The following is a 115,343-nucleotide window of genomic DNA, read 5'->3' as shown; positions in this document are numbered from 1 at the left end:
AATAACAATGACTTCTCCCATTAAAATTTCATCTTCTATCATTTTTATCTTTAAAAATTTTATTTCTGAAGTGATTTTAATTTCTTGTGTTTCAAAACCAAGATTATTAAATACTAGAATAGCGTGCTGATTTAATTCATTTTTAGCTATTTCAAGAGTGAAATTACCATCGAAATCAGTTTGTACGCCATAACTTTTGCCTTTCAAAATAACATTTACTCCAGGTAAGCCAATTTCCTCATAAAAAACAGTGCCATGAATAAGGGTGGAATCTGTTGTTTTATTATTATTACTAATTGGCATTTTACTTATTTGATATTGCTCAGATTTTATAGTCTCATTGGATTTGTTCTGAGCAAATGTTGGGGTTACTATAGATAGAGAGGATAACACTCCTAAAAGAAGTCCTGCTTTTTGGTATTTATTGTTTTCTATTGTCGAAATATTAATATCTAATTGGTCATTTTTAAATTTTCCGCATAAATTTTGAGTGTTTTCCAAAAATTTAGCGAGTTGATAATTGGACATATTCGTAAAATCAATAACCTCTTTTTTACAATTTGAACAGAACGCCCCTTTTTCGGTTCGGGACATTTCATTCCATTTTTCGTTACAAGGTTTTGGTATTTTTATTTTGTATTTCATTTAAACGTGACTAAATACTTTATAAATCCAATTTTAAAATCAGTATAATAAACTAATATAGTAAATCCTTAACTTATTGTTTTACACGCCCGAAAATTTCAACATTTAAACCACCTACAAACTTAAGAATCGTACATTTTTAGTACTTTCGAACTTTTAGTAAAATATGATTGATTTAGAACTCCTAGAACATTTAGAATCTTACCTAACCGAAAGCAGAAAACAGCGTTTCGATACCGTTTTAGCACAGCGTACCAAGCATTTTACGGTAGCTACTGAGGATGTGTATCAATTACATAACACCAGTGCGGTAATACGTAGTTGTGATGTTTTTGGTGTTCAGGAAGTGAATATTGTTGAAGAACGAAACACCAAAACCATAGACCGAGAAATTGCTATGGGTGCCCAAAAATGGGTGGATTTAAACCGTTATCAAGACGTGAAATCATGTCTGTCAGATTTAAAACAAAAGGGCTATCAAATTGTAGCAACCACACCACATGCAAACGATGGTGAACTTTATGATTTTGACATAACTAAAAAATCGTGTTTTTTCTTCGGAAGAGAAACAGAAGGCTTATCGGAAGAGGTTTTAAATGAAGCCGATAGTTTTTTAAAAATTCCTATGGTTGGTTTTACTGAAAGTTTAAACATTTCGGTGTCGGCTGCCATTATTCTACAGCATGTCACTACAAAACTTAAACACAGCGACATAGATTGGCAATTGTCTGAAAATGAAATAAATGAAAAACGCTTAGATTGGTGTAAAAAAACACTTAAAAGCTACGATGATATTGTCAGTCGGTTTTATGCTGAAAAGTAGAGGGCTGGGGCTGTTTATATGTGGAACTGTGGGGTTTTAGAGTTTTAAAGTGGCAGAGTGGCAGAGTTACAAAGTTATAGAGTTAGAAAGTTAGAAAGTTACAGAGTTTCAGAGCTTCAAAGTTAGTATATCAGGTAGTGACTAGATTTTAGCTGTAGTTATAGGACTAAAACCTAAACAGACTCGGAGTATCTCACCCGATTAAACAGTTAAACGATTTAACGAATAAACATTACATTAATCAAATCTTACGACTTCTGCCTCTGCTTAGTAGCTTGTATTCTTCATAACATTCGCTAATGGCATCAAGAATTTGTAAGTCGTTTGCTGTTTTTATAAAACCTTCGGAGTAGTTGCATTGGCTCACAATTTCATCTAAATCAACGCGATCCACTTGTAATAAAGCGGTTAACATTTCTCTATCAAAACGCGACGCTAGTAAGTTTCTAATTTCGTCGTCTTGCTTCATTTTTTTAAGCTTTTTAAGCTCGTTTGGTTTTTTTCCAAACATACGGTGTAAGAAGTCTGCAGGGTTAAAAATAGAGCCTAAAACACGGTTTATACCGCTGTCCTTACTAGCCTCGTAACCTGTGCCTTCTAATCCTGAAATACTGTATCTGTAATTGTTGTTTATGGAAGGAACTTGTTTAATGTCAAGTTCTAAATAGCCGGTAAGTGTTAATTGATTCACCACAACTTCCTCTAGGGCGAATGCTAATTCGGTAAGTTCAATATCTGCACTTCCAAATTTTAACCAGTCGTTTGTCACTCTAACTTTAATGGATTTAAAGCCTAAAAATGAAAAGTGAAGTGTATCATTCACTTTTGCTGAAATTTCAAACTCACCCTTGCTATTCGTGGTGGTTCCAATTACTTGATTTAGGTTAACAATATTTACACTTTCTAAAGGTTTATCGGTTGAAGCATTTATAACCACACCCAAAACTCTATCTGCTTCTTGTGCGAAACCCACAGCAGAAATAAATAGAATTGTTATTAAGATGAGATAGCGTTTCATATTATAAGTTACCATTATTAAGTTGATAAAAGTAATAAACAAATGCTTGCAAAACATTTATTGTTTTTATTTTGACTAAAAATTAACAATTTACAGTTATGATTGTTTAATTGTGTTTTCGGATTAAATAATTAAACGATTCCACAAATTAACAGTATAAAAAAATCAAATTGAAACAAAAACCCCGATACAGAGTCGAGGTTTTTGTTTTATATATTATCTTCTTGAACGTCTTGGTCTTGAAAAGTTTCCGCCTCCAGAGTCACCTCCAGAATCTGAACGTCTTGGTTTTGATGACGACCCTTCACTACGACGTCTGTCACTTCTGTTTCCAAAACCTCCTTTTTTATCATCGCGTCTTCCGCCACTGCGTTTTCCGCCGCCGCCACGTCTGTCGTTACGTCTTCCGCCGCCACCGCGGTTTTCAGAAACTTCAACATTTACAAAGCGACCTTCGTGTTTAAAGTCTGTAAAGAATGCTAATACTTTTTCTTTAGCATCATTTTCGGTATTAAAGAATGAAAAACTTTCTTTTACTTCTACTTTAAATACATCGTCTCTACCAAGTTCTAATTGTTCTTTTAAGAAATCTTTCAATTTCATCCAATCGAAACCATCTTTAGAACCTACATTAATGAAATAACGTGTAGAATCTGAAGATTTTCCTCCAAAGTCTCTTCCGCCTTCACGACCACCATCTCTATCATAAGAACCTTCAGCAATATTTAGGTTTTTAGATTTGTTATAGTAATTGAAGAAACGTGTAAATTCAACAGAGAAGAATTTTTTAATCAATTCATCTTTATCAGTATCGGCAAACAATTCGTTTATGCTCGATAAATGCTTATCTATTTCGTGATTTATCTCTGTATTATGAATTTTGTTTGCAAGCGACATTAATTGTACTTCGCAAATAGAAGCTCCATCAGGAATTTCCTTTTTAACAAAATCTCTTTTTATAATACGTTCGATGCTTTTTATTTTACGCACTTCACTTTTTGAAACTATCACCATAGAGATCCCTGTTTTTCCGGCACGTCCTGTTCTTCCCGAACGGTGTGTGTAGGTTTCAGCTTCGTCTGGTAATTGGTAATTTATAACGTGTGTAATATCATCAACATCAATACCGCGAGCAGCTACATCGGTAGCTACAAGCATTTGTATTTGTTGATTTCTAAACGATTTCATGACTAAATCACGTTGGTTCTGACTTAAATCACCGTGTAAAGCACCTGCGCTATAACCGTCTTCAATAAGTTGTTCGGCTACTTTTTGGGTATCGCGTTTTGTTCTACAGAAAATCACAGAAAAGATATCTGGATTCGCATCCGATAAACGTTTTAAAGCTTGGTAACGGTCTCTAGCGTTTACTAAATAGTATTCGTGAGAAACGTTAGTGGTGCTTTCATTTTTGTTTCCAACCGTAATTTCTTGTGGGTTGTGCATGAATTTTTTAGCAATAGTTGCTACTTCACGAGGCATGGTTGCCGAAAACAACCAGGTGTTTTTATCTTCTGGGGTATGCGATAAAATATCGGTGATATCTTCTTTGAAACCCATGTTTAACATTTCATCGGCTTCATCTAAAACTGCGTATTGAATTTTAGAAATGTCAACCATTCTTCGGCTAATCATATCTTTCATACGCCCTGGAGTAGCCACAATAATTTGTGCGCCACGTTTTATATCGCGGGCCTGATCTGTAATACTAGATCCACCGTAAACGGCAACTACATTAAGGCCTTTACAGTATTTACCGTAGGCTTTCATTTCGTTGGCAATTTGCAAACAAAGTTCTCTGGTTGGCGATAAAATTAAACCTTGAGTGGTTCGGCTATCAATGTCTATTTTTTCTAACATTGGAAATCCAAAAGCAGCGGTTTTCCCTGTTCCCGTTTGGGCTAGTGCTACCAAATCGGTTTCCGATTCTAATAAAATAGGGATGGCTTTTTGTTGAACTTCACTAGGTTTAATAAATCCTAAATCTGTAATTGCTTGTAATAGGTCGTTATTAAGACCTAAATCTTGGAATGTGCTCATTCTTGTATAAGTATTCGATTATGTTATGTGGTGTTACATAAGAAGCGAATCGACATACTTAACCTTAAACTTCTAGTAACACATCCTCACTCTGAGGAATTAAAATCCATTTCCTGAATTTCAAGCGGCAAAGATAGTCATTTATTTCTCAACAGCACTAATTTGTGATTTCCTTGTGAATTAAGGCCAAAACTTTGGTTAAAATAGGATTGCTATTTTCCTTTTTCCAAATGGCTGAAAGTGAGGTACGCTGCGGAATCATACTCAAATCTATAAATTTTAATTTGGGGTTTTCTGAAGTTTTTAAGGATTTAGGAACAATCGAAATTCCGAAGCCATTTTCAACTAATTTATAAATGGAACCAGCGTGAATGGTGTTATGCGACACGATGGGCGTAAAACCACTATCGTCGAAAATGCCCATTACTTTTTCGTAATAGGAGGCGCTATATTCGGGATCGAACAGGATGAACGATTCGTTTTTTAGCTGGGCTATATTTTTGAAGTTTTTATTGGTAATTGAATGATTTTCAGGTAAAACCAGGCAAAAGGGTTCTTTTAAAATAAGCTGACTATCCAAACCTCTCGGGATGCGTTCCAAACGTACAAAACCAATGTCGATGTCTTGCGCAAACAGCCCTTCAATTTGTTTAATGTTGTCCATTTCCTTTAAACTAAACAAAACATTGGGGTGGTTTTCAGTGAATTTTAGCAACAATTCGGGAATTATATTTTGCATGGCAGAACCCACATAACCAAAATTTAACTCGCCATCTTTACCATCTTCTAGGTGTTTGGCGTGATTTAAAATATTGTCAAGGTGCTTTAAGTTTTTCGAAAGTTCTTCTTTTAAATACAAGCCCGCCTGGGTTAACTGTACTTGCCTATTGTGTCGGTTAAACAGTTTAACGCCCAAAGAAGTTTCCATTTCTTTTATTTGTCGGCTTAAACCGGGTTGCGAAATGAAGAGTTTTTCAGCTGCTTTTCTAAAGTGTAATGCTTCAGCGACAGCTAAAAAATATTTAATATGTCTTAATTCTAATTGATAACTCATAGTTATTAGTTTGTTAAACTAATGGTCTTATTTGGTATCAAATTTATCGATAATTTTGTATTTATCACTATGACGTTCAATTTAATAACAAAATAAGCTCATGTTTAAATACGGAATTGACTCCCTAACAGTAAAGAAAGTGCTTGCCATTGCAAATGGAACGCTTAAAGCCACCTTGTGTGAAGAAGCTATAACACAAATAAATAGTTGTAGGCAAAAGGTGGAAAAAATGGCGAGTTCTAACAAAGCGGTTTACGGTATTAATACTGGCTTTGGCCCTTTATGTGATGTACAAATTACACCCGAAGAAACTAATAAACTTCAGGAAAATCTGTTAATTACACATGCTGTTGGCGTAGGAAAACCAATTGATAAAGCCCTCTCTAAAATCATGATGATTTGTAAAGTACACGCTTTAAGCCGCGGTTATTCGGGGGTACGATTAGAACTTATTGAGCGTATTTTATATTTTATTGAAAACGACTTACTGCCAGCGGTTCCAGAACAAGGTTCGGTAGGAGCTTCGGGAGATTTAGCGCCCTTATCACATTTGTTTTTACCTCTTATTGGTGAAGGTGAATTTTGGGCTGAAGATGATCTTCAAGATGCAAAAACAGTTTTAAAACAGCATAACTTAGAGCCTATAACCTTACAAGCTAAAGAAGGTTTAGGCTTAATAAACGGTACACAATTTATTTTAGCACATGCCATTGTGGGCTTAAAGAAGATGGAATATCTGTTAGATTTAGCCGATGTTTGCGGTGCCATGAGTATCGAAGGTTATCAAGGCAGTTCCTCGCCATTTAGAGATGAGTTGCATAAAATTCGTCCGTTTAAAGGCTGTATCGAAGTGGCCGAACGCATGACCATGTTACTCTATTCTTCACAAAATGTAAATTCGCATGAAAATTGCGAGCGTGTTCAAGATCCGTATTCCATGCGTTGTATTCCGCAAGTTCATGGGGCCTCAAGAAATGCCTATTACCACTTGTTAGAATTGACAGAAATTGAAATGAATTCGGTGACCGATAACCCCATTATTTTAAGTGATGTTGAAGCGATTTCGGGTGGGAATTTTCACGGACAACCCTTAGCGATGGCTTTAGATTATGGGTCTATCGCTGCCGCGGAATTGGGCAACATTTCAGATAGACGCTGTTATTTATTAATTGAAGGTAAATACGGTTTACCACGATTATTAACCACCGGTGGCGGATTAAATTCTGGGTTTATGATTCCGCAATACACCACCGCTGCTTTAGTTACCGAAAACAAATCTTTGTGTTTTCCGCCTTCAGCAGATAGTATTCCAACCTCATTAGGGCAGGAAGATCACGTGTCTATGGGCAGTATTTCGGGACGTAAATTCAATCAGATTTTAGGAAATTTAGAGAAAATATTGGCCATCGAATTAATGTATGGTGCTCAGGCATTAGAGTTTAGACGTCCGAACACGTTTTCAGATATTATTGAAGAAAACCATCGTATTATTCGTAAAAAAGTTCCGAAATTAGAGGATGATAGACTTTTAAAAGATGATATTAATAATATGATTGATTTAGTGAAAACTCAAGCGTTTAATTTAAGGTAGATCCATATTGTCATTCCGACAGAAGGAGGTACGACTGACGAGGAATCTCACAGCAAAAAGATTCTTCCTCATGCTTCGTCAGAATGACATCCAAAAATGGAACGACCGAAGAATCTTTTTGAAGGATGAGATGCTTCACTACGTTCTGCATGACAAAGTGTTTAGTATGATAAATAAGAAAGCGTTTAATTGTTTATTCGTTTAATTGTTTAACCGTGTAATCGGAAAGCTAGAAACGTGAAACGAAGAGCGATAAATGCATCTTCTAATTGAAAACGAGATTACTATCCCCTTGAGGACTACCGAAATGAAAACACCGTTTTCGTTGAAGGTATCTGGTGTAGCCAATAGGGGTGTTCATCCTCGGAGATTATGGGGTGTTCCCCCTCGAGGCCGTCAACAGTCAACAGTAAAAAACAAAAAAAAATGACATTCAAAGAACAAATCTTACAAGGCATTCCAACAAAAATGCCGTCAAAATATACTTACCCTGAAGGTGCTAATCGTGCGCCAAAGCGAAAAGATATTCTGTCCAAGGAAGAAAAACAATTGGCGATTCGAAATGCTTTGCGTTATTTTCCTAAAGATTGGCATGAGGAATTGGCTTCAGAATTTGCTCATGAATTAAAGGAATTTGGTAGAATTTATATGTATAGATTCAAACCCGATTATAAAATATATGCGCGAGGCATTTCAGAATATCCTGCAAAATCCTTACAAGCTGCGGCTATCATGCTCATGATTCAGAATAATTTAGATCCTGCCGTAGCACAACATCCTGAAGAATTAATTACCTATGGTGGTAATGGTGCGGTGTTTCAAAATTGGGCGCAGTATCTGTTAACCATGCAATATTTGGCGAACATGACAGAGGAGCAGACCTTACACATGTATTCAGGGCATCCTATGGGCTTATTTCCATCGTCTAAAAATGCACCTCGTGTGATTGTAACTAACGGTATGATGATTCCTAATTACTCCAAACCAGACGATTGGGAAAAATTTAATGCTTTGGGTGTTACGCAATACGGACAAATGACAGCAGGATCGTTCATGTATATTGGTCCGCAAGGCATCGTACATGGCACGACTATTACGGTTATGAATGCCTTTAGAAAAGTGTTAGAAAAAGGAGATACTTCTCACGGAAAAATATTTTTAACCGCAGGTTTAGGCGGCATGAGTGGCGCTCAACCAAAAGCAGGTAATATAGCAGGTTGCATTACCATTTGTGCAGAGGTGAATGCCAAAGCAGCTACAAAACGTCACGAACAAGGTTGGGTAGATGTTTTGATTGATAATATGGATGATTTGGTAGCTAGAGTAAAACAAGCAAAAACATCAAAAGAAGTGGTTTCCATCGCGTTTATTGGCAACATAGTTGAAGTTTGGGAGCGTTTCGATGAAGAAAATATTTTTATTCACGTAGGTTCCGATCAAACCTCATTGCATATTCCATGGACAGGCGGTTATTATCCTGTAGGTTTATCTTATGAAGAATCTAACCGATTAATTCGTGAAGAACCAGAGGTTTTCAAAGAAAAAGTTCAAGAATCGTTACGCCGTCATGCCAATGCTATTAATAATCATGTGGCCAAAGGCACGTATTTCTTCGATTACGGAAATGCCTTTTTATTAGAGGCCTCTCGTGCTGGAGCCGATGTGATGGCCGAAAATAATATCGATTTTAAATACCCGTCTTACGTTCAAGATATTTTAGGCCCGATGTGTTTCGATTATGGTTTCGGACCCTTCCGTTGGGTTTGTACTTCGGGAAAACCTGAAGACCTTGATAAAACTGATGATATTGCTGCTTCTGTTCTAGAAGAAATCATGAAAACGGCTCCAGAGGAAATTCAGCTGCAAATGCAAGATAATATCACATGGATTCAAGACGCTAAGAAAAATAAAATGGTGGTTGGTTCGCAAGCCCGTATCTTGTATGCCGATGCCGAAGGTCGTGCTAAAATAGCCGAAGCTTTTAATAATGCGGTGGCAAATGGCGAGATTGGACCTGTAGTTTTAGGGCGCGATCATCATGATGTGAGTGGTACAGATTCCCCATATCGCGAGACTTCAAACATTTACGATGGTAGTAAATTCACTGCCGATATGGCCATACATAATGTGATTGGCGATAGTTTTCGTGGCGCCACTTGGGTATCCATTCACAACGGCGGTGGCGTAGGCTGGGGCGAAGTTATGAATGGCGGATTTGGAATGTTACTCGATGGTACAAAAGAAGCAGAAGCGCGCCTAAAAAGCATGCTGTTTTTCGATGTGAATAACGGTATTGCTCGTAGAAGTTGGGCCAGAAACGATGAAGCTTTATTTGCTATAAAACGCGAAATGGAAAGAACCCCCAATTTAAAAGTGACCATTCCTAACTTAGTCGATAACCAATTATTAGAAAATCTATTTTAATGCGCATATTATTCAAAAACATTAAAGAATTGCTTCAAATTAGAGATAAATCCACGCGTTTTATCTCTGGCGAAGACATGAAAGTGCTGCCAACACTAAAAAATGCCTTTTTATTGGTTCAAAATGACATTATCAGCGATTTTGGAGCGATGGAAGATTGCCCAGAGGAAGCAGACGTGGATCAAGTTATCGATGCAGAGGGGAAAATGCTCATGCCAGCATGGTGCGATTCGCATACCCATTTGGTTTATGCAGGAAATAGAGAAGGGGAGTTTGTAGATAAAATCAACGGATTATCCTATCAAGAAATCGCCGAAAAAGGCGGCGGAATTTTAAATTCGGCTAAAAAAGTTCAAGACATTTCAGAGGCAGAATTGTACGAGCAAACCAAAATCAGGTTGGAAGAAATTATCGCTTTGGGCACAGGTGCTGTCGAAATTAAATCGGGTTACGGCTTAACTTTAGAGTCCGAATTAAAAATGTTAAGCGTGATTAAGCGTTTAAAAGCGAACTATAATTTACCAATAAAAGCCACATTTTTGGGCGCTCATGCGGTGCCAGAAACTTATAAAAATAATAAATCAGGCTATGTCGATTATATCATAAACGAAATGATTCCGTTGGTTGCCGAAGCTAAACTTGCCGATTACGTCGATGTATTTTGCGAAACCGGTTATTTTTCAGTCGAAGACACCGAATCCATTTTAGAAGCAGGAAAACGCCATGGGTTAACCCCAAAAATTCATGTCAATCAATTTACTTCAATCGGCGGCGTTCAAGCAGGGTTAAAGCATCACGCGCTTTCTCTCGATCATTTAGAGGAAATGACCGATAGCGATATCGAAGTTTTAAAAGACACGTTAACCATGCCCGTAGCATTGCCAGGCTGCTCTTTCTTTTTAAGCATTCCGTACACGCCAGGACGAAAAATGATTGATGCCGGATTGCCACTAGCTCTAGCAACCGATTATAACCCAGGATCATCGCCTTCAGGGAACATGAATTTTGTGGTGTCTGCGGCCTGTGTAAAAATGAAATTAACGCCCGAAGAAGCCATTAACGCAGCAACACTTAACGGCGCATACGCCATGGGATTAGAGCATAATGTTGGCTCCATCACCAAAGGTAAACAAGCCAATTTAATCCTTACAAAACCTATAAATTCATACCATTTTATCCCGTATTCTTTTGGAAACCATCAAATTGAAACCGTGTATTTAAACGGTAAAGAAGTGTTGTAGTTTTTGGGCGTTTTAACACGCTTTCCGCTATATCTTTTTGTTGTGGGATTCCTGCGAAAAAACAGGAATCCCACAACAAAAAGGATGCCGCTGCAATCGTTAACGCGCTTAACTTTTAAAATGAAATTTTGTAACTTCAATTTAATTTGAAAACACAAATAGGAGTTACGATGTCACACTGAGCCCGTCGAAGTGCGTGTTCAATAAAAAAAACTATAAATAGAATTTCCAATTAGCGAGATAAGATTTCGACAAGCTCAGCCAGACATTACGGTTATTAATTGGGTTTTCTGTTAAAAAGAAATGTTGTAATATCAATTTGATTCGAAAACACAAATAGGAGTTGTTTTGTCTTACTAGCCCAGTCGAAGTGCTTTTTACTAAATCATTATTTCCTCAAATTCCTAATGCGTTGCAACAGTGTAGGGTGCGAATAATGCATAAAAACATAAGCCGGATGTGGCGTTAAATTGCTCAAACTATTTTTAGATAATTTTTTAAGCGATGTAATAAGTGGTTCCGCTTTGTAAGTGTTTTTAGCAAAATCATCAGCCTGATATTCAAATTTTCTAGAAAACAGATTCATAATTAAACCTGTAATTTCCGAAATAGGCGAATACAGCAATCCGAAAGCAATCAATCCAATATGAAAACTGGGAATTTCAACACCCAAAGCATTCGATAATAACGGATTTGATATAAATAAGGATAAAATATAAAGCGTTAATCCTGTAAGTAAAATAGAAGCAAACAAATTAAAAATGATGTGTTTCTTTTTGTAATGCCCAACTTCATGCGCTAAAACGGCAACAATTTCATCTTCATCCAAATCGTTAATTAATGTGTCGTAAAGCGTCACTCGTTTTTCGCTTCCAAAACCAGAAAAATAAGCATTGGCTTTAGTACTTCGTTTCGAGCCGTCAATTACAAATATTTTATCCAATTTAAAACCTACGGTTTCAGCATATTTTGAAATATGATCGCGTAAGCTTCCTGCTTCCAAAGGCGTTTGTTTATTAAAAAGCGGCACAATTAATTTAGAATAAAACATATTCATAAACAACGTAAAAACAGCTACTAAAGCCCAAGCGTACAACCAAAACTGACTTCCAGTTAATTGATAAAACCAAATGATGAGGGCTAATATGCCACCGCCAATTAACGCCATCATTAACCAACCTTTTAGTTTATCTAAAAAGAATAATTTTTTCGTGGTTTTATTAAATCCGAATTTTTCTTCAATCACAAAGGTGCTGTAGTATGAAAATGGTGTGGTTAAAATATCGCTTCCAATCATAATAATTCCGAAGAAAATTAAAGCAATTACAATCGGGTTATCGCTGTAACTTCTCGCGATTTGGTCGATATACGCAAAGCCATCAGCATATAAAAACCCTAAAGTTAAAAGGATGGAAAACGTTGAGGTTAATATTCCAAATTTATAATTGGTCGCTTTATAGTTTTGCGATTTTTTATATTCATCAGCATCATAAACATCTTTTAAATCTTCAGGAAGTTTGTCGTTATAATGCTTGGCATTTAAAGCATCTAAAATTTTATCAACTATAAAATTGATGATGATTATGGCAATAATGATGTTAAAAAGTAGTTGTGCGGTCATTAAAAAAAGTGGATTTGTGTAATTGTTTTGTTGGTAACGACTAAAAATTAGTTGAAGTTTCGTTGCCTCTTAGCCTCAAAAACAAGAATACCCGCGGCAACCGAAACATTCATCGAATCGATTTCGCCCTGCATAGGAATAATGATGTTTTGGGTAGAATTTTCAAGCCATTCTTCACTTAAACCTGTAGCTTCTGTGCCAACAACAATAGCGGTTGGTTTTGTGAAATCTTGCGTATAATAATCAACCGAAGCTTGTAAAGCAGCACAGTAAATGTGAATATTTTTCGCTTTTAAAAAGGCAATAATTTCCGAAGTACTTCCTGTGGCAATGGTATTCGTGAAAACACAACCTACGCTAGAACGAATAATGTTGGGGTTGTATAAATCGGTTTTTGGGTTGGCAATAATAACGACATCGGCATTTGCAGCGTCGGCCGTTCTTAAAATAGCACCTATGTTTCCTGGCTTTTCAGGAGCTTCAGCAACCAATATTAAAGGGTTTTCGTTTTTAAAGCTTAACTGCTCTAAGTTGTGTGATTTCGATTTTGCGACAGCCAAAACACCTTCAGTCGTGTCTCGATACGCTAATTTTTGATACACCTCTTTTGAAATTTCAATCACATGAATGCCTTCTGGAATTAAGGTGTTTACTGCTTCCGAAGAAAATAAATCAGGATAAAACAACACGGTTTCCAACTGAAAACCACCTTTTAAGGCCAACGAAATTTCACGAGCACCTTCAATTAAAAAAGCGCCTGTTTTTCTGCGTTCACGCGACTTATCCTTCAATGTAGAAAGTTGCTTAATTAAAGGATTTTGTATGCTTGTTATTGCTTTCATAAAGTGAAACAAAAGTAACTGATTTTATGTAATTATGTTGGTCTTAGTACGTCAAAACATAAAACCTTTAAAAAACATAAAATGAAAAACGTTCTATTTTTACTAATTGCTATCTCTGTATTTTCTTGTAAAGATGCTAAAAAAGAAGTGGTTACAACTCCAGCAGAACCTGAAAAGGTTGTAGAAAGCAAATATCCTGAAAATCTAGAGAAAATATTTGAAGCTCATGGCGGATTAGAACAATGGAAATCTATGCGATTTTTAGAATTTACCATGGAAAAAAATGGTGAAAATGAAGTAACATCAACAGATTTAAGAAACCGTAAATCCTTAATAGAAACTCCTAATCATGCCCTTGGTTTTGATGGGAACCAAGTTTGGTTGCAAAATAAAAATGATGTAGAATACAAAGGAAAACCTAAGTTTTATTACAATTTAATGTTTTATTTCTATGCTATGCCGTTTATTTTGGCAGACGATGGCATTATTTATGGCGATGCAGATCCTTTAGTTTTCGAGGGGAAATCTTATCCAGGCATTTCAATTGCTTATAAAAGCGGTGTGGGCGAATCGCCAGACGATGAATATATTTTGTACTACAATCCAGAAACTTATAAAATGGAATGGTTGGGCTATACGGTAACATTTTTTACCCAAGAAAAAGCAAAAGAATGGCACTTTAGAAAATATAGCGAATGGCAAAATGTTGCTGGGGTTTTATTACCAAAAACCATTGTACGTTATAACTATGAAAATAATTTACCAACTACGGTGCATAGCGAAAACCACTTTACTGATGTAAAACTTTCAAAAGAAAAACCAAATCAGGATATTTTTAAAACTCCTGAAAATGCTCAAGTTATAGAGTAATTTAAATAATAAAATATTATTTATTTTGGAATATTTTTATGAAATGAATTTCCATGGCCTATCGAAAATTTATCGTAAAATTTGAAGTGAAAACAACGTGAAATTTCAGGCTGTTTGAGCTAAACGATTTTTTTAAACTATCTAAATTTTAATAGCGAGTTCCTGAAATTTAGGTGTCGAACGATAAATTTAGATAAAGGTTCGTAAGCCTAGATTTGCTTGTCCAGAGCGTAGACGAAGGATTGGTTCGTTTTTTCATCAATGGAAAAAATGAACAGAATATTATTAAAGATAGCCTAATTAAAAATTATCTTTTATTTTAAATAATAGTAGGTTGTGATTTACAAACTATTCTTTTCAAAATAATTCACTAAAAGCGCAACCACATAATTATAGCTTTGCATGCCTTTGCTTTGTTTGTTGGCTTTTAAAAAACCGTTGTAAAACGACTTAAAAAGAGGTTCGGCAGGATTTTGGTGTAATTCCCAAAAATCGCGAACCTCTTTGTAGTTTTTAAGAATACCAGGGTTTACTGTTTCGGCCATGGTTTCGTATAAATCGGGATCGCGTCTGTAAATTTCATTCAAACAAAAGCGTAAACCAAAGGTATATCCCGTGTATTGAATGTAAATATCATCATGTTTTATAGCTGCCATACAACCTATAAAATTGGCTTCGTTTTCGGCGGCATAACCCAATTGGTGGGCAATTTCATGTGTTGAGGTTGTTGGGAATTTATATATAGGAATCAAGCCATCAACCTGGGCTTCGTTGGTAAACGGGTTTAAATATCCGCTAAACCCCATGTAGGTTAATGGGTAGCTAAATAAGGATTTTTTAATGCTTTTTGGATGGTATTCTAAATGCGGGAAAATGGTTTTTAAATGATCATAACCTTTCGGAACCATTTTAAAAACTTCTGATTTGGTATAGTTTAAATCAACTTTAAGTGTGTCGTTTTTTGCCACTTTTGAATGAATTTCATTCGATTTTGCAATCAGTTTTTCAGTGAAAGTGATGAGCTGTTCGGTGGAATAGTCATGCGCTAAATTCAAACTTTTATGAAGCGGAAGTCGGTAATAATTCAGACCCCAAAACAAATGAAAAACAAAATAGAAAATGGACAGGGTTGCTAACACATCTATTAACCAGTTTTTTGTGTCTAGTCGCAAGCGTTTTCTGTTTAAATACAGCCATCTTAGTCCGTAAATAATGGTTAAAGCATAGATAAAATCCCCAAAAGAAAACGGCATCCAACCTAAAACATAACGGAATAGTTTCGAAATAAAAGGATAAACGCCGTTGCTGTAAAACTGTTCTACAAATTCAGGAAAATTAGAAAGAATCCTAATGCAAATAATTTGAGGAATTAAGGCTAAAGCCAAAAGGGTCTTTTTGTTTTTGAGCATCATCAAAAATAGTAAAAATTTAAAGCATTTAGCTGTTGGTGATTCTCGAATTTAATTCAATCAAATACTTAATTCACGCCATGAATTCATGAATCTTCCTTCTACATATTAAATAGGGATATTTACCCCCAATGCATTAAAAATCTATAGATTTTTATTCTAGTGATTTATTTTTAGTACTGTTTTAGTTTCATTCGTGATTCGTGGAAAAATTCGCTGAAAAGCAATAGTGATACCTTGTACTTTTCAGTTTTCATAGAAATAATTATAAGGTTAAATTTTGTTAAATCTTCTGTAATCGAAACAACTAATAAACTTCAGGTCGATGCATTTTTTCTATCTTTGAAAGATAATAAAATAACAAGATGAGCACAGAAATAAGACAATTAGAACCTCAAGCCCTTTGGAATAAATTTGCAGATTTAAACGCTGTTCCGCGACCTTCAAAAAAAGAAGAACGCGTGATTGCTTTTATGAAAGCCTTTGGAGAAAATTTAGGTTTAGAAACTCTTGTTGATGAGGTTGGAAATGTTATTATTAAAAAGCCTGCAACCATTGGAATGGAAGACAGAACTACCATTGTAATGCAATCGCATTTAGATATGGTGCATCAAAAAAACAACGATACCGATTTTGATTTCGACAGCCAAGGTATCGAAATGTATGTTGATGGCGATTGGGTGCGCGCTAAAGGAACCACTTTGGGAGCCGATAACGGTTTGGGAGTGGCAACTATCATGGCAATTTTAGAAAGCACAGACATTGTGCATCCTGCTATCGAAGCTTTGTTTACTATTGATGAGGAAACGGGTATGACGGGTGCCATGGGTTTAAAAGGCGGATTGCTTTCTGGTGGTATTTTATTGAATTTAGATACCGAGGAAGATGATGAAATAGGCGTAGGCTGTGCAGGCGGTTGCGATGTTACCGCAACTAGAACTTATAATTTAGAAGAAACACCTGAATTTAAAATTGGATACACCATTACTGTAAAAGGACTTCAAGGTGGGCATTCTGGAATGCAAATTCATGAAGGTTTGGGAAATGCGAACAAAATTATGAATCGCGTTTTATTTGATGGTTTTGAAAATTTCGGACTTCGAATTTCGGAAATAGATGGTGGTAGTTTGCGCAATGCAATTCCTCGTGAAAGTAAAGCCATTGTTGCTATTGATGCCATTCATGAAGATGCTTTTCTGTTAGAAATGGCGCTTATAACTAATACTATTAAAAAAGAACTTAAAACCATGGAACCTGATTTGGTAATTGAGGTTTCAAAATGTGAAACGCCAGAAACCATTATGGATTTAGGGATTCAAGAAGGGGTAACCCGTGCTATTTATGCAGCTGCTAACGGCGTATATCGAATGAGTGCCGATATTCCTGATTTGGTAGAAACTTCAAATAATATCGCGCGTATCATTATTAAAGATGGAGCGATTCATATTGGTTGTTTAACGCGTTCTTCGGTTGAAAGTTCTAAACTAGATTTAGCCAATACCTTACGTGCTACTTTCGAATTAACAGGCTGTGAGGTTGAAGTCTCTGGCGATTATCCTGGTTGGACTCCAAATATGGATTCGGCTATTTTAAAGGTGATGACTAAAATTTACGAGGAATTAAATGGCGAAAAAGCACATGTAGCGGCTTGTCATGCTGGTTTAGAATGTGGTATTCTTGGTAAAAATTATCCAGAAATGGACATGATTAGTTTTGGACCAACCATTAAAGGTGCACATTCTCCAGATGAGCGTGCTCAAATTTCTTCAGTTCAAAAATATTGGAAGTTTGTTTTAGAGATTTTGAAGCAGATTCCTGTGAAATAGGTTTATTTGTTTAACTGTGGATTTGTTTAACCGTTAAACGGTGTACTCATTGAAGTTTTTCTGTCATACCGACGGTGGGAGGTATCTTTTTAAGTGTAAGCTATTATTGAAAAGATGATTCACTGTGTTCGACATGACAAGTGACACGCACAATTAAACGATTAAACAAATCAACCAATATACAACAAAATCAAGGTACCGGATCATATCCAGAACCACCCCAAGGGTGGCAACTAAAAATGCGTTTTAAAGCTAACCAGCCTCCTTTTAAAACACCATGTTTTATTAAGGCTTCCTTTGCGTAGTGCGAACATGTTGGGTGGTATCTACACGTTGCTGGCGTAAATGGAGATATAAAAGTTTGATACACTTTTATTATAAACAAAAACGGAGCAATGAGTAACTTTTTCATAAGTAGCTAAATCTCCTCTTTATTGGAGAGGATTTAGGAGATGCTAAACGTAGTTCCGTCTTTACCGTCTTTAAGTTGAATGCCAACTTCGGCCAATTCATCACGAATTTTATCTGATAAAGCAAAATCTTTATTCGCTCGAGCGTCTTGTCTTAATTTGATTAAAACATCAACAGCACCGGCCAATTTATCGGAACCTGTGTTTGTGTTTGCTGTGTTTTCTAAACCTAAAACATCAAAAACAAAGCTGTTTACCGTGTCTTTTAACAAAGTTAAATCTTCGGCAGTTAAAGTTTCTGTGCCTTCTTTTATTTGGTTGATGTATTTAGCGGCTTCAAATAAATGAGCGATTAAAATTGGCGAATTAAAATCGTCGTTCATCGCATCATAGCACTTTTGTTTCCATGCAGCAATATCGATTGAAGAGCTGTTAGATGCTTTTAAGCCTCCTAAAATATTTATGGCTTCCATCAATCTGTAAAATCCTTTTTCACTGGCTATTAAACCATCATCAGTTAAATCTAAAACACTTCGGTAAGACGATTGTGCAATAAAAAAACGAATTACGCTTGGGGCATAGGCTTTACTGAAAAAGCTGTTGTTTCCGGATAATAATTCGTCAGGATTCACAGTGTTTCCAGTCGTTTTAGACATACGTTGTCCGTTTAACTCTAACATATTGGCGTGCATCCAATAGTTTACGGGCGATTTTCCTTTGGCAGCTTCATTTTGAGCTATTTCACATTCGTGATGCGGAAATTTTAAATCCATACCACCACCGTGAATATCAAATTGTTCGCCAAGATATTTAGTACTCATGGCGGTACACTCTAGGTGCCAACCAGGAAAACCATCGCTCCAAGGCGAAGGCCAACGCATAATATGCTGAGGTTCGGCTTTTTTCCAAAGGGCAAAATCTTGCGGATTCTTTTTGTCACTTTGTCCGTCTAAACTACGGGTATTATGAATTAAATCGTCAAGTTTACGTTTACTAAGTTTACCGTAATCGTTGGTTTCGTTAAATTTATGAACATCAAAATACACCGATCCATTCACTTCGTAAGCGTAGCCATTGGCGATAATATCTTTAATCAATTCAATCTGCTCAATAATATGTCCCGTAGCCGTTGGCTCGATACTTGGTGGTAAAAAATTAAAGGTGTTTAGAATGTTATGAAAATCTACAGTGTAGCGTTGCACCACTTCCATAGGTTCAATTTGCTCTAAACGTGCTTTTTTTGTGATTTTATCTTCACCTGTATCAGCATCATTTTCTAAATGACCAGCATCGGTAATATTTCTAACATAACGCACTTTATAACCCAAATGCTTCAAATAGCGAAAAACCATATCGAAAGACATAAAAGTCCTTACATTTCCTAAATGGACATTACTGTAAACCGTTGGGCCGCAAACATACATGCCAATATGGCCAGCATTTATAGGGGTAAAGGTTTCCTTTTTTCCAGTTAAAGAATTGTAAATTTTAATAGGGTTGTCTTTATAAAGCGGCATAGTTATAATGCGTATAATGGGTAGTTGTTATAATTTGAAAAGAAATAGCTTAGTCGTTAACCAACTAAATTATAAAACGAATCAAAAAATAATATTTATGTTAAAACTTAGTATCTAATTTTATGTAATCAAGAAATTCGCGGCGGGTTTGCACGTCTTTAAATTTCCCTCCAAATTCTGAAGTTACTGTGCTACTTTCAATATCACGAATACCTCTAGAATTTACACATAAATGTTTGGCGTCTATAACGCAAGCAACATCTTTTGTGCCTAAAACTTCTTGAAGTTCTCTAACAACTTGAATGGTTAAACGTTCCTGAACTTGCGGACGTTTTGCAAAATAATCGACAATGCGATTCATTTTAGATAAACCAACAACAGTTCCGTTAGAAATGTAAGCAATATGAGCTCTTCCAACTATAGGTAACAAGTGGTGTTCGCAGGTTGAATAAACGGTAATGTTTTTTTCAACAAGCATTTCACCGTATTTGTATTTATTATCGAATGTTGAAGCGCTAGGTTTTTTATTAGGATCTAAACCTCCAAAAATTTCTTTAACAAACATTTTCGCAACACGATTTGGTGTGCCACTTAAAGAATCGTCTGTTAAATCTAATCCTAAGGTTTCCATAATGTGACGTACATCATCCTTAATAATGTCTATTTTTTCTTCGTTAGACAGTTTAAAAGCATCATTTCGCATGGGAGTATCTTCAGAAGTCCCAATGTGCTCTTCTCCTAAGGCGTCAAAATCGTCTAAATTACTTTCAAATTTCATGTGTTAAAATATATTGTTTTTCAACAATCACAGAAAACATTCTTGTTCTACTTCTTTGTTAATAAGAGGTTTGTGCTTGAATGTGCTGCAATTAATATCTCAAAATTTAGTTTGCAAAGATAAGCAATTCCCTTTTGTTATACTTGGTGTTGAGAAATTATTAATTTTTTGTTTTAGTCTGAAAAGTTTCAAAGAAATTACAGGCTTTTTTATAAGATGAAAATAGACGGTTTAAAAGGTGAAAATGCCTGTCTTTCTGAATTTTTCAGAAGTTAAAAACTAGAATCGATTCCTATAAAAATAATCGATACTGTTTGTTTTTGACAAGATTTACTTTTTAAACCGTCTATTTTTCAATTTTAACTGTTGAAGGTTTTATATGTTGAAACCTAAAGACAGCGTTACATTTGGATTTTTTCTATCGATTGAAGCAAATGGCGATCCACCACCATTCAGGGTGTAAAGGTTATTTTGGTAAGATCTTTCAGCTTGATCATAGGTTAAATCTAATTTTGTATTTCCAAAGTTAAAACCTATACCTACAGAAAAACCAGTTAAATCGCCTACGGTTTGACCATTTTTATACGGGCTCTCTTCAAAACGATAACCACCTCTTAAACTAACAAGGTTAATTTTATATTCGGCACCTACGCGATAAGTTGAAGCATTGGTTAATTCATTCTGCATTAGCATATTTTGGTCAGCAAAAGCAGGGTCGTAGCTAGGCTTAAATTTTGTGTTACCGTGATTCTGATTTGAATAATCGAAACTAATAAGGCCGCTTCTACCAATGATATAAGCTAAACTTCCTGTGAACTTTCCTGGCGTTTGCAACTGGTATCTTGGGTAAACATTAACAACTTGGGGGTCTACAATTTGAGGTATAGATGTACCGTTCTCATCTCTAATAGTACTTATATATTGCGAAGCTTCTTCGTCTATAGAATACCATGTTGGTGAATTATAAACCAAGCCTGCTCTAAGTTGCGGGGTAATATTATAGATGCCTCCTACCTGAAAAGAAAAACCTACACCAGAAGTAAGTAAGCTGTTTTGAAAATTGATATGGTTTACGGTAGAACCTGTATTTGAGTTGTCTTCAATAAGGACTGTAGAACGTTCGTAATTTAAAAAATGTGAATTTAAATTCAATCCAATAGAAAACTTGTCTTCATATTGTGTTGCAAAATTAAAAGTCATTTTACCATTATAACCTGTGGCAAGGTAGGTGTAATTGTGATCGAAAACGCCTGCCGCAACATTAGAAAAATAGGTGGTATTATCATCGTCATCAAATTCAGGGTCTAAAATATAAGATTCATAGCCTAGAAATGCTTGTTGATTACCAAATCCAAATTGATTGCCAATTTCGCGATAAGCTCTGGTAATAGTTTCACCAGGCAATGCAGAAATATCAGCTAATCGTTGGCCTTGTGCATAATCATAAAAGTAACTGGCTACAGAGTTTGTGAAATTTCCATCATCATCTGTATTGGTGCCTCGAGCTTGCCAGCTGTTATTAAAGTTATTTGTTCTTTCGTAATTAATGGACATGGCGAATTTTGTCCATGGCGAATGACTTTGTCTGTTTCTAAATACTAAAGCAGAACCCGCTTGATTAATTCCAAAACACGATTCGTTTGTATGTGTAGAACCATTAAAATAATCTGTATTGTTTTTAGTGTTTATAACAGAACCTGTAAAGGTGACGTGGCTTTGACTAAAAACCACAGAACCTGCTGGGTTAATACTCACCGCACTCATGTCGCCTCCAAGGGCTCCAAAAGCACCACTTAAAGCTCTAAAACGCGCAGTTCCTTGTGTGTTGTCTTGCGAATATCTTAAAGCGTCACTTATATCTTGTGCGTAAACCGTTGTTAACGAGAGTATGCTTATGAACAGTAAATTAAACTTTTTCATGGGTATGTATTTATTCGATTTTAGGAATTAAATAACCAAACAAAATGAATTAAAATTCAGCTTATTTGGTTATTTATTGATATGAATTTTTCAAAATGACTTGTAAGATTAACGTCTTCCTCTAGATGAACTTCCGCTGCTTCCAGACGATCTTGAAGTCGATCCGCTTGATGACCTTGTGCTCGAGCTAGAACGGCTTGGTGTGTAACTTGAGTTTCTGCTAGAAGAACTAGATCTATTATAGGAACTATTAGAACTAGAACGTGTAGTAGGTTGCTTATATACGGTACTTGAACTTCTTCTAGTACTGCTGCTTGAAGATCTTCTTGTAGAGTTGTTGGACGGTGTACTTACTGTTGATGATCTTCTAACCGTTCCTGAATTTACACCTACATTGTTAGTGCTATAACCTCTATTGTTAGTGGCAGTAGCTCGCGTTGTACTCGTGCTGCTTCTTCGTGCAGTATTGTATTTTGAAACGGTTCCTCTATTTGTTGTTCCAACAGAACTGCGTCTCGTGTTGTTAGCTGCATTTGCTACAGAACTACGTCTGTTTACCCCAGCATAATAATTACCTCCGTAACCTCTTCGTGTGGCACTGTAAGAAGTATGTCTGTTTCTATAAGCAGGGTAACCCCAACCGTATCCTGGATATCCCCAGCCATACCCTGGGTAGCCCCAAGCGTAACCTGGATAACCCCAACCGTAACCTGGGTACCCCCATCCATATCCTGGATAGCCCCAGCCGTAACCAGGATAACCCCATGCGTAGCCAGGGTAGCCCCAACCGTAGTTAAAGCCCCAGCCCCAATTGTTCCATCCGTTGTCAATATAATTAACAGTTACACTGCTGTTGGTTTGTCCCCAGCCACCATAACTATCGTAGTTATCTACGATGGAATCATTTTCAACATAAGACGAGCTTTCATAAGCGTCTATATCTGTGAAAATCTCTGGGTCATCATTGAAGTTTTCAGCTTCTATAGATTTTGTTTTGAAATAATTTTTATAATAATTGTTATCATTAGCTACCTCTATATTTTGTTGTTGAGTTTGCGCAACAGAACCGCCATAAATACCATCATTGTCCGTACCAACATATTGGTAGGAACTACATGAAGCTAAACCAAGCAGTAAGCCAAACAAGGTTACTAATGGCGCTTTTCTGAGTAAGTAGTTATTAAATTGCATATCTCTTTAATTTAATTGTTGAACATCACAAAAATAGTTAGTTTTGCTGAACTATTTTTATATTTAACTTAGGTACAACATTTGTGCCAAAAAAATGATATGAGTAAAAAACTTACTAGTAGAGCTGAAGATTATTCAAAATGGTATAACGAATTGGTTGTCAAGGCTGACCTAGCAGAGAATTCTGCTGTTAGAGGTTGTATGGTTATTAAACCCTACGGATTTGCTATTTGGGAGAAAATGCAAGCAGAATTAGACAAAATGTTTAAAGAAACTGGGCACCAAAATGCTTATTTTCCATTGTTTGTTCCTAAAAGTTTATTTGAAGCTGAAGAAAAAAATGCTGAAGGTTTCGCAAAAGAATGTGCTGTAGTAACACATTATAGATTGCAAAACGATCCAGATAAACCAGGGAAACTACGTGTAGATCCCGAAGCAAAATTAGAAGAGGAGCTTGTAGTAAGGCCAACCAGTGAAGCTATTATTTGGAATACATACCGTGGCTGGATTCAGTCTTATAGAGATTTACCTCTATTAATAAACCAATGGGCCAATGTGGTGCGCTGGGAAATGCGTACACGTTTGTTTTTACGAACTGCCGAATTTTTATGGCAAGAAGGGCATACGGCACATGCTACCAAGCAAGAAGCGCTAGATGAAGCAGCATTAATGAATAATGTGTATGCTACTTTTGCTGAAAAATTTATGGCCATGCCTGTTATTCAGGGTTTAAAAACCGAAAGCGAACGTTTTGCAGGTGCCGATGAAACGTATTGTATTGAAGCATTGATGCAAGACGGAAAAGCATTGCAAGCGGGAACTTCTCACTTTTTAGGTCAGAATTTCGCAAAGGCATTCGATGTGAAATTCGCTAATAAAGAAGGTAAACAAGATTATGTATGGGCTACATCATGGGGTGTTTCAACACGATTAATGGGGGCTTTAATTATGACGCATAGCGATGATCATGGTTTGGTATTACCGCCTAGTTTGGCACCAAATCAAGTGGTTATTGTTCCTATATATAAAAGTGAAGAAGATTTAAATGAAATCACTTTGGTTGCCAATAGTATTTTAACCGATTTAAGAGCTAAAAATATTACAGTTAAGTTTGATGACCGTACAACACATCGTCCTGGGGCTAAATTTGCACAACACGAATTACAAGGAGTGCCTTTAAGGATTGCTATAGGGCCAAAAGATTTAGCGAACGAAACGGTTGAGATTGCTCGTCGTGATACTTTAACTAAGGAAGTAGTTAATTTAAATGATTTAACCGATAAAGTTGAAGGTTTATTAAAAACCATTCAAGAATCTTTGTTTAATAAAGCTTTAGATTATAGAAATTCACATATTACAGAAGTAGATACTTTTGAAGCCTTTAAAGAGGTGTTAGATACGAAAACAGGCTTTATCTCTGCTCACTGGGACGGTACTGCTGAAACAGAGGATAAAATTAAAGAACTTACTAAAGCCACAATTAGATGTGTGCCTTTAGAAGGAAAAGTAGAAGATGGGGTTTGTGTGTATTCTGGTAAGCCATCAAACCGAAGAGTTTTATTTGCTAAAGCATACTAAAACAAGGGAATAGCAAGTGCTGGTAAAATTTTTTTAAAAAAAGTTTATTTAGCACTTGCAACAGTTAAAAATAGTTGTATTTTTGCATCCGCAATGGAAACATTGTTATGTTATTTGAAAATAATGAAGTAAAAAAAAGTAAAATTTAAGTTGCAGATTTGTAAATAAGTTTTATCTTTGCAAACTCAAAAAACAAATGGCCCGTTCGTCTATCGGCTAGGACGCCAGGTTTTCATCCTGGTAAGAGGGGTTCGATTCCCCTACGGGCTACAATATTTTAATTAAGAAAAAGAAAATGGCAAATCATAAGTCAGCATTAAAAAGAATTAGAAGTAACGAAGCGAAGCGCTTAATTAATAAGTACCATCACAAGACTACTCGTAATGCTATTAAAAAATTACGTGAGTTAACTGATAAGAAAGAAGCTGAAACTTTATATCCTTCTGTGGTTTCTATGTTAGATAAACTAGCTAAGAAAAACATAATTCATGCTAACAAAGCAGCTAACCTTAAATCAGGTTTAGCAAAACATGTTGCAGCACTTTAATGCTAGAAACTTAAGGTTTTAAAATATTTAAAAGCTTCTCAGAAATGAGAGGCTTTTTTTATAAAACAAAAATTGAATTTTTAGTAAATGCCGTCACAAAAAAAATCTAAAAAGTCACTATGTTTTGTTTTATTAATATAAATTTACAACTTTAATTAAGTTAATTATTCACATAATCTTACCTCCTTGGAAAATACAAAAGCAATAAAATTAATCGATAAGATTTTGTCAAATATTGATAAAACAGGAATTAATACAGATACATTAATAGACGATATTAAAGAACTTAGAACTTACGCGATAGAGGAGCAGGCTCCTTTAGTAGTAAAAGTGCTTAGGTATGCTTACGAGCATATTGAAGAACATGGTACTTTTCTAATTCCGATGCTTGAAGATGATGACGCTATTGAAGATGACGAACAAGCAGATGCAGAAGTTCAGCCAGAAGAGGCTAATGTAGATCCTGTTGAAAGTCTTAAATATTTAATTGCACTAACAAGAAATTTAAATAATAAAACTAATATTTCCGATTTAAAAGAGTATAAAGAGCTTTTATTGGCATATTAATTTTACAATCCAAAAAATATAAAAAAGCCTTAATATTAAATGTTGAGGCTTTTTTTATGATTTCAATTTTAAGGGATAGTAAATACCGCTTTTCAGGAGTCAAAAATTAAATATTCTTTAAATTCGCAAAAACAAAAAATTTACAATGAGGATTAAGGTTTTAATACTTTTAAGTTTAGTCTGTTTAAGTGCTTTTGGACAATTACCTAAAGGTTTTGTTTATGTAAAAGATATTATTCCAGATTTAGATGTGGAATTAAGATACAATACGACTTATAATTTTGTGGGTAAAAAAGTTGAAGGCTATAAATCTAATAAACTTATCCTAACAGCTGAAACTGCTCAAGCTTTAAAATTGGTAAATGATGCCTTGCAAATGCAAAATCTGTGTTTAAAAGTATATGATGGGTATCGGCCACAACGTGCCGTAAACCATTTTATGAGTTGGGCTAGAGCTGTAAACGATACCTTAACCAAGCATATTTTTTATCCGGATATTAAAAAGAAATTTTTATTTAAGGAGCAATATATTGCAACACATTCAGGGCATAGTAGAGGAAGTACAGTTGATTTAACTGTTATCGATGGTAATACAGGCGTTCCTTTAGATATGGGAGGGCCATTTGATTTTTTCGGACCAATTTCTTGGTATAATAATCCTGATATTACCGAAAAACAACGTGCTAATCGAAAGATTCTTCACGATACCATGCTGAAATATGGTTTTAGAGGCTACTCTAAAGAATGGTGGCATTTCACTTTAAGAAACGAGCCATTTCCGCATACTTATTTTGATTTCCCTGTAGAATAATTTTTAGTACCAACGTTTCTTTTTCTTCTTTGAAGCTCCGCTTTTGCGTCCTTTTTTATGTTTGCTTCCTGTTTTTTTAGATTTATGAACTATTGGTTTTGCTTTAGGATCTAAAGGGTAAGGGTGATCTTCAATGACATCTAATTGAAGTTGAATAAGCTGTTGAATACTTTGTAAATATGCTTTTTCGTCTGCAGAGCAAAGTGAATAAGCTATTCCAGAATTTCCTGCTCGAGCTGTTCTCCCTATACGGTGAACGTATGTTTCTGGAATGTTAGGTAAATCGAAATTTACAACAGCATCTAAATCATTTATATCAATACCACGTGCAGCTACATCGGTTGCAATTAAAATATTAACATCCCCTTTTTTAAACTTATCTAAAGCTTCTTGTCTAGCGGTTTGACTTTTGTCACCATGAATACTATCGGCTTTAAAGCCGTTGTTTAAAAGTGTTTTTTCTAGTTTTTCTACACCAAATTTGGTGCGTCTAAAAATGATTATGTTTCCTTTTATGGTTTTTCTAAGGAGATGTAAACAAAGTTCAATTTTATCCTTTTTAGGTACTAAATAAAGGAGCTGGTTTACATTTTTTGAGGTTGAAGAATTTTGTGCTACTTCAATACGTTCCGGATTGTTTAAAATAGAATTAGCTAATTGTTCCACTTTATATGGAATGGTTGCCGAAAATAGAAGCACTTGTTTTTCTTTTGTACAAAGGCGTTCTATTTTTTTAACATCATCAATAAAACCCATGTCTAGCATCAAATCGGCTTCATCTAAAACTAAAGTTTCTACATAATCAAGGTTTAAAAAATCTTGTTTGTGTAAATCTAACAAACGTCCAGGGGTTGCAATTAAAATGTCAATCCCTTTTTTTAAAATTTCCTTTTGTGGTTCTATTGAAATTCCACCAAAAACAACAGCAGTTTTTAAGCTTGTGTACGCACTATAGGTTTTGAAATTTTCTTCAATTTGAAGTGCCAATTCTCGGGTTGGACTTATTATTAAAGCTTTTATTTTTCTGCCTTTTTTAGAGGCATCTTGCCTGTCAAATAAAGATTGAAGAATTGGTAACGCAAAAGCAGCCGTTTTTCCGGTGCCTGTTTGTGCAGAAACAACAACGTCTTTTTTTTCTAAAATTAAAGGAATTGTTTTTTCTTGAACTAGGGTTGGATTATCATATCCAGCTTCTGCGATAGCCCTTAAAATAGGTCTGTTAAGTTTTAAATCTTTGAACGACATTCAATAAAAGTTTCCGCAAAGATAGTTGAATTTATATCAGTATCTTTTTTATTTTCATGGCATTCCATGTGCGATCAATATCGAGAAGTTTTGTAGGTTTTAAACGGTAATCGCCTAAAAAATCCCAATCGAATTCCATGTATAACTTTGAGATTTCACTTATTGGTGTTTCACTAGGATAGAAAACCCAAACAATGGAAGTGTCTAACAATCTTGGTGATAGGGTGAGCATTTGGTTTATAAATTCTTCTTTTGTGTCTACAAATACCAAAGCACATTCTACACAAGATGTGGTAACTAACGATTCAGAATATTCAATCTCCTTAAAAACTTCATTGAAACTTTCAGGTTTATTCAGAATATAGATATCGCTAAACTGATGCAGTTTTAATTTTTTCGTGATTTTGCTCATAAACTAAAAATACGAAAAAATGATTAATAACGAAATCTAATGCGGGATTTTTTAATACAGGATTAACTTAAAAATTTTTGAAGTTCTTCACGTAATTTAATTGGTAAGGCCTCGTTGTTTATGGCTTTTTTAATTAATTCTTGGTTTTTGTTTTTTTCAAAAATTAACTTATAAAGCTGTGCTGTTGTGATGGCGTTTTCATCCTGTTCTATTAATTGAAAACGGTCGTTAACTTTTACTAAACCTTCTTCTAAAACTCGAATATAAGTGCCGGGGTAACCGTGTTCGATAAATTGTTTTATAATGTTTTGAGAGTTAAATTTAACCCCTAATTTAAAACAAGGTTCTCTCGGTTGAGTTATTTGAACCAAAGCGCCTCCAATTTTGTAGATAGCGCCCACATGAAGTTGGGTTTCGTCTAATTCTGATATGGTAAGATTTTCGCCAAACATGCCCCAATTCCAATCCAAATCAGGATAAAGCGTTTTCCAATAGGCGTAATGCGTTTCGGAAAATAAATAACAGGCTTTAAATTCACCACCATGGTATTTTCTATCTGAAACTTCGTCATTTTCAACATCGCTTTTTCCTAAATATATCGGTTGAGTTGTTGGTGTTTTATAAATACCCGTAATCACTTCTTTGTTGTTCCAAAGAATTTTGGTGGGTTTGGCTAGGTTTGTAGATGTTATTTTCAAAATGATGCGATGAAATATTAGATGATATGAAACGAAGTTCGGTAATTTTTGACGAAAGTTAATAAAAAAACCACTCCTGAATGTTAGAAGTGGTTCGTTTATAAATTGAAACTGTATTTTTAATTCACTTTAATAAGTGTTACATCAAAAATAACGACAGCACCAGGAGGAATAGTTCCTTGTCCTAGGTTTCCGTATGCAAGATGTGCAGGAATAAATAGTGTTGCTTTTCCGTTTTCTTTAAGTTTTGCAACGCCTTCAGTAAACCCTTTAATTAAATTACCTAAATCGAAGTTTACTTCTTTTGTGCTTTCATTAAAAACTTTATCATTAGTAAAATAGCCCTTGTAAGTAACGGTTACATTGTCTTTTTCGGTTGCTTGTGCACCAGTGCCTGGCTCATCTATCACATAGTATAATCCGGATTCTGTTTTTTCAGCGGTTATTTCGTTTTCTGCTAAATAGTCTTGGATTTCAAGATCGTTTTCGGTAGCGTAATTCACATAAACTAGTTCAACATCGAAAATAAGTACCGATCCTCCAGGGATTTTATTATGGTTTGAACTACCATAAGCCAAATGTGCTGGGATTAATAATTTCCCTTTATCACCTTCTTTAAAGTAAGTCATACCTTCTGTCCAACCACGAATAACTTGGCTTAGGTTGATAGAAATACCATCTTCGCTTTCATCAAAAGTACGGCCATCGGTAAAATAACCTTTATAAATAACTTTAACACGATCGGTTGATTTTGGAGCTTCTCCAGTGCCTTCTTCATCGATAACGTAGTACAATCCGGAATTGCTTTTTTTAGCTTCTAACTCGTTGGCTGTGATATAAGCTTGAATTTCTGCGTCGTTTTCAGCGGAATAATCTTTAGGTAATTCATCTTTTTCACAGGCTGTAAATAGTGCGATAGCACATATAAATAGGATTTTTTTCATTGGGGTATTTTATTGCTATTAATTTAATTGTTTATTTCTTGATTAGGATTAATCTGCTTTATTGAAGCGAAGGATTTCATTGCCGTTAGCATCATATAAATAAAGGATTAAGCCCTCTCTTTTGTATGATTTTGTTTTGTTTAAGGCTGTATTGTAGCTGTCTGGAGTTTGCATATCTAGGCACATTTTTCTAGTGCCTGCAATAGGACCGAAAGCTATGCTGTTTTCATTTAATGTTTCAAGATTGCCTGTGTAGTTATTACAGCCATCGGTACCCATTAGCATCATTTTAGAAATGTTTATTTCTAAGGTAGGGATATTGCTGTTGCTAATGTCTATAGGTTTTTCGTTAATATGTGTACAAGCCCAGATATCGTTAAGATGCATTCTTGGATCTTCTTTTTTCTCTAATACTTTTATGAGTTTATAATTTATTGATGAAGCGTCGGCAGGAACATCCTTTGCATCTAAATGGGTTTCAGAAACTTCTATTTTTTGAAGCAATCCAGGTTCGAAGTTAAAGCCTTCAATCGGACTGTAGAAGTAGGTCCATTTGGCGTTTTCAATATCATCACCTTTATATATTTGTAAACACTGTGCTTTTCCTGCTCCAGCATCGCAATCAACCTTCATACTGTTTACCCAAAAACTAGTAATTTCTGTTTCGTTAGAACTGCAAGATGTGCTTATGATTGCTAATAAAATAATGGCCGAAAATGTTTTGAAAAAAGTCATATATAAGATTTGTTAATTAATAGATGCCTTATTTTATAAAAGGTTGCGTAAAGATTGAAAAAATATTCCTTAAAAAAATCATAAAAAAAACCACTTTGAGAAATCAGAGTGGTTTTGGGTTTTTTATTCCGCGAAAGCGAAAAAAGTATGATGCTATTTTATCATTTCGTAGCTACGTTTAATGAAGTTTGTGAGTTCTTCACCTTTAAGTAAGCCTTGAGATAATCGTGCTAAATCTAAACTTTGATTGATTAATCGTTCTTGTTTCTTTTTTGTTTTAGTTTCAAGAATTTCGCTCACCAATTCCGAGTTTGTGTTTACCACTAAATTGTACATTTCTGGCATATTACCAAACATATTCATGCCGCCTCCGCCTGTAGCTTGCATTTCTTTCATACGACGCATAAACTCTGGTTGTGTAATAGTAAATGGCGATTCGTTGCTATCCATAGCTTCCAATTGTACGGTGAACTTTTCAGAAGGAATCACTTCTTTTAATAATTCATCTAAAGCTTTCGTTTGATCTTCATCTAATTTAGAGATGGTATTTTCATCTTTCTTAATTAAATTATTGATGTGATCACCATCCACACGAGCAAACGTAATGTTTTCTTTAGTGCTTTCTAATTTCTGAATTAAGTGTGAAATTATTGGAGAATCTAATAATAACACTTCATAATCTTTGGCTTTAGCCGATTCGATGTAACTGTGTTGTGCATCTTTATCTGAAGCGTAAAGAATTACTAACTTACCATCTTTATCGGTTTGATTGGCTTTAATTTTATTGAAAAGCTCTTCGTAAGTATAGAATTTACCATCAACCGTTGGGTATAAAGCAAAGGCTTCGGCTTTTTCGAAGAATTTTTCTTCAGAAAGCATACCGTATTCAATGACGATTTTAATATCATTCCATTTCGCTTCAAAATCTTCACGATTAGCATTGAAAAGTGACTTTAACTTATCGGCAACTTTTCTAGTAATGTAAGATGAAATCTTTTTTACAGCACCATCGGCTTGTAAATAAGAACGCGAAACGTTTAACGGAATGTCTGGCGAATCGATAACACCACGTAACATGGTTAAAAATTCTGGAACAATACCTTCAACATTGTCCGTTACAAAAACTTGGTTTTGGTACAGTTGAATTTTGTCCTTTTGCATTTGCATGTCGTTCGACAATTTAGGGAAGTATAAAATCCCTGTTAAGTTGAACGGGTAATCAACATTTAAATGGATGTTGAATAAAGGCTCTTCGAATTGCATTGGGTACAATTCACGGTAAAATCCAGTGTAATCTTCTTCTTTTAAATCTGCTGGCTGCTTTGTCCAAGCTGGATTTGGGTTGTTAATAATGTTATCAACCGTAATTTTTCTGTGAGGTTCTTTGGTTTCTTTACCGTCTTCACCTTTTACGGTTTGTGGTTCGTGCTCAGGATCGTTAATTTCCTTAGTTCCAAATTTAATTGGCACTGGCATGAACTTGTTGTATTTTAAAAGTAGCTCGCTAATTTTGCTGTCTTCTAAAAACTCCGTTGAGTCTTCAGCGATATGAAGAATGATTTCAGTACCTCTATCTGTTTTATCAGCAGGTTCTAAAGTAAATTCTGGTGATCCGTCGCAAGTCCAATGTGCTGCAGGGGCGTCTTTGAACGATTTGGTGATGATTTCAACTTTTTCAGCCACCATAAACGCAGAGTAGAATCCAAGTCCGAAATGACCAATAATACCTGAATCTTTAGCAGAATCTTTGTATTTGTCTAGAAACTCTTCAGCTCCAGAAAAGGCCACTTGGTTAATGTATTTTTCTACCTCTTCGGCAGTCATACCCAAACCTTGGTCTATAATATGAAGTTTTTTACCTGCTTTATCTATTTTAACTTCAATTTTCGGGTTGCCGTATTCTACTTTAGCTTCACCAATATTGGTTAAATGTTTTAATTTTAAAGTCGCATCTGTGGCGTTACTAATAAGCTCACGTAAAAAGATTTCGTGATCGCTGTACAAGAATTTTTTAATGAGAGGAAAGATATTCTCTACCGATACATTAATGTTTCCTTTTGTCATGATAATAATTTATTTTTCATTCCCTTGAAAAGAGAATCTAATTAATTTATAGTTTAACTACTGTACTCCATTAGGCAACAAAAATGCCAATTGATTAAATATGACAAACTGACACTTTGTAAAACAAATTGAAGGATTCTTTTTTGAACGTATTATTTTGTATTTTGGTTATGAATAAAAAAGTCTTCTCCCGAAACTATGAGGGTGATGAAATATAAAAACAAGTTTTGAAGATGTACAATTCTAAAATAATAGGCTTAGGGAAATATTTGCCAGATAATGTTGTAACCAATGATGATTTGGCGAAATTGATGGATACTAATGATGCATGGATTCAAGAACGAACAGGCATAAAAGAACGTCGTTGGATTGAAAAAGGTACAGAAGACACATCGGCAGTTATGGGGGCGAAAGCTTCTAGAATTGCTATTGAACGTGCTGGATTAACCAAAGATGATATCGATTTTATCGTTTTTGCGACCTTAAGTCCCGATTATTATTTTCCAGGTTGTGGCGTGCAAATTCAGGATATGTTGGACATGCCAACCGTAGGCGCTCTAGATGTTAGAAATCAATGTTCGGGCTTTGTGTATGCTATTTCGGTGGCCGATCAGTTTATAAAAACAGGCATGTATAAAAATGTGTTGGTTATTGGAGCCGAGTACCATAGTAACGGTTTAGATAAAACTACTCGTGGGCGCGGTGTTTCGGTTATTTTTGGTGATGGAGCAGGGGCATGCGTGTTATCTAGAGAGGAGGATAATACTAAAGGTATTTTGTCAACACATTTACATAGTGAAGGTAAATATGCCGATAAATTAATTGTGGAATCACCAAGTATAGCGCATTGGGTGCCTGAGATTTTAGAGTCTGAAGAAGAAGATATTTCCTATTTCCCGTACATGGATGGTACTTTTGTTTTTAAACATGCCGTTGTACGATTTAGTGAAGTGATTATGGAAGGTTTAATTAAAAATGGCTTAAAGAAAGAGGATATCGATTTGTTAATTCCGCATCAAGCCAATTTACGTATTGCGCAATTTATTCAGAATAAATTTGGATTGAAAGATCACCAGGTTTTTAATAATATTATGAAATACGGAAACACTACAGCGGCTTCGGTAATTATTGCGCTAACTGAAGCTTGGGAAGAAGGTAAGATAAATGAAGGTGATCATGTTGTGTTAGCAGCTTTTGGTAGTGGTTTTACTTGGGCGAGTGCTATAATAAAATGGTAAAAAAACTTATTTTTAGGATAAAATATAAAAAGCTCAAACTGTACAGTTTGAGCTTTTTTTAGCTATTAATCCACTTCAACTAACACTTGATGAAGAATCTTAATAACTTAGACGTATTAAATTGAGAATTATTGCATAACTATTTGATTTTTAACATTTTTAACAAAAATAAAGCCCGAAACGAATTTCGGGCTTTTGTATACAATGCTTAGTAGACGAATTTTTAATGGTGTAGATGACTAACTCTAATAACTAAAAAATTTATTCGTGTTTGGTTAGATTGTATGGTTTTGTAACGTTGATTATTTATAATTATTGCAAATAATTAAAATTTTAACATATTACTTGTTATTATAACCTTAAAAGCTTGTTAATTCTGTTTAAATATCTGTTTTTGGTCTTAAAAATAGTTATTTTCATTTTTTATTAATTCTAAATATTATGAATAAAAAAACACTTGTTCTTGGCGTGTCTTTAAAGCCTGATCGCTATTCGTATTTGGCTGTTCAAAGGTTAGCACAGAAAGTTGAAGTTGTTGCTTTTGGTTTGAAAGCTGGGCAGATTTCGAATGTAAATATTGAAACCGAACTATTCCCTTATGAAGACATTCACACGGTTACATTATATCTAAACCCGACTCACCAAAAGGAATATTATGATTATATTCTCAGTTTAAATCCGGAGCGTGTTATATTTAACCCCGGTACCGAAAACCCTGAATTTTATAATATTTTAAAAGAAAACGCTATTTTTTATGAAGTAGCGTGTACATTAGTTTTGTTGTCTACGAATCAGTACTAAACCTAAAAAGGTTAATAACCCATTTACAATTAATATTTCAAAACCTATTTGGTAGCCGTTTAATAAATCGACAGAATAAGCGTTTATCGCGTAAGAAATAATGGGAGCGATTAGCGCTACAATCCAAACATATTTGTCCTTTAGTTCTGCTTTGGTCATAATTCCAAAAGCAAACAAACCGAGCAGTGGGCCGTAAGTGTAACCTGCGGCTTTAAATAATTCCCAGATTACGGAGACATCTTTAAAGATAGAATCGAATAAAACAATCACGATTACTAAAAGAATACTTATAAAAACGTGGGTTTGTTTTCTAATTTTCTTCTGAATTTCTTTTGGTTTTTTATCCAATTCAATAATATCGATACAAAAAGAGGTGGTTAATGAGGTTAAAGCTGAATCGGCACTAGAATAGGCTGCAGCAATTAAACCAAGCAGAAAAAATGATGAGGTGATAATACCAATTTCTGGCAACATGGCTATGGTTGGAAATAATTCATCTTTACTAGCAGTAATACCGTTTTTTTGAGCGTATTGCGTTAATAATAAGCCTAATGCCAAAAATAGAATATTCACAAAAATTAAAATCACACTAAAAGAAATCATGTTTTTCTGTGCTTCTTTTAGGTTTTTACAAGTTAGGTTTTTTTGCATCATATCTTGATCTAAACCTGTCATAGTTATGGTAATAAACATTCCTGCTAGAAAACTTTTGAAGAAATATTGCGCATCATTAACATCATCAAAAAAGAAAACTTTACTCATGCTACTTTCTTTCACATTCGTGTAAATTTTAGAAATGCCATGTAAATCTAATGCCGAAGCTAAAAATGCGATGGTAACCACGACAGAAATCAGCATAAAAAGGGTTTGCAATGTGTCGGTAAAAATGATGGTTTTAATCCCACCTTTAAAGGTGTACAACCAAATTAAAGCAATGGTAATAATTACGGTTATGGTAAACGGAATACCGTATTGGTCGAATACCAATAATTGTAAAACTTTAGCAACCAAAAACAGTCTAAACGCCGCACCAACAATACGTGATATTAAAAAAGCTACCGATCCTGTTTTGTAGCTCACATTCCCAAAACGATCTCTTAAATAGGTGTAAATCGAGGTTAAATTTAGTTTGTAATAAATAGGTAAAAGCACATAAGCAATGACTAAATAGCCAAAAAAGTAGCCAAAAACCACTTGTAAATACCCAAATTGCTTTACTTCTACAGCGCCAGGAACAGAAATAAAAGTAACCCCAGAAAGCGATGCGCCAATCATCCCGAAAGCCACTAAATACCAAGGTGCCGATTTATTGGCTTTAAAAAAGGCTTCGTTGCTGTCTTCTTTCCCTGTGAAGTAGGAAATTAAAATTAGAACTACAAAATAAGCAGAGATAAGCAGGAGAATTTGAGTAGGCGTCATTTAACTTAATTTTGATGCCAAAATACAAAATATGTTTTCAGTCTATGACTTAACAACTAGGATTTTATTCTTTTAGTGGTTTCCTTTATAATCTTTTAAAAAATGTTAAATTCGCAGCCATGGAATTTTCATCCAAAATATTAGAACGTGCTGTAAACGAAATGTCTCAGTTGCCTGGCATAGGTAAACGTACGGCATTACGTTTGGTTTTGCATATGTTAAAACAGCCAAAAGATCAAACAATTGCTTTGGTTGAAGCTTTACGAACCATGCGCGAAGCTATTAAGTTTTGCAAATCTTGCCACAATATAAGTGATGTTGAACTTTGCGAAATTTGTGCTAATCCAAGTAGAGATACCAGCTTAATTTGCGTGGTTGAAGATATTAGGGATGTTATGGCTATTGAAAACACAAGCTCTTTTAAAGGACTATATCATGTGTTGGGAGGAAAAATTTCGCCAATGGATGGTGTGGGACCTCACGACCTAAATATTGAGTCTTTGGTAGAAAAAGTTAAAGCAGGTAAAATAAAAGAACTGTTTTTTGCGTTAAGTTCAACCATGGAAGGTGACACGACCAATTTTTATATTTATAAACAGATTCAGGACTATAAAATTTTTACTTCAACCATTGCAAGAGGGATTTCGGTTGGAGATGAATTGGAATATGCTGATGAAGTCACTTTAAGTAGAAGTATTGTAAATCGAGTGCCTTTTGAAAATTCATTAAAACTATAGAAACTAACTAAGCGTGATAAAAAAAACTACTCAATTAATAAAACATTCTACATCTAACGAAGCATTCCACTTGATCTTTTAATAAACATTTAAACGCTCTCGTGAAACTCTCAATCGTTATATTAAATTACAACGTGCGTCATTTTTTAGAACTTTGTCTAAAAAGTGCGCAAGCTGCTACCGTAAATCTAAATTCAGAAATTATTGTTGTCGATAATAATTCAAGTGATGATAGCTGTCAAATGGTTAAAGGTTTATTTCCAGAGGTTATTCTTATCGAAAACAAAATAAACGGGGGGTTTTCTAAAGGGAACAATATTGGGGTAGCACGCGCTAAAGGCGAATATCTCTGTATTTTAAATCCAGATACAGTTGTTGCCGAAGATACTTTTATCAAATTATTACAATTTGCAGACACCAAGAGTAAATTAGGCATCGTTGGCTGTAAACTTATTAATGGTTCAGGTGTGTTTTTGCCTGAAAGTAAACGTAATATTCCTTACGTTCATGTCGCGTTGAAGAAAATGTGTGGTAACTCTAAAGAATATTATGCCAATCATTTGGGTGAAAATGAAATTGGTCACGTTGAAATTTTAGTAGGTGCTTTTATGCTTTTAAAACGCTCGGTTTACAATGAAATTCATGGTTTCGATGAAGATTATTTCATGTATGGCGAGGATATCGACTTGTCTTATAAAGTCCAAAAAGCTGGCTATAGAAACTATTATTTTGGCGAAACAACAGTGATTCATTACAAAGGAGAAAGTACCTTAAAAGATAAGTTTTACGCCAGAAAATTTTATGGCGCCATGCAAATTTTTTATGAAAAGCATTTTAAAACCAATCTGTTATTCGATATGATGGTTTGGTTAGGTATCAAATTTTTCTATGTGTTACGACGTGTGCCTAAAATTAAAAAGAAACGTGTTAGTCAATATCTTTTTGTTTCAGATAAAGTAAACGAATCTCTAAAAAACAGCCTAAAAAAACCTTTAGTTTTACGTAAAAATATTGATGTAGAAGCCAAAAACACCGAAGTTATTTTCGATGCAAATTATCTGACTTACAAAGAGATCATTACGATTATAGAAGCTAGTTTTTCAAAAAGTAAAGGGATTACATTTAAAATACTTCCAAATAAATCAAATTTTATATTAGGTAGTGATACAGGTGGAGTTAGAGGTGAGATTATATGTTTTTAATAGTTTTTACTGAAAATAATCTAAAGGAACTCGTGTATTTTCAGTAATTTTGCAACTGTAAATTCAAAATCAAGTATTACATTATTAATATGGCAAAGTTCGAACTTAAGTTACCGAAAATGGGAGAAAGTGTTGCAGAAGCAACCATAACATCTTGGTTAAAAGAGGTTGGAGACTCTATTGAAATGGACGATCCCGTACTAGAAATTGCAACAGATAAAGTAGATAGCGAAGTGCCTAGTGAAGTTGATGGCGTGATTTTAGAGCGCTTTTTTGATGTGGACGATGTAGTTCAAGTAGGGCAAGTTTTAGCTATTATTGAAACCGCTGGTGAAGAGGAAGCTGAAAATGATTCCAGTGAAGATGAAACTGTAGAAATTACTGAAGCACAAGAAAAAGCAGTTGAAGAAATTACACAAACCATTACAACTGTTAAAGAAACAGTAGCGCCAGCGATTACAAGTGGCGATAGATTTTACTCGCCTTTAGTTAGAAATATTGCAAAAGCTGAAGGGGTTTCACAAGCAGAATTAGATGCCATTGTTGGATCAGGAAGTGAAGGGCGCGTTACTAAAAGTGATATTTTAAATTATATTCAAAATAAAGATACCAAGCAACAACCTGTAGTTTCTAAAGTTGAAACGCCTGCTGTTCAAACTAAACCAGTTGCAGATACTAAACCAGAAGTTGCTCCTGTAATTGCTAGTGGCGAAGATGAAATTATCGAAATGTCTAGAATGGGAAAACTTGTAGCAAATCATATGATTGATTCGCTACAAAGTTCGGCTCATGTACAGAGTTTTATTGAAGCCGATGTTACCAATGTTTGGAATTGGAGAAAGAAAGTAAAGGATGGCTTTATGAAACGTGAAGGTGAAAATTTAACTTTTACTCCCATTTTTATGGAAGTTATTGCTAAAGCGCTACGCGATCATCCTATGATGAATATTTCTGTGCAAGGTAATACCATTATAAAGAAGAAAAATATCAATTTAGGAATGGCAGCAGCTTTGCCAGATGGTAATTTAATTGTGCCTGTTATAAAAAATGCCGATCAACTTAATTTGGTGGGTATGACAAAACAGGTGAATGATTTAGCCAACCGAGCGCGCCAAAATAAATTAAAACCAGACGAAATTCAAGGCGGTACATATACCGTTACCAATGTTGGAACATTTGGTAGTATTATGGGAACGCCTATAATTAATCAGCCACAAGTGGGTATTTTAGCCCTAGGAGCCATTCGTAAAGTGCCAGCGGTTATAGAAACCCCAGAGGGGGATTTTATAGGGATTCGTTACAAAATGTTCTTGTCACATTCTTACGACCATCGCGTTGTTAACGGTGCACTTGGCGGTATGTTTGTAAAATCTGTGAAAGATTATCTAGAGGCTTGGGACAGCCAAAGAGAGGTTTAAAAACTTCAACATAAACAATTACAAAACCTAACCATTAAACGGTTAGGTTTTTTTATTTTTGTGAAAACAACTATTTATTGAACTTATAAAGCAAACTCATGCAGTTAAACCTTAGCAAACCCATCTGTTTTTTCGATTTAGAAACCACAGGAATCAATATTACAACCGATCGTATCGTTGAAATTTCAATATTAAAAGTGTTTCCAAACGGAAATAAAGAAAGTAAAACGTGGTTGGTAAACCCAGAAATGCCAATTCCTGCCGAGGTAACTGCTATTCATGGTATTTCAAATGAAAAAGTGGCTAACGAGCCTACTTTTAAAGAATTGGCTAAGGATGTTTATAACATGATTAAAGATTCTGATTTGGGTGGTTTTAATTCCAACCGATTTGATATTCCTTTATTGGCTGAAGAAATGTTGAGAGCTGAGGTAGATTTCGATATGAAAAATCGTTTAGCTGTTGATGTGCAAACTATTTTTCATAAAATGGAACAGCGTACTTTAAGTGCGGCTTATAAATTCTATTGTGATAAAAATTTAGATGATGCGCATAGTGCTGAAGCCGATACCATGGCGACATACGAAGTTTTAAAAGCACAACTTTCAAAATATGATGAACTTGAAAATGATACCAAGTTTTTGGCAGAGTTTAGTTCACGAAAAAAGTTTGCCGATTTTGCAGGTTTTATCGCTTTCAATAAAAAAGGTGAGGAATGTTTTTCTTTCGGAAAGCATAAAGGTAAATTGGTAACCGAGGTTTTAGAGAAAGAACCAGGTTATTTTGGATGGTTATTAAATGCCGATTTCCCGTTGTATACCAAAAAAGTGTTAACTGCCATAAAATTGAGAAGTTTTAATAATAAGTTAGGGTAGTTGATTCTTTGCAATGAACAATTATCAATGAGCAATTATCAATGAGCAATTATCAATTATCAATTATCAATGAGCAATGAAAAATTGACGATTTGTTATTCTCAATAGACACTAATCAATAATCAATCAAAAAATAATTCGAGTGAAACTTATCTGCATTGGTCGTAATTATACCGAACATATTAACGAACTGGAAAACGAAAAGCCTTCAGAACCAGTAATTTTTATTAAACCAGACACGGCAATTCTTCTAAAAAAACAACCTTTTTTTATTCCCGATTTTTCAGATGATGTGCATCATGAAGTGGAAGTATTGGTAAAAATAAATAGGGTCGGGAAGCATATCGATAAGAAATTTGCGCATAAGTATTATAATGATATTAGTTTGGGTATCGATTTTACGGCACGCGATTTACAAAGTCGGTTAAAGGCTAAAGGATTGCCATGGGAAAAGGCAAAATCTTTTGATGGGGCAGCTGTTATTGGACAATGGATCTCTAAAGATGAATTTGCTGACATAAATAATATGTCATTTTCTTTAAAAAAGAACGAAAATTCTGTACAAATCGGAAATACAAGGCACATGCTATGGAAAATTGATGAAATCATAGAATATGTGTCGAAATATTTTACTTTAAAGATTGGAGATATTATATTTACGGGCACGCCCGCAGGCGTTAGCCGTGTTTGTGCAAATGATAAACTAACAGGATTTTTAGAAGACCGAGAAATGTTTTCGATAACAGTAAAATAAATGGAGCAGCATTACAAATTATTTAGAGTAAGAGAATTGGCCGATAATGATGAAGATTTTATCGCCGCTTTAGCTGAGGCTTTTTTAGTAGAAGTGCCAGAAGATGCCGAAAGGTTAAAAAAAGCAGTTTCAGAGAAAGATTATTATAATGCCTATCAAGCTGCACATAAAATGAAGCCAACCATCGATTTATTTGAATTAGGCATTTTAGATACCTTAATTGAAGTTCAAGATTGGGGTAAATTCGAAAAACGCGACCAAGATATTACAACACAATTAAATACAGTACTTACTGCGGTAGATAATACAGTAGCCGAAATAAAGTCAGATTTTAGTTTATAATGACAGCAGAAATAATAACCATTGGCGACGAACTTCTAATTGGTCAGGTTATTGATACAAATTCTGCGTTTATAGCCAAACATCTTAATAAAATTGGAGTTTCGGTTTATCAAATCACTTCCATTCAGGATGATAAAGAACATATTTTAAACGCTTTAAAAGAAGCCGAAAACAATGTTGACATAATCATTCTTACAGGTGGCCTAGGACCAACCAAAGATGATATCACGAAAAAAACAATTGCCGAATATTTTAACGATACCTTAGTTTTAGAGCCATCGGTTTTAAAAAATATAGAATCCATTTGGAGTCAACATGTTAGAACCCAATTGCTTCAAGTTAATAAAGATCAAGCACTAGTGCCTTCACAATCCAAGGTTTTAATGAATACTTTGGGAACTGCTCCTGGCATGTGGATGGAAAAAGATGAAAAAGTCTTTATTTCGCTTCCAGGTGTGCCTTACGAAATGGAAAACCTTATACAAAACGAGGTTATTCCTAAGTTAAAAAAGAAATATAAATGCCCTTACATTCTTCATAAAACACTTTTGGTTTACGGTATAGGAGAAAGCGCCTTAGCTGATAGAATTGAAGTTTGGGAAGATGCTTTGCCATCACATATAAAATTAGCTTATTTACCTAGTTTAGGGCTTATGCGTTTGCGTTTATCTACCAAAGGATTTGATGGTGAATTTCTTAAAAAGGAAGTTCAAAATCAAATAGATCAGGTAATTCCTTTAATAAAAGAAGAGTTTGCTGGTTTGGAAGATGAAGAAGGGTCGGTTGAAATTATAATTGCCAAGCAACTCACTAAAATAGGTAAAACCTTGGCTATAGCCGAAAGTTGCACTGGTGGTTCTGTTGCCGAGCGATTTACGGCAAACCCTGGTGCTTCAGCATATTTTAAAGGCGGCTTGGTAACCTATTCAACAGAGTCAAAAATTAATGTTTTAAAGGTTTCAAAATCGAAAATAGATCAATTTTCAGTAGTTAGTGCGCAAGTTGCAGAGGCTATGGCACGTAATGCACGAAAATTATTTCAGTCGGATTATGGGGTTGCAACCACAGGAAATGCAGGGCCAGAAAAAGGCGATTCGGATGCCGAAGTAGGCACTGTTTTTATTGCTATTGCTACAGAAAACGGCGTTTATTCTCAGGAATTTAACTTTGGAAACTCAAGAATTAAAGTGGTAAATAAGGCCGTAAATAAGGCTTTAGAAATGCTACTGAAAGAAATTTTTAAAAATTGATTAAATTTTCGTTGTTAGAATATAAAGTATTTGTATATTTGCACCTCGATTTTAAGCAACAAGAAATTAAAGTTATATAGAATGTCAAGAGTTTGTGAACTTACAGGAAAGAAGGCAATGGTTGGAAACAACGTGTCTCATGCATTAAACAGAACGAAAAGAAAATTCAATGCGAATTTGTTAAAGAAACGTTTTTACATTCCAGAAGAAGACAGCTGGATAACTTTAAAAGTTTCTTCATCTGCTTTAAAAACTATCAATAAAATTGGTATTTCTGCAGCAATTAAAGATGCAAAATCTAAAGGATTTTTAAAATAATAGCTGTTAGTTATTTAATAAGAAAAAGACATGGCAAAGAAAGGCAATAGAATACAAGTAATCTTAGAGTGCACAGAGCACAAAGAATCTGGACAACCAGGAACTTCAAGATATATTACTACGAAAAACAAAAAGAACACGCCAGATAGAATGGAGATTAAAAAATTTAATCCTATTCTTAAGCGTATGACAGTTCATAAAGAAATTAAATAATTAGACATTTTTACAAACGTAAAAATGCCAATAATACCAATATAGGTCATGGCAAAGAAATCAGTAGCATCATTACAAACAGGATCTAAAAGATTAACTAAAGCAATAAAAATGGTTAAGTCTCCTAAAACTGGAGCTTATGTTTTTGTTGAATCGATTATGAGTCCAGAAAAAGTTGACGAGTTTTTAGCTAAAAACTAAAACATTTCGTTTCAAGATATTATAAGCTGCTTTCTATACGAAAGCAGCTTTTTTATTTTTATATTTGATATGGATTTTACGTTTCCTGACATATTAACAGTTTGTTAAATGTGGTAAGGATATTGACATAGCAATTAGTAAGTTAACAAATTACGAACCATCTTATAAACGACCCAACCATGAGTTTTTTTAAAAAAATATTTTCCTCTGAAAAAAAAGAAACCTTAGATAAAGGATTAGAAAAATCTAAATCTAGTTTTTTTGATAAATTAGGTAAAGCTGTAGCAGGGAAGTCTAAAGTCGATGATGATGTTTTAGATAATCTTGAAGAAGTTTTAGTTTCTAGCGATGTTGGCGTAAATACAACTTTAAAAGTTATAGAACGTATTGAGGAACGCGTTTTAAACGATAAATATTTAGGAACCGATGAACTTAACAGAATTCTTCGTGAAGAAATCGCAGGTTTATTAAGTGAAACAAATTCTGGAGAAGAAACCGATTTTGTAATTCCTAATCTCCCAAAACAAGCCGATGGCTCAAAAACACCTTATGTTTTAATGGTTGTTGGGGTAAATGGAGTGGGGAAAACGACCACCATCGGAAAACTTGCTTACCAATTTAAAAAACAAGGTTTAAAAGTTGTTTTAGGAGCTGCCGATACCTTTAGAGCTGCAGCCATTGATCAGCTTCAAGTTTGGGCAGACCGTGTTGATGTACCTATGATACGTCAAGAAATGGGAAGTGATCCAGCTTCTGTGGCTTTTGATGCTTTACAATCTGGAGTTACTCAAAATGCTGATATCATTATTATTGATACCGCAGGTCGTTTACACAATAAGGTAAACTTAATGAACGAATTAACCAAAGTGAAACGCGTTATGCAAAAAGTAGTTGGCGATGCACCTCACGATGTGTTATTGGTTTTAGATGGCTCTACAGGTCAAAATGCCTTCGAGCAAGCCAAGCAATTTACAGCAGCCACCGAAGTGACTTCTTTAGCTGTTACCAAATTAGACGGTACTGCAAAAGGTGGTGTGGTGATTGGTATATCAGACCAATTTCAAATTCCTGTTAAATATATTGGTGTTGGCGAAGGGATTGAAGATTTACAAGTTTTCAATAAGTTCGAATTCGTCGATTCTTTTTTTAAGTAACAATATTCCTGCGAAAGCAGGAATCTCATCAATTCTAGGATTTAACACTAAGTAACTTTAAGGAAAACAGTTGTATGCCATAAACTTTATACGCTATACCTAAAGCCTACAGCATTTGCAGACACAGCAACTCTGGAACTGTGCAACTTTGAGTCTTTGCAACTCTGAATCTCTGAGCCTTTGAGACTCTGAAACTTTGGCACTTTGCCACTTAATATCCTAAATCATTCCGTATCTTTGCGCCCTGATTTATTCAAATTATGCGTACAAAAACTCTAAAGAAAAATAAAATTAACGTGGTTACTCTGGGATGTAGCAAAAACGTTTACGATAGTGAGGTTTTAATGGGACAATTAAAAGCTAGCGGAAAAGATGTGGTGCATGAAGAAGAAGGCAATGTGGTGGTTATTAATACCTGCGGATTTATTAACAATGCAAAGGAGGAAAGTGTGAACACCATTTTAGAGTATATGCAAAAAAAGGAAGATGGTGAAGTCGATAAAGTTTTTGTAACGGGCTGCTTAAGTGAGCGTTATAAACCAGACTTACAGAAGGAAATTCCTAATGTGGATCAGTATTTTGGAACTACCGAACTACCTGGGCTATTAAAAGCTTTGGGTGCCGATTATAAGCATGAATTGATTGGTGAGCGTTTAACTACAACGCCTAAAAATTATGCTTATTTAAAAATTGCCGAAGGTTGTGATAGACCATGTTCTTTCTGTGCTATTCCAATTATGCGTGGTAAGCACAAAAGTACACCTATTGAAGATTTAGTTATTGAAGCTGAAAAATTAGCGGCAAACGGGGTTAAAGAATTGATTTTAATTGCTCAAGATTTAACTTATTACGGATTAGACTTATATAAAAAACGTAACCTGGCCGAATTACTTGAAGCCTTAGTGAAGGTTGACGGTATCGAATGGATTCGTTTGCATTATGCCTTTCCAACGGGATTCCCAATGGATGTTTTAGATATTATGAATCGCGAACCAAAAGTTTGTAACTATTTAGATATTCCATTACAGCATATTTCAGATGATATCCTAAAAAGTATGCGTCGTGGAACCACTAAAGAAAAGACAACAAAATTAATTCAAGAATTTCGTGCTAAAATACCTGAAATGACAATTAGAACGACTTTGATTGTTGGTTATCCAGGTGAAACTGAAGCAAATTTCCAAGAATTAAAGCAGTGGGTAAGCGATATGCGTTTTGAACGTTTAGGCTGTTTTACTTATAGTCACGAAGAGAATACGCATGCCTATAATTTAGAAGATGATGTTCCTGAAGAAGTGAAAATTGATCGCGCTAATCAAATCATGGAAATTCAATCTCAAATTTCATGGGAGCTGAATCAACAAAAAATTGGGCAAGAGTTTAAAGTGGTTATCGATAGAAAAGAAGGTAATTATTTTGTTGGACGTACCGAGTTTGATTCGCCTGATGTGGATAACGAAGTTTTAATTGATGCGACTAAAACCTATTTAAAAACCGGTGAGTTTGCTAAGGTAAAAATTATCGAAGCTGAGGATTTCGATTTATACGGCGAAGTGGTTTCTTAGTAAATGCTTATGCGCTGTCATGCAGAAGGAGGTACGACTGAAGCATCTTATCCCTAGAAGTTTATATGGTCTTCGAGAGGAATCGAAAACATAGGGTGTTGATTTGTAACAGTTTATGTCTATTCTCGAACTGAAATAGCGTTTTTTTGTCACTTCGAGTGATTCCGATTTTTCTTCGGAATTGTATCGAGAAGTTTTTGATAACGTTGTAATTTTTCTTCGTAATAGTCTTTTAACTAGTATAAGATTCTCGATACAATGCTCCTAAGGTCGCATCACTCGAATTGACAAAGGATTGCAACCGCAGCACATTTATTGTACTTAAGGTTTGATTTGTAATAGTTTATGTCTATTCTAGAACTGAAATAGCGTTTTTTTTGTCACTTCGAGTGATTCCGATTTTTCTTCGGAATTGTATCGAGAAGTTTTTGATAACGTTGTAATTTTTCTTCGTAATAGTATTTTACTAGTATAAGATTCTCGATACAATGCTCCTAAGGTCGCATCACTCGAATAGACATAGGATTGCAACCGCAGCACATTTATTGTACCTAAGGTTTTATTTTTTGAAGCCGATAACGTAGAGTATTGATTTATAGAGGATTCTAAACTCCGCTCGAACACCCTATAAAGTAGATAAGTTTCTATCTCCCATAACACACGGCTACTTTTATTTCGCCGTAAGGAGAAATCTTCTCGTTAAGGAATATTCTATTTTTAAATGAGATTCCTATTGCGTATCGGAATGACAAAAAAACAGGGGTTTTATAATTTTAAAAACCTATTCCAAAACATCAAAATCATAAATGTTCTTATCCAAGAGGTGAGAAGGCGATACATTCTGCAAAGCATTCAGCATAACCGAACTTCTGTCAGGAAATTCATTTTCCCATTGACTAATCATTTCCTTTACTTTTTTACGCTGCAAATTTTCTTGAGAACCACATAAATTACAAGGAATTATAGGGAAGTCCATATGCTGGGCGTAAACTTCAATATCTGATTCTTTGCAAAGGGCTAACGGACGTAAAACAATTAAATCGCCAGCATCATTCTTAAATTTTGGAGGCATGGATTCCAGTTTACCGGCAAAAAAGAAATTCAGTAAAAACGTTTCAATAATATCATTTCTATGATGACCTAGTGCTAGTTTATTACAGCCTAAATCTTTTGCGGCTTCATAGAGGGTACCACGTCGTAATCTGGAACAGAGGCTGCAGGTGGTTTTACCTTCAGGCGTTTTTTCCATAACCACTTTATAGGTGTTTTTTTCAATGATTTTATAGGGTACGTCTAAAGCAGTTAAATATTCAGGAAGTACATGTTCAGGGAAACCAGGTTGTTTCTGATCTAAATTCACAGCTATAATTTCAAAAGAAATGGGAGCCACCTTTTGAAAGTGCAACAACATTTGAAGCAAGGTGTAACTGTCTTTTCCACCAGAAAGACATACCATAATACGATCACCATCTTCAATCATTGTATATTGTTTGATGGCCTCGCCTGTAGCGCGATGTAATTTTTTAGTAACCTGTTCCATACTTTCCATCTTGCAAAAGTATTACTTTATGTCATATTCTGGAATTATAAATAACAACTAATTTTCAGTAAAATATGATGTCAGCATCATCTTAACCTAGTGCTTTGATTTATGTTGTTAACTTATGATTTCAATGTGAAATGCAGTATTTTGCTTTGCTTAATTTTACAAAACTTCGCTTAAATTATAAATGCTAAAACAACTTGTGTTATCATGGATGTAAATGTTATAGAAGATATTATTAAACGCCTAGAGCAGCCTATAAAACTTTTTGAAGCTTCTAAATATGTGCCTATAGATTTATCGGTTACTAATAGTGCCTTTTCAAAAGTCAATTTGAATTCTGTTGAGCAATTTAGTGCTTATATCGATAACTTTCTTGCCAATCATGAGGCCGAAGTAGCTTATGGAGGTTATTTGGAAGTACGCAATATTTATAAACGCAGTTCTTATTTTTTAGAGGAAAACCGCGATGCACGAAATATACATTTGGGTGTGGACTTTTGGTGTCCTGAGAGCACACCCGTTTTAACACCTATTACGGGTAAGGTTCATAGTTTTAATAACAATATGAATTTTGGCGATTATGGCCCAACTATTATATTACAGCATGAGGTAGGAGGCCATGTATTTTATACACTTTACGGCCATTTAAGTTTGGCGTCCATTAACAGCATAGAAGTAGATCAACCTTTTAATCAAGGTGATAAAATAGGAAGTCTTGGTGATGCTTCAGTCAACGGGGATTATCCACCGCATTTGCATTTTCAAATCATAAAAAATATTCAAGATTATAAAGGTGATTATCCAGGTGTTTGTAGTAAAAAGGATTTAGATTTTTATTCTGAAAATTGTCCGAATCCAGAACGGTTGTTAAATTTGGAATCCTAGCTTTCTTCAACTAAATTATTTTTAAGTTTAATCTATGTTCTTGTTTTTTTCGTACATTTAATAAAAACATTAATTTAAAAACTTATGAAAAATTTTAATCCATTAAACAGTAATAGCACTTTTAAAGCACCCTTATTAAAAAAATTAAGCTTTAGTATTTTAGCTGTTTTATTCGCGTTTTCTAGTTTACACGCGCAATCTGCTTCTATTAAAACCGAGCAGGTTCATTTTGAAAAAGGAACAACAGGTACCTTTATAGAATCAAGTATTAAAGGTGAACATATTGTCGATTATAAAATCAATGTGCGTAAAGGCCAATTTATGAATGTGAGTATGGTAACCGATAATACGGCAAATTATTTTAATATTATGGAGCCAGGGGAAGAGTATGTTGCTATATATAACAGCTCTATGGACGAGAACATGTTTGAAGGTGAATTAGCAAAAAGTGGTGATTATACCATTCGTGTTTATTTAATGCGTAGCGCAGCAAGACGTAATGAAAAAGCAAATTTTAAGTTAGAAGTAAACGTAAGTTCTGAAGACTAGTCACTTTAATTGGTGCGTTTTTGATTTAGAAATTAATAAATTTTATTTAAATCCCGGTAGTTAATAGCTGTCGGGATTTTTTGTGTTATAGCGTTTTTAATTTGAAGTAGTTTCTTGAATTTTTATAAAAGCCAAATTAATAACTTGTTTTCTCTAACCACATGGTAATCTTATAACATATAGACAAACTCATGTAATGTAAATACTTTGGTATGATTGTAACTTGCACTTATAATAATTTAAAAACAATTAAGATGAAAAAAGCACTTATATTACTTACAAGTATTACCATTTTTGGGTTAGTTAGTTGTGGTGAAAAGAAGGAGAAAGAAACTGTTGTTATTGAAAAAAAAGTTGAAGCGCCTAAAACTAAAGAATCCGACGGAACATCGCTAAATATTAGTAGTGATGGTGTTGAATATTCTTCTAAAGACGGGAAAAAGAAAACAGAAATCTCTATTACAGATTAAAATCATAGCTTAAGTTTATTAAGTCTTAGCTAGCAAGCCATATGAAAATGTATTAGCTTCATGCTTAAATAAAAAAATCCCGATAATTTTCTTATCGGGATTTTGATTTGATTTGAAATCTTTATTTATAAGATTGCTGCGTTCGCAGGAATTAATCTTCAATTAAAACCCATTCGCCTTTGGCTAATAAAGGTTCTGCTTGCTTATATTTCATGGTTTTGTTTTCACCATTCATAATGTGTTTTATAGTAACACGATCGTTACGACCAATTTTTGGTTTATCACGAACAACAGTTTCAATAACTTCTGGCTGACGTTGCGTATTTCCTGCAGCTCTATTTTGAGCTGAACGCTCGTCTAAATTAGGAATTTCGTCTTTTTGTGTTTGTAATTTTTCCTTAGCACGTGTTTCTCTAGCTTCGTGAATGGTATTTTGTGTTTCTTGTGGTAATTCACCTTTAAATAAGAATGAAATCACATCTTTATTCACTTGGTCAATCATGGCTTTAAATAATTCAAAAGCTTCAAACTTATAAATTAATAAAGGATCTTTTTGCTCATGCACTGCCAATTGTACCGATTGTTTTAACTCGTCCATTTTACGTAAATGCGTTTTCCAAGCATCATCAATAATGGCTAAGGCGATATTCTTTTCAAAATCGGTAATTAATTGTTTACCGTTGGTTTCGTAGGCTTTTTCAAGATCGGTAACAACATTTAAACTTTTAATACCATCTGTAAAAGGCACCACAATACGTTTGAATTTATCGCGTTGCGTTTCATATACATTTTTAATTACAGGGAAAGCGATGTCTGCATTACGATTCATTTTTTCTTTGTAATGATCGAAAGCTGCTTTGTATATTTTTGCTGTAATATCTTGTGCTGAAAGTTTACCGAATTCCGCTTCAGAAATAGGCGAACTCATAGAGAAATAACGAATCAATTCAAATTCGAAATTTTTAAAATCGTTTGCTCCTTTATTAGTTTCCGAAATCCCTTCCGAAGTATCGTAAAGCATATTGGCAATATCCACACGAAGACGCTCACCGTGTAATGCGTGGTGACGACGTTTGTAAACTACCTCACGTTGGGCGTTCATCACATCATCATATTCTAATAATCGCTTACGTACTCCAAAGTTATTTTCTTCAACTTTTTTCTGAGCACGTTCGATAGATTTTGAAATCATTGAATGCTGAATCACTTCACCTTCTTGTAATCCCATTTTATCCATCATTTTAGCGATACGTTCGCTACCAAATAAACGCATTAAGTTATCTTCTAGCGATACGTAGAATTGAGAACTTCCTGGGTCTCCTTGACGACCAGCACGACCACGTAACTGTCTGTCTACACGGCGCGAATCGTGGCGCTCGGTACCTACAATGGCTAAACCACCTGCTTTTTTAACTTCTTCAGATAATTTAATATCGGTACCACGACCTGCCATATTTGTTGCGATGGTTACCTGTCCGGCATTACCAGCTTCGGCAACAATATCAGCTTCACGTTTGTGTTGTTTCGCGTTTAATACATTGTGAGGTATTTGTCTGATGCTAAGCATTTTTCCTAATAACTCACTTATTTCTACAGACGTTGTACCAATTAATACAGGGCGTCCTGCTTGTGATAATTGGGTAACTTCATCGATAACAGCGTTGTATTTTTCACGTTTTGTTTTATAAACTAAATCCTCTCTATCATCACGAGCAATAGGGCGGTTGGTTGGAATTTCAACCACATCTAATTTATAGATTTCCCAGAATTCTCCAGCTTCGGTAACCGCAGTACCCGTCATACCCGAAAGTTTGCGGTACATTCTAAAGTAATTTTGAAGTGTTACTGTTGCAAAAGTTTGGGTAGCATCTTCAATTTTCACATTTTCTTTAGCTTCAATCGCTTGGTGTAAGCCATCGCTATAACGACGCCCATCCATAATACGACCGGTTTGCTCGTCTACAATCATAACTTTATTATCCATCACCACGTATTGGGTGTCTTTTTCAAATAAAGCGTAGGCTTTTAAAAGCTGATTTAATGTGTGAATACGTTCTGATTTTACACCAAAATCTTTGTATAACTCTTCTTTAAGAACAGCTTCTTCTTCCGCAGGTAAACCTTGGTTTTCAATTTTGGCAATCTCGATACCTATTTCAGGTAATATGAAAAAGTCAGGATTGTCTTTTCCAGAAATGTACTCAACACCTTTATCGGTTAATTCAACTTGATTGTTTTTTTCTTCAATAACATAGTACAATTCGGCATCAACCTTAGGCATTTCGCGGTTGTTGTCTTGCATGTAAAAGTTTTCGGTTTTTTGAAGCAGTTGTTTTACACCATCTTCAGATAAAAACTTAATAAGGGCTTTGTTTTTAGGAATACCGCGATATACACGAAGCAGTTGAAAACCACCTTCTTTAGTATCGCCAGCTTTAATAAGCTTTTTGGCTTCGGCTAAAACGCCTGTTAAATATTTACGTTGTACCGATGTAATATCGTCAACCTTAGGTTTTAACTCGTTAAACTCGTGAAAATCGCCTTTAGGAATTGGTCCAGAGATAATTAATGGTGTACGTGCATCATCAACTAAAACAGAATCGACCTCATCGACAATGGCATAGTGGTGCGGACGTTGTACTAAATCTTCTGGAGCGTGAGACATATTATCACGTAAGTAATCGAAACCAAACTCGTTGTTGGTTCCGTAGGTAATATCGGCGTTATAGGCCTTTCTTCTAGCTTCAGAATTTGGTCTGTGGTAATCAATACAATCTACGCTTAACCCATGGAATTGGAAAATAGGAGCCATCCATGCGCTATCACGTTTTGCTAAATAATCATTTACAGTTACCAAGTGCACGCCTTTTCCAGCAAGCGCATTTAAGTAAACAGGTAAGGTAGCTACTAAGGTTTTACCTTCACCAGTTTGCATTTCGGCAATTTTACCTTGGTGCATGGCAATACCACCTATAAGTTGCACATCGTAATGAATCATGTCCCAAGTGATGGCTTTTCCAGCGGCATCCCAAGAGTTAGCCCAAATGGCTTGATCGTTTTCTAAAGTAACATAATTGTGTTCGGCAGAAATTAATCGGTCAAACTCATTGGCTGTAACTTGAATGGATGTATTGTGTACAAAACGTTTAGCGGTTTCTTTTACTACTGCAAAAGCTTCAGGTAATATATCGTTTAAAACATCTTCAGTAACTAAATAGGCATCGTCTTTAAGCTTATCAATAGCTAGGTAAATATCTTCACGTTGGTCGATATCCTCGGTAGTTTCGGCTTCTTGAGTTAAGTTTGCAATTTGTGTATCGATGTCTTTATTAGCCTCGGCAATTTTGGCTTTAAACTCTGCCGTTTTCGCCCTTAATTCATCATGCGATAAAGCTTCTAAAGCAGCTTCGAAAGTTTTAACTTTAGATACAAGTGGCATAATGGCTTTTACATCTTGTTTTGATTTGTCGCCAACAAATACTTTTAATACAGAATTTAAAAGATTCATGAGAGTTAATTTATGTGTTAATCCTAGCTATGTTTAGGATGGTCTTATATGTTTTATTTTTTCTTTTTTTGATGCTTTTTAAAGGCTACCAAAGATACATTATGTTTAAAGATTAAGATAAAAAAAAGCCTCAAATTGAGACTTTTTAACTATTCTTTATAATATTATTTAATATTCGTCCTCATTCCAAAGGTAATCTTCATCAGTGGGATAATCGGACCAAATTTCTTCAATTGAATCATAAGAGTCTCCTTCATCTTCAATAGATTGTAAATTTTCTACAACTTCTAAAGGCGCTCCTGTTCTAATTGCGTAATCTATCAGCTCATCCTTTGTTGCTGGCCAAGGTGCATCACTTAAATAAGATGCTAATTCTAATGTCCAATACATTTCTTACGTGTTTAATTTTGTGCAAAAATAAATTTTTAGTTTAAACAGACAAGAAAAAAATGAATTATTTCATGGTCATTTTACTTTTATTTTTTAATAAATGTAAATAAAAGCGTATCTAACCTCTGATCCGCGACGTTTTAGTTTAAAAATCTTATAAAAATGCTCAATGGGCTTATAAGTTTTGTTTTAAACTTAGTTAATCATTAATTATAAGAACGTTTTTTTAATTTAGTCTTTAGTCTTTAGTCTTTAGTCTTTAGTCTTTAGTCTTTAGTCTTTAGTCTTTAGTCTTCGGTCTCCCGTCTTCGGTTTCCCGTCTCCCGTCTTCCATCATCGGTCTCCCGTCAAAAAAAACTAATGCTTCTCAGGAATCCACTTAATTTCATCTGCTCGTAAGTCATAAGTCAACTTCCGTGCCAACACAAAAAGGTAGTCCGATAAGCGGTTTAAGTAGGTTAGTGCGTTGGCTTCAAACGGTTCTAAATCATTGAGTTGAGTTGCTAGTCGTTCGGCTCTACGACAAACACATCGGGCAATGTGACAGAATGACACGGTTTGGTGCCCACCTGGTAAAACAAAATGCGTCATGGGCGGTAGGGCTTCATTCATACTGTCCATTTCATGCTCTAGGCGTTCAATATCTTCAGTAGAAATTTTAGAAATATTTAAACGATCCTTACCATTTTTTAAAACAGCCTTTTCAGGATCGGTGGCTAAAATAGCACCGAGCGTAAATAAGCGATCTTGAATATGAATGATTAAATCTTTATACTCTTGATGAATGGCCTGATCGCGAATTAAACCTAAATAGGAGTTTAGTTCGTCAACCGTACCGTAGCTTTCAATTCTAATATGGTGTTTTGGTACACGTGTGCCTCCAAATAAAGCTGTAGTACCTTTGTCGCCTGTTTTTGTATATATTTTCATGGTTTAGTATTCCTTATCTGTATTTATTTTATACAGCGCTTGTGTTTTCAAAGTTAGCTGATATCAAAGAAAAGCCAAAATGGTTTGCCATTTAGATAGAAGGTTGCTTTATAAAAGCATTTTTTTAGGTTTTCTTTAACACAAAAGTATTATTTTAGCCACGAAAAATTAAAATCTAAACAATTTTCAAACAAATCAAATTAATTTCTATGAAGAAAATTATTTTATTATTATTGGTTGTAATTTCTCCTATGTGGCTGCAAGGGCAAGCATTTCAAGGATTTCTTACAGACAATTACAGTGGTGTAAATAGTGTGGTTATAAACCCCGCTAATATTGTAGATTCACGATTTAGAGCAGACATTAATCTTATTGGCGTAAGTGCTTTTGGAGGAAATGATTATGCTGGTGTTAACATTTTAGACGTCACTAAATCGGGTTACGATTTCGACTCAATGGCTAATACCTACCCAACAAATAATAATAACGGTATTATTAATATTGATGTTATGGGGCCTTCGTTCATGTTTAATATAAACAGTAATAGTTCGATAGCTGTTTTTACAAGAGCACGTTCTTTTGTTAATATTCATGATATTAATGGTGAAATTGTAGATGATCTTGAAAATGATGATACCGACGATTTTTATTTTGATGGAGGTAACCTTAAAACAGCTGGAAATGGCTGGGCAGAACTTGGTGTGACTTACGCTCGCGTTATTTTAAATGATAGAACCAAGTTTTTAAAAGGAGGTTTAACCGTGAAATATTTACAAGGTGGTGGAAGTGCTCACATATCTGGTAATAACTTAACGGTAGACTATGATGCTGATGGCGGTGGACCTGATAATGGTAGTTTTGATACTACAGGTGAATTAACCTATGCGAGTTTCGATACTTCTTTTGATGAGGATGGTTACGAGTATGAATTGCCAAAAGCTACAGGTGTAGGCTTCGATTTAGGTTTTGTTTACGAATGGCGTACCAATTATCCAGATTATAGAAGAACTGCTGCAGACGGGTCGACCTATTCGCTTAAAGACCAAAATAAGTACAAGCTTAAATTAGGACTTTCTATTACCGATATTGGTCGTATTAACTATAAAGATGGCACAGAAGAAGTTTATGAAGTTAACAACTCATTTACAGAAGATGATTTTGATAACGCCGATAACCTTGAAGACTTTTTAAATACTTTTTATACCTTAAAAAGTTCTACAAAAGGTTTTAAAGCAACTTTGCCAACGGCATTACATTTTACTGCAGACTGGAGTTTTACAAGACGTTTATATGTAAACTTAAACACCGATTTATCTTTAATTTCAAAAAACAAGTTAGGAGCAAGCCGTATTGCTAATACCGTTTCTTTAACACCGCGTTTTGAAAGCAAAATATTTAGTTTCTACTTGCCAATGGGTATTGTACAATACAGTGGTTTTCAAGCGGGAGCAGGACTTAGATTCGGGCCACTATATCTTGGTTCAGGGTCTGTGTTATCTGCTTTAGTAAGTGATAATAGCAAAGCTGCTGATGTTTATGCTGGTATTAAAATTCCTATTTATCAAGGTAGAGAAAAAGATAGAGATGAAGATGGTGTAATTGATAAATTAGACGCTTGTCCTAAAGTGCCAGGTCCAATTGAAAACAATGGTTGTCCTTGGGAAGATACCGATGGTGATGGTCTTTTAGATAATGTTGATGAATGCCCTAAAGAAGCTGGTCCACAGGAAAATAAAGGGTGTCCTTGGGGAGATAACGATGGCGATGGTGTTTTAGATAATGTTGATAAATGTCCTAATATAGCAGGTTCTCTAGAGAATGATGGTTGTCCTTATGCGGATTCTGATGGCGATACTGTTTTTGATAATGTTGACCAATGTCCAGATGTTCCTGGCCCAATTGAAAATAACGGTTGCCCTTGGAAAGATACTGATGGCGATGGAGTAGCAGATAAAGATGATAATTGTGTTGATGTACCAGGAACTGTTGAAAATAATGGTTGTCCTGCAGTTACAGAAGCGGTATTAAAAACTTTAAGTGCTTACGCAAAAACAATCTTATTTCACAACGGAAAATCTACTCTTAGACCAGAATCTAAAGAGGTTTTAGATAATATTGTTGGTATTTTAAACGAATATCCTAACGCTAAGTTTAACATTGATGGCCATACTGATAGTTCTGGTAGCGATGCTTTAAACCTAAGATTATCTGAAGAGCGCGCTAGTACAGTAATGAATTACCTTATTGAAAATGGGGTAGGTGCTAGCCGATTAAAAGCTACTGGTTACGGAGAATCAAGTCCGATTGATGATAACTCTACAGCTGAAGGTAGAAGAAACAACAGACGTGTTGAAGTTAATTTAGTGAAATAATTAACCACACAAAAACTTAAAAAGTCCATAATGTTTTTATGCATTATGGACTTTTTTTATGGTTAATTTTTACTGGCGTATAAGCAAGAAGTAGAACATTTACAAAAGTTGTGGTTAGGTTAAACAGCCTTCAGGTTTTTAAAACATTATTGTTCGGAAGATGAAAGCTCTTATGTTTTTAACCCTCCTAATTTCGATTTCATCGAAATTTTCCTCCCTTCAAAACGAAGAGAGGAGCAAATTTTATTAATGTTTTATAAAACAAACTAAATCTAATTAACCTATTTTAATTAAAATTTTGTGTTCCGAACACTTCTGTTTTTAAACCTGAAGGGTCTGTAAAAACTGCGATTATGGAAGGGGTATATTTTTTCTTTTATAGATTATCTGCGATTTTGCATAAATAGAACAATTGCTAATTGATCCTAATGAAGATCTGTTGATTTCAAGCTATTCGGGAAGATTCTAGAAGTGGTATTTAAAGTTCTTGTCTTCGCTCGAACAGGCTAATATTCTAGATTATAAACTTAAGTTATATTGAAATAGAATAGATATTAACAACGAATCACAAAATCTTCCTTCACTTGTTCTTTTCTAAAAAAGATGAATCCCCAAAAAAACGTGTTGATGCTCACGGTAACTTTGGGGTGTTTTTTAATTTGTTCCCAAGCTTCAGTCATGCCTTCAGACCAATAAATATCATCAAAAATAAAAACAGAATCGTTATTTGCAGTTTGTAATAAAGTTTCAAAATAGTGTAGTGTGGCTTCTTTTTGGTGGTTGCCATCAAAGAAAATAAGATTGTAAGAGTTGGATTTCAGATTTTCAATGGCTTCATTAAAATCACTGTAAATCACTTCTATATTTTCTAAATTGTGCTTTTTGAAGTTGTTCTTAGAAAATTCAGCAATATTATTACAGCCTTCAATAGTTGTAATTGTAGATTCAGGCTTTCCTAAGCTTAGTGCGTGTGTGGCAATGCCTAACGAGGTGCCCAGTTCCAAAATATTTTCGGGTTTAAAATAGGCAGATAAGCGATACAGTAGTTTAGCACGTTTGTTGGTTGTTCCTGCGTTTTTTGCCATTTGTGAAACAGTTCGTTCTTCCTGTTTCATAACCTGTGAGCCAGCGCCTAAATCGGTGACCTGTATTTTACTTTGGTCTTGTAAAAGGGCTTTTTTGTAGTTAAGAATGTTTTTATAAGCTGCGTGTTTTTTGCTGTCGTAAAAACATAAGGTCACTAAATTGTATACAAAAGGGGAGTGCACCCCATGTTGGTTTTTAGATTTTAGTAGAAACTTTATGTATTGTTTTGCTTGATATAGCATTTTTTAGTAATTCAAAAAAAAAAGTGTTGTTACAAGGAGATTCACAGAGTTTTTATAGAGTTTCACAGAGAACCTATTAGTGGATGTTGATTAGTTTTTAATAAAAATATAGCATGTTTTTTTGATTCATTCTTCAAGTTTTTAATTTCCATCAACCATCAACCATCAACCATCAACCATCAACCATCAACCATCAACCATCAACCATCAACCATCAACCATCAACCATCAACCAACTACCCCTCCAACTTCGAAGACAGTTCAAACCAGCGTTCTTCTTTTTCTTCTATGGTATCAATTATTTTCTGTAAATCCAGTGAAAGTTTGTTGATCTCGTCTTGTGATAAATCGGGATTATTAAATTTATTTTCCAGTTCCTTTTTATCGTATGTCAGCGATTTTAATTTACTTTCAATGTTATTAAGTTCTTTTTCTTCGTTGTACGATAGCTTTTTTGCTTCATTTTGTTTCCAAGACTTGTTGTCTTTTTTTTCTTCAGTAACAGCAGCAACTACAGGCTGGCTATCTTCATAAACCCTATAATCGGTGTAGTTTCCAGGGAAATCTTCAATAATACCTTCGCCTCTAAAAACAAATAAATGATCGACAACTTTATCCATAAAGTACCTGTCGTGAGATACTACAATAATACATCCGGGGAAATCTAAAAGAAAACTTTCAAGAACGTTTAGAGTAACAATATCTAAATCGTTTGTAGGTTCATCCAGGATTAAAAAATTAGGATTCTGAATTAAAACAGTACATAAATACAAACGTTTACGTTCGCCACCACTTAGTTTTTCAACAAAATCGTATTGCTTTTTTCTGCTGAATAAAAAGCGCTCTAAAAGTTGTTGAGCACTTATTTGGCGTCCTTTTTTTAAGGGAATATAATCTCCAAATTCTCGAATAACATCAATAACCTTTTGTTCTGGTTTTATGGTGATTCCATTTTGGGTGTAATAACCAAATTTTATGGTGTCGCCTTTAACCACCTTTCCCGAATCTGGCAGAGCAGATTGGGTTAAAATATTTAAAAAGGTTGTTTTTCCTGTACCATTTTTTCCAATAATACCAACGCGTTCCCCTTTTTTAAAGGTGTAATCGAAATTATCTAGAATGACTTTATCTTTAAACGCTTTTCCAACTTTATGAAATTCTAGAATTTTACTCCCTAGGCGCTCCATATTGAGTTCCAATTGCACTTCATGGTCGTTTCTACGTTGATGCGCACGGTGTTTAATATCGGCAAAATCGTCGATTCTAGATTTCGATTTGGTTGTTCGCGCTTTGGGTTGGCGGCGCATCCAATCCAATTCTTTTTTAAAGAGTTGTTTGGCTTTACCAACTTCTACAGCAGCTTGCTCAATTCTAGCTTCTCGCTTTTCAAGGTAATAGGAATAATTGCCTTTGTAGCTATACATTTGGCCTTCGTCCAATTCAATAATTTCATTACAAACACGTTCTAAAAAATAACGGTCGTGTGTCACCATAAAAAGGGTAATGTTTTCCTTGGCGAAAAAGGCTTCTAACCATTCAATCATTTCTAAATCTAAATGGTTGGTAGGCTCATCTAAAATTAACAAATCGGGTTTGTTAATTAAGGCATTGGCTAAGGCTAAACGCTTTTTTTGTCCGCCAGAAAGGGTGCTGACTTTCTGACTTAAATTTTCAAGCTTAAGTTTGAAGAGAATTTGTTTGTATAAAGTCTCAAAATCCCAGGCCTGATTGCGTTCCATGGCTTCAAAAGCCGTTTGATAGGTTTCGGTGTCTTCCGGATTTAAAAGGGCTTTTTCGTAGTTGGCAATCACTTTTAAAATGGGGCTGTCGCTCGCAAAAATAGTTTCTTCAACCGTTAAAGCAGCGTCAAATTTAGGGTCTTGCGAGAGGAAAGATACTTTTATATCTTTTCTGTAAATTACATGACCAGAATCGGCTTGGTCATCACCAGAAAGGATATTTAAAATGGATGTTTTTCCAGTTCCGTTTTTTGCTACGAAGGCAATTTTTTGATCTTTGTGGACACTAAATGAGATATCTTCAAAGAGTACATGTTCTCCGTAGGATTTTGATATGTTTTCAACAGTTAAATAATTCAAAGTCTATTCTTTTTTGCAAATAACGGACAAAAAACCAAAAAAAACGGCATAAGTTTTATTGTTCAAGGCGAAAACTTATATTTGTGCCAAATCAATGAGCCTTAGTATGAAGCGATGTTTCCTTGTAGTGTTAATCATTATAAACACTCTTTTTGTGTCTTGTATTACTACAAAAGATGTTGTATACCTTCAAGATAAAGGCGATGGCACAGATAGTATTTCGGTAATGAGAGAAATACCAAAGCCTTATAAAGTACAGGTAAACGACATTTTAAGTATTAATGTAAAAGCATTGGATGAAGATCTTGTTAAGATTTTTAACCCTGTAACCACCACCACTACAAATTCTGCAAATCAAGACCCATCATCGTTATATTTTAATGGGTTTACGGTTGATGTGCATGGTCGAATTAAGTTTCCTGTTTTAGGTGAAATTACGGTTTTAGGTTATACCACTACAGAGATTGAAAAATTAGTAAAAGACGAATTGCTTGATCAGTATTTTAAGGAAACCGCCGAGTTATTTGTAACGGTTAAGCTGGCAGGTTTGCGTTATACGGTAACAGGCGATGTTACTACTACAGGCGTTTATACGCTTTATCAAGATCGTGTGAATATTATTGAAGCTTTGGCTGAAGCTGGCGATATTACGCTAACAGGAAACAGACGCGATGTTTTAGTGGTGAGGCAATATCCTGACGGACAAAAAATTCATCATATCGACTTAACCGATATTAAAGCTATGAATTCACCCTACTATTACATACAGCCCAATGATATTATTTTAGTAAAACCACTAAAACGTAAATCTATTGGTGCCGGCCAAACAGCCATTCAAAATTTAACAACCATAATGTCGCTATTGGCTGGGGTGGTATCTATTTATGTGTTAACCAAGAACCTTTAATTGCTAGATTATGACGGACGAATTTGAAGTTTCTGACTCGGCATCCAGTTTCGATATAAAAAAGTTCCTCTTTAGGGCTTTAAGCTATTGGAAGCTGTTTTTACTGCTTTTAATAGTGGGTACTTTCTTGGTGTACCAAAAAAACATACGGGAAGAGTTTTCATACCGTTTGGGTACAAAACTGTCTGTAGAAGACGATAGTAACCCGTTATTTACCTCAAATGCTAGTTTAACCTTTAACTGGGGAGGTGTTACAGCAAAAGTACAAACCTTAATTGTTACGCTTAAATCGCGAACGCATCATGAAAAAGTTGTTGATCGTTTAGAATTTTATAAATCTTATTTGGAAGAAGGCCGTTTTAGAAAGCAGGATATTTATAAAGCAGCACCATTTCGGTTCGATCAAGATTATAATTTCCCTCAGTTAATAAATATTCCTGTAAAAATTACTTTTTTAAACGCCGATGCTTTCGAGTTGGAAGTCGATTTTACAGAGCCCCGCGTGTCTGTTCAAAATTTTAATACCAAAGAAATTTCTAAAGTTGATGTGACTGTAGGGCTGTTTAAAAAACAGTATAAAATAGGCGAACCCATCCATCTCCCTTTTTTTAAAGGAGTATTAAGGTTAGCTGAAAATAGAAATGCATCAGCTGGAGCCGTTTATTTTATTCAGTTTAATGATTTTGATGAGGTTGTAGCTAGTTATAATTCGAGAACAAATGTTGTAAATACGAGTAGTTCACCCATTATAGATATTTCGTTAACCGATAAAAACACCGAGAAAATTGTCGATTATTTAAATACGATAGTCGATGTTTTAAGTGAAGACCAACTCAACAGAAAAAATCAATACGCCACAAATGCTATTCGTTTTATTGATGAACAAATAGCGCGTGTTAAAGGGGAATTGTCGTTAAATGCTGAAGCTTTAAATGCATACAGAAAAGAGAATAAGATTTTCAGTTTAGATGATGAAAGTCTCATGCTTAATGATAAGCTAACCAAATTAGATGAAGAAAAGGAAGCTGTAAATAGGCAGCTTAATTATTATGAAACGCTTCAACGTTATTTGTTAACTAGCAATACGTTTACGGAAATTCCTGCGCCATCAATTGCAGGTATAGAAGATGCAAACATTTTAATTAATGTATCTAAAATTAACGAGTTGTCTGTACAAAAATCGAAGTTGCAATATTCTGTTAGAAGCGATGCTTCCGTTTTTAATGATTTGAATCGCCAAATCGAAGGACTTAAAAATGTGCTTTTAGAAAATATTAGTTCGGCAACAAATGGTTTAAAGCAAGATTTAAAAGCGGTACAAAATAATTTAAGTCGGGTTGAAAATCAATTTAGTAAACTTCCTGAAGATCAGCAACAGCTAATAACAATCGAACGTCAATACACATTAAGCGAGCAAACTTATAATGTGTTTTTAGCCAAACGCGGTGAGGCCGAAATTATAAAAGCATCCAATGTGTCTGATATTTTGGTTATCGATCCTGCTAAAAATACGGGTGCAACAGTATTGGGAAGGAATTTGAATATACGTTATATTCTCATGTTTTTTGCGGCATTACTTATTCCAATGATCATTGCATTTGTATTAACTTTTATAGATCATAATATTCATAGTCCGATGGATATTGAAAAATTATCTTCTATTCCGCTTTTAGGAGTTATTGGAAAAAACAATCTTAACGACAATTTGGTTGTACACAGAAAACCTAAATCGGCTGTAGCCGAAGCATTTCGTGCCATCCGAACCAATTTACAGTATTACTATAAATCTCAAGATTTACAAGGCGCAAAAACTTTAATGATAACCTCGTCGGTTAGTGGTGAAGGTAAAACGTTTTGTTCTATAAATATTTCTACAGTTTTCGCTTTAAGCGGAAAGAAAACTATTTTATTAGGATTAGACCTTAGAAAACCTAAGATATTTGGCGATTTTAAAATTAATAATGATGTTGGGGTGGTTAATTATTTAATTGGCCAGAAACCATTAGAAGACGTTATTCAAAAAACAAAAATTGATCATTTAGATGTGATTGTTTCGGGACCTATTCCTCCAAATCCATCCGAGCTTATTATAAGCGAAAAAATGCGGGAACTTATTACCGATTTAAAAACAAAATACGATTATATCATTCTAGACACACCTCCGGTTGGTTTGGTGGCCGATGCTTTAGAACTGTTAGACTTTGTTGATGCCTCGCTTTATGTGGTAAGACAAGACTACACTAAAAAAGGGATGCTTAATTTTGTGAATGAAAAATACAAAACCAAACAAGTTAAAAACATCAGTTTGGTTTATAATGGTTACGACCAAAAAGCAAAATATGGTTATGGCTATGGTTATGGCTATGGTTACGGTTATGGCTACGGAAACTATGCGAATGGCTATCATGAGGAAGATCAAAAGAAATCAGGATTTTGGTCGCGTTTAAAGTCCGTTTTTAAAAAGTAATATGAAAAGGTATCGTCAAATATAAGTTAGGCGTTGCGGCTATTTGAAAAGTCAATTAAATTTGATTTGTCAGGTTGCGCTTGTCGAAACCGATATTGGTTAGCAATCAGTTAAAAATATTTAGGCAAATTAATAAGACACGAAGTACACTTTTCAGAAATCTTCTTATTCTAAAGACTTGATTTTACATGCCGATGAGATGCGAAATAGGTTAATTGCTATTAAGATAATAAAGCTAAAAATATAAATACTCACAATTCTTGAACAAACACGAAACAGACGATTGGTTATATACCATTTCTCCACGAAAAGGCGTTTTAAACCTAAATTTTAAAGAAATTTGGGCTTATCGAGATTTGTTGCTGCTTTTTGTAAAACGAGATGTGATTACCCTTTATAAACAGACCATTTTAGGGCCGCTTTGGTATTTTATTCAGCCTTTATTTACTTCTGTAATTTTTACTTTGGTTTTTAATAACATTGCCGAAATAAAAACAGGCGATGGGGTACCTCCGTTTTTATTCAATTTAGCAGGTATTAGTGCATGGAATTATTTTAGTGCCTGTCTAAATGGTACCAGCGATACCTTTAAAAAAAACCAAGGTATTTTTGGTAAGGTGTATTTTCCAAGGGTTATCATGCCTATGTCTACGGTGGTTTCTAACCTTATTCAATTTGGTATTCAATTTTTAGTATTTATTTGTTTCTATTTATATTTTGTTTTTTTTACGGATGCCGCGTTGCAAACCACAATAAATAGTACCGTATTACTATTGCCCGTGTTGGTGTGTATTATGGCATTATTAGGTTTGGGTTTTGGAATGATAATTTCATCCATGACCACCAAATACCGCGATCTTAGCTTTTTAGTCACTTTTGGAGTGCAATTGTTAATGTATGGCTCGGCAGTTATGTATCCTTTGTCTTTAATTGAAACAAAAGTTATTGAGGGTACGATACCAGAATGGGTTGGGCATTTAATAAGTTATAACCCCATGACCACCGTTATTGAATTGTTTAGACACATGATGCTAAATGTTGGCGATTTTTCAGTGGGGAAATTAATTTATGCTGCCTTTGTTAGTATAGCCGTGTTTTTATTAGGTTTGATTGTTTTTAATAAGACAGAGCGTCAGTTTATTGATACGGTATAAAAGGGTTAAAAGTTATAAAGTTATAGAGTTAGAACGTTATATAATGTTAAAAGAGAATATTAAAAAAATATAAATTCTATTTATATTTTTTAACCAAAAACCAAAAACCAAAAACCCCAATGCGCGACATTATTCTAAAAGCCGAAAATATAAGCAAACAATACCGTTTAGGTCTTATAGGAACGGGTACGATTAGTCACGATTTAAATCGTTGGTGGTATCGCGTACGCGGAAAAGAAGATCCTTATTTAAAAATTGGAGAAACTAACGACCGAAGCAGAAAAGGAGATTCAGATTATGTTTGGGCATTAAAAGACATAAATTTTGAAGTTAAACGCGGAGAAGTTCTTGGCATTATAGGTAAAAATGGAGCAGGGAAATCTACCCTATTAAAAATACTCTCTAAAGTCACCAGTCCTACTACAGGCGAAATTAAAACCAAAGGCCGTATTGCATCCCTTTTAGAAGTAGGTACAGGGTTTCATGGTGAAATGACAGGAAGAGAAAACATCTTTTTAAACGGTGCTATTTTGGGGATGACCAAAAAAGAAATCGCTTCAAAAATTGATGAGATTATCGCGTTTTCAGGTTGCGAACGTTATATCGATACGCCTGTTAAGCGTTATTCTTCAGGAATGACGGTGCGTTTGGCTTTTGCGGTAGCCGCTTTTTTAGAACCCGAAATTTTGGTGATAGATGAGGTTCTTGCAGTAGGCGATGCCGAATTTCAAAAGAAAGCCATTGGAAAAATGCAGGATATTAGCCAAGGCGAGGGGCGTACGGTTTTGTTTGTGAGTCATAATATGGCTGCTGTAAAAAGTTTGTGCACACGAGCCATTGTTTTAGAACATGGTAAAACTGTTTTTGAAGGCGGTGTGGATGCGGCGGTAGATTTTTACATTTCTGAAGCGAATACTATTGGAAAAAAAGAAGTGGTGTTTGATAAAACCCACAGAAGAAGTGGGGGACATGAAAACTTTGAGCTTATTAAAATAGTGGCTATTAAAGATAAAACAACTATTAGAGGCGAATTAAAGTTTGACTTGTATTTTAATGTGAAGGAAGATTATGCTCAAAATATTTGTATAACAGGTTCTATATGTGGTATTGATGATACAAGGATAGGTTCCTTTTTTTCATCTTCGGTGAAAGTTAAGCGAGGAGAAAATATTATAGAGTTAAATATTAATAACCATAATTTATCTGTTGGTGTTTATTATTTAAATATAGCATTATCTAGTGGTCGAATAGAAGATTCTAATTTGGAAATGTTAGACCATGCATACCAGGCAATTGCGTTTGAAATTTTTCAATTAGAAAGTGATGGCGATTATATTTCAAAATGGAATAAAGGATGGGGAAATTTATTTTTTCCGTCAGAAATTATTATTAAAAGATAATTAGAGCTAATGGCAGGGTTTAATAATTCATATATTGGATTAAGGAGTGATTTGTTGAAATTTATTCCAAATGGTCAGCATGTTGTATTGGATGTAGGTTGTGCTACTGGCGTTAATGGACAGTTTTTACTTGATAATGGAAAAGTGTCTTCGGTAACAGGAATTGAATTCGATGCAGATATGGCTAAAATTGCTGCTAAAACCAATTCTAAAGTGTTATGTGGTGACCTAAATCAAGATATATTTATTAAATCTATTTTAGATTTGGATGAGCAATATGATTTTATCCTTTTTGGTGATATACTTGAGCATCTTTATAATCCGCAACACGTTCTTGCAACATTAAAACAAAAATTAAAACCTAAGGGAAAGATTATTATTTCTTTACCAAATGTTGGTCATCTAGAATTGTTTATTCAAGTTTATATAAAAGGAACTTGGCCTCAAAACCCTAGAGGGATCTTTGACGCCACCCATTTAAGATGGTTTACAAGAAAAGATGCCTTTTCTTTAGTTTCTAATTCAAAATTAAAGGTTGTTTCTTATGAACGAAAATATAGATCAAGAGATGCTATCGGTTCTAAATTTAAATGGCCTTATAAAGTATTAAGAAAAATAAATAAGGATTGGGTAACTTTTCAACATATAATTGTTTGTGAGCATGAATAAAAGCGTAACAGTTATAATTGTAACATACAACGGCATGCCATGGCTTCCTAAATGTTTGAAGAGTTGTGATAATTACCCAGTTGTAGTAGTTGATAATGCCTCCACGGATGGGACAGTTCATTATATAAAAAAACATTTTCCTGAAGTAACGCTTTTAGAGCAAAATGAAAATAAAGGTTTTGGTCAAGCCAATAATATTGGAATAAGGCATGCTTTAGGTCAAGGCGCAGATTATGTGTTTTTATTGAATCAAGATGCTTATTTGGTTGATTCTGTTTTGGAAGAACTAATCGGGTTTCATAAAAAAAATGAAGCCTACGGCATTCTAAGTCCGCTACATATCACAGGGGATTCAAAAAGATTAGATCATAATTTTTCTAATTATATGTTTAAAGAAAAAACAGGACAGTTCTATTCCGATTTTGTTTTAGGAAACCCTATTCAAGAGGTTTATGATGTTCCGTTTGTAAATGCTGCAGCTTGGCTAATTTCAAAAAAATGTTTAGAAACTATTGGTGGCTTTGATCCTTTGTTTTTTCATTATGGAGAAGATGATAACTATTGTCAGCGTGTCTTGTATCACGGTTTTAAAATAGGAGTTTTACCAAAAAGTTATATTATTCACGATAGAGGTGATCGAAAAAAAAGCAAGGTTGTAGAATTTAGTGAAGCATATTATAGTGCTGTAATTCGTTCGTTTAAATTAAAACATGCTAATTTATTGACACCTATAGAAATTGATAAAGATATATTAAAGCTAAAAAAAGCAATTTTTAAATTAATGCTTCAAGGACGATTTCAACGCGTAGCTCATCAAAAGAAAACTTTAAAATTGATGATGCACGCTAAATCTGAAATATTGAACAGTAGAGTAATCAATGCAACGAAATCTGCACATTATTTAGGGCTGTAATCGACAAAAAAAATCTCAGATTAAAAATTAACCTGAGATTTTAAAACTGTAATGGTTTTTAAAGTGTTCTTTAAACTATTAATTACGATTAATAATTAAAGTTTCAGCAAAACTCGTGTGGTCTCCAACGATATGAATCACATATGCGCCAGCAGGGATATGACTAATATTGATGGTTTTACTAGCATTTAATGTGCTTATATGTCTGCCTGTAAAATCGTAAACCGTTATTTTTTCAGAACCATCTAGATTTGAAATGTTTAACACATCTGATGCTGGATTCGGATAAAAACGCACTGTTTTTGCCTCATGGTCATCCACAGATAAAGTACCACAGGTCATATTTGCAGCATGATCGCTAGTGACTTTAATTAACTCTATTTTATCCATGTTCCATTGCCAAACATCGGCACCAGAAGCAGTAATTTTGAAAGTATGGCTACCTGCGCTAACTTGCATTGGTGCACAAGCAATATGTGTGCCTGGAGTTGTCCATGCACCTGTAGTTGCAAAAGTGTCGGTAGAGAAATCGGTGCCATTTATGGTTCCCGTAACTTCAGTATTACTTCCAGGTGTGGCATAATGGTAGGTTACTTGATAATAGCCTGTTTCTGGGATGTTTACGGTGTATTCAGCCCAATCGCCAGTGTTGCCATAGTCAATCCAATCGCCATTTACTCTAAATCCTAATCCTGGGCCTCCCCAAGAGCTATCATCTTCTGTACCTCCTGTGTTGGTTAAATCTTCAGCTTCAATAACTAAACTATTACTAGGATCAACAAAAGTAATGGTACTTGTGTCTTGCAAACCACCATCTACAGCCGTTGCAGTAATAGTAACTGCGCCTTCTGTAATGGCTGTAACTAGTCCGTTAGCATCAACGGTAGCGATATTAGCATTAGAAGTCGACCAATTAATTGTTTTATTACTTGCATTTGCAGGTAAAACCTTTGCCGATAATTGTATAGCATCCGATGTAACCGCATAAGCAGAGCTTGGCGACACCGTTACACTTGTAATCATTGTAGGCTGATTAATTGTTATGTCATTATCACATGTAGAGATAATTGTGGTGCCATGAGTCAACTCAGCACGTAATTTATAACCCGTACCAGGTGCTGGTGCATTGGCTAAAGAGAAAGACACAGGAACGGTTTCTAAACCTTGAGCATTTATGTTAATCGTGTTACTTGCTAAAACATCGGCACCCTTAACTAGTGCAATATATAACTCACGAGCTCCATCGATATTAACGTTGGCTGTAAAGTCGATATTAGTAGTTGCATCAAAATCAGTAGGCAACGCATCACAGAAAATGGTCTCTTGCCCAGCAATACCAACGGTAACAACAATATCATCTTTAATGTTTGTGCCTTTTACAGTAGCTGTAATAGTTGCTGTTTCACCTACTTTTTTACCAATAATGGTTCCGTTAGAAACAATTTCCACAACGCTTTCATCTGAAGTTGTCCATTCCACTTCTGGAGCCACAGTTGGTGTAGGGGTGAATTCAACATTCAAATTCGTATTAGTATAGTGCTGAACAGTAATAGAAGCACCTTCAATTATTGAAATAGCTGTTACTGTTGAAGCTTGATAAGGTATAGCATTAATAGTGATGGTAGCAGTAATCGAGCTATTTGCCGTACTTGTAGCTGTTATAGTTGTGCTACCAGAGTCTGCCACAGCTGTTACTATGCCGTTTTCATCGACAGTAGCCACGGCTTCATTAGATGACGTCCAAGTTAAACCTTTATCTGAAGCATCTTCAGGAGTAAATATAGGTGCTAAACCTAGAGTTTCTCCGTTCATAACATCTTCAGAAGCTGAATTAAATGCTAATCCAGTAATTGGCGAACCGCCATTGGTTCTACCCGGATCGGTTGTCATATCGAATACCTGAATCATTAATGTTGTAAACTCAGCCGCTTGATATCTTTCAAAAGTTACGGTATTATTACCATCTTGAAGATATTCAATAGGGCATTCTAGTTCTAAAACACCAAACCATGCACCTTTAAAGTTTCCTAAACCATAACCACGTGTATTGGCAATATAATTATCGGCTTGTACAATAACGTCGTTTCCGTTTACGGTAAGCTTTTTAATTTTCATTCCAGGATTACCATCGTTAGGGTTCGGGAAGAATCCTCCAACTCTAATAACGGCTTCCCCATGTGTAGGTTTTACTACGCCAGAAACGGTAGTTGTAATACTAGGGGTTGAAGCGGTATGACACAATTGCGTACCACGATCGTTTTTCGCATTTCCAGCAAGTGGAGCACTCATGTACTTTGTTTCTTCCGATTCTTGATCGATTAGCACATCGTTAGCAAACGTATAATCTAAAACTATGGTAGAGTTTGGTTTTAATGTCACTTGAGCAGGTGCCGTCGTCATATTAGCAACAGTATATTGCGTGTAACCCGCATCACCTTTAAAAATATGACGTAACTCTACGTTTTCAATGTTATTACCTGATAAACCAAAAGTGTTTAAGTTAATTGATTTGTTATCATCTATCGAGTTGTTTAAAATAACATAAACGTGTTTGCCGTTAACGTAAGCATCCACCTGTACATCAATATCATTGGCTTTGGTGTCTATACGTGTACCTTCAACATCTTTCCATAATTCAAAAAAGTGAATAAGGCCAGACCATTCCCAACCACCAGTTGGTTCGTTCATCGTCCAGGTGTTAGGGTCTCCTGTCCATGATCCTTTAGGCTCCATTAGTGTTGCACCGTCATAGCGCACTACATTATTACCTTCAAAAAAGGCGCCCCAAACAGCTTTTACAGGTGCAAAAGGCATACTATAAACCACATGAGATGGACGTTCTAAAAATTGCATCATCATTTGGTTAAACGGTTTAATGTATAACCAATCACGTTTCCCATCACGCCATTCAGGTTTGTTAATCATTCCAGAATTAACGGTACCAAATTCAGACATTATAATATCCTTTTTTTGTCCAAATAATTCGTTGTCATACCACTCAAACAAGTCCAACATAGCTTCTACATGACCTCCTGAACGGGTGTTTGCCTTGTTTCTTTGTGGATCTTCCTGTGGCCAATCGTACAAGTGTACGCCGTAAAAATCCATATCAGCTCCCGTATAGTCAATAAAGCCTTGGTACATATAATCCCATTGCCACCAATCTTTGGTTCTGTTTTCCCAAGCTTTTGGCCAAACGGCTAAACCAACCCCAGGGTTTGGGATGCCACTACCTACGCCAGAAAGCATGTTGTCGTATAGCAAATTAGCTTCAGCGCTAGAGTTATCATACCAAAATTGACCATCGGTTCTACTTGGTATTCCATCTTGTTTGTAAAAATCGAGTTGCCCTAAGCACATTCCACCAATTTTAGGAGCATTAGCACCTAATTTTGCACGAATGTCTTGAGCGACAAGTTTGTGATATTCCCAGTTTTTCTCCATACTAGAAACAATCATACCAAAAGAAGGGTTCATGTAATTCATATCGGGCTCATTATAAATTTCCCAATAGGTTGGTAGTTTTTCACCAATTTGTCCAGGAGTTTGGGCATAATAATTTGCCAAATATTTAGCTACCCAATCTGCCGCAGCATCGGTGTCTTTTACAAACCAACCACCTGCACCTTTACCAAAACCAGGGTGCCATGATAAATTAGGGTACATAGGTGTGTGGTCGTTAACCCCCATAATCATATGAGATTTACCCTCGTATTGATGACGATTGGCGAAGTCTTCAGATTCGTACCATTGTTTTAAACCATTTCCATGTACCTTCATTTGCTCTTCATTTGCCCAACCCGGTTTGTTTGGGTCTTCTTCCACATAGTGCATTTTCCAGGTTGCCGATCCTGTTTCACGGCCAAAGTAAACGTCTAGATCGTTAATAAGGTAATTTAATTTGTCTTCATGACCTGTCCAGTCTCCTTCGGGTAAAGAAGAGTGAATCGTCATACGACGTTCACGTCCAAATCTTGATTCTCCGTCTACGGAGTGTTTCATGTTAAGGTTTACATCCACATCAACCTGTGCAAATAGGCTAACACCTAAAAGTGTCAAGGTTGAGGCTAATGCACCTTTTCTAGTAAAAAGTTGCATAAATTAGAATTTTAGTTTTTAGTTATTGTTGGTGTTTTTTTTTGTGATTATTAAAACAGAGGACGAATTATTGATAATTTATCTTTATTAAAACGCTGCTGTTGAAGTATTCGCAAAATCAACGTGTGCAATATATAAATAGAGATAGGAGGCAAAATAAAACTGAACTAGACAAAAACTAGACAGAATTATATTTAATTTAAGATGCTGGTTTGTAGGTATTTAGCTGTTATCTAGTTTTGGTCTATGCTATTTAATTCTTTAAGTATCTAGAAATAAACACAACAAATATGCTTTTTAAGGCCATATTTAATGTGATTTGAAAGAAAATACACGATATATTATTCGTTTATCTATGGATTTTGGACATTATAGTAATATTTGAAGTTTTTTTATTTGTAGAATATGTTATAGGTGAGGTATTTAGGTTTGGGTAGAATGAATATTTCGATAGCGTTCTAAGTGACAAAAAAAAACACGATGTCAGTTCGAGTGATGCGACCATAGGGCATTGTATCGAGAACAGATTTATGAAATACTACATATAAAATTATCGAGTTAAAGCTTCTCGATACAATTCCAATAAAACCCCGATATGCATCGTGGTTTCATTGGAATCACTCGAAGAGACAAAAAAAACCACGATGTCAGTTCGAGTGATGCGCCCATAGGCGCATTGTATCGAGAACAGATTTATGAAATACCACATATAAAATTATCGAGTTAAAGCTTCTCGATACAATTCCAATAAAACCCCGATATGCATCGCGGTCTCATCGGAATCACTCGAAGTGACAAATAAATGCGATGTCAGTTCGAGTGATGCGACTTTAGGAGCATTGTATCGAGAACAGATTTGAATAAGAAGTTATCTGTCATGCAGAAGGAGGTAGGACTGAAGCATCTTAATTCGTATGCTAAAGATTCTTCACTTTCGCTGCGCCCGTTCTGAATGACAAAAAGAAACACGATGTCAGTTCGAGTGATGCGACCATAAGCGCATTGTATCGAGAACAGATTTATGAAATACTACATATAAAATTATCGAGTTAAAGCTTCTCGATACAATTCCAATAAAACCCCGATATGCATCGTGGTTTCATTGGAATCACTCGAAGAGACAAAAATATCACGATGTCAGTTCGAGTGATGCGCCATAGGAGCATTGTATCGAGAACAGATTTGAATAAGAAGTTATTTGTCATACAGAAGGAGGTAAGGACTGAAGCATCTTAAATTTGTATGTTAAAGATTCTTCACTTTCGCTGCGCCCGTTCTGAATGACAAAGAAACCACGATGTCAGTTCGAGTGATGCGCTCATAGACGCATTGTATCGAGAACAGTTTTGAATAAGCAGTTATTTGTCATGCAGAAGGAGGTAGGACTGAAGCATCTTAATTTGTATGCTAAAGATTCTTCACTTTCGCTGCGCCCGTTCTGAATGACAAAGAAAACAGGTTTTAACACCAACAACCACGCACTCTTAATATTAATTTATATTTTAGCAGCCATATCGCATAAACTATGAGTACCCCGCTTGTTTCTATAATCATTCCTACATTTAATCGTACCCATTTAATAGGCGAGACCTTAGATTCTGTTTTGGCACAAACCTACCAAAATTGGGAATGTATTGTGGTTGATGATGGTAGTACCGATAATACTGCCGAACTTTTAGAAACCTATTGCAAAAAAGACGCCCGATTTCAATACCACCATCGCCCCGCCGACCGTTTGCCTGGAGGGAATGCGGCACGAAATTATGGGTTTGAGTTGAGTAAAGGGGAGTATGTCATGTTTTTAGATTCAGATGATTTTTTAAATAGGAATTGTTTGGACGGAAGGTTATCTGTTTTTTTTAAAAAAAGTAATGTAAATGCCGTAATTGCAGATACGGCAAAATGGGACCCTATTTTAGGAATAGGTAAATCGATAAATAAAGATCCAATCGAAGTTAATCAAAATCATTATTTATTACTGTTTTTAAGTTACAATTTACCATGGCATACGATGAGTGGTTTATGGAATAGGCATTTTTTAACGAATATATTTTTCGATGAAAAACTAAAACGATTTCAGGATGTAGATTTTCATATTAGGTTATTATTAAATAATAAGGTCGTTTTAGAAAGGTTAAATAAAATTGATAGTTATTACCGAAATAGTTCTGATGAAAAAAAAGGAGCTATTGAAATTTATAATAGTAAAGTATTAGAAAGTTATATCGAAATTATAAAAAAAGCTAAGAATTGGAATCTTGATAGTAACCAAAAAAAAGCATTCAAAAGGTTTTTATATGTTACTTTTAAGAGTTTCGTATTTCATGGGAAACAACAGAACTTTCTCAATTACAAATTTTTAATAAGTTCTATTAATAGTATTACAAAATTAAAATTGACAGAATACAGCTTTTTTTATTTAATGGCACTTTATAGTTTTTTAGGTTTAACAGATAAAAAAGGGATTGGAAGTTATAAATTATCTCAACAGGCGGATATTTATTTTAACAAATTAATTATAATGAATGAATAGACATGGGAGAGGTTAAAGTTTCAATCATCATGGCAACCTATAATAGAGCCCATTTTATTATAGAAACCTTGCAATCTATACAAAAACAAACCTTTGCTAATTGGGAGTGTATAATAATAGACGATGGGAGTACCGATAATACAGAAGCTGTTCTAGAACCTATAATAAAAGAAGATTCGCGGTTTAAATATTGTAAACGCACAGACAAGTATAAAAAGGGGTTGCCAGGAAGCAGAAATTACGGGTTGGATTTAGCAAAAGGCGAGTATATTATTTTTTTTGATGATGACGATGTTGTTCACCCTCAAAATTTAGAAACCACACTAGGGGTGTTAAATGAATATCAATGTGATTTTTGTCTTTATAGAAAACAAAGTTTTAAAACAAAATTGCCAGGATTTTTGTTTGAAAGAAGCAAGGTTATTAGAAACCTTTCAAAGTTAGATATCTCAGATGTTATAATGAATAAAGTTCCAATGGCTTCTTGTACAGTGCTATGGCGAGCTAATTGTTTTAGCAAACTAAGGTTTAATGAACAATTAATGTATGCCGAAGAATGGGAGTTGTATGCTAGAATGATAGCTGAAGGAGACCTTGAAGGAGTAGAAATATCGAATACATTATATTACAATCGTAAACATCCAAATTCAAACACGGGCGAATATCAGATGCTAAGTCCAATTAGGAGAGAATCTAATGTTAATGCTATATTACTGGTGTTAAAGATGTTGAAAACAAATAACCTTTTAACAGAAGAGCTTGTTAGGTTTTTTATAAAAGGAGCTGTGTATTTTAACGAATTTAAGTTGTATTATAAAATTAGCAACTTATTAGAATTGGATACGACTATATTTTCTAAATATAGATTGTTGTATTACAAACAGGTTCTGAAAGTAAAAAACTATCAATTTAAGCAGCAAATAAAAAAGGCACTAAATATTTAAGTCATGAAAAAGGTATTAGTGGTATTTGGTACTCGTCCGGAAGCAATTAAAATGGCGCCTGTCGTTCATGCTTTAAAAGCAAATAACAAATTTAAAACAAGGGTTTGTATTACAGGTCAGCATAGAGAAATGTTAGATCAGGTATTGCAGTTTTTTCAGATAGTTCCAGATTACGATTTAAATTTAATGACGCCGAAACAGTCCTTAAATCTGTTAGCCAGCCGAATTTTAGCAGAAATAGATGTTGTGTTTGATGATTTTAAGCCAGATCTTGTTTTAGTTCATGGAGATACTACAACAAGTAGTGTAGTGGCGCTAGCTGCTTTTCATAGACAGATAAAAATAGGACATGTTGAGGCAGGACTTAGAACTTATAATAAACAATCGCCTTTCCCAGAAGAAATTAACAGGCAAATAACAGGACGTTTAGCCGATATTCATTTTACACCAACACCTACAACATATAATAATTTAGTGCTTAACGAGCACGTAAAAGCTTCATCAGTTTTTACAACAGGAAATACTGTTATAGATGCATTGTTGTGGGGTGTTGCAAATATTAATGAGAATAGAGAAGCCATTCAGTCACTTAAAAGTGAATTAAATTTTAATAAAAAAATAATTTTAGTAACAGGACACCGTAGGGAGAGTTTTGGCGATAAGTTTGTTTCATTTTGTAGTGCTTTACTAAAAATAGCAGAACGAAGTGATGTACAAATTATCTATCCTGTGCATTTAAACCCGAATGTAAAAGAACCTGTTTACAAGTTACTATCAAAACACCCGAATATTTTATTAATAGCACCTTTAGACTACGAAGTGTTTATTTGGTTAATGAATATGTCCTATTTTATAATAACCGATAGCGGTGGTGTACAAGAGGAAGCACCTTCTTTAGGAAAACCTGTATTGGTAACTAGAGATATAACTGAAAGAGAAGAGGCTGTAACATTAGGAGCGGTTAATTTAGTTGGAACATCATTTGATAAAATAGTTAAAGCATCAAATTTATTGCTAGATGATAACTCGGTTTATAATTCTATGCGTATTGAAAGCAATCCTTATGGCGATGGTAAAGCTGCATTAAAAATCAATCGAATTATTGAAAAATTATTACAAGAAAATGAATAAGTAGAATGAATATATTAGTCTTAGCAGAATCATTGAGAATTAACGAAACTTCTTCTGGAATTGTTAGCTCTACTTTTATATCAGCATTAAAGAAAGGAGGACATAATGTGACCTGTCTTTACGAGAAATTTAAAAAACCACTAGCGATTTGTTGGTTAGAAGGGGTTGAGTTAAGAGAAATTACCTATGGTATCCATGAAAAAAAAGCTCTAGATTTTATACCAAAATTAAGAGCTATACCTACGTTTCTTGATGGGTACAATAGAAGGTTTAAAAATCAAATAATGTCATGGAAGCATGAGATTGAAAGTACTTTATTAAATTCAGGTATTGAATTGATTATAGTGCTTGGTTCTGGATCTAGTTTTCTTCCTCATTTTGCAATGTTACAAGTTAAAACGAAAATCCCATGGATTGCTAATTTTCACGACCCCTATCCAATGAGTCTTTATCCGGATCCTTATCGTAAAAAAAGAAATTTAATTTACAGAAAACAAGAGGGCTATACAAAAGAAATTATAAGGAAGGCAACTTTAGTATCCTTTCCTTCTCTTTTATTAAAAGATTTGATGCAACAGAGTTTTCCTGAAATAAAAAATAAATCTCTTATTCTACCGCATATAGGCGTTGAATTAAATAACTTACCCACGAATGAAAACGATCAGTTAGTAATATTAAATAAAAGTAAATTTAATATTTTACATGCAGGTACATTATTAGGGCCAAGGAAAATAGATAGCTTATTTCAAGCTTTTGAAAAATTTATAAACTCAAAAACTGAAATAAAGGAAAATGCTGTTTTGACCGTTTTAGGAAAAGTGGCTAAAGAACATAGTAATATCATTAAAAGGAACAACTTAAATTATAAAATAATAACAGAAAGAGTAAGTTATAAAAGAAGCTTGGAATTAACTAAACAGGCTGATATTTCTTTAATCATTGAAGCTGATGCAGAAACTAGCCCATTTATGCCTGGTAAATTAGCAGATTTAATATTTCTTGAGAAACCTATTTTAGCCTTAACTCCATTAAATTCAGAAACTTTAAGAGTGTTAGGTGATAATTACCCCTACACAGCAAGAACTAATGATGTTGATGAAATTTATAATCAGTTGTTAACGATGTGGAATTTAAGAAAAGTAAATAAACTTAAATTAGTTAATAAGGAAGCACTTAAATATTATGTTTCGGAAGAAAAATTTAATATCACAATAAAGAATCATTTGTAAATGAACACACCCTTTATCATAGCAGAAATAGCTCAAGCCCATGATGGCAGTTTAGGTATGGCACATGCATATATTGATGCTGTCGCTAAGGCAGGATGTGATGCTATAAAATTTCAAACCCATATAGCTGAAGCAGAAAGTAGTGTGCACGAACCCTTTCGTGTGAAATTTTCTAAGCAAGATGCCACACGTTTTGATTATTGGAAACGTATGGAATTTACATTAGATCAATGGAAAAGTTTAAAAGCGCATTGCGATGAGGTTGGGATTGAGTTTATGAGTTCGCCATTTAGTAATGCTGCTGTAGATTTATTAGAGCAGGTAGGTGTAAAACGTTATAAAATAGGTTCTGGAGAAGTTAATAATTTAGTGTTATTAGAAAAGGTAGCTAAAACTAAGAAACCAGTTATTTTATCTTCGGGTATGAGTTCGTTCGCTGAATTGGACACAAGTGTTACTTTTTTAAAAGAGCGTGGAGTTTCTGTTTCTTTAATGCAATGTTACACGGCTTATCCAACAACTCCAGAACAATATGGCTTAAACGTGATTCAAGAGTTAAAAAAAAAATATAGTCTTCCTGTAGGTTATTCAGATCATTCAGCAACTATAGAAGCTTGTATTGCAGCGGTAGCATTAGGAGCTGAGTTTATAGAATTTCATGTAGTTTTCAATAAGGCAATGTTTGGGCCAGATGCTAAAGCCTCTCTGGATTTTGAAGACACAACGCGGTTGGTTAAAGCGGTTAAAAATATTCAGAAGGCGTTGTTATATCCTATTGATAAAACAAAACACAATCAGTTTAAAGACTTAAAACAGATTTTTGAAAAGTCTTTAGCGGTTAATAAACCTTTAAAAGCTGGACATATTTTAACTTTTGAAGATTTGGAAACTAAAAAACCTAAAGGGTTTGGTATTTTAGCTTGTGATTACGAAAAAGTTTTAGGAAAACCTTTAAAGGTAGATTTAAATAAATGGTCTTTTTTGAAAGAAAAAGATGTAAATTTTATAAACAAATTTGAAACGGAGAATGAATAATAAAATAACAGCATATAAGTTTTATAAGCATTTTTCAAATACAGAAGGGAATCAACATATTGCTGGGCTTTTTGCTATTGAAACAATTCTTAATTTAGTTGAAAGGTATTCTCCTCAAAATATATTAGAATTAGGTTTAGGAATTGGTTCTGTGTCATATTCAGTAATTGAGTTTTCAAAAAAAATAAATCTTAAAATGAATTATTATGGTACAGAAAAAAATATATTTTGTTTAGAGGAGCTTCCAAAAAATTTAGAGAATAAATTTAATCATATTAGATTGTTTTCCGAGGCAAAAGATTTACCAAGAGATATTAAGTTTGACTTTATAATTATAGATGGAAGTGATGATTCTTTAAAAAGCATTAAGAATAGTGTTTCGGAAAGAGCTATTATTTATATTGAAGGCTATAGAATATCTCAAGTTAATTTAGTAAAATCCTTTTTCCCTAGAAATAAATATGTAAGTGTAATATCAGGTTATAAAAACCCAAACTTTGGCCCGTTCGATAAAAAAAAATGGTCGGGTGGAGGGCAGTTGATTTTTGTAAATCCCACCTTTTATCAAAGAGCACATTATTTATATTTAAAAGTTTTGACTTCATTTAAATATAAAGTTTTAAGGAAATTAAATAAATTTTCATGACCAAAAGAAAAATATGTGTTGTTATTACGGCAAGGCCATCTTATAGTCGAATTAAAACGGCGCTAAAAGCTATTCAGGCACATGCTAAACTCGAATTGCAATTGGTGGTTGCAGGTTCTGCTTTATTAGGACGTTATGGTAATGCTGTAGATTTTATTGAAGAAGATGGTTTTAAAATTGCCGATAAAGTGTTTATGGTATTAGAAGGTGAAAACCCAACTGCAATGGCTAAAACTACGGGGTTAGGTGTTATGGAATTAGCTAATGCTTTTTATAAATTACAACCAGATGCTGTTATTACAATAGCCGATCGTTTTGAAACTATTGCAACATCTATAGCAGCATCTTATCAAAATATTCCTTTAATCCATATTCAAGGTGGTGAAGTTACAGGTAATATTGATGAGAAAGTAAGACATGCGAATACTAAGTTGGCTGACTTACATTTGGTTGCAACCGAAGAAGCCAAAGCACGAGTTATTAAAATGGGTGAAGCGGAGCATACGGTTTTTAATACAGGATGTCCTTCTATAGATTTGGCAAAAGCCATTAAACAAGCTCCAAAATTAGACTTTAATCCCATAAGTAAATATGGAGGTGTTGGAGAAGATATCAATTGGCAAGACGGCTATTTGGTTGTCATGCAACACCCTGTGACAACAGAATATGCATCGGCTAGAAAAGATGTAGAAACGACCTTACATGCTATAAACGACATAGAAATTCCTACCTTTTGGTTTTGGCCTAACGTAGACGCAGGATCCGATGGGACATCAAACGGTATTCGTGCTTTTAGAGAAATTTATAAGCCCAAGCATATTCACTTTTTTAAGAATATGGAACCCAACGATTTTTTAAAACTTCTTATTAATAGCAAATGTTTAATCGGTAATTCAAGCGTAGGTATTCGGGAGTGTTCGTATTTAGGTGTCCCTGTTGTTAATATTGGTACGAGACAAAATCGAAGAGAGCGCGCAAAAAATGTATTAGATGTGACTTATAATAAAGACGCTATTAAAGCAGCAATTCAAGAACGCCTGATGTCCAAAAATATTGAAAAAGCATATATTTATGGTGATGGAACAGCTGGAGAGAAAATTGCTGATATCTTGGCTGATGTACCTTTAACTTTTCATAAAACCATAACCTATTAACATGAAAATTTTAGCGGTTATACCAGCAAGAGGTGGTTCTAAAGGCGTACCAAATAAGAATATAAAAAAATTAGGAAAAAAACCTTTAATACAATACACAACGGATGTTGCGGTATTATCAAAGTATATTAGCAAATTGATTGTAAGTTCCGACGATGATGCTATTATTGCTTTTGTAAAATCTTTAGGTGTTGCTGCACCTTTTAAACGACCAGCTAAATTAGCAACCGATAAAGCAGCAACTTTACCAGTAATACAGCATGTATTGGAGTTTTTAATGGCACAAGGCGAAACATTCGATGCCGTATGTATATTACAACCTACGAGTCCTTTTCGAACTACAACGTTTTTAGATGCTGCACTAGAGCAGTTTATGGCATCGAAAACAGATTCTTTAGTATCGGTTCAAGAAGTCCCTCATGAATATAATCCGCATTGGACATTTAAAGTCAATGATAAAAACCAATTAAGCATTGCAACTGGAGATGAAACAATTATTTCACGTCGACAAGATTTGCCAAAAGCATATCATAGAGATGGCAGTATTTATATCACTAAAACAGAAGTTTTACTAAAACAAAATTCATTATATGGTAACTCTATAAACTATATTGAATCTCCAAAATCATCATATATAAATATTGATACGATGGCAGATTGGGAAAGGGCAGAGGAAATGATTCAAAACAATTTAGTGTAATATGTGTGGAATTGCTGGAATTGGTTGTTTTTTGAAAAATGACTTATTAAAGTTAAATCATCAAAAACAGTTTCGAGATTTATGAGTTACCAAAAAAAAATCTTATTTCTAGTCCCCGATGGGGTAGGTGTTAAAAACTATCTTTACTCAAAGGTTATTTCATATTTAAAACAAACCAACGTAAAAATTGTTATTTGGTCGCCACTTCCGGAAGCAATGTTTAAAGAAGTGTCCGAATTACATCAGGTAGAAATTGATTATAAGAAAATAAAATTACACTCCGAATCGGTTTTAACACGGTTTTATAGAGAAGCAACCACCTATGCTCGTCTTTTAAGAAATAGTAAACTAAAGCAAAATCCAACTATTTTAAGCAACTGGAAGCTTCCTGATAAAAATATGAAGCTAAAAGCACTATATCTAGCTGCTATGCTATTAGGAAGGTATTTGGCAAAAGATTACAATAGAATTTTAGCATTCGAGGCTAAAAGTAAAAAGTTTTGGTCTAAAAAAATAATTGGAAACTATAGAGCAGAATTAGACAGCTTACAACCTCATTCTATATTTATAACCCATCAGCGTGTAGCCAATTTAATGCCCATTTGTTTAGCAGCGAAAACATTAAAAATAAAAGTTGTTTCAGCTATATTCTCGTGGGATAATTTACCTAAAGCACGTTTGTGTATTGATGCAAATATTTATTTAGTTTGGAGCGAATGGATGAAAAATGAAATGGCTGATTATTATCCTGAAATACCAAAAGAACAGGTGAAATTAGTAGGGACACCTCAGTTTGAGTTTTACCTAGATGGCTCCCAAAAACTGGACAGAGCTGTGTTTGCAAAACAATATGGTTTAGACCCAAATAAACAGTGGGTGTGTTTTAGTGGTGATGATGTTAAAACATCACCTTTTGATGCGTTGTATTTTAACGATGTGGTAGAAGCATTGAAACCTTATAACGATACCATTCAAATTATTTTCAGACGTTGTCCAGTCGATTTTTCAGATCGTTATGATGAAGTTATAAATTCTAATAAGGGTTTTGTGTTTGCGATTGATCCCTTATGGCATATTCCAGAAGGGGCATGGACAGGATATGTTTCTAAATACGAGGATGTTTCAATGCAGGTAAATCTTGCTTTGCACTGTGATGTTGTTGTAAATTTAGGATCTACTATGGCACATGATTTTACCATGTATGGAAAGCCTTGTTTGTATTTAAAATACAACCCTGTGTTTGATGCCAATTGGAGTGTAGAACGTATTTATCAATTTCAACATTTTAGAAGCATGGGGGATTTAGACGCTGTAGGGTGGATTTTAAATAGAGAAAGTATCGCAACACAAGTTTTAAAAGCAATTCAGTACCCCAATGAAATAGGAAGACAACGAAAAGTATGGATGGAAAAAATTGTTTTGCATCCAATAAAAAATAATTCAGAATTAATAGCAAAAGAGATACTATAATGCACATTTGTTTTATTACGAACGAATTTCCAAAGCCAGGTTATCCGCATGGAGGTGTTGGTACGTTCATAGCGACACTAGGAAAATCTTTAGTGAAACACGGGGTTCAGGTAAGTGTAATTGGTAAAAATCAAGTAGCGAAAGAAGAAAGAGAGGTCGTAGATGGTATAAATGTTTGGCGTTTGGCTCCAAAACAAATAAAAGGATTAAGCTGGTTTTTTAATTCAAAAGCAATAAACGGAGCAATAGTTAAAAGACATCAAGAAATACCTATAGATGTTGTAGAAACAACGGAATTAGGATTAGCGTTTTTATCCAAAATTAAAGGTATAAAGTATATAATTAGAATGAACGGAGGACATCACTTTTTTGCAAAAGCAGAAAATCGTCCTACTCAATTAAAGAAAGTTATTCAAGAAAAACGTTCGTTTGCAAAAGCAGATGCTGTTTTAGCAGTGTCAGAGTATGTAAAGGAAACTACACGAGCCTTAGTGGGCTTAGGAGATATTCCAATAAATGTTATTTATAATCCAGTAGATATAACTAAGTTTCAATATGATGATGAGGTTAAAGTAAAACCATACTCAATTTTTTTTGCAGGGAGCTTGGTAGAGAAAAAAGGGATTCGACAGTTGGTTCAAGCTTTAGATTTTTTGATTCCCTATTTTCCTGAAGTTCATTTATACATCGCTGGACGTGATGGTTTGGTTCCTGGAACTCAAACACCTTACCGACCAATTTTAGAAGCTTCAATTACAGAGAAATCACGCAATCATGTAACTTTTTTGGGTGTTTTACCTAATAATGATATGCCTAAATATATTGCAGAAGCGGCAATATGTTGTTATCCTAGTCATATGGAAGCCATGCCTTTAGCATGGCTTGAAGTTTTAGCGGCAGGAAAAATATTCGTAGGCGCTACAGCAGGACCAGGACCAGAAGCTGTAAGTCATATGAAAACAGGGTTGTTAGCTGATCCTTTTAAGCCCAAAGATATTGCAGAAAAAATTGCCTGGGTTTTTAATAATGAGAAAGAAGCAAAAGCATTGGGAGAAGCAGCTCGTATAGATGTTTTGAATCGTTTTGATATTAAAGTGATTGTAAAAGAAAATGTTGAATTTTACACTAAATTATGTCAATCAAAATAAATAATGCTTAAAAAATTTAAAACAGATATAAAAAAATACAAAACCTATAGTGGTAAGTCTACTATAGTGCTATGTTTTACACAGCAGGGGTTATGGGCTTTATTGGTATATCGTATTTCACATGCTGTTTTTATTAGTAATGCTCCTAAGTTTTTAAAGAAGTTATTATTACTGTTTTGTGTGTTAGGCCAAAAATGGATTGAAATTATTACAGGAATATCTATACCATACACAGCACGAATAGGGGAGCGTTTTTATATTGGTCATTTTGGAGGGATTATTATAAATGGAAATGCCATTATAGGCGATAACTGTAATATTTCACAAGGGGTAACTATTGGGGTTAGTGGTGTTTTAGAAAACAGAGGCACACCTATTATAGGTGATAATGTGTATATTGGAGCCAACGCGGTTATAGCTGGAAATATTTCAATAGGAAATTCGGCGGTTATTGGAGCTAATTCTTTAGTGACTAAAAATGTTGAAGCACGTACCACAGTTCTGGGGGTTCCTGCTGTTGTAGTTAGTAATAATTCATCCGAGCATTATATATGAAAAGCCAAACTAGAAAATTATTAATAGTTTCTCTAGCGCCTACTATTTTAAAAAATGACAGGTTTTATTCCTATGCACCTTATGTGGATGAAATGGATATATGGTTTAAATATTCAAAAGATAAAAGAATATTAGCACCTTTTCATCATCCTTCAAAACTGTTGTTAAAAGCCTTTTCTACATCAGATATTAAACGGTATTATATCCCTTATATCGCTTTTAATACGTATTCAAATGTGCTTATCAGCTTGATTAAACTTCCTTTTGTTCTTCTGCAAATGTTTCGTGCGATGTTTTGGGCAGACCACATCCATTTAAGATGTCCGGGGAACATCGGGTTATTAGGGTGTTTGGTACAAGTTTTTTTTCCATCGAGGCAAAAAACGGCAAAATATGCTGGAAATTGGGATCCAAAAGCGAAGCAACCCTTAAGTTATAAGTTTCAAAAATGGATTTTATCCAATACTTTTTTAACCAAAAACATGCAGGTTTTGGTGTATGGCCAATGGGGAAATCAAACAAAAAACATCAAACCTTTTTTTACGGCAACCTATTCTGAGGCAGAAAAAGTTTCTTTTAGCGCTATAGATTATACTAAACCGTTACAATTTGTTTTTGCAGGCATGTTAGTGCCAGGAAAACGCCCTTTATTAGCCATACAGTTTGTTGAGGAGTTAAATAAACGGGGTATTCCTGCTAACTTAGAACTTTTTGGTGACGGTCCACTGCGTCAGGAGTTAGATGAATATGTTGCTGATAAAAAAATAAAACATCAAATTTCGTTACATGGTAATCAGGATAAATCCGCAGTAAAAGCAGCACTTATAAAATCTCATTTTAATATTTTACTATCTAAAAGTGAAGGTTGGCCAAAAGCCCTAGCCGAAGGCATGTTTTTTGGCTGTATTCCTGTTACTACAACAGTATCTTGTGTACCATGGATGCTCGATGAAGGACAACGAGGTATCATAGTAAAACCCGAGTTAGAAGCAGCGGTTTCTCATTTTATTGATGTTTATAAACCTGCTAATTTGGATGCTATGGCGCAAAAGGCGTTGCATTGGTCGCAAAGATATACGCTAGACAGGTTTGAGCTTGAAATTAAAAAGTTACTTTGTCATGCAGAAGGAGGCACGACTGAAGCATCACAGTTTTCGTAGCACAAAGATTCTTCACTCCGTTGCTCTGCGTTCTGAATGACAAGTATTGTGTCATGCAGAAGGAGGTGCGACTGAAGCATCTTAGTTTTTGTAGCATAAAGATTCTTCACGCCGTTACTCTACGTTCTGAATGACAAGTGTTATGTCATGCAGAAGGAGTGCGCGACTGAAGTAGCTAGTTTTTGTAACATAAAGATTCTTCACTCCGTTACTCTGCGTTCTGAATGACAAGTGCTTTGTCATGCAGAAGGCGTATGCGACTGAAGCATCTTAGTTTTCGTGGCATAAAGATTCTTCACTCCGTTGCTCTACGTTCTGAATGACAACCGTTATGTCATGCAGAAGGCGTATGCGACTGAAGCATCTTAGTCTTGTAGCATAAAGGTTCTTCACACCGTTACTCTACGTTCTGAATGACAAGTGTTATGTCATGCAGAAGGAGTGCGCGACTGAAGTAGCTAGTTTTTGTAACATAAAGATTCTTCACTCCGTTACTCTGCGTTCTGAATGACAGGTGCTTTGTCATACAGAAGGCGTATGCGATTGAAGCATCTTAGTCTTGTAGCATAAAGATTCTTCACTCCGTTGTTCTACGGTCTGAATAACAAGTATTGTGTCATGCAGAAGGCGTATGCGATTGAAGCATCTTAGTCTTGTAGCATAAAGATTCTTCACTCCGTTGCTCTGCGTTCTGAATGACAAGTGTTATGTCATGCAGAAGGCGTACGAGACTGAAGCATCTTTTTTATCTTGAAATTGTAAACAATTTCTATATCTTTTCATTTAAAAAATTCCATAAAGGATTAAAACTATTAATTAAATTTTCCTTTTTTAACCTGCTATAGCCTTTAATTTGTTTTTCTCTATCAATAGCTATATTAATTTCATGAAAATGTTCATAATATATGAGGTAGAAGCATTTGTATTTTGCGGTAAATGCTTTAGAAAATGGTAATGGATTTTTATGCGCATAAAGTCTTTCTTTTAAATTATTTGTTACCCCTGTATATAAAACAGTTTTGTTTTTATTGGTTAGAATATAAACGTAGTAATTGTGGCTTCCTTTGGTTTTCATAATGTTAAGATAGCAAAAAAGACTGTAGAGATGTCATGCAGAAGGAGGTACGACTGAAGCATCTTACGTTTTTGTAGCATAAAGATTCTTCACGCCGTTACTCTACGTTCTGAATGACAAGTGTGATGTCATGCAGAAGGAGTGCGCGACTGAAGCATCTTTTCAATTAATAAAAACTAAGGCACTTAAAAAAACAAGCATTACCCATGCTGTTTTCAATAATACAATTATATTTAAACCCAAAACAGCAAGTGTGCGTGTATTACAACTTATAGATTCTTTACATGCGGGAGGAGCGGAACGTGTTGCCGTTAATTACGCTAATGCTTTATCGCAACACCTTGAATACTCTTATTTATGTGCTACAAGGGCAGAAGGACTATTAAAAGATAGTTTATTTAAAAACGTTCATTATCTCTTTTTAAATAAAAAGCGAACTCTTGATTTTCGAGCTATAAAAAAACTAAATCGGTTTGTTAAAGCGAATAATATTGATGTTATTCATGCGCATTCAACCTCTTATTTTTTTGCAACATTAATTAAACTATTAAATCCAAAACTAATTTTAATTTGGCATGATCACTATGGTAACAGTGAGTTTTTAGAAGAAAGATCAACGCTTGTTTTAAAAAACTGTGCCAAACTGTTTAATCATGTTTTTACGGTAAATTTAAATCTGAAACATTGGGTAGAAACTAAGCTACAAGTACAATCGGTTAGCTATCTTCCTAATTTTGCGGTAACCGATTCAATAAAGCCTCAAACAAAATTAAAAGGGGAAGAAGATAAACGCATAGTGTGTTTAGCAAATTTGCGTCCCCAAAAAGATCACATTAACCTTCTAAAAGCTTTTAAAACAGTTTTAGAAGTTTATCCGGATTGGACTTTGCATCTTGTTGGTAAGGATTTTAACGATGCGTATGCTTCAGAAGTAAGGACTTATATCATTCAAAATAATTTAAAAAACCACGTTTTTATTTACGGTAGTTGTCCAGATGTTTCGTGTATATTAAATTCTTGTGCTATTGGTGTGTTGTCTTCAAAGTCTGAAGGTTTACCCCTAGCATTATTAGAATATGGCTTAGCCGGTTTAGCTGTTATTACCACCAATGTTGGTGATTGCAATCAAGTTATAAGCACTAAAAATGAAGGCTTATTAATTGAACCTGAAAACGATGCTGTTTTAGCACAAGCGCTAATAACTTATATTTCTAATGCCCCGCTACGATTACAAGTTGCTGAAAATTTAAAAACAAAAGTGGTAGATTTGTTTTCCGAATCACATATTATAAAATCACTTATTGCGATTTACACCCAATACTATAAATGAATCTGCCCCTTTATTTTAAACTACTCATTTTTCATGTTGCATTAGCAATAGGTGTATTTGTGTTTAAACCATTGGCGCTTATTTATTTTTTAGTGACTACTGTTTTTTTTAGCTATAGAATTATTAAAGCTTCCAAAAAGTATAAAACTTTTTATGTACTGTTATCCTGTGCTTATGTAGTTGGAATTGAGGTGTTTTTAAGAATGAACGGTGGCACTGTGTTTTATGAAGCGAGTAAATATTTAATAATTTTATTTATGCTGATGGGGCTGTTTAGTAATAGCTTTTCTAACCAGGCCTTAATTTACATCGTTTATCTATTACTTTTAATTCCAGGTGTTTTTGTGGCAGTTACCGAAATGGGCTATGAAACGAATATAAGAAAAGCCATCGCTTTTAATTTAAGTGGTCCCGTTTGCTTAGGGGTTTCGGCTTTATTCTGTTATAGGCGTAATGTGACTTTAAGTCAAATAAAAATGATTTTAACAGCATTTTTACTCCCCTTGGTGAGTCTTACTGCGTATCTGTTTTTGTATTCACCAGATTTAAAAGATGTCATCACTGGTACAGGATCTAATTTTGCAGCTTCTGGAGGATTTGGCCCAAATCAAGTAGCAACAGTTTTAGGAATTGGTATTTTTGTGTTAGCCGTTAAGTTTTTTTTATCTAAAGAAGGTGTTTTTTTTAGACTATTCGATTTGCTTCTTCTAGGTTTGTTAGGGTTTAGAGCATTGGCAACTTTTAGTCGTGGCGGTGTGATTACTGCGGTTATCATGATTTTATGCTTTATTGGTTTGTACTATTTAAAAGTGAATTTAAAAACGAAGTTTCGTATTAAATTCTCCTTACTTATTTTTTCAGGGGCGTTAATTTTTATTTGGTTAGTAAGCTCCATACAAACTAGCGGATTTTTAGATAAACGCTATGCCAATCAAGATGCCGCAGGTCGAGAAAAGGAAGATATTACAACAGGACGTACCGATTTGGTCGCTTTCGAGCTTAATGAATTTATGGAACATCCGTTTCTAGGAATAGGTGTGGGGAAAATAAAAGAAAATCGCTTGAATGAAACTGGTGTACTTGCTGCTTCCCATAATGAAGTTAGCAGAATTGTTGCCGAACATGGTTTGCTTGGTATCCTAGCATTTTTAATTTTATTAATAAACCCGTTGATTTATAGGTTGAAAAACAACCAAAATATTTTCTTCTTTTCGTTTTATTTTTTCTGGTTACTCACCATCAATCATTCGGCAATGCGTATTGCAGCTCCAGGATTTGTTTACGCCCTTTGTTTGTTAAATGTAACTTATGATAAACCAAAAGAAAAATCAATAGAAAACAACCCGTCTACCGTATGAAAACCCTTCTGTACATAGGAAATCAGTTATCTGGAGAAGACAGAACGGTAACAACTATTGATACGCTTAGTGACCTTTTGTCTAACTCCGGTTTTAGAGTTATAACGGCTTCAACAAAGACAAATAAAGTATTGCGGTTATTGGATATGTTTTGGCATATATTTAAATTTAGAACGCGTGTTGATTATGTTTTAATAGATACCTACAGCACGCAAAATTTTTATTATGCTTTCCTATGTGGACGATTATGCCGTCTATTCAATTTAAAATACATCCCCATTTTACACGGTGGAAATTTGCCTCAACGCTTGAAAAAATCACCAAAATTATCGAAAACTTTATTTAATAACGCCTATGTAAATGTGGCGCCTTCTAATTATACTAAATCTAATTTTGAAAAGTTTGGGTACCAAAATATAATCTGTATTCCAAACGTTATAGAATTAGAAAATTATCCGTTTACGCAGCGTTCTTTTAAAAATATAAGGTTACTTTGGGTACGTTCCTTTTCAGAAATTTATAATCCTTTATTGGCTGTAGATGTTTTAAATGCTTTAAAAAAAGACCATCTGAATGCCGAATTATGCATGGTAGGTCCCGAAGTAGATGGAAGTTTACAAAAAACTAAAGATTATGCTAAGGCATTAGGAGTTGAGGTCACTTTTACAGGAAAATTATCAAAACCAGAATGGATTTCTTTATCTGAATCCTATAATGTTTTTATAAATACCACAACTATTGACAATATGCCTGTTAGCGTAATTGAAGCCATGGCTTTAGGTTTGCCTGTTGTGTCTACAAATGTAGGTGGCTTGCCTTTTTTAATTAAAAATGACGTAAATGGTGTTTTAGTTGAACCTAATTCTGTAAAAGCCTTTGTTTATGCTATTAAAAATTTAGTATCGAATTTAGAAGAAACACAGCAGATAATTCAAAATGCTAGACAAAATGTTGAAGAATATGACTGGAAATGTGTTAAAAAGCAATGGATTAAAGTCTTTAAATGAAAATAAGGCTTAGTTAAATTAACTTTCTATCTTTATCCCCTCTCAATTTCATGAATTAATGCCCAAAAACACAATACATTTTAATATCTCCGAGCGTAAAATATTACTGCGTATTTTTGATATGCTCTCGATATTTTTTGCGCTTCCTTTGGTAGGCTATGTTTTTCATTTTGAATATTTTACAGTGACTGAAGAAAACTGGACAGGGGTGCTCGTTTTAGTTTTATATATCTCTGTTTTTGGTAGTGTTTTTGAACTTTATGATTTACAGAAATCGAGTAGTATAGAAAAAACGTTATTTGGTATTGTTGCCACGGTTTCTATTACGGTGTTATTTTATTTGTTAACGCCTTTTTTCACCCCCGTTTTACCTTCAAATAGATTGCAAATTGCATACTTCTATTTTGCGATTTTAATCGCGCTATTGCTATGGCGGTTGGCTTATATTCTATTTGTGGCTTCACCACGATTTTACAAACGGGTTTTAATTGTTGGTGAAACAACAAATATTGATATTATAAACGAAGCGTTTAAAGGGATAGATCCCAATTATAAAATTGTAGGTTTTGTTAATTGTGATATCAATAATCGTGTCGCTGTAAAGTCCGATAGTATTACAGAATATCGTCCAGATCAGATTGAAGAAATTATTAAATTGAAGGGTGTTTCTGAAATTGTTGTGGCGAGTTATAAATCGGAAACAATCACTTCAGATATCTATTTAACCCTTATAAAACTCTTAGAATCGGGATTCCCTATTTATGAATACACACAGGTTTATGAAGAAATGACTCAACGTGTTCCCGTGCAATTTGTGGGTAAAGATTTTTATAAATATTTTCCCTTTAGCCGAAACAATCAAAATAAATTATATCTGTTTTTTCGTCGTTTATTTGATGTGCTTTTGTCTTTTTTAGGGCTTTTTATAGGGCTACTATTTTTACCATTCATTTTATTAGGAAACCTTTTAGGAAATCGTGGGCCACTTTTTTACACCCAAGAGCGCATTGGTAAAAACGGTAAAATCTTTAAGATTATTAAATACCGCACTATGATTGTTAATGCTGAGGTATCTGGAGCGGTTTGGGCAAAAAAAGGCGATGTAAGAGTCACGCCATTTGGTAAGTTTTTAAGGCATTCTAGGTTAGATGAAATTCCTCAATTCCTTAATATTATAAAAGGTGAAATGAGTTTGATTGGCCCCAGACCAGAACGACCAGTTTTTGTAAATGAGCTCTCTGAAATAATAGCGTTTTATGAAACCAGACACATTATTAAACCAGGACTTACAGGTTGGGCTCAAGTAAAAACACGCTACGCGTCGTCGGTAGATGATAATTTACTAAAACTGCAATACGATTTGTATTATATCAAACACCGTGGTTTCTTCTTAGATTTCATGATACTTGTTAAAACCCTAAGTACGATGGTCTTTTTTAGAGGACAGTAAAAGGTATTTTGGCTTTAGAAAAACTTATTTTAAATACTTTTTGTTTTTTATATTGAAGAAGAAGTCTTTTAATCTTCAGAAAGTTATATGAAATTAATTATTCTGTTGTAAGGTGTTATAATGTCTTACTAAAAAGATGTATCTCATAAATAAAGCAATCAATAAAGGGATTAAGCCTATTGCAAAAACTTGAACACCAATCAACCAGTGTAGTGTTAAAAGACACAAAAGAATAATTAATAGTTTAATGTATTTAACAAACCAAAGCGCTGGTTTTCTTCTGAATAGCTGTCCGATTACAAAAATATTAAGTGCAAATGCCCAAAGTAAATTATAGTTTTGGTGCGTCCCACTATGGTTTGTTGCAAACCAGAGGAGTAGTAACAAAATTCCAATCACGCCTGTAACAGAAAACAAAATAACATCCAACCATTTACTTTGCTTACCGTTTTTATAATCCTTAAAAGTGATATAAATGATGAAACAGCCTATTAGTCCTAAAATAAACAACGGACTACTAAAAAACGTATTAGGTTGTTGTTCCTCTTTCTTTGCATACAACAAGTGACTTTCCTTAACTAAAGGCGTTTTGTTGTTGTTTATGGTAGCAACTTCGAAGAATTTATAGATGTTTTCGGGTAAAAACATATGGTTTTCTGGTGTCGCCAATCTATCTATTACCGAACCCAAACAAATATCAATACCCAAACTTCCCCAAGAATTTTTATTCAGGTTATTATGTATCAATGTTCTAAACGTAGCGTCTTTATAATCTTGAGGTTGGTTAAAAACAATGCTATTATTTACAGCAACATTGGTAACATCTTTAATTCTGGTCGCGCAATTATCAAAAAAGAAATCGTATAAATAGGCTCTGTTTTCAGGTTTGTAATTTTCTATTAAAAAATCGTAGAGTTTTTGTTTTTCAGCTTCCGATAAGTTTAAAACTTGCTCTTTAATACTTCGGTTGTAATAGTTATAAACCTGATAAAATCGGTTAAAATCGGTTTTACTAATTAAATAATTCAATTTGCCTTGGGCAAACTTCAAATAGAAATTTGGGGTTTCAAAATCATATTCACCGTAGCCGTAAACGGCATCAAGTCGTGTTACAGGGTCTTTTATTCTAAAAGCACTGTGTCCGAAAGCATCGTTTAAATTGTTTCCTGGGCCAACCGTAAGTACGCTAATACTAGATTTATCTGAGAGTTGATGGTATTGGGCTTGCGTTAAATGAAACGCTAAAAAAAGCAATAAAAAGCAGTGTATTTTTTTCATCATCTAAAAATACTAAAATCGAGTTTTAAAGAAAAAACATTGGAATATAAAGCCACACTTTGGTCGCCAATATCAGTGAAAGCATAATCCACCTGAATGCCATGGTATTTAAAACCAACACCAAAAGTAGGTTGAAAGGTTAAATCTTGCGAATAATCAATTTGTAATTCATTTTGAAAATTCCCCATTCCCGCACGTAAGTACACCATATCGATGTAACCAAACTCTAAGCCTAATGCTGGGTTGATACTAGCAAACGAGGTTGAGATTATATCGTTGTTTTCTTCAAAGCGAACATTTAAATTTACTGCTGTTAGTAAGGTGTAATCGTAATGAAAATTAATCAATTTAGAAACCCCTATTTGTAGTTTCGGAATGGTGATTTCGGTGGTTTCTGGCAATTCTTGGTTTTCTCCAGGAATGGCATCTTTAATGGTTTGGAATTGTTCTTCATCAATGGCCCAAGCATTAAAAGTGGTGGTTATATCCCTGGCCATAATACCAAATTTCCAATGTTTTTCATTTTGAAATTGAACACCAAAATCGAGTCCGAAGCCCCAAGAGGTTGCAAAATCACCTATAATACGTCGAATCACTTTGGCATTAACACCATAAATAAGCCCTTGAACTGGGAGTTTTCTAGCGTATGAAAAGGTTAAACCATAATCGGCTGTAGAAAATAAACTAATTCTATCGTAGTTAATATTGCCTTGTGCATCAATAAGTTGAGTGGTGTTTAAAATGTCATCAACAGCAAAACGTATGAGCGAAAAACCCATAGCAGATCTTTCATCAATAGGCATGGCGAAAGCCGCATAATCGTAATTTGCAATGTTCGCAAAGTAACTAGAGTGCATAAGCGACATTTGATTGTCATCTAAATTTGTAAGTCCAGCTGGATTCCAATAGCCCGAATTTACATCGGCAGTTTGTGCTGTAACGGCGTTGCTCATCCCCAATGCCGCAGCATCAACGCCAATATTCATAAACTCATTAGAATATTTTCTAACGGTTTGACTGAATAGGGAAAACGATAAAACACAAAACAATGTGGTAATGTAGGCTCTCAATCGCGATTTTTTTACAAAGATGCACATAATTTATAAACCTATAAACTGCAATTTGATATAGATATTGTTTAATAGTTGTTTTAGACTGAAATTGTTTGTTATTTTTACTAAAATTTTAAACTAAAAGATGAAGAAACATATTCCAAATGCATTGACGCTTTTAAACTTATTAAGCGGAAGCATAGCCGTGATTTTAGCTGTAAATAGCAATTTTGTTTTGGCTGCTTTTTTTGTGTTTCTAGGCATATTTTTCGATTTTTTTGATGGCTTTGCGGCAAGAAAACTTAATGTTTCTAGTGCATTGGGCTTGCAGTTAGATTCTTTAGCAGATATGGTAACCAGTGGTTTGGTGCCTGGAATTGTTATGTTTAAATTGTTAGAATTAACCAGTCCTTACGAGAGTTTTTATGGCGATTCTGATGCAAGTGATGGCTTTTTATTTTTACCATATATTGGGCTTTTAATCACTTTAGCATCGGCATACCGATTGGCAAAATTTAATATAGACGAAGAACAACAGGAATTTTTTAAAGGCTTACCAACACCTGCAAATGCCATGCTTATTTTGGGTTTACCACTAATTTTAGAACTTCAAAATAGTGATGTTGTTAATGCCTTAATTCTTAATAAATGGTTTTTAATTGGACTTACCATTTTAAGTTGTTACATTTTAAATGCGAATACTAAATTGTTTGCTTTAAAATTTAAAAATTTTGGTTTTAAAGACAATGCCATACGTTATACCTTCCTGATTTTAAGCATTGTTTTAATCGTGGTTTTAAAATACATTGCTTTGCCCGTAATTATTTTAATGTACATTCTTATGTCTGTATTAAACAATATAACTTCAAAATAATTAGAGATGGCTTCAGGATTTTTTGCTTTGTTAGATGATATCGCTAGTTTAATGGACGATGTGGTGGTTATGAGTAAAATTTCTGCTAAAAAAACTGCAGGGATTTTAGGAGATGATTTAGCAGTAAATGCTGAAAAAGCCACAGGTTTTATGGCTTCTAGGGAGCTGCCAGTTTTATGGGCAATCACAAAAGGTTCGGCATTAAATAAGTTAATAATTTTACCCATTGCTTTTTTATTAAGTGCTTTTGCGCCATGGGGCGTAACGCTCGCTTTAATTTTAGGTGGCGTTTATTTGTCTTTTGAAGGGTTTGAAAAAGTGTTTCATGTGTTTTTTCCTCATAAACATGAAGTTGAAACTCATGAAACTGTAAAAGTTAAGCTTTCTGAAGCCGATCAAATCACCGCTGAAAAATCGAAGATAAAAGCAGCTATTTTAACCGATTTTATTTTATCTGTTGAAATTGTTATCATCGCGCTTGGTACGGTTGTGGGGCAGCCTATTTTAACTCAAATTGTGGTTGTTTCAATAGTCGCTATAGTGGCTACAATTGGTGTTTATGGTATTGTTGCGCTTATTGTTAGAATGGACGATTTCGGATTAAAATTAATCAAATTAAACCCGAACAAAAAAAGTATTTCACATGTTACGGGGAGTTTGCTTATTCGCACTTTGCCTTGGGTAATAAAAAGTTTATCGGTTATAGGCACGGTGGCCTTATTGCTTGTTGCAGGTGGTATTTTTGCGCATAATATCGATTTCTTTCATCACTTTTTAGAAAGTCTGCCAAGTTTTGTTAGAGAGCTTGTTTTAGGACTGTTAATTGGGTTTGCTGCCTTTGTTGTTGTGCAACTGTTTAAATTTATTAAGAAGCAGTTTTAGGTTCGCATCATTGATGCATAATGTCCTGTGTATCTTCGTGTGATTCCGATTTTTCTTTGGAATTATATCGAGAAGATTTAGCGCGATATTTTAAAAACACCCATGTAATCCCCTCTAGAGATATTTCAAAGCGTTTCTCGATACGATGCTCCTGAGGTCGCATCACTCGAACTGACATGTACTACGCAGTATAAAATGAGATATTTTGTAGTTAGACCTAAAAAATGAAGGTTAAATAAGTTCTTTATCTACTAAATCTAAAAACGTAATTGTATCGAGAAGTTTTAGCGCGATATTTTAAAACACCCCGTAATCCCCTCTAGGGGCTATTTCAAAGCGGTTCTCGATACGATGCTCCTGAGGTCGCATCACTCGAACTGACATGCACTACGCAGTATAAAATGAGATATTTTGTAGTTAGACCTAAAAAATGAAGGTTAAATTGGCGCTATAATACTAAATCTAAAACGTAATTGTATCGAGAAGTTTTAGCGTGATATTTTAAAACACCCCGTAATCCCCTCTAGTGGATATTTCAAAGCGGTTCTCGATACGATGCTCCTAAGGTCGCATCACTCGAACTGACATGCACTACAAAGTAAAAAATTAGATGTAAAAAGGGATATTTTTGTAGTTTGACCTAAAAAATGAAGGTTAAATAAGTTCTTTATCTACTAAATCTAAAAACGGAATTGTATCGAGAAGTTTTAGCACGATATTTTAAAAACACCTCTGTAATTCCCTCTTGGGGATATTTCAAAGCGGTTCTCGATACGATGCTTCTTAGGTCGCATCACTCGAACTGACATGCACTACGCAGTATAAATTTAGATGTAAAATGGGGTGTTTTGCAGGTAACTTAGTATAATAAAAGTTAAATGGGCGCTATAATACTAAGTCTAAAACGAAATTGTATCGAGAAGGTTTAGCGCGATATTTGAAAAACACCCATGTAATCGCCTCTAGGAGATATTTCAAAGCGGTTCTCGATACGATGCTCCTAAGGTCGCATCACTCGAACTGACATGCACTACAAAGTATATATTTGGATGTGAAAAGGGATGTTTTTGTAGTTAGACCTAAAAAATGAAGGTTAAATTGGAGCTATAATACTAAGTCTAAAACGGAATTATATCGAGAAGTTCTAGCGCGATATTTGAATAACACCCCTGTAATCCCCTCTTGAGGATATTTCAAAGCGGTTCTCGATACGATGCTTCTCAGGTCGCATCACTCGAACTGATACGCACTACGTTGTATAAATTTAGGTGTAAAATGAGATATTTTGTAGTTGGCCTAAAAAATGAAAGTTAAATAGGCGCTATAACCACTAAGTTTAAAGCGGAATTGTATCGAGAAGTTTTAGCGCGATATTTGAAAAACACCTCTGTAATTCCCTCTAGGGTATATTTCAAAACGGTTCTCGATACGATGCTTCTTAGGTCGCATCACTCGAACTGACATGTACTACAAAGTAAAAATTTAGATGTAAAATGGGATGTTTTTGTAGTTAGACCTAAAAAATGAAAGTTAAATATGTGCTTTTAGTGTTGCTTCTAAAACGAAATTTTTATTTTCCTTCAACCTTCAACCTTCAACCATCAACCAACTACTCCCTAATCTTCTTCTTACGCAATTCGAAATTCTGACCTAAATACACCTTACGTACCATCTCGTCGTTTGCCAATTCTTCGGGTTCACCAGCTTTAAGGATGCTACCTTCAAACATTAAATAAGTTCTGTCGGTAATGGCAAGCGTTTCTTGTACGTTGTGGTCGGTAATAAGAATACCAATATTTTTTTTAGTGAGCTGAGCTACAATACGTTGAATATCTTCAACTGCTACAGGATCTACGCCCGCAAAAGGTTCGTCTAATAAAATAAAGTTCGGATCGGTTGCCAAAGCACGGGCAATTTCGGTACGTCTACGTTCACCACCAGACAATAAATCGCCACGACTTTTTCTAATGTGCTCTAAACCGAATTCTTCAATTAAAGATTCCATTTTATAAAGCTGCTCTTTTTTGCTCAGTTTAGTAAGTTGTAGTACGCTTAAAATGTTATCTTCAATACTTAATTTTCTGAAAACCGAAGCTTCCTGTGCCAAATAACCAATACCGTTTTGGGCACGTTTGTACATAGGGAATTTGGTGATTTCAGTATTTTCTAAAAATATATGACCACCATTTGGCTTAATCAATCCAACAATCATGTAAAACGATGTTGTTTTTCCTGCACCATTAGGGCCTAAAAGACCAACAATTTCACCTTGTCTAACTTCAAGAGAAACGTCTTTAACCACTTTTCGTCCGTTATAGGACTTCATTAAATTTTGGGCTTTTAAAATCATATCTTTTTAAACTGAGCGCTAAAAATAGTAAAATGATACCGACTAGATTAGCAAATGTTGAATTTATATTTTCTTTAACTCTGAGATTCTAGGTCGTCCCAAAACTCGTATGCACGACGTAGATGCGGAATAACAATAGTGCCACCAACTAAAGTCGCGATGCTTAAAGCTTCAACAACTTCGTCTTTTTTTAAACCTAAATTATAGCTGGTTTCTAAGTGGTATTTTACACAATCATCGCATCGTAAAACAGCCGAAGCTACCAAACCGAGTAGTTCTTTTGTTTTAACATCTAGAGCGCCTTCCGCGTAAGCGTTAGTATCTAAATTGAAAATACGTTTAATCACTTTATTGTTATCGGCTAAAATTTTATCGTTCATTTTAGCACGGTAATCGTTGAATTCTTGAACGCTATTTGACATGTTGTTTCTCTTTTCGTTTTTGATTTCTAACCACAATTTTAGAGATAAAAATACTCACTTGGTATAAAATTAAGATAGGAATAGCCACAATAACCTGACTGGCAATATCTGGCGGAGTAATAATTGCTGAAAGCACCAATACAATGACTAGCGCATATTTTCGGTATTTTCTTAAAATTTCAGGTGTTACCAAACCTATTTTAGTAAAGAAATAGATGATAATGGGCAACTCAAAAATAAGTCCAGATGCTAATGCTGAAGATCGTACCAAGGCAATATAAGAGCTAATATCGATTTGGTTATCTACCATATCGGATATGCTGTAATTGGCTAAAAAGTTAATGGATAATGGCGTTACAATGTAATAACCAAACAGGACGCCAATAAAGAATAAAACCGAAGAAATAATGATGAATCCTCGTGAGTGTCTGCGCTCATCACTATGTAATCCTGGGCTTACAAATTTCCATAATTGATAAATAATATAAGGAAATGAAATGATGAAACCTCCTAAAATAGCCGTCCAGATATCTGCTGAAAATTGTCCAGCCATGGTTCTATTTTGGAGGATTAAAGGAATTTTATCGTTACAAAACGAGGTGTCCAAACTCATGAACGTAGCCATTTTACATAAAAAATCATAAGTTGGAAAACACATGTGTAAAGGTGCAAATATGATGGAATTAAAGATGAAACGACTAAAAATAAAAGCCAAAGTTCCAACTAAAATAACTGCGCCACAAATTCTAATTAAATGCCATCGTAAATCTTCAAGATGGTCTAGAAAAGACATCTCGTTTATATTTTTTTTAGCCATTATATAATGCCTTCTTTTATTAAATCATGTAAATGTACAACGCCTGCATACTGGCCGTTGTCTTCAACTAATAATTGTGAAATCTCATTACTTTCCATCACTTCTAAAGCATCAATAGCCATGGCTTTGGCTTCAATACGTTTGGGGTTAGCTCCCATAATGTCTTTAGCTGTTAGTTTTGAAAAATCGTCTACTTTGGTAAGCATTCTACGTAAATCACCATCGGTAATAATCCCTATAATTTTATTGTTTTCAACCACAGCGGTAACCCCTAGCATTTTTTCGGTAATTTCAATAATAACATCTTTAATGCTTGTAGATGGCGCTACTTTTGGCTTCTGGTTTACCGAAGAAATATCATTAACCGTTAAGTAAAGCTTTTTCCCTAGAGCACCTCCAGGATGGTATTTTGCAAAGTCGTTACTTGTAAAGCCACGCAGTTCTAATAAGCAGATAGCCAGAGCATCACCAATAACTAATTGAGCTGTGGTGCTTGTAGTTGGCGCCAAATTATTTGGGCAAGCTTCCTTTTCAACAAAAGCATTTAAAATATAATCGGAATGTTGTCCTAAAAAAGAGACATTATTACCGGTTATCGCAATAAGTTTGTTTTTCACCCGCTTTATTAGCGGTACTAGGACTTTTATCTCAGGAGTATTCCCACTTTTAGATAAGCAAATTACTACATCATCTTCAAGAATGAGTCCTAAATCACCATGAATAGCATCGGCAGCGTGCATAAAAACAGCAGGTGTTCCTGTAGAGTTTAAAGTGGCCACAATCTTGTTTCCTATAATAGCACTTTTTCCTATACCTGTAATGATTACGCGCCCTTTGGAGTTATAAATGAGGTTTACTGCATCGGCAAATTCATCGGTTACTAAGCTTGATAAATTGAAAATTGCCTTGCTTTGCATCTCGATAGTTTGCTTTGCAATGTTAATAATAGCCTTTTTGTCTTTCAAAATTCTTATTTTTGAGTTGATTTTTAAAGATTTTAGTATCTTTAAGTTATAATCAAAATTGAATATTATGTGATTTGAATTTTCGTTACAAAACTAACGAAAAAAAGAATGAGGGTTCTTTAATTGCATTAATAAATTACAGTTTCAATTTTGAGTGTTGTAGAAGAAGAGTATGTAAATTAATTATTTTAAATTGATGTTAATAGCAAAAAACGACTTACATGCAGCGCTGAAGAAGTATTTTGGATTTAATAAATTCAAAGGACTTCAGGAAGGTGTTGTTGAAAGTATCTTATCTGGGAATCATACCTTTGTTATCATGCCCACTGGGGGTGGTAAATCGTTATGTTACCAACTGCCTGCATTAATGCAAGAAGGCACAGCCATTGTAGTCTCTCCACTTATTGCCTTAATGAAAAATCAGGTAGACGCCATTCGTGGTGTATCTAAAGAACACGGCATCGCGCACGTGTTAAATTCCTCATTAAATAAAACAGAAGTTAAACAGGTTAAGGAGGATATAACAAATGGAATTACCAAATTGTTGTATGTAGCTCCCGAATCTTTAACAAAGGAGGAAAATGTTGATTTTTTAAGATCGGTTAAAATTTCTTTTCTAGCCATTGATGAAGCCCATTGTATTAGTGAGTGGGGACACGATTTTAGGCCAGAATACCGAAATTTACGCCATATTATAAAACGTATTGGCGATAACATTCCTATTATTGGATTAACGGCTACGGCCACGCCAAAAGTACAAGAGGATATTATTAAAAACTTAGGCATTCATAATGCTAAAACATTTAAAGCCTCGTTTAATAGGCCTAACTTATATTATGAAGTTAGACCCAAAACTAAAAATGTAGATGCTGATATTATTCGGTTCATAAAACAGAACGAAGGGAAATCGGGAATTGTATATTGTTTAAGTAGAAAACGTGTTGAAGAATTAGCACAAGTACTGCAAGTAAACGGTATTAATGCGGTGCCTTATCATGCCGGATTAGATGCTAAAACACGATCTAGCCATCAAGATAAATTCCTTATGGAAGATGTCGATGTGGTGGTGGCAACCATAGCCTTTGGTATGGGAATCGATAAGCCCGATGTGCGTTTTGTAATTCATCATGATATTCCAAAAAGTATAGAGAGTTATTACCAGGAAACTGGTCGTGCTGGTCGTGATGGGGGTGAAGGGCACTGTTTAGCCTATTATACCTATAAGGACATTGAAAAATTAGAAAAATTCATGTCTGGCAAACCTGTTGCCGAGCAGGAAATCGGACAAGCTTTGTTGCAAGAGGTAGTCGCTTTCGCGGAAACATCCATTTCCAGACGAAAATTTATTCTTCATTATTTTGGAGAAGAATTTGATAATGAAACGGGTGAAGGTGGTGATATGGATGATAATGTAAGACATCCTAAAAAGAAAACCGAGGCTCAAAATGAAGCGAAATTATTATTAGAGGTCATTCGCGATACTAATGAAAAATACAAATCCAAAGATTTAGTAAATGTTATAATCGGGCATGAAAACGCCTTGATTAATTCGCATAAAACCAACGAGCAACCCTTTTTTGGTAAAGGGAAAAACCACGATAAGAAATATTGGATGGCGCTTTTAAGACAGGTTTTAGTGGCTGGTTACCTTAAAAAAGACATTGAAACTTATGGCGTTATTAAATTAACAGCGGCAGGTAAATCTTTTATTAAAAAGCCGCTTTCATTTATAATGACCGAAGATCATATTTTTGAAGGCGAGCAAGAGGATGGTAGTATTATTACTGCCGAAAAAAGCAGTAGTGCTGTTTCTGATCCTGTTTTAATGGGCATGTTGAAGGACCTCCGTAAAAAGAATGCTAAGAAATTAGGGGTTCCTCCGTTTGTTATTTTCCAAGACCCTTCTCTTGAAGATATGGCTTTAAAATACCCTATAAATTTATCCGAGCTCGCCAATGTGCACGGTGTAGGTGATGGTAAGGCTAAGAAATACGGAAAAAGTTTTGTTGAACTTATCGCAAAATACGTTGAAGAAAACGACATTGTGCGTCCAGACGATTTGGTTGTAAAATCTACAGGAACCAATTCGGCAAACAAGTTATACATCATACAAAATATCGATAGAAAATTACCGCTAGATGATATTGCCGCTTCAAAAGGCTTATCGATGGAGGAGTTCATTAAAGAAATGGAAGCCATTGTATATTCTGGTACCAAATTGAATATTGATTATTGGATTCATGACATATTAGATGAAGACCAACAAGAAGAAATTCATGAGTATTTCATGGAATCGGAATCTGATAATATAAGTGCCGCTATTGATGAATTTGATGGCGATTATGATGATGAAGAACTTCGTTTATACCGTATTAAGTTTATTAGTGAGGTTGCTAATTAATCAATTAACAGCTAACAATTGACAATTGACAATTTTCAGTTAACAGTTAACTGTATGAGTTGGCTATTTTTAGTACAATGTATGTGCTAGTTAGATTAGTAATATAAAATAAAGTGATAATTCTAAAGTTTCTTAGTTAGAAATATCCCCTAGAGGGGATTATAGGGGTGTTTTTAGTGATTGATATTAAATACTGTAATAAATATCAAATCAAGTACTGCTATCTTAAAGAAAAACTTCTCGATATTATTCCGAGAAATATCGGAATCATTCGAAGAGTCAAGGCTTCATGTTTTGTATATGTTAAAAAACACAGATGGTAATTCTGTTAATCTGAATTCATTCGCTATCTTTGCACTTTCTTAAAAAATAGAATTATGCAAGACGGATTATACGCAAAATTTAATACAACAAAAGGAGAAATTCTTGTAGCATTAGAATACAAAAAAACACCAGGAACCGTAGGTAACTTTGTTGCTTTGGCAGAAGGGAATTTAGAAAATTCAGCTAAACCTCAAGGAACGCCATATTATAACGGATTAAAATTCCATAGGGTTATTCCAGATTTTATGATTCAAGGCGGTTGTCCTCAAGGAACTGGTTCTGGAAATCCAGGTTACCAGTTTGATGATGAGTTTCATCCAGATTTAAAACATGATGGACCAGGGGTTTTGTCAATGGCTAATGCAGGTCCAGGAACCAACGGAAGTCAGTTTTTTATCACGCATATTGAAACAGCATGGTTAGATAACAAACATACCGTTTTTGGTAAAGTTGTTGAAGGACAAGATGTTGTTGATGCAGTTGCTCAAGGCGATACTATTGATTCTATAGAAATTATTCGTGTTGGTGCAGATGCTGAAGCTTTTAATGCTGTTGAGGCGTTTAGAACTTTTGAAGGTTCTAGAGAAAAGCGTTTAGCAGAAGCTAAAGCACAAGCTGAAGCTGAATTAGATAAAATCGCAACAGGATTTAATAAAACAGATAGTGGTTTACGTTACCAAATTATTCAAAATGGTGCTGGAGCTACTGCCGAAAAAGGTAAAACAGTTTCTGTGCATTATAAAGGTCAATTACCAGATGGAACCGTTTTCGATTCGTCATACAAACGTAATGCGCCTATCGATTTTCCATTAGGCTTGGGACAAGTTATTGCTGGTTGGGATGAAGGTATTCAATTATTAAAAGTTGGAGACAAAGCCCGTTTTGTAATCCCGAGTCATTTAGGTTACGGAAGTAGAGGTGCAGGCGGTGTTATTCCACCAGATGCTACCTTAATTTTTGATGTAGAATTAATGGACGTTAAATAAAACATTTATATCATATAATTAAAAAGGCTGTTTAAAACCTACTGTTTTAAATAGCCTTTTTTTGTGGATTTTTTTACTCTTTATTAACTGAATTGTTTAATTTCCATAATTAAGAATTAACAGCATGACCAACCAAGAATTAGAACAGTTACGGTATCCTATTGGGCATTTTGACTGTCCAGAAAATATTTCAAAACAAGATATTACAAATTGGATTTCTGTTTTAGAACAATTTCCTGAACGATTAGAAAATCTGGTTCAAGATTTAAGCGAGGAACAATTGGAAACAGTTTATCGTCCTGATGGTTGGACTATCAGACAAGTTATTCATCATATTTCCGATAGCCATCATCACAGTTATACACGATTTAAATGGGCATTAACAGAACAATATCCTGTTATAAAAGCTTATTTTGAAGACCGATGGGCAGATCTTATAGATTCTAAAACGGCACCTGTTAAAATGTCTCTGCTTCATATAAAAGCCATTCATGCTAAATTGGTGTATTTGCTAAAAAGATTGTCGGACGATGAATTAAACCGTTATTTTATTCACCCTGAAACAAATAGCGAGGTGAAATTAAATTATCAAATTGGTAATTATGCCTGGCATAGCAATCACCATTATGCCCATATAGAACATGTTATGAAACAAAAAGGCTGGCTTAAAAATGATTAGACCCATACATATAAACGATGCTCAAGCAGTTTTGAATATTTACAACTACTACGTGTTAAACACGGTAGTTACTTTTGATATTGAACCACTAACTTTGGTGGCTTTTGAAAATAAAATAAACAGTATTCAAGAAAAATATCCCTTTCTGGTTTACGAAGAAAATAACGAAATTTTAGGTTATGCTTATGGTAGTCAGTTCAGGCCAAAACCTGCCTATAATCGTGTGGTCGAATCTACGGTTTATGTAAGTCATGAGGCTCATGGAAAACAAATTGGCAGCACATTATATTCAGCGCTGTTAAATGACTTAAAACAGCGTCAATTTCATACGGTTTTAGGAGTGCTTACCATACCTAATGACGCAAGCATCAAGCTGCATGAAAAATTTGGATTCGAGAAAGTCGCGCACTTAAATGAAGTTGGTTTTAAGTTTGATACTTGGCAACACGTGGGCATTTGGCAATTAAAATGGGATTAAGATTTCCACTTTATATTGCAACCAATACTTGGTTTTTGTAATTCGGTATTCGCTTTTCCTTCCAATAAACAGTCTAAGGCATGTCTTAAATCCTTGCCTGTAAGCGGCAAACCATTTTGTGGTCTTGATGCATCTAGTTGTCCGCGATAGCTTAATTCCAAATCTTTATCAAAAACATAAAAATCTGGGGTGCAAGCAGCATCATAAGCTTTCGCTACGGCTTGACTCTCATCATATAAATAGGGGAAAGGGTAGTTTTCGTTTATGGCATGCTGTTTCATTTTTTCGGGGCCATCTTGTGGGTAATTTATAGCATCGTTACTAGAAATGGCGATAAAACCGATGCCTTCTTCCGCGTAAGCGTTAGCTATAGCCACAATTTCTGTATTAACATGAATAACGAAGGGGCAATGGTTGCAAATAAACATGATTACCGTGCCATTTTTTCCTTTTAAATCATTCAAATTTAAAGTTTGACCACTCACGGTGTCGGGCAATTCGAAAAAGGGTGCTTTTGTGCCTAAAGGCAACATATTTGAAGGGGTGTTAGCCATAATAAAACGTTTACCCAAAGTTCGTGATAATTTGTATTTTTAAAAAATGAAAGAGACAATAACTTTTGAAGATTTTACGAAAGTCGATTTACGCATAGGAACCATTTTAGAGGTACACGATTTCCCTGAAGCTAGAAATCCAGCCTATCAAATACATATCGATTTTGGTGATTTAGGCATTAAAAAAACATCGGCACAAATTACAACACTTTACGATAAAAAAGATTTGATAAACAGACAGATAGTGGCTGTGGTTAATTTTCCAAAAAAGCAAATTGCAAAGTTTATGAGCGAATGTTTAATAGTAGGTGCTGTAAATGGTAAAGATGTTATACTTTTAAACCCTGAAAATAAAGTTAAAAACGGAACACCCGTGAGTTAATTCGGGTGATTTAACAAGGCATAAACATCGTAAAACATTAGAAATTTGAAGTTTATTTTATTGCATGTCGTAAAGGCATACATCAGTTTAGGTATGTTTTTTTATTTTAAAAAAATAACGGTTTATCATGCTGAAAGGGTGCCCAAAAAACAACCCGTTTTAATTTTAAGCAATCACCAAAACGGATTAATCGATCCGCTTATAATCGCGATTACATGCGGACGCTTTTTTTATTTTTTAACGCGTGCTAAGGTGTTTAAAAAATCGTTGCTAGCAAAAATTTTTAATGCACTTCAAATGATTCCAGTGTATCGCTTGCAAGATGGCTGGGGGAGCATATCCAACAATAACGCTATTTTTGAAAGTTGCACAAAGCTTTTACATGAAGACGACGCTATTGTTATTTTTCCAGAAGGAAATCATAATTTAAAACGTGCGGTAAGACCTTTAAGTAAAGGATTTACTAGAGTTGTGCTAGATACTTTAGAAAAATATCCTGCTACAGATTTACAGTTAGTTCCCGTAGGTGTAAATTACCAGGATGCTCTAAAATTCCCAGATAGTGTTTCAATTTACTATGGGGAGCCAATAGCGGCACAGAATTATTATTCGGGAGAAAAAAAGCAAGATGTTGTTCCGCTGAAGCTGAAAATACAATCGGAAATCTCCGAATTAACCACACATATTCCTGCGGAGCATTATGATGAAACGCTAGATAAACTAGTAGCTTTAAATGCCGATTTTTTAAATCCGATGGCGGTTAATTACAGTATAAAAAACAATTTAAAGGACTGTCCGGAAAAGCCTAAGGAACATTTTTTATTCATAAAAAAGGTGTTTCGGTTTTTACTAATCTGTAGCTTTATCATGCCTTATGTGGTTTGGAAATTTTATGCACGACCTAAAATTACAGAGCTAGAGTTTTTAGCAACCTTTCGCTTTGCTTTAACGATTGTTCTGGGGCCATTTTGGTTGCTACTTATAAGTTTAATTTTGTTTGCTTTTTTCGGAGTTTGGGTAGCTTTGATCTATGTGGTAACGAGTTTGATAATTGCGCTATTAGCTATAAAATTATAGAGCGATTGAGTTGCATTTAGGACATAAAAAAACCGTTATAGCAAAGCATAACGGTTTTTTTATATATGATGATTTCCTTAATTAAATATCGTCAAAATCAATATCTGTAAAGGTTTTAGGAGATTTTAATTCATCTTCTGTAACGCGATCTAGACTTTCATTTTCATATTCTTTTTTAAAGTCTTTTTGATGACGTTCGCTAATAACTTCATCACCTTTTTCGTTAATGATGTAATCGGTCATTTCAGTTAAGATGGTCTTAAATTCTGAAAAATCCTCTTTGTAAATGTAAATTTTATGTTTTTTATAATGAAATGAACCATCGTCATTTGTAAATTTTTTACTCTCTGTAATCGTTAAGTAATAATCATCTGCTTTAGTCGCTCTAACATCAAAAAAATAGGTGCGTCTTCCTGCTCTTAAAACCTTTGAAAAAATTTCCTCTTTCTCCATCATACCGTTATTGTTCATAGTTGAATTTAAATTTATGTCATTATCATAATTGTATCAAAAATCTAAAAAAAAGCGTTACTAACCAACAATTTTTCATGTTTCTTTTTAAAATATTGCAAAGGATTGCATTTAATTTAAAAGTATGATTGAAGGTCTTTTTTTATTTTAAAGATTTACAGACTGTTAGATGCGGTTTCGCTAAGTTGCTTTAAGTAAAGGTGTTTGTAATAGCCTTCGATATTTATCAAACTTTCATGAGTGCCTTGTTGTACAATTTGACCGTCGTCTAAAACAATGATTTTATCGGCATTTTTTGCTGAAGATACCCTGTGACTCACAATAATACTAGTTCTTCCTTTAGATATTTTATTGATGTTTTTTAGTATTTTCTCTTCTGTTTCGGTGTCTACAGCCGATAAACAATCGTCAAATAATAAAATTTTAGGCGATTTTAAAATGGCTCTCGCAATAGATACACGTTGCTTTTGTCCGCCAGAAAGCGTAATGCCTCGTTCGCCCAAAACGGTATCGTAACCTTTATTGAATTTGATGATATTTTTATGCACATGTGCATTTTTAGCTGCTTCAATAACATCGTCATCAGTGGCATCCTGATCACCAAATTTGATGTTCGTTTTTATCGTATCAGAAAACAAAAAAGCATCTTGTGGCACATAGCCAATACTGTTTCTTAAATCGGTTAAATTAAGCTGAGAAATTTCAGTGTTATTAATTAAAATACTGCCTTTATCAATATCATATAAACGCCCAATTAAATCTAAAATAGTCGATTTTCCTGAACCTGTTTTTCCTAGCACCGCTAAAGTTTCGCCTGATTTTATATCAAAACTAATCCCTTTTAAGGCTTCAATATTGGTATCATCATAAGTGAAATAAACATTTTGAAAGCTGATATCGCCCGTTATTTCGGTATGTTCCTTGGTATTATTCTTTATTTCGGGTTCAAGTTTTAAAAATTCATTAATACGTTTTTGAGACGCTTCTGCTTGCTGCACTATAGAAGTTACCCAACCCACGGTGGCCACTGGCCATGTAAGCATATTTACGTAAATAATAAATTCGGCAATGGTGCCAATACTGGTAATTTCTCCTTTTATGTATTGCATGCCTCCCACGTAAATAACCAGCAGGTTACTCGTGCCAATAAGTAAAATCATTATAGGAAAAAACCAAGCCTGAACCTTTGTTAAATCAATTTGTTTGTCTTTACTTTCGGTAGCAAGTGTGTTAAAATTAACAGCCGTTTGGGGTTCAATACCGTAGGCCTTAATAACCGAAATACCACTAAAAGACTCTTGAGTAAAAGTGGATAATTTCGATAGGTATTCCTGTACAATCGTACTGCGTTTATGTATTTCTTTACTTAGTTTATAGATTATAACCGATAAAATAGGTAACGGCAAAATGGTATAAAGCGTTAATTTTGGCGATGCATTTATCATATAAATAATGACTATTACAAAAAGCGCTATGGTATTTATACTATACATAATAGCAGGCCCGGCATACATGCGTACACGACCAACATCTTCCGTAATACGATTCATTAAATCGCCCGTTCTATTTTTCTTATAAAAATTTAAAGAGAGTTTTTGGTACTGCTCGTAAATTTCATTTTTTAAATCGTATTCAATATAACGTGAGACGTTTATAATGGCCTGTCTCATAAAAAAAGTAAGAATACCACCCACTATTGCAGCGCCAATAATGTATAAAATGGCTTCGGTAAGTTCGGCTTTTATAGTGCTTTCGGTAACGCCTCCTTTTAAATATTTTTCAATAATTACAAATATTTCTTTAACATATCGCGGCGTGAATAGTATAAAAATTCGAGCAGCAATAGTTATTAATGTACCTAGTAGTAAATGTGTTTTGTATTTAAAAAAGTATTTATTGAGGTGCTGTAATTCTTTCATTTAAATCTCGAGATAGACCGCAAATATAAGGTATAATTGATAATTAACGCCTTTTGATGTGTCGCCTAATTGTTAAATATGGTTTCACATTTTTTAGAATAATTAAATGAATAATTAGCGGTAAATTTTTAAATATAGTGTTATTTTTGCCTCGGGAAAATTATGAATCCCCTCAATTTTTAATTAAAGTTCTTTGTAATGATGTTAAGTAGAAGACATATTCGCGTAAAAGTAATGCAAACTATCTATGCATTTAAAGGGAGTGAAAGTGATGATTTTAGTAAAGATCAGAAGTTTTTACTTTTTAGTATTGAAAATATGTACAACTTGTATCTTTTAATTATTTCGTTATTGATTGAAGTTCAAAAACGCGCTGAAGACGATTTACAAAAGAAACAAAATAAACATCTTGCCACCAAGGAAGACAAAGATCCCAACCGAAAGTTTGTAAATAACGAACTTTTAAAACTCCTAAAAGATAACATTCAATTAGATGACGAAATTAAACGTAATGGTCATGTTAATTGGGAATTAGATAACGAATACGTTGATGTTATTTTTAAAGCCATTACTTCAAGTGATTTGTATGCCGATTATATGCAAACACGCGTTTCCGATTTTAAAGAAGACCGCAGTTTTATTGTAGATGTGTTTAAAGATATTGTCGCACCAAACGAAAAGTTATACGATTATATTGAAGACAAAAATTTAACTTGGTTAGACGATTTACCAACGGTAAACACCACCATTTTAAAATTGCTTAGAAAAGCTAAAGCAACATCGCCAGAAAAGTATTTTACACCTAAATTATATAAGGATATCGAGGATAAACAATTTGCAATTACCTTGTTTAAAAAAACCTTATTAAATAGAACTGCTATTAATAAAGAAATTGCGCTTAAAACCACAAACTGGGATTCAGAGCGTATTGCAAACGTTGATTATGTGCTTTTACAAATGGCCATTTCAGAAATTAAAAACTTTCCATCTATTCCTGTAAAGGTAACTATGAATGAGTATTTAGAAATCTCTAAAGAATATTCAACACCAAAAAGTAGCATTTTCATTAATGGTATTTTAGATAAGTTAGTTAAGGAATATGAAGCCGATGGCGTACTTAATAAAATAGGCCGCGGTTTAATGTAAACCTATAATTTGTTAATATCTGTTAAGAAGATTGTAAAAATTTTTAAACGAATAAATAATTGCTATTTTTACGCACCAAACCTAAAAAATGGAATCATGAAAAAAATAATTTTTGGATTAACCACATTATGCTTAGTTGCTTTTACATCTTGTAAAGATAAAAACGCTGCTGAAAAAATAGAAGAAACTAATGTAACAGCAGCTGCTGAACGTGATGCAACGGCTTCAAACTTTCCTGTGTTAGAGTTTGAAAAAACAGAGCACGATTTTGGAGAAATTGAAGCTAAAACGCCTGTTGAAACTGTATTTAATTATAAAAATGCAGGTAATGCACCTTTAGTGATTACAGATATTAAAAGTTCTTGCGGTTGTACTGTTCCTCAAGATTGGAGTAGAGAGCCATTAGCGCCAGGTGAAACAGGAAAATTTACAGTAAAGTTTAACGGAAGCGGAGCAAACAAAGTTTCTAAAACTATTACTGTTACAGCGAACACAGAAAAAGGTTCGGAAGTGGTTAAAATTACAGCTTTTGTAAAACCAGATCCTGCAAAAAAGAGTTAATTATAAACAAGCGTAAACGCTAAATATATCAATAATGGGAGAAGGAGTAGGTAGTTTACTACCATTTGTATTAATGTTTGTAGTCGTGTATTTCTTTATGATTGCACCGCAAATGAAACGCGCAAAAAAAGAAAAGAAATTTGCTGCAGAGTTAAAACGTGGTGATAAAGTTATTACCAAAAGTGGTTTACATGCTAAGGTTTTAGAAATTAATGATAAGGACGCTAGTTGTGTTTTAGAAACCATGTCTGGAAAATTAAAATTCGATAAATCGGCTATTTCAATGGAAATGAGTACAAAACTTAACGCTCCAGAAAAATAATAATCAATTTTATTTGATTCAAAAAGCTCCCAATTTAGGGGGCTTTTTTTGTTTAATCCTTTTCTTGTTAAATTTTCTTAACAGTCCAAATTTGCTATTAGGGGTTTATTTACGTAAATTTGCACCTATGAGTAAAGGAATACATGATCAACAGAATCAAAGAATATTCAATTTTAACTTTCTAGTTTTTAGAACCCAATCGGATAAATTCATTCCTCCTTCAACCTAGCGCAATCGCCATTTTTTCCTTCATTTAAAGCAATTACCTTTTATTTTAACTTGTTTTTAAACCAGTTTAATTTAATGGGATTCATTGTAATTTAAACATGTCCCGTTGTATCTGAAATTTAGATACAACCTATTTATATTCCCAAAAAGTCAATGACTATAAAAACATTTGATGCCTTTACAAGGTTATCAATCAATGATATTAATCGTATAACTAATTTTTTATTTGAGCATTCTGGCACATTTAGAGATACAAAAAGTGCCATAAGAAAATCTATGCTTTATGCTGCCAAAGAAATTGCTGGTTTGGGTGGCTATGTTTTTATTATGGAACATGAAAATAACATAGTTGGCGCTGCAGTAGTTAATAAAACAGGCATGAACGAGTATTTGTCTGAAAACATTTTAGTATACATGGCAGTAAAGGAAGAATTTAGAGGGCAAGGCATAGCCAAAGCGTTGATTAAGCATACCAAAAAATATTGTAGAGGCGCTATTGCAACGCATATTAATAAAGATAATCCTGTGATTAAACTTTTTGAAAATGAAGGTTTTGAAGCACGGAATATCGAAATGCGATTAAAGCGATAGATTACCAAAACACATTAAAAAAGAAATACCTATGAAAATTATATATATAAAACGAAAAACACAATACGAAAAGCGATATAGCATGAAAATGGGTGAGCTTACCACAAAAGTAACTTACATTAGAAAGTATCTTTTTGGTCTGCCCGTTAAAACGCTTCACAAATATAGAGCCACTTATTATGGTGAAGTAAAAGATTGCAATGATTGTATGCTATTCGTTTAATACTATAAAAACAAAAATTAACAAACTTACAATAACTAAAAACACATGAAAGTACTAGTAATCGGAGCCGGAAATATGGGATTAACCTATGCCGAAGGGATGTCTAAATCCAAACTTCTTAAGAAAAGAAATATCATGGTTCTTGATACGAGCAAAGAAAAGCTTGAAGAACTTGATAAAATAGACCATTTTGATGCCTTTGACGATTTAAAAAAATGCGCCCCAACAGCAGATATTATTTTTGTTGCCGTAAAGCCTTATCACGCAGAGAGTGTATTTAAAGCTATTAAACCATTAGTTAATTCGCAGCAAATTATTGTGTCTATTATGGCAGGTGTTACTATAGGTTCCATTCAAGAAATGACGGGCTTAGAAAAAGTTGTAAGAGCTATGCCTAATTTACCAGCCCAAATTGGTTTAGGTTTAACTTCTTATGTGGTTTCATCTCAAGTTTCAAATATTGAAATGTTAACCATTGAAAGTCTATTAAATACCACTGGAAAATCTATTAAAGTTTCAAATGAAAAATTAATTGATGCTTCAACAGGAATTTCAGGAAGTGGTCCTGCTTATGTTTTCTATTTTATGCAAAGTATGATGGAAGCAGCCTTGCAAATGGGCTTTTCAAAAAGCGACTCAACAACATTAGTCGCCCAAACGTTCGCTGGAGCAGTCGAGCTTTTTAACCAATCCAATATATCTCCAAATTCATGGATGGAAAAAGTAGCTTCGAAAGGCGGAACCACAAGAGCAGCGTTAGATTCTATGGAAGATAACAATGTGAATATTTTAATTAAAGATGCGGCTTATGCGGCATTTAATCGTGCAATTGAATTAGGAGAAGAACATTAATTATGTATAAACAAAGAGTAGTAATAAAAGTTGGTACTAACGTAATGACCAACAGAGACAACAGGATTGTAAGACCTGTTTTAAGAAATTTAGTAAAACAAATAGCCGAACTTTACGATAGAGATATCATGACCATTTTAGTGTCGTCTGGATCTGTAATTGCAGGAAAAGAAGTTTTAGGCAAATCAAAAATTAAAAATACAACACAACGCCGCCAAGTATATTCGGCTATTGGGCAACCAAGAATGATGCGTTTGTATTATAATATTTTTAATGATTATGGAATGAAATGTGCGCAGGTTTTACCAACTAAGCGTGATTTTAGTCCTGGGATTCATAGAGAAAATATGATTAATTGCTGTGAAGGTTTAATGCAAGAAGGTGTTATTCCAATTGCTAATGAAGATGATGCCGTTTCGGTAACCATGTCTATGTTTTCTGATAATGACGAGCTTGCTAGTTTAATAGCGCAATTAATTAATGCTGATAAGTTGATTATTTTAACTGATATTGACGGGGTTTACACAGGACACCCTGAAAGTGAATCGAGTAATTTAATTGAGAATATTGAACCAGGTGAAGACTTGGATAAATATATAAAAGATAGTAATAAAGCAGCAGAAGAAGGTCGTGGCGGTATGGGCTCTAAGTTAGATTATGCCCAAGAAGCAGCAGCTAACAATATCCCTACATTTATTGCAAATGGTAAAAATCCAAATACCATTATAGATATTATCGACGGAATTGCAACAGGAACAAAAGTATCTTTATAGAAAGATTCGTTTGTAGTGTATAAAAGCAAAAAGCTTCCAATTTAGGAAGCTTTTTGCTTTTTATAATTTAAGGCTTTTTGAATTTTTTTCAGCTTTAATTTTAAAGCAAGCCTTCAATAGACAAGTAGCGTTCACCTGTATCGTAATTCATGGTTAAAACCACATCGTCTTTCTTAAGTTCTGGGAGTTGTTTTCTTACTGCAGCCAAAGAAGCACCTGTGGAAATACCAACTAAAATGCCTTCTGATTTCGCAATGTTTTGAACTTCAGCGAAAGCTTCTTCTTTTGTAATTCTTACAGCCCCATCAATAGAGTCTCTGTTAAAAACTTCAGGGAAAAAACCTGGTCCGATGCCTTGTAATGGATGCGGTCCTGGTTCACCACCAGAAATAATTGGCGAATCATTGGGTTCTACGGCAAGCACTTTTAAATTAGAGAATTGCTTTTTTAAAACTTCAGAAATCCCTGTAATATGACCGCCGGTTCCAACGCCTGTTATAAAATAATCTAAACCTTCAGGGAAGTCATTAGCAATTTCTAAAGCGGTTGTTTTTCTGTGTATTTCTGGGTTGGCTTGGTTTGTAAATTGCGAAGGCATCCACGTATTTTTAGTAGTTTCTAACAGCTCATCGGCCTTTGCAATGGTACCAGCTAATCCAAGTTCTTTTGGTGTAAGTACCAAATTTGCACCGTATGCAGCCATTAAAGCACGTCTTTCAACCGACATAGATTCTGGCATTACCAAGGTTAATTTATAGCCTTTTACCGCACATACCATGGCTAAACCAATGCCTGTATTCCCAGAAGTTGGTTCTATA

Annotated in this window: 102 protein-coding genes and 1 tRNA gene (2 of these 103 cut by a window edge); 66 read left to right on the top strand and 37 right to left on the bottom strand. The window is 34.5% G+C overall.

From position 1 onward, the window contains the following. Positions 1 to 645: the 5' portion of a carboxypeptidase-like regulatory domain-containing protein gene (locus H6X70_RS12670; protein WP_194768059.1), read on the bottom strand. The gene continues 63 nt to the left of window position 1, outside the view; only the first 645 of its 708 coding nucleotides appear in the window; its start codon is at positions 643 to 645; the stop codon falls past the left edge of the window. A 166-nt stretch (positions 646 to 811) separates the two neighbouring features. Here H6X70_RS12670 and H6X70_RS12665 point away from each other — a divergent pair, with 166 nt between their 5' ends. Next, positions 812 to 1,468, top strand: coding sequence for a TrmH family RNA methyltransferase (locus H6X70_RS12665; protein WP_194768058.1), 657 nt, complete (start codon positions 812 to 814; stop codon positions 1,466 to 1,468). A gap of 241 nt (positions 1,469 to 1,709) precedes the next feature. Here the strand turns inward: H6X70_RS12665 and H6X70_RS12660 are convergent, their stop codons facing one another. The 3 genes from H6X70_RS12660 to H6X70_RS12650 all read right to left on the bottom strand — a co-directional run bounded on the left by H6X70_RS12660 (position 1,710) and on the right by H6X70_RS12650 (position 5,580). After that, the gene (locus H6X70_RS12660) at positions 1,710 to 2,486 is read right to left on the bottom strand and encodes a carboxypeptidase-like regulatory domain-containing protein (RefSeq protein WP_194768057.1); all 777 of its coding nucleotides are present in this window, start codon (positions 2,484 to 2,486) and stop codon (positions 1,710 to 1,712) included. A 216-nt stretch (positions 2,487 to 2,702) separates the two neighbouring features. Further along, a complete protein-coding gene (locus tag H6X70_RS12655; protein WP_194768056.1) occupies positions 2,703 to 4,526 on the bottom strand; it encodes a DEAD/DEAH box helicase in 1,824 nt (607 codons plus the stop codon). Between the two features lie 157 nt (positions 4,527 to 4,683). Then, complete coding sequence (locus H6X70_RS12650; protein ID WP_194768055.1) at positions 4,684 to 5,580, bottom strand: LysR family transcriptional regulator; 897 nt, start codon at positions 5,578 to 5,580, stop codon at positions 4,684 to 4,686. A 100-nt stretch (positions 5,581 to 5,680) separates the two neighbouring features. Between H6X70_RS12650 and hutH the strand changes: the two genes are divergently transcribed. The 3 genes from hutH (at position 5,681) to hutI (ending at position 10,836) form a co-directional block, all read left to right on the top strand. Beyond that, positions 5,681 to 7,171 (top strand): histidine ammonia-lyase, encoded by a 1,491-nt coding sequence (gene hutH / locus H6X70_RS12645; protein ID WP_194768054.1) that lies wholly within the window; start codon positions 5,681 to 5,683, stop codon positions 7,169 to 7,171. A gap of 426 nt (positions 7,172 to 7,597) precedes the next feature. Beyond that, a complete protein-coding gene (locus H6X70_RS12640) occupies positions 7,598 to 9,595 on the top strand; it encodes a urocanate hydratase (protein WP_194768053.1) in 1,998 nt (665 codons plus the stop codon). Further along, complete coding sequence (gene hutI, locus H6X70_RS12635) at positions 9,595 to 10,836, top strand: imidazolonepropionase (protein ID WP_194768052.1); 1,242 nt, start codon at positions 9,595 to 9,597, stop codon at positions 10,834 to 10,836. The genes H6X70_RS12640 and hutI overlap by 1 nt, the downstream gene beginning before the upstream one ends. Before the next feature lie 388 nt (positions 10,837 to 11,224). Here hutI and H6X70_RS12630 read toward each other — a convergent pair whose 3' ends face one another. Together H6X70_RS12630 and H6X70_RS12625 are read right to left on the bottom strand one after the other, a co-directional pair. Beyond that, on the bottom strand, positions 11,225 to 12,457 hold the full coding sequence (locus H6X70_RS12630; RefSeq protein ID WP_194768051.1) for a M48 family metallopeptidase: 1,233 nt from the start codon (positions 12,455 to 12,457) through the stop codon (positions 11,225 to 11,227). Between the two features lie 47 nt (positions 12,458 to 12,504). Continuing rightward, positions 12,505 to 13,299, bottom strand: coding sequence for a TrmH family RNA methyltransferase (locus H6X70_RS12625; RefSeq protein ID WP_194768050.1), 795 nt, complete (start codon positions 13,297 to 13,299; stop codon positions 12,505 to 12,507). A gap of 81 nt (positions 13,300 to 13,380) precedes the next feature. Between H6X70_RS12625 and H6X70_RS12620 the strand changes: the two genes are divergently transcribed. Next, on the top strand, positions 13,381 to 14,169 hold the full coding sequence (locus H6X70_RS12620) for a DUF6503 family protein (RefSeq protein ID WP_194768049.1): 789 nt from the start codon (positions 13,381 to 13,383) through the stop codon (positions 14,167 to 14,169). 341 nt (positions 14,170 to 14,510) lie between these two features. On the opposite strand, the gene H6X70_RS12615 is transcribed toward H6X70_RS12620, so the two are convergent. Further along, positions 14,511 to 15,578 carry a DUF3810 domain-containing protein gene (locus tag H6X70_RS12615; RefSeq protein WP_194768084.1) on the bottom strand — a complete coding sequence of 356 codons (1,068 nt, stop codon included), beginning with the start codon at positions 15,576 to 15,578 and terminating at the stop codon, positions 14,511 to 14,513. Positions 15,579 to 15,943: 365 nt separating this feature from the next. Here H6X70_RS12615 and H6X70_RS12610 point away from each other — a divergent pair, with 365 nt between their 5' ends. Further along, on the top strand, positions 15,944 to 17,404 hold the full coding sequence (locus tag H6X70_RS12610; protein WP_194768048.1) for an aminoacyl-histidine dipeptidase: 1,461 nt from the start codon (positions 15,944 to 15,946) through the stop codon (positions 17,402 to 17,404). Between the two features lie 190 nt (positions 17,405 to 17,594). Here H6X70_RS12610 and yidD read toward each other — a convergent pair whose 3' ends face one another. From yidD to H6X70_RS12585, 5 genes are all read right to left on the bottom strand, one after another. Next, positions 17,595 to 17,816 carry a membrane protein insertion efficiency factor YidD gene (gene yidD, locus H6X70_RS12605; protein WP_194768047.1) on the bottom strand — a complete coding sequence of 74 codons (222 nt, stop codon included), beginning with the start codon at positions 17,814 to 17,816 and terminating at the stop codon, positions 17,595 to 17,597. Between the two features lie 33 nt (positions 17,817 to 17,849). Then, positions 17,850 to 19,331, bottom strand: coding sequence for a cysteine--tRNA ligase (cysS, locus tag H6X70_RS12600; RefSeq protein ID WP_194768046.1), 1,482 nt, complete (start codon positions 19,329 to 19,331; stop codon positions 17,850 to 17,852). Between the two features lie 100 nt (positions 19,332 to 19,431). Continuing rightward, positions 19,432 to 20,109 carry a GTP cyclohydrolase I FolE gene (gene folE / locus H6X70_RS12595; protein WP_194768045.1) on the bottom strand — a complete coding sequence of 226 codons (678 nt, stop codon included), beginning with the start codon at positions 20,107 to 20,109 and terminating at the stop codon, positions 19,432 to 19,434. Positions 20,110 to 20,484: 375 nt separating this feature from the next. Next, positions 20,485 to 22,029 carry an OmpP1/FadL family transporter gene (locus H6X70_RS12590; protein ID WP_194768044.1) on the bottom strand — a complete coding sequence of 515 codons (1,545 nt, stop codon included), beginning with the start codon at positions 22,027 to 22,029 and terminating at the stop codon, positions 20,485 to 20,487. Positions 22,030 to 22,137: 108 nt separating this feature from the next. Next, positions 22,138 to 23,220: a hypothetical protein gene (locus H6X70_RS12585; protein WP_194768043.1), complete on the bottom strand. Its 1,083-nt coding sequence runs from the start codon at positions 23,218 to 23,220 to the stop codon at positions 22,138 to 22,140. 99 nt (positions 23,221 to 23,319) lie between these two features. Between H6X70_RS12585 and proS the strand changes: the two genes are divergently transcribed. The 5 genes from proS to H6X70_RS12560 all read left to right on the top strand — a co-directional run bounded on the left by proS (position 23,320) and on the right by H6X70_RS12560 (position 26,723). Then, positions 23,320 to 24,798, top strand: coding sequence for a proline--tRNA ligase (gene proS, locus H6X70_RS12580; protein ID WP_194768042.1), 1,479 nt, complete (start codon positions 23,320 to 23,322; stop codon positions 24,796 to 24,798). A gap of 198 nt (positions 24,799 to 24,996) precedes the next feature. Further along, a tRNA-Glu gene (locus H6X70_RS12575) sits at positions 24,997 to 25,068 on the top strand. Between the two features lie 25 nt (positions 25,069 to 25,093). Further along, positions 25,094 to 25,345, top strand: coding sequence for a 30S ribosomal protein S20 (gene rpsT / locus H6X70_RS12570; protein WP_194768041.1), 252 nt, complete (start codon positions 25,094 to 25,096; stop codon positions 25,343 to 25,345). A gap of 186 nt (positions 25,346 to 25,531) precedes the next feature. After that, positions 25,532 to 25,912 carry a hypothetical protein gene (locus H6X70_RS12565; protein ID WP_194768040.1) on the top strand — a complete coding sequence of 127 codons (381 nt, stop codon included), beginning with the start codon at positions 25,532 to 25,534 and terminating at the stop codon, positions 25,910 to 25,912. Between the two features lie 145 nt (positions 25,913 to 26,057). Further along, a complete protein-coding gene (locus tag H6X70_RS12560; RefSeq protein ID WP_194768039.1) occupies positions 26,058 to 26,723 on the top strand; it encodes a M15 family metallopeptidase in 666 nt (221 codons plus the stop codon). Positions 26,724 to 26,726: 3 nt separating this feature from the next. Here H6X70_RS12560 and H6X70_RS12555 read toward each other — a convergent pair whose 3' ends face one another. The 6 genes from H6X70_RS12555 to htpG form a co-directional block, all read right to left on the bottom strand. Next, positions 26,727 to 27,968 carry a DEAD/DEAH box helicase gene (locus H6X70_RS12555; RefSeq protein ID WP_194768038.1) on the bottom strand — a complete coding sequence of 414 codons (1,242 nt, stop codon included), beginning with the start codon at positions 27,966 to 27,968 and terminating at the stop codon, positions 26,727 to 26,729. Positions 27,969 to 27,999: 31 nt separating this feature from the next. Next, complete coding sequence (locus H6X70_RS12550) at positions 28,000 to 28,380, bottom strand: hypothetical protein (RefSeq protein ID WP_194768037.1); 381 nt, start codon at positions 28,378 to 28,380, stop codon at positions 28,000 to 28,002. 62 nt (positions 28,381 to 28,442) lie between these two features. Beyond that, entirely contained in the window at positions 28,443 to 29,078 is a 636-nt protein-coding gene (locus tag H6X70_RS12545) for an MOSC domain-containing protein (RefSeq protein ID WP_194768036.1), read from the bottom strand. Between the two features lie 119 nt (positions 29,079 to 29,197). Next, positions 29,198 to 30,022, bottom strand: coding sequence for an FKBP-type peptidyl-prolyl cis-trans isomerase (locus tag H6X70_RS17030; protein WP_194768035.1), 825 nt, complete (start codon positions 30,020 to 30,022; stop codon positions 29,198 to 29,200). A 48-nt stretch (positions 30,023 to 30,070) separates the two neighbouring features. Next, complete coding sequence (locus H6X70_RS12535) at positions 30,071 to 30,757, bottom strand: DUF4377 domain-containing protein (protein ID WP_194768034.1); 687 nt, start codon at positions 30,755 to 30,757, stop codon at positions 30,071 to 30,073. A 153-nt stretch (positions 30,758 to 30,910) separates the two neighbouring features. Continuing rightward, positions 30,911 to 32,821: a molecular chaperone HtpG gene (htpG, locus tag H6X70_RS12530; protein WP_194768033.1), complete on the bottom strand. Its 1,911-nt coding sequence runs from the start codon at positions 32,819 to 32,821 to the stop codon at positions 30,911 to 30,913. A 233-nt stretch (positions 32,822 to 33,054) separates the two neighbouring features. On the opposite strand from htpG, the gene H6X70_RS12525 reads away from it, so the two are divergent. Both H6X70_RS12525 and H6X70_RS12520 read left to right on the top strand, forming a co-directional pair. Then, positions 33,055 to 34,059, top strand: a complete 1,005-nt coding sequence (locus H6X70_RS12525) for a 3-oxoacyl-ACP synthase III family protein (protein ID WP_194768032.1) — start codon at positions 33,055 to 33,057, stop codon at positions 34,057 to 34,059. Between the two features lie 441 nt (positions 34,060 to 34,500). Next, a complete protein-coding gene (locus H6X70_RS12520; RefSeq protein WP_194768031.1) occupies positions 34,501 to 34,860 on the top strand; it encodes a CoA-binding protein in 360 nt (119 codons plus the stop codon). Here the strand turns inward: H6X70_RS12520 and H6X70_RS12515 are convergent. Continuing rightward, on the bottom strand, positions 34,831 to 36,279 hold the full coding sequence (locus H6X70_RS12515; RefSeq protein WP_194768030.1) for a sodium:solute symporter: 1,449 nt from the start codon (positions 36,277 to 36,279) through the stop codon (positions 34,831 to 34,833). The two genes, H6X70_RS12520 and H6X70_RS12515, sit on opposite strands and share 30 nt — an antisense overlap. A 119-nt stretch (positions 36,280 to 36,398) precedes the next feature. Here H6X70_RS12515 and recR point away from each other — a divergent pair, with 119 nt between their 5' ends. The 12 genes from recR to rimO all read left to right on the top strand — a co-directional run bounded on the left by recR (position 36,399) and on the right by rimO (position 46,308). Next, positions 36,399 to 37,016: a recombination mediator RecR gene (gene recR, locus H6X70_RS12510; RefSeq protein ID WP_194768029.1), complete on the top strand. Its 618-nt coding sequence runs from the start codon at positions 36,399 to 36,401 to the stop codon at positions 37,014 to 37,016. A gap of 101 nt (positions 37,017 to 37,117) precedes the next feature. Then, positions 37,118 to 38,218 (top strand): glycosyltransferase family 2 protein, encoded by a 1,101-nt coding sequence (locus H6X70_RS12505; protein WP_194768028.1) that lies wholly within the window; start codon positions 37,118 to 37,120, stop codon positions 38,216 to 38,218. A gap of 89 nt (positions 38,219 to 38,307) precedes the next feature. After that, on the top strand, positions 38,308 to 39,636 hold the full coding sequence (locus H6X70_RS12500; protein ID WP_194768027.1) for a dihydrolipoamide acetyltransferase family protein: 1,329 nt from the start codon (positions 38,308 to 38,310) through the stop codon (positions 39,634 to 39,636). A 98-nt stretch (positions 39,637 to 39,734) separates the two neighbouring features. Beyond that, positions 39,735 to 40,511, top strand: coding sequence for a 3'-5' exonuclease (locus H6X70_RS12495; protein ID WP_194768026.1), 777 nt, complete (start codon positions 39,735 to 39,737; stop codon positions 40,509 to 40,511). Positions 40,512 to 40,653: 142 nt separating this feature from the next. Next, positions 40,654 to 41,265, top strand: a complete 612-nt coding sequence (locus H6X70_RS12490; RefSeq protein ID WP_194768025.1) for a fumarylacetoacetate hydrolase family protein — start codon at positions 40,654 to 40,656, stop codon at positions 41,263 to 41,265. Beyond that, the gene (locus H6X70_RS12485; protein WP_194768024.1) at positions 41,266 to 41,607 is read left to right on the top strand and encodes an Hpt domain-containing protein; all 342 of its coding nucleotides are present in this window, start codon (positions 41,266 to 41,268) and stop codon (positions 41,605 to 41,607) included. After that, entirely contained in the window at positions 41,607 to 42,857 is a 1,251-nt protein-coding gene (locus tag H6X70_RS12480; protein WP_194768023.1) for a competence/damage-inducible protein A, read from the top strand. The genes H6X70_RS12485 and H6X70_RS12480 overlap by 1 nt, the downstream gene beginning before the upstream one ends. 81 nt (positions 42,858 to 42,938) lie before the next feature. Beyond that, positions 42,939 to 43,175, top strand: a complete 237-nt coding sequence (gene rpmB, locus H6X70_RS12475; protein WP_194768022.1) for a 50S ribosomal protein L28 — start codon at positions 42,939 to 42,941, stop codon at positions 43,173 to 43,175. A gap of 30 nt (positions 43,176 to 43,205) precedes the next feature. Further along, the gene (gene rpmG, locus H6X70_RS12470; RefSeq protein WP_007648529.1) at positions 43,206 to 43,388 is read left to right on the top strand and encodes a 50S ribosomal protein L33; all 183 of its coding nucleotides are present in this window, start codon (positions 43,206 to 43,208) and stop codon (positions 43,386 to 43,388) included. Positions 43,389 to 43,436: 48 nt separating this feature from the next. Beyond that, on the top strand, positions 43,437 to 43,589 hold the full coding sequence (locus H6X70_RS12465) for a DUF4295 domain-containing protein (protein WP_194768021.1): 153 nt from the start codon (positions 43,437 to 43,439) through the stop codon (positions 43,587 to 43,589). A 179-nt stretch (positions 43,590 to 43,768) separates the two neighbouring features. Next, complete coding sequence (gene ftsY / locus H6X70_RS12460; protein WP_194768020.1) at positions 43,769 to 44,743, top strand: signal recognition particle-docking protein FtsY; 975 nt, start codon at positions 43,769 to 43,771, stop codon at positions 44,741 to 44,743. A gap of 260 nt (positions 44,744 to 45,003) precedes the next feature. Beyond that, on the top strand, positions 45,004 to 46,308 hold the full coding sequence (gene rimO, locus H6X70_RS12455; RefSeq protein ID WP_194768019.1) for a 30S ribosomal protein S12 methylthiotransferase RimO: 1,305 nt from the start codon (positions 45,004 to 45,006) through the stop codon (positions 46,306 to 46,308). A 781-nt stretch (positions 46,309 to 47,089) separates the two neighbouring features. Here the strand turns inward: rimO and ttcA are convergent. Continuing rightward, positions 47,090 to 47,857, bottom strand: a complete 768-nt coding sequence (gene ttcA / locus H6X70_RS12450) for a tRNA 2-thiocytidine(32) synthetase TtcA (RefSeq protein ID WP_194768018.1) — start codon at positions 47,855 to 47,857, stop codon at positions 47,090 to 47,092. Positions 47,858 to 48,061: 204 nt separating this feature from the next. On the opposite strand from ttcA, the gene H6X70_RS12445 reads away from it, so the two are divergent. The 3 genes from H6X70_RS12445 to H6X70_RS12435 all read left to right on the top strand — a co-directional run bounded on the left by H6X70_RS12445 (position 48,062) and on the right by H6X70_RS12435 (position 49,758). Continuing rightward, positions 48,062 to 48,739 carry a peptidoglycan DD-metalloendopeptidase family protein gene (locus tag H6X70_RS12445; RefSeq protein WP_194768017.1) on the top strand — a complete coding sequence of 226 codons (678 nt, stop codon included), beginning with the start codon at positions 48,062 to 48,064 and terminating at the stop codon, positions 48,737 to 48,739. Between the two features lie 84 nt (positions 48,740 to 48,823). Beyond that, entirely contained in the window at positions 48,824 to 49,288 is a 465-nt protein-coding gene (locus H6X70_RS12440) for a DNA breaking-rejoining protein (RefSeq protein ID WP_194768016.1), read from the top strand. 254 nt (positions 49,289 to 49,542) lie between these two features. Further along, positions 49,543 to 49,758 (top strand): hypothetical protein, encoded by a 216-nt coding sequence (locus tag H6X70_RS12435; protein WP_194768015.1) that lies wholly within the window; start codon positions 49,543 to 49,545, stop codon positions 49,756 to 49,758. 151 nt (positions 49,759 to 49,909) lie between these two features. Here the strand turns inward: H6X70_RS12435 and secA are convergent, their stop codons facing one another. The 3 genes from secA to H6X70_RS12420 all read right to left on the bottom strand — a co-directional run bounded on the left by secA (position 49,910) and on the right by H6X70_RS12420 (position 54,586). Then, on the bottom strand, positions 49,910 to 53,266 hold the full coding sequence (secA, locus tag H6X70_RS12430; protein WP_194768014.1) for a preprotein translocase subunit SecA: 3,357 nt from the start codon (positions 53,264 to 53,266) through the stop codon (positions 49,910 to 49,912). Positions 53,267 to 53,434: 168 nt separating this feature from the next. Continuing rightward, the gene (locus H6X70_RS12425; RefSeq protein ID WP_019387375.1) at positions 53,435 to 53,656 is read right to left on the bottom strand and encodes a DUF2795 domain-containing protein; all 222 of its coding nucleotides are present in this window, start codon (positions 53,654 to 53,656) and stop codon (positions 53,435 to 53,437) included. A gap of 357 nt (positions 53,657 to 54,013) precedes the next feature. After that, positions 54,014 to 54,586 (bottom strand): cob(I)yrinic acid a,c-diamide adenosyltransferase, encoded by a 573-nt coding sequence (locus tag H6X70_RS12420; RefSeq protein WP_194768013.1) that lies wholly within the window; start codon positions 54,584 to 54,586, stop codon positions 54,014 to 54,016. Positions 54,587 to 54,795: 209 nt separating this feature from the next. On the opposite strand from H6X70_RS12420, the gene H6X70_RS12415 reads away from it, so the two are divergent. Beyond that, a complete protein-coding gene (locus tag H6X70_RS12415) occupies positions 54,796 to 56,958 on the top strand; it encodes a DUF5723 family protein (RefSeq protein WP_194768012.1) in 2,163 nt (720 codons plus the stop codon). Positions 56,959 to 57,512: 554 nt separating this feature from the next. On the opposite strand, the gene H6X70_RS12410 is transcribed toward H6X70_RS12415, so the two are convergent. Both H6X70_RS12410 and H6X70_RS12405 read right to left on the bottom strand, forming a co-directional pair. Beyond that, positions 57,513 to 58,286, bottom strand: coding sequence for an O-methyltransferase (locus tag H6X70_RS12410; RefSeq protein WP_194768011.1), 774 nt, complete (start codon positions 58,284 to 58,286; stop codon positions 57,513 to 57,515). Between the two features lie 236 nt (positions 58,287 to 58,522). Further along, positions 58,523 to 60,385 carry an ABC-F family ATP-binding cassette domain-containing protein gene (locus tag H6X70_RS12405; RefSeq protein ID WP_194768010.1) on the bottom strand — a complete coding sequence of 621 codons (1,863 nt, stop codon included), beginning with the start codon at positions 60,383 to 60,385 and terminating at the stop codon, positions 58,523 to 58,525. Between the two features lie 154 nt (positions 60,386 to 60,539). Between H6X70_RS12405 and H6X70_RS12400 the strand changes: the two genes are divergently transcribed. The 6 genes from H6X70_RS12400 to H6X70_RS12375 all read left to right on the top strand — a co-directional run bounded on the left by H6X70_RS12400 (position 60,540) and on the right by H6X70_RS12375 (position 67,895). Next, positions 60,540 to 61,292 carry a polysaccharide biosynthesis/export family protein gene (locus tag H6X70_RS12400; RefSeq protein WP_317171470.1) on the top strand — a complete coding sequence of 251 codons (753 nt, stop codon included), beginning with the start codon at positions 60,540 to 60,542 and terminating at the stop codon, positions 61,290 to 61,292. A 10-nt stretch (positions 61,293 to 61,302) separates the two neighbouring features. Beyond that, entirely contained in the window at positions 61,303 to 63,759 is a 2,457-nt protein-coding gene (locus H6X70_RS12395; RefSeq protein WP_194768008.1) for an exopolysaccharide transport family protein, read from the top strand. Positions 63,760 to 64,019: 260 nt separating this feature from the next. Next, positions 64,020 to 64,913, top strand: a complete 894-nt coding sequence (locus H6X70_RS12390) for an ABC transporter permease (RefSeq protein WP_194768007.1) — start codon at positions 64,020 to 64,022, stop codon at positions 64,911 to 64,913. A gap of 119 nt (positions 64,914 to 65,032) precedes the next feature. Continuing rightward, positions 65,033 to 66,313 carry an ABC transporter ATP-binding protein gene (locus H6X70_RS12385; protein WP_194768006.1) on the top strand — a complete coding sequence of 427 codons (1,281 nt, stop codon included), beginning with the start codon at positions 65,033 to 65,035 and terminating at the stop codon, positions 66,311 to 66,313. 9 nt (positions 66,314 to 66,322) lie between these two features. Next, a complete protein-coding gene (locus H6X70_RS12380; protein WP_194768005.1) occupies positions 66,323 to 66,982 on the top strand; it encodes a class I SAM-dependent methyltransferase in 660 nt (219 codons plus the stop codon). Then, on the top strand, positions 66,975 to 67,895 hold the full coding sequence (locus H6X70_RS12375) for a glycosyltransferase family 2 protein (protein ID WP_194768004.1): 921 nt from the start codon (positions 66,975 to 66,977) through the stop codon (positions 67,893 to 67,895). Before H6X70_RS12380 ends, H6X70_RS12375 begins: the two co-directional genes overlap by 8 nt. Before the next feature lie 78 nt (positions 67,896 to 67,973). On the opposite strand, the gene H6X70_RS12370 is transcribed toward H6X70_RS12375, so the two are convergent. Continuing rightward, positions 67,974 to 71,993, bottom strand: coding sequence for an Ig-like domain-containing protein (locus tag H6X70_RS12370; protein WP_194768003.1), 4,020 nt, complete (start codon positions 71,991 to 71,993; stop codon positions 67,974 to 67,976). Positions 71,994 to 73,518: 1,525 nt separating this feature from the next. Between H6X70_RS12370 and H6X70_RS12365 the strand changes: the two genes are divergently transcribed. The 12 genes from H6X70_RS12365 to H6X70_RS12310 all read left to right on the top strand — a co-directional run bounded on the left by H6X70_RS12365 (position 73,519) and on the right by H6X70_RS12310 (position 85,698). Continuing rightward, a complete protein-coding gene (locus H6X70_RS12365) occupies positions 73,519 to 74,526 on the top strand; it encodes a glycosyltransferase family 2 protein (RefSeq protein ID WP_194768002.1) in 1,008 nt (335 codons plus the stop codon). A 2-nt stretch (positions 74,527 to 74,528) separates the two neighbouring features. Next, positions 74,529 to 75,470 (top strand): glycosyltransferase family 2 protein, encoded by a 942-nt coding sequence (locus H6X70_RS12360; RefSeq protein WP_194768001.1) that lies wholly within the window; start codon positions 74,529 to 74,531, stop codon positions 75,468 to 75,470. A 3-nt stretch (positions 75,471 to 75,473) separates the two neighbouring features. After that, positions 75,474 to 76,601: a non-hydrolyzing UDP-N-acetylglucosamine 2-epimerase gene (wecB, locus tag H6X70_RS12355; RefSeq protein ID WP_194768000.1), complete on the top strand. Its 1,128-nt coding sequence runs from the start codon at positions 75,474 to 75,476 to the stop codon at positions 76,599 to 76,601. 5 nt (positions 76,602 to 76,606) lie between these two features. Then, complete coding sequence (locus H6X70_RS12350; protein ID WP_194767999.1) at positions 76,607 to 77,830, top strand: hypothetical protein; 1,224 nt, start codon at positions 76,607 to 76,609, stop codon at positions 77,828 to 77,830. Continuing rightward, positions 77,831 to 78,865 (top strand): N-acetylneuraminate synthase family protein, encoded by a 1,035-nt coding sequence (locus H6X70_RS12345; RefSeq protein WP_194767998.1) that lies wholly within the window; start codon positions 77,831 to 77,833, stop codon positions 78,863 to 78,865. Beyond that, the gene (locus H6X70_RS12340; RefSeq protein ID WP_194767997.1) at positions 78,858 to 79,511 is read left to right on the top strand and encodes a hypothetical protein; all 654 of its coding nucleotides are present in this window, start codon (positions 78,858 to 78,860) and stop codon (positions 79,509 to 79,511) included. The genes H6X70_RS12345 and H6X70_RS12340 overlap by 8 nt, the downstream gene beginning before the upstream one ends. Next, positions 79,508 to 80,665 carry a UDP-N-acetylglucosamine 2-epimerase gene (neuC, locus tag H6X70_RS12335; RefSeq protein WP_194767996.1) on the top strand — a complete coding sequence of 386 codons (1,158 nt, stop codon included), beginning with the start codon at positions 79,508 to 79,510 and terminating at the stop codon, positions 80,663 to 80,665. Before H6X70_RS12340 ends, neuC begins: the two co-directional genes overlap by 4 nt. Position 80,666: 1 nt before the next feature. Then, positions 80,667 to 81,365 (top strand): cytidylyltransferase domain-containing protein, encoded by a 699-nt coding sequence (locus H6X70_RS12330; RefSeq protein WP_194767995.1) that lies wholly within the window; start codon positions 80,667 to 80,669, stop codon positions 81,363 to 81,365. Positions 81,366 to 81,446: 81 nt separating this feature from the next. Beyond that, the gene (locus H6X70_RS12325) at positions 81,447 to 82,835 is read left to right on the top strand and encodes a hypothetical protein (protein ID WP_194767994.1); all 1,389 of its coding nucleotides are present in this window, start codon (positions 81,447 to 81,449) and stop codon (positions 82,833 to 82,835) included. After that, positions 82,835 to 83,983, top strand: coding sequence for a glycosyltransferase family 4 protein (locus H6X70_RS12320; RefSeq protein WP_194767993.1), 1,149 nt, complete (start codon positions 82,835 to 82,837; stop codon positions 83,981 to 83,983). The genes H6X70_RS12325 and H6X70_RS12320 overlap by 1 nt, the downstream gene beginning before the upstream one ends. Positions 83,984 to 83,986: 3 nt before the next feature. Beyond that, on the top strand, positions 83,987 to 84,538 hold the full coding sequence (locus H6X70_RS12315; protein WP_194767992.1) for a serine O-acetyltransferase: 552 nt from the start codon (positions 83,987 to 83,989) through the stop codon (positions 84,536 to 84,538). Continuing rightward, entirely contained in the window at positions 84,535 to 85,698 is a 1,164-nt protein-coding gene (locus H6X70_RS12310) for a glycosyltransferase family 4 protein (RefSeq protein WP_194767991.1), read from the top strand. Before H6X70_RS12315 ends, H6X70_RS12310 begins: the two co-directional genes overlap by 4 nt. A 769-nt stretch (positions 85,699 to 86,467) precedes the next feature. Here H6X70_RS12310 and H6X70_RS12305 read toward each other — a convergent pair. Further along, positions 86,468 to 86,773: a GIY-YIG nuclease family protein gene (locus H6X70_RS12305; RefSeq protein ID WP_194767990.1), complete on the bottom strand. Its 306-nt coding sequence runs from the start codon at positions 86,771 to 86,773 to the stop codon at positions 86,468 to 86,470. Between the two features lie 130 nt (positions 86,774 to 86,903). On the opposite strand from H6X70_RS12305, the gene H6X70_RS12300 reads away from it, so the two are divergent. From H6X70_RS12300 to H6X70_RS12285, 4 genes are read left to right on the top strand one after another with little or no spacing between them, the layout of a single operon-like run. Next, positions 86,904 to 88,103: a glycosyltransferase family 4 protein gene (locus H6X70_RS12300; protein ID WP_228530358.1), complete on the top strand. Its 1,200-nt coding sequence runs from the start codon at positions 86,904 to 86,906 to the stop codon at positions 88,101 to 88,103. Further along, a complete protein-coding gene (locus tag H6X70_RS12295) occupies positions 88,100 to 89,461 on the top strand; it encodes an O-antigen ligase family protein (protein ID WP_194767989.1) in 1,362 nt (453 codons plus the stop codon). Before H6X70_RS12300 ends, H6X70_RS12295 begins: the two co-directional genes overlap by 4 nt. Continuing rightward, positions 89,458 to 90,468: a glycosyltransferase family 4 protein gene (locus H6X70_RS12290; protein WP_194767988.1), complete on the top strand. Its 1,011-nt coding sequence runs from the start codon at positions 89,458 to 89,460 to the stop codon at positions 90,466 to 90,468. The genes H6X70_RS12295 and H6X70_RS12290 overlap by 4 nt, the downstream gene beginning before the upstream one ends. A gap of 58 nt (positions 90,469 to 90,526) precedes the next feature. Beyond that, the gene (locus H6X70_RS12285; RefSeq protein WP_194767987.1) at positions 90,527 to 91,918 is read left to right on the top strand and encodes an exopolysaccharide biosynthesis polyprenyl glycosylphosphotransferase; all 1,392 of its coding nucleotides are present in this window, start codon (positions 90,527 to 90,529) and stop codon (positions 91,916 to 91,918) included. Between the two features lie 93 nt (positions 91,919 to 92,011). On the opposite strand, the gene H6X70_RS12280 is transcribed toward H6X70_RS12285, so the two are convergent. Next, positions 92,012 to 93,199 (bottom strand): DUF4105 domain-containing protein, encoded by a 1,188-nt coding sequence (locus tag H6X70_RS12280; protein WP_228530357.1) that lies wholly within the window; start codon positions 93,197 to 93,199, stop codon positions 92,012 to 92,014. Beyond that, the gene (locus H6X70_RS12275) at positions 93,196 to 94,182 is read right to left on the bottom strand and encodes a PorV/PorQ family protein (protein ID WP_228530361.1); all 987 of its coding nucleotides are present in this window, start codon (positions 94,180 to 94,182) and stop codon (positions 93,196 to 93,198) included. The genes H6X70_RS12280 and H6X70_RS12275 overlap by 4 nt, the downstream gene beginning before the upstream one ends. Before the next feature lie 211 nt (positions 94,183 to 94,393). On the opposite strand from H6X70_RS12275, the gene H6X70_RS12270 reads away from it, so the two are divergent. Together H6X70_RS12270 and H6X70_RS12265 are read left to right on the top strand one after the other, a co-directional pair. Then, on the top strand, positions 94,394 to 95,122 hold the full coding sequence (locus H6X70_RS12270; RefSeq protein WP_194767985.1) for a CDP-alcohol phosphatidyltransferase family protein: 729 nt from the start codon (positions 94,394 to 94,396) through the stop codon (positions 95,120 to 95,122). 6 nt (positions 95,123 to 95,128) lie between these two features. Next, positions 95,129 to 96,004: a DUF808 domain-containing protein gene (locus tag H6X70_RS12265; RefSeq protein ID WP_194767984.1), complete on the top strand. Its 876-nt coding sequence runs from the start codon at positions 95,129 to 95,131 to the stop codon at positions 96,002 to 96,004. A gap of 1,609 nt (positions 96,005 to 97,613) precedes the next feature. Here the strand turns inward: H6X70_RS12265 and lptB are convergent. The 4 genes from lptB to H6X70_RS12245 all read right to left on the bottom strand — a co-directional run bounded on the left by lptB (position 97,614) and on the right by H6X70_RS12245 (position 100,510). Beyond that, on the bottom strand, positions 97,614 to 98,354 hold the full coding sequence (lptB, locus tag H6X70_RS12260) for an LPS export ABC transporter ATP-binding protein (RefSeq protein WP_194767983.1): 741 nt from the start codon (positions 98,352 to 98,354) through the stop codon (positions 97,614 to 97,616). 74 nt (positions 98,355 to 98,428) lie between these two features. Continuing rightward, the gene (locus H6X70_RS12255; RefSeq protein ID WP_194767982.1) at positions 98,429 to 98,776 is read right to left on the bottom strand and encodes a carboxymuconolactone decarboxylase family protein; all 348 of its coding nucleotides are present in this window, start codon (positions 98,774 to 98,776) and stop codon (positions 98,429 to 98,431) included. After that, positions 98,766 to 99,593: a twin-arginine translocase subunit TatC gene (gene tatC / locus H6X70_RS12250; protein ID WP_194767981.1), complete on the bottom strand. Its 828-nt coding sequence runs from the start codon at positions 99,591 to 99,593 to the stop codon at positions 98,766 to 98,768. Before tatC ends, H6X70_RS12255 begins: the two co-directional genes overlap by 11 nt. After that, positions 99,593 to 100,510, bottom strand: a complete 918-nt coding sequence (locus tag H6X70_RS12245; RefSeq protein WP_194768081.1) for a KpsF/GutQ family sugar-phosphate isomerase — start codon at positions 100,508 to 100,510, stop codon at positions 99,593 to 99,595. Before H6X70_RS12245 ends, tatC begins: the two co-directional genes overlap by 1 nt. A 244-nt stretch (positions 100,511 to 100,754) precedes the next feature. On the opposite strand from H6X70_RS12245, the gene recQ reads away from it, so the two are divergent. The 4 genes from recQ (at position 100,755) to H6X70_RS12225 (ending at position 105,426) form a co-directional block, all read left to right on the top strand. Further along, positions 100,755 to 102,959 (top strand): DNA helicase RecQ, encoded by a 2,205-nt coding sequence (gene recQ, locus H6X70_RS12240; RefSeq protein WP_194767980.1) that lies wholly within the window; start codon positions 100,755 to 100,757, stop codon positions 102,957 to 102,959. Positions 102,960 to 103,336: 377 nt separating this feature from the next. Further along, on the top strand, positions 103,337 to 104,269 hold the full coding sequence (locus tag H6X70_RS12235) for a peptidylprolyl isomerase (RefSeq protein ID WP_194767979.1): 933 nt from the start codon (positions 103,337 to 103,339) through the stop codon (positions 104,267 to 104,269). Between the two features lie 124 nt (positions 104,270 to 104,393). Then, complete coding sequence (locus tag H6X70_RS12230; RefSeq protein WP_194767978.1) at positions 104,394 to 104,948, top strand: YfiT family bacillithiol transferase; 555 nt, start codon at positions 104,394 to 104,396, stop codon at positions 104,946 to 104,948. After that, positions 104,941 to 105,426 carry a GNAT family N-acetyltransferase gene (locus tag H6X70_RS12225; protein WP_194767977.1) on the top strand — a complete coding sequence of 162 codons (486 nt, stop codon included), beginning with the start codon at positions 104,941 to 104,943 and terminating at the stop codon, positions 105,424 to 105,426. Before H6X70_RS12230 ends, H6X70_RS12225 begins: the two co-directional genes overlap by 8 nt. On the opposite strand, the gene H6X70_RS12220 is transcribed toward H6X70_RS12225, so the two are convergent. Further along, on the bottom strand, positions 105,423 to 105,980 hold the full coding sequence (locus tag H6X70_RS12220; protein WP_194767976.1) for a thioredoxin family protein: 558 nt from the start codon (positions 105,978 to 105,980) through the stop codon (positions 105,423 to 105,425). The genes H6X70_RS12225 and H6X70_RS12220 overlap by 4 nt on opposite strands. Positions 105,981 to 106,026: 46 nt before the next feature. Here H6X70_RS12220 and H6X70_RS12215 point away from each other — a divergent pair, with 46 nt between their 5' ends. Continuing rightward, the gene (locus tag H6X70_RS12215; RefSeq protein WP_194767975.1) at positions 106,027 to 106,362 is read left to right on the top strand and encodes a tRNA-binding protein; all 336 of its coding nucleotides are present in this window, start codon (positions 106,027 to 106,029) and stop codon (positions 106,360 to 106,362) included. Between the two features lie 45 nt (positions 106,363 to 106,407). Next, the gene (locus H6X70_RS12210; RefSeq protein WP_228530355.1) at positions 106,408 to 107,439 is read left to right on the top strand and encodes a lysophospholipid acyltransferase family protein; all 1,032 of its coding nucleotides are present in this window, start codon (positions 106,408 to 106,410) and stop codon (positions 107,437 to 107,439) included. An 81-nt stretch (positions 107,440 to 107,520) separates the two neighbouring features. Here the strand turns inward: H6X70_RS12210 and H6X70_RS12205 are convergent, their stop codons facing one another. Continuing rightward, the gene (locus H6X70_RS12205) at positions 107,521 to 107,910 is read right to left on the bottom strand and encodes a PUR family DNA/RNA-binding protein (protein ID WP_194767974.1); all 390 of its coding nucleotides are present in this window, start codon (positions 107,908 to 107,910) and stop codon (positions 107,521 to 107,523) included. A 155-nt stretch (positions 107,911 to 108,065) separates the two neighbouring features. Next, entirely contained in the window at positions 108,066 to 109,829 is a 1,764-nt protein-coding gene (locus H6X70_RS12200; RefSeq protein WP_194767973.1) for an ABC transporter ATP-binding protein, read from the bottom strand. 198 nt (positions 109,830 to 110,027) lie between these two features. On the opposite strand from H6X70_RS12200, the gene H6X70_RS12195 reads away from it, so the two are divergent. The 7 genes from H6X70_RS12195 (at position 110,028) to proB (ending at position 114,525) form a co-directional block, all read left to right on the top strand. Continuing rightward, on the top strand, positions 110,028 to 110,975 hold the full coding sequence (locus tag H6X70_RS12195) for a transcription antitermination protein NusB (RefSeq protein ID WP_228530354.1): 948 nt from the start codon (positions 110,028 to 110,030) through the stop codon (positions 110,973 to 110,975). Positions 110,976 to 111,071: 96 nt separating this feature from the next. Continuing rightward, positions 111,072 to 111,536 carry a DUF1573 domain-containing protein gene (locus tag H6X70_RS12190; RefSeq protein ID WP_194767972.1) on the top strand — a complete coding sequence of 155 codons (465 nt, stop codon included), beginning with the start codon at positions 111,072 to 111,074 and terminating at the stop codon, positions 111,534 to 111,536. Positions 111,537 to 111,570: 34 nt separating this feature from the next. Next, on the top strand, positions 111,571 to 111,858 hold the full coding sequence (gene yajC, locus H6X70_RS12185) for a preprotein translocase subunit YajC (protein WP_194767971.1): 288 nt from the start codon (positions 111,571 to 111,573) through the stop codon (positions 111,856 to 111,858). 381 nt (positions 111,859 to 112,239) lie between these two features. Beyond that, the gene (locus H6X70_RS12180; RefSeq protein WP_194767970.1) at positions 112,240 to 112,677 is read left to right on the top strand and encodes a GNAT family N-acetyltransferase; all 438 of its coding nucleotides are present in this window, start codon (positions 112,240 to 112,242) and stop codon (positions 112,675 to 112,677) included. A gap of 31 nt (positions 112,678 to 112,708) precedes the next feature. Continuing rightward, positions 112,709 to 112,900, top strand: a complete 192-nt coding sequence (locus H6X70_RS17065) for a hypothetical protein (protein WP_228530353.1) — start codon at positions 112,709 to 112,711, stop codon at positions 112,898 to 112,900. Positions 112,901 to 112,945: 45 nt separating this feature from the next. Beyond that, a complete protein-coding gene (gene proC, locus H6X70_RS12175; protein WP_194767969.1) occupies positions 112,946 to 113,752 on the top strand; it encodes a pyrroline-5-carboxylate reductase in 807 nt (268 codons plus the stop codon). Between the two features lie 2 nt (positions 113,753 to 113,754). Then, positions 113,755 to 114,525 carry a glutamate 5-kinase gene (gene proB / locus H6X70_RS12170; RefSeq protein WP_194767968.1) on the top strand — a complete coding sequence of 257 codons (771 nt, stop codon included), beginning with the start codon at positions 113,755 to 113,757 and terminating at the stop codon, positions 114,523 to 114,525. 100 nt (positions 114,526 to 114,625) lie between these two features. On the opposite strand, the gene cysK is transcribed toward proB, so the two are convergent. Continuing rightward, positions 114,626 to 115,343: the 3' portion of a cysteine synthase A gene (cysK, locus tag H6X70_RS12165; protein WP_194767967.1), read on the bottom strand. Its footprint extends 191 nt past the window's final position; 718 of the gene's 909 nt are visible here — the last part of the coding sequence; its start codon lies off the right edge, out of view; its stop codon occupies positions 114,626 to 114,628.

Source organism: Tamlana sp. I1, assembly GCF_015355625.1.
Classification (GTDB): Bacteria; Bacteroidota; Bacteroidia; order Flavobacteriales; family Flavobacteriaceae; genus Pseudotamlana.
The sequence above is the reverse complement of the archived record's forward strand: the minus strand, read 5'-3'. Positions and strand labels throughout refer to the sequence as shown.

Excerpts from the sequence above, each read along its gene's own strand:
- H6X70_RS12665 (WP_194768058.1), top strand. The coding sequence starts at position 812 with ATGATTGATTTAGAACTCCTAGAACATTTAGAATCTTACCTAACCGAA.
- H6X70_RS12660 (WP_194768057.1), bottom strand. The coding sequence starts at position 2,486 with ATGAAACGCTATCTCATCTTAATAACAATTCTATTTATTTCTGCTGTG.
- H6X70_RS12655 (WP_194768056.1), bottom strand. The coding sequence starts at position 4,526 with ATGAGCACATTCCAAGATTTAGGTCTTAATAACGACCTATTACAAGCA.
- H6X70_RS12650 (WP_194768055.1), bottom strand. The coding sequence starts at position 5,580 with ATGAGTTATCAATTAGAATTAAGACATATTAAATATTTTTTAGCTGTC.
- hutH (WP_194768054.1), top strand. The coding sequence starts at position 5,681 with ATGTTTAAATACGGAATTGACTCCCTAACAGTAAAGAAAGTGCTTGCC.
- H6X70_RS12640 (WP_194768053.1), top strand. The coding sequence starts at position 7,598 with ATGACATTCAAAGAACAAATCTTACAAGGCATTCCAACAAAAATGCCG.
- hutI (WP_194768052.1), top strand. The coding sequence starts at position 9,595 with ATGCGCATATTATTCAAAAACATTAAAGAATTGCTTCAAATTAGAGAT.
- H6X70_RS12630 (WP_194768051.1), bottom strand. The coding sequence starts at position 12,457 with ATGACCGCACAACTACTTTTTAACATCATTATTGCCATAATCATCATC.
- H6X70_RS12625 (WP_194768050.1), bottom strand. The coding sequence starts at position 13,299 with ATGAAAGCAATAACAAGCATACAAAATCCTTTAATTAAGCAACTTTCT.
- H6X70_RS12620 (WP_194768049.1), top strand. The coding sequence starts at position 13,381 with ATGAAAAACGTTCTATTTTTACTAATTGCTATCTCTGTATTTTCTTGT.
- H6X70_RS12615 (WP_194768084.1), bottom strand. The coding sequence starts at position 15,578 with ATGCTCAAAAACAAAAAGACCCTTTTGGCTTTAGCCTTAATTCCTCAA.
- H6X70_RS12610 (WP_194768048.1), top strand. The coding sequence starts at position 15,944 with ATGAGCACAGAAATAAGACAATTAGAACCTCAAGCCCTTTGGAATAAA.
- yidD (WP_194768047.1), bottom strand. The coding sequence starts at position 17,816 with ATGAAAAAGTTACTCATTGCTCCGTTTTTGTTTATAATAAAAGTGTAT.
- cysS (WP_194768046.1), bottom strand. The coding sequence starts at position 19,331 with ATGCCGCTTTATAAAGACAACCCTATTAAAATTTACAATTCTTTAACT.
- folE (WP_194768045.1), bottom strand. The coding sequence starts at position 20,109 with ATGAAATTTGAAAGTAATTTAGACGATTTTGACGCCTTAGGAGAAGAG.
- H6X70_RS12590 (WP_194768044.1), bottom strand. The coding sequence starts at position 22,029 with ATGAAAAAGTTTAATTTACTGTTCATAAGCATACTCTCGTTAACAACG.
- H6X70_RS12585 (WP_194768043.1), bottom strand. The coding sequence starts at position 23,220 with ATGCAATTTAATAACTACTTACTCAGAAAAGCGCCATTAGTAACCTTG.
- proS (WP_194768042.1), top strand. The coding sequence starts at position 23,320 with ATGAGTAAAAAACTTACTAGTAGAGCTGAAGATTATTCAAAATGGTAT.
- rpsT (WP_194768041.1), top strand. The coding sequence starts at position 25,094 with ATGGCAAATCATAAGTCAGCATTAAAAAGAATTAGAAGTAACGAAGCG.
- H6X70_RS12560 (WP_194768039.1), top strand. The coding sequence starts at position 26,058 with ATGAGGATTAAGGTTTTAATACTTTTAAGTTTAGTCTGTTTAAGTGCT.
- H6X70_RS12555 (WP_194768038.1), bottom strand. The coding sequence starts at position 27,968 with ATGTCGTTCAAAGATTTAAAACTTAACAGACCTATTTTAAGGGCTATC.
- H6X70_RS12550 (WP_194768037.1), bottom strand. The coding sequence starts at position 28,380 with ATGAGCAAAATCACGAAAAAATTAAAACTGCATCAGTTTAGCGATATC.
- H6X70_RS17030 (WP_194768035.1), bottom strand. The coding sequence starts at position 30,022 with ATGAAAAAAATCCTATTTATATGTGCTATCGCACTATTTACAGCCTGT.
- H6X70_RS12535 (WP_194768034.1), bottom strand. The coding sequence starts at position 30,757 with ATGACTTTTTTCAAAACATTTTCGGCCATTATTTTATTAGCAATCATA.
- htpG (WP_194768033.1), bottom strand. The coding sequence starts at position 32,821 with ATGACAAAAGGAAACATTAATGTATCGGTAGAGAATATCTTTCCTCTC.
- H6X70_RS12525 (WP_194768032.1), top strand. The coding sequence starts at position 33,055 with ATGTACAATTCTAAAATAATAGGCTTAGGGAAATATTTGCCAGATAAT.
- H6X70_RS12520 (WP_194768031.1), top strand. The coding sequence starts at position 34,501 with ATGAATAAAAAAACACTTGTTCTTGGCGTGTCTTTAAAGCCTGATCGC.
- H6X70_RS12515 (WP_194768030.1), bottom strand. The coding sequence starts at position 36,279 with ATGACGCCTACTCAAATTCTCCTGCTTATCTCTGCTTATTTTGTAGTT.
- recR (WP_194768029.1), top strand. The coding sequence starts at position 36,399 with ATGGAATTTTCATCCAAAATATTAGAACGTGCTGTAAACGAAATGTCT.
- H6X70_RS12500 (WP_194768027.1), top strand. The coding sequence starts at position 38,308 with ATGGCAAAGTTCGAACTTAAGTTACCGAAAATGGGAGAAAGTGTTGCA.
- H6X70_RS12495 (WP_194768026.1), top strand. The coding sequence starts at position 39,735 with ATGCAGTTAAACCTTAGCAAACCCATCTGTTTTTTCGATTTAGAAACC.
- H6X70_RS12485 (WP_194768024.1), top strand. The coding sequence starts at position 41,266 with ATGGAGCAGCATTACAAATTATTTAGAGTAAGAGAATTGGCCGATAAT.
- H6X70_RS12480 (WP_194768023.1), top strand. The coding sequence starts at position 41,607 with ATGACAGCAGAAATAATAACCATTGGCGACGAACTTCTAATTGGTCAG.
- rpmB (WP_194768022.1), top strand. The coding sequence starts at position 42,939 with ATGTCAAGAGTTTGTGAACTTACAGGAAAGAAGGCAATGGTTGGAAAC.
- rpmG (WP_007648529.1), top strand. The coding sequence starts at position 43,206 with ATGGCAAAGAAAGGCAATAGAATACAAGTAATCTTAGAGTGCACAGAG.
- H6X70_RS12465 (WP_194768021.1), top strand. The coding sequence starts at position 43,437 with ATGGCAAAGAAATCAGTAGCATCATTACAAACAGGATCTAAAAGATTA.
- ftsY (WP_194768020.1), top strand. The coding sequence starts at position 43,769 with ATGAGTTTTTTTAAAAAAATATTTTCCTCTGAAAAAAAAGAAACCTTA.
- rimO (WP_194768019.1), top strand. The coding sequence starts at position 45,004 with ATGCGTACAAAAACTCTAAAGAAAAATAAAATTAACGTGGTTACTCTG.
- ttcA (WP_194768018.1), bottom strand. The coding sequence starts at position 47,857 with ATGGAAAGTATGGAACAGGTTACTAAAAAATTACATCGCGCTACAGGC.
- H6X70_RS12445 (WP_194768017.1), top strand. The coding sequence starts at position 48,062 with ATGGATGTAAATGTTATAGAAGATATTATTAAACGCCTAGAGCAGCCT.
- H6X70_RS12440 (WP_194768016.1), top strand. The coding sequence starts at position 48,824 with ATGAAAAATTTTAATCCATTAAACAGTAATAGCACTTTTAAAGCACCC.
- H6X70_RS12435 (WP_194768015.1), top strand. The coding sequence starts at position 49,543 with ATGAAAAAAGCACTTATATTACTTACAAGTATTACCATTTTTGGGTTA.
- secA (WP_194768014.1), bottom strand. The coding sequence starts at position 53,266 with ATGAATCTTTTAAATTCTGTATTAAAAGTATTTGTTGGCGACAAATCA.
- H6X70_RS12425 (WP_019387375.1), bottom strand. The coding sequence starts at position 53,656 with ATGTATTGGACATTAGAATTAGCATCTTATTTAAGTGATGCACCTTGG.
- H6X70_RS12420 (WP_194768013.1), bottom strand. The coding sequence starts at position 54,586 with ATGAAAATATATACAAAAACAGGCGACAAAGGTACTACAGCTTTATTT.
- H6X70_RS12415 (WP_194768012.1), top strand. The coding sequence starts at position 54,796 with ATGAAGAAAATTATTTTATTATTATTGGTTGTAATTTCTCCTATGTGG.
- H6X70_RS12410 (WP_194768011.1), bottom strand. The coding sequence starts at position 58,286 with ATGCTATATCAAGCAAAACAATACATAAAGTTTCTACTAAAATCTAAA.
- H6X70_RS12395 (WP_194768008.1), top strand. The coding sequence starts at position 61,303 with ATGACGGACGAATTTGAAGTTTCTGACTCGGCATCCAGTTTCGATATA.
- H6X70_RS12385 (WP_194768006.1), top strand. The coding sequence starts at position 65,033 with ATGCGCGACATTATTCTAAAAGCCGAAAATATAAGCAAACAATACCGT.
- H6X70_RS12380 (WP_194768005.1), top strand. The coding sequence starts at position 66,323 with ATGGCAGGGTTTAATAATTCATATATTGGATTAAGGAGTGATTTGTTG.
- H6X70_RS12375 (WP_194768004.1), top strand. The coding sequence starts at position 66,975 with ATGAATAAAAGCGTAACAGTTATAATTGTAACATACAACGGCATGCCA.
- H6X70_RS12370 (WP_194768003.1), bottom strand. The coding sequence starts at position 71,993 with ATGCAACTTTTTACTAGAAAAGGTGCATTAGCCTCAACCTTGACACTT.
- H6X70_RS12365 (WP_194768002.1), top strand. The coding sequence starts at position 73,519 with ATGAGTACCCCGCTTGTTTCTATAATCATTCCTACATTTAATCGTACC.
- H6X70_RS12360 (WP_194768001.1), top strand. The coding sequence starts at position 74,529 with ATGGGAGAGGTTAAAGTTTCAATCATCATGGCAACCTATAATAGAGCC.
- wecB (WP_194768000.1), top strand. The coding sequence starts at position 75,474 with ATGAAAAAGGTATTAGTGGTATTTGGTACTCGTCCGGAAGCAATTAAA.
- H6X70_RS12350 (WP_194767999.1), top strand. The coding sequence starts at position 76,607 with ATGAATATATTAGTCTTAGCAGAATCATTGAGAATTAACGAAACTTCT.
- H6X70_RS12345 (WP_194767998.1), top strand. The coding sequence starts at position 77,831 with ATGAACACACCCTTTATCATAGCAGAAATAGCTCAAGCCCATGATGGC.
- H6X70_RS12340 (WP_194767997.1), top strand. The coding sequence starts at position 78,858 with ATGAATAATAAAATAACAGCATATAAGTTTTATAAGCATTTTTCAAAT.
- neuC (WP_194767996.1), top strand. The coding sequence starts at position 79,508 with ATGACCAAAAGAAAAATATGTGTTGTTATTACGGCAAGGCCATCTTAT.
- H6X70_RS12330 (WP_194767995.1), top strand. The coding sequence starts at position 80,667 with ATGAAAATTTTAGCGGTTATACCAGCAAGAGGTGGTTCTAAAGGCGTA.
- H6X70_RS12325 (WP_194767994.1), top strand. The coding sequence starts at position 81,447 with ATGAGTTACCAAAAAAAAATCTTATTTCTAGTCCCCGATGGGGTAGGT.
- H6X70_RS12320 (WP_194767993.1), top strand. The coding sequence starts at position 82,835 with ATGCACATTTGTTTTATTACGAACGAATTTCCAAAGCCAGGTTATCCG.
- H6X70_RS12315 (WP_194767992.1), top strand. The coding sequence starts at position 83,987 with ATGCTTAAAAAATTTAAAACAGATATAAAAAAATACAAAACCTATAGT.
- H6X70_RS12310 (WP_194767991.1), top strand. The coding sequence starts at position 84,535 with ATGAAAAGCCAAACTAGAAAATTATTAATAGTTTCTCTAGCGCCTACT.
- H6X70_RS12305 (WP_194767990.1), bottom strand. The coding sequence starts at position 86,773 with ATGAAAACCAAAGGAAGCCACAATTACTACGTTTATATTCTAACCAAT.
- H6X70_RS12300 (WP_228530358.1), top strand. The coding sequence starts at position 86,904 with ATGCAGAAGGAGTGCGCGACTGAAGCATCTTTTCAATTAATAAAAACT.
- H6X70_RS12295 (WP_194767989.1), top strand. The coding sequence starts at position 88,100 with ATGAATCTGCCCCTTTATTTTAAACTACTCATTTTTCATGTTGCATTA.
- H6X70_RS12290 (WP_194767988.1), top strand. The coding sequence starts at position 89,458 with ATGAAAACCCTTCTGTACATAGGAAATCAGTTATCTGGAGAAGACAGA.
- H6X70_RS12285 (WP_194767987.1), top strand. The coding sequence starts at position 90,527 with ATGCCCAAAAACACAATACATTTTAATATCTCCGAGCGTAAAATATTA.
- H6X70_RS12280 (WP_228530357.1), bottom strand. The coding sequence starts at position 93,199 with ATGATGAAAAAAATACACTGCTTTTTATTGCTTTTTTTAGCGTTTCAT.
- H6X70_RS12275 (WP_228530361.1), bottom strand. The coding sequence starts at position 94,182 with ATGAATATTGGCGTTGATGCTGCGGCATTGGGGATGAGCAACGCCGTT.
- H6X70_RS12270 (WP_194767985.1), top strand. The coding sequence starts at position 94,394 with ATGAAGAAACATATTCCAAATGCATTGACGCTTTTAAACTTATTAAGC.
- H6X70_RS12265 (WP_194767984.1), top strand. The coding sequence starts at position 95,129 with ATGGCTTCAGGATTTTTTGCTTTGTTAGATGATATCGCTAGTTTAATG.
- lptB (WP_194767983.1), bottom strand. The coding sequence starts at position 98,354 with ATGATTTTAAAAGCCCAAAATTTAATGAAGTCCTATAACGGACGAAAA.
- H6X70_RS12255 (WP_194767982.1), bottom strand. The coding sequence starts at position 98,776 with ATGTCAAATAGCGTTCAAGAATTCAACGATTACCGTGCTAAAATGAAC.
- tatC (WP_194767981.1), bottom strand. The coding sequence starts at position 99,593 with ATGGCTAAAAAAAATATAAACGAGATGTCTTTTCTAGACCATCTTGAA.
- H6X70_RS12245 (WP_194768081.1), bottom strand. The coding sequence starts at position 100,510 with ATGCAAAGCAAGGCAATTTTCAATTTATCAAGCTTAGTAACCGATGAA.
- recQ (WP_194767980.1), top strand. The coding sequence starts at position 100,755 with ATGTTAATAGCAAAAAACGACTTACATGCAGCGCTGAAGAAGTATTTT.
- H6X70_RS12235 (WP_194767979.1), top strand. The coding sequence starts at position 103,337 with ATGCAAGACGGATTATACGCAAAATTTAATACAACAAAAGGAGAAATT.
- H6X70_RS12230 (WP_194767978.1), top strand. The coding sequence starts at position 104,394 with ATGACCAACCAAGAATTAGAACAGTTACGGTATCCTATTGGGCATTTT.
- H6X70_RS12225 (WP_194767977.1), top strand. The coding sequence starts at position 104,941 with ATGATTAGACCCATACATATAAACGATGCTCAAGCAGTTTTGAATATT.
- H6X70_RS12220 (WP_194767976.1), bottom strand. The coding sequence starts at position 105,980 with ATGGCTAACACCCCTTCAAATATGTTGCCTTTAGGCACAAAAGCACCC.
- H6X70_RS12215 (WP_194767975.1), top strand. The coding sequence starts at position 106,027 with ATGAAAGAGACAATAACTTTTGAAGATTTTACGAAAGTCGATTTACGC.
- H6X70_RS12205 (WP_194767974.1), bottom strand. The coding sequence starts at position 107,910 with ATGAACAATAACGGTATGATGGAGAAAGAGGAAATTTTTTCAAAGGTT.
- H6X70_RS12200 (WP_194767973.1), bottom strand. The coding sequence starts at position 109,829 with ATGAAAGAATTACAGCACCTCAATAAATACTTTTTTAAATACAAAACA.
- H6X70_RS12195 (WP_228530354.1), top strand. The coding sequence starts at position 110,028 with ATGATGTTAAGTAGAAGACATATTCGCGTAAAAGTAATGCAAACTATC.
- H6X70_RS12190 (WP_194767972.1), top strand. The coding sequence starts at position 111,072 with ATGAAAAAAATAATTTTTGGATTAACCACATTATGCTTAGTTGCTTTT.
- yajC (WP_194767971.1), top strand. The coding sequence starts at position 111,571 with ATGGGAGAAGGAGTAGGTAGTTTACTACCATTTGTATTAATGTTTGTA.
- H6X70_RS12180 (WP_194767970.1), top strand. The coding sequence starts at position 112,240 with ATGACTATAAAAACATTTGATGCCTTTACAAGGTTATCAATCAATGAT.
- H6X70_RS17065 (WP_228530353.1), top strand. The coding sequence starts at position 112,709 with ATGAAAATTATATATATAAAACGAAAAACACAATACGAAAAGCGATAT.
- proC (WP_194767969.1), top strand. The coding sequence starts at position 112,946 with ATGAAAGTACTAGTAATCGGAGCCGGAAATATGGGATTAACCTATGCC.
- proB (WP_194767968.1), top strand. The coding sequence starts at position 113,755 with ATGTATAAACAAAGAGTAGTAATAAAAGTTGGTACTAACGTAATGACC.